Source organism: Massilia orientalis, from assembly GCF_030411975.2.
Lineage (GTDB): Bacteria > Pseudomonadota > Gammaproteobacteria > Burkholderiales > Burkholderiaceae_D > Telluria > Telluria orientalis.
In genome coordinates, this window is record NZ_JASNRB020000016.1 from 57,672 (window position 1) to 173,014 (window position 115,343).

The window sequence follows — 115,343 nt, forward strand, 5'->3', positions numbered from 1 at the left end:
TGGGTGGAGAGGAAGCCCTGTCGACGACGCCGCCGAAGGTGAACCCGCTGCGCAAGGCCCCGGTGGAAGAACCGCTGGACGTCGGCGTGCGCGCGATCAATTCGATGCTCACGATCGGCAAGGGCCAGCGCGTCGGCCTGATGGCCGGTTCCGGCGTCGGTAAATCCGTGTTGCTCGGCCTGATCACGCGCCAGACCGTGGCCGACGTGATCGTCGTGGGCCTGATCGGCGAGCGTAACCGCGAGGTGCGCGAGTTCATCGAGAAGTCGCTCGGCGCGGAGGGTTTGCGTCGAGCCGTGGTCGTGGTGGCGCCGGCCGACGAAAGCCCGCTGATGCGCGTGATGGCGACGGAACTGTGCCACTCGATCGCGGCGCATTTCCGCGACCGCGGCCAGAACGTGCTGCTGCTGTGCGATTCGCTGACGCGCTACGCGATGGCGCTGCGCGAAGTGGCGCTGTCGCTGGGCGAGCCGCCGGCCACGCGCGGCTACCCGCCGTCGGTGTTCTCGAACCTGCCGCAGCTCGTCGAATCGGCCGGCAACGGCGAAAACGAACAGGGCAGCATGAGCGCCATCTACACCGTGCTGGCGGAGGGCGACGACCAGCAGGACCCGGTCGTCGACAGCGCCCGCGCGATCCTCGACGGCCACATCGTGCTGACGCGCGAACTGGCCGAACGCGGGCACTACCCGGCGATCGACGTGGCGCAATCCATCAGCCGCTGCATGGCGCAGGTGGTGACGCCGGAACACGCCCAGGCGGCGCGCAAGCTGAAGGCCGCGCTGGCGAAGCATGCGCGCGTGCGCGACCTGATACCGCTCGGCGCCTACCAGCCGGGCGCCGATCCGGAAACCGACCGCGCCGTGAAGCTGAACCCGCACATCGAGGCGTTCCTGTGCCAGGGCACGCGCGAAGACGCGCCGTTCGCGGCCTGCGTCGACCAACTGAAAGCGATGATGGCATGAGCAAGCGCGAGACGATCACCAGCCTGGACACGCTCGTACGCGTGCGCAGCACCGAAGTGGAACGCATGCAGACGGCGCTGGCGAAGAAGGAGGCGACGCGCGTGCGCTTCCAGGCCAGCGTGGAGCGCCTGACGGCGCTGGCGGAAGGCAGCGGCCCGTCGGGGCAGCCGGCCGGCGCGCGCGCGCTGTCGCCGGCGCTGGCCATCAATTGCGGCAATTACAAGCAGGCCGTGTTCGCGCTGGCGGATACGCACCGGACCGACCTGCAGTTGCACGAGGCCGACATGGCCGTCGCGCAGAAGCATCTGGCCCAGGCCTGGACGCGGCGCGAGCTGCTGGGCAAGGTGCTGGAGCAACACGAGGTCGCGTATGCGCGTGCGCAGGAACGCACGCAGCGCAAACGCGAAGACGAGATCGCCACGCAGTCGTGGCTGGCAAAGAACGCATAAGCAGGAGAACCGATATGGCAACGAGCGCGATCACCGCCCCCACCTACGACCCGACCAGCACCGCCAAGGCCCTGGCCGACAAGTACATCGAAGGTGCACAGACCCAGCTGACCACGCAGACCAATACGGCGAACGCCACGGCCAAGGCCCTGACGACGCTGAGCTCCGCGATCTCGGCTTACCAGACGTCCCTCGCCAGCCTGGCCGGCATCGGCAAGTCGATGCTCGCCCAGAGCGCCACGTTGTCCGACACGACGCTTGGTACGGCCACCGCCAGCTCGACCGCGACGCCCGGCACCTACAGCGTCTTCGTCAAGCAGGTGGCCACGCCGAGCCAGATCGCCTACAACCTCGGCGACTTCGACCTGAGCGCGGAGAAACAGCCCGATGGCACCTACCAGCCCGGCGTATTGAAGCTGAACCTGGCCGACCCGGCCGACCTCGCCGCGACCCCCGTCACCATCAACGTCGACCTCGCCGCCGCCGATGCGGACAAGAACGGCACGCTCACCGCGCGCGAGCTTGCGGTAGCCATCAACCAGTCCGCCGACAATGGCGGCAAGGTCACGGCCGGCATCGTCACGATCGGCACCGGCGCCAGCGCGACGTCGCGTCTCGTGCTGTCGTCGACGAAAACCGGCGCGGCGAACACCATCTCGCTCGATACGACCGGCGTGCTCGACGCCAACCTGCAGGCCGCCCTGAACGCCGCGCCCACGGTCATGAGTACGGCCCAGGACGCCATCGTCAACTTCGGCGATCCCACGGACCCCACGACGGAAGTCAAGCAGGCGTCGAACACCTTCACGAACATCGACGGCGTATCGTTCACGGCGACCAAGGCCCAGGCGCCGGGCGCCACGCCGATCACCTTGACGGTGGGCGGCAACGCCACCGGCACGACGGCGAACGTGCAGGCGTTCGTCGACGCCTACAACAAACTCAAGAGCGCACTCGACGGTCTCCTCTCGGCGGGCGACCCCAAGAACAACGTCGCGGCCGGCGCGTTTGCTCACGACGCGGGCGTGACCGCGCTGCGCAACCGCGTCGTCGACCTGCTGCGGCCGAGCGGCGTGCTGTCGCTGGCCAGCTACGGCATCACGGCCGCGCACGACGGCACCCTCAGCCTGGATTCGGCGCGCCTGCAAAAGCAGCTGGCCGTCAATCCGACCGGCCTCGACACGCTGATCGGTACGGCCAGCACGTCGGCACCGACAGGCATCGCGGGCTCGCTGAACACCTACCTGAACATGTGGAGCAATGCGACCACCGGCCAGATCCAGGAGCGTACCGACGCCAACAGCAGTCTGCAGTCGCGCCTGACCGAGCGCCAGACGGACCTCGATGACAAGTACAACGCGGCCTATCAGCGCTACCTGAAACAGTACACCGCCCTGCAGGCCCTGCAGTCGACCATGCAAAACAATTCTTCGATGTTCAGCGCGCTGTTCAACAGCAACTCATCCAACTGAGAGATTCGAGATGTCTTATACCGAAGCCTACAGCAGCTATCACGCCACCAGCCTGGACGCGCAAACGTCGCGCGCCTCGCCGATCGAACTCGTCCTGGTGCTGACCGACGGCCTGCTCGACGAACTGGCGCGCGCCCGCGCCCACATCGTGGCCAAGCGCTACGAACAGCGCGCCAACAGCATCAACAAATGCGTCGACATCATCAACGGCCTGTCCAGCTCGCTCGATTTCGAGACCGGCGGCCAGGTCGTCGCCAACCTCGCCAACCTGTACGACTTCTGCGTCACGCACCTGCATGGCGCCGGCATCAAGCAGGACCCGGCGATGATCGACGAGGTCGTGCGCATCCTGACCACCATCCGCCAGGGCTGGGCCGGCGTACAGGCGCGTAATGGCTGACCGGACCGACCGGCTTGCACGGCTGGCGCTGTTGGGCAATACCCTGCAGGACGCCGCCGCGCGCCAGGACTGGGACCGGCTGGGCGAACAGGCCCGTGCCCTCTTCCCGGCCTTGCACGCGCTCGCCGCACAGGGCCCGTGGAACGCCGGGGAACGCGCCGCGCTGGAACGCGTGCGTGCCCAGCACGACACGGCCGCGCGCCACGTGGCCGCCGCCGCGCGCGCGCTCGAACCGCGCCTGGAAGAGATGCGCGCCAACAAGGACGGCTGGATCGCCTACGCGATGCACAGCGAAACAGAATCAGGCGCAAGCCAGGAATGACCATGATGCTCAACACCGTAAACCCGTCCACGTCGGCCCTGCCGGCCGCCAAGCAGGCGAATGCCCCGGCTGCCGCCAAGGACGCACCGACCGCGGCGGCACCCGCGCAATCCACGGCCGCCGGCACTGCGCCGGCGCCGGCGCCGGGCAAGACGTTCGCCCGCTGGCTCGGCCTGCAGAACGTCGCGGGCGCACAGGTGCCGACGGACGCCGCGGCGGATCCGGCAGCGGACGCCGCCGCCGCGCAAGCGAGCGCGCCCACCGACGCCGCGACCGACACCGCGCCGGCCGACGCCGCCGCCACGCCGGACAATCCCCTGCTGGCCGCGATGACGATGCCGCTGATGCCGCTGTCGCCGCAACAGGTCACCCAGGCCGTGCAGGCTGCCCAGGGCGGCGCGCACGCCAGCACGGACGAGGGCGGCAAGGCCGACACGCCGGCGCAGCCGCTCGCAGTCTCGGGCCAGGATACCCGCCGCGCACCGGTGGCCCTGCCGCAGGCCGTGCTCGCGCAAGCTGCCCAGCAGGATGCGACCGCCGCCCACGTGCGTCTGGCCGTCCAGGGCAATCCCGCCAACGGCAACGCCGGTACCGGCGGCCAGGACGCTGCGACGGACGGGTCCGGTGCGCAGGGCGTCCAGCCGGGCACCGCCACGGCCGCGCCGGTTGCGGGCGCCGTGACCTTGCCGGCTGCCCAGCCGGCCGCCGACACCGTCAAGCTGGCCGGTCCGCCGACGGCATGGCGCCAGACTCTGCAGGAAACGCTGGGCGACCGCCTGAACGTCCACGTCGCGGGCAACGTGCAGCAGGCCACGATCAGCATCGAGCCGCCCCAGCTGGGCCGCATCGACATCGCGATCCGCCACAGCGCCGGCACGCTGGAAGTGAATATCTCGGCCACCAACGGTGACGTGCTGCGCCAGCTGCAGACCGTCAGCGACAACCTGCGCAACGATTTGTCGCAGCGCCAGTACACGGAGGTCGCCGTGACGGTGACACCGGCACCCAAGAACAATGCGGCGCCGTTCGGCGACCCGCAACAGCAGGGCCGCGGCCGCCAGCAAGGCCGCGACCAGGACAACGAGCCCGGCCGCGGTCTGGCCGAAGCCGGCAACCCCGCGTCCGTGTTCAATCTCGGCCGCGACTCGTAAGCAACGGACGAATCGAGAGCGCTTTCGGGCGCAAGTACCAACATGAGCAAAATGAAAATGATTATTGCCATCGCCGGCGCCGTGATCGTGAGCGCGGCCGGTGCGGGTGGCGCGGTCTGGTGGTTCATGCCCAAGCCCGCGGCAGCCGCCGGCGCGGCGAAAAAAGCGGAAGCGGAAAAGGCCAGGGAAGGCAAGCCGGTCAAGTACGTGACGCTGGACAAGGTCATCGTGATGCTGCGCCGCGGCCCGGACGACGCCGACACCCACTACCTGTCGACCGACCTCGTCTTGTCGACGGAAGCGGCGAAGGAAAAGGAAACGAAGGAAAACCTGCCGCTGCTGCGCAGCCTGGCGGTGCGTACCCTGTCGGCCTACACGATGAAGGAAGCGGCCGGCATGACGGTGGAACAGTACGCGGAAGAACTGAATAAATCCTTCGACGCCAATTATGAGCACGAGCACACGGAAAAACCGTTCGTGCAAGTCATGATCGGCAAGCTGATCATCGAATAACCATCGGGGACAACGTGGGTTACATGACCGACTACGCCGACAGCTACGCCAGCAGCGAATATGCCGACGCCGCCATCCATGCGGCCATGAGCGCGGCCGAAGAGCAGAAACACCTCGTCGCCTATGCGCCGCTCGTCAAGCGCATCGCGCGCCAGCTCACGTCGCAGGTGTCGGGCGCGATGGGACGCGAAGACATGGAGCAGATCGGGCTGATGGGCCTGCTCGAAGCGCTGCGCCGCTACGGCACCCCGGACACCGGCTTCGCCAGCTACGCGTCGCTGCGCGTGCGCGGCGCGATCCTCGACGAGCTGCGCCGCCAGGACTGGCGCCCGCGCGCCGTGCGCCAGGACAGCCACAAGATGCGCGACGCCGTGCGCGCCCTCACCCGCAAGCTCGGCCGCGAGCCGAACGACAAGGAAGCGGCGGACGCGCTCGGCGTCAGCCAGGAAGACTGGCGCCAGTTCCTGCTGGATGACGTTGCCGAGGAGCTGCTCAGCTTCGACGACGTGCTGCAGGAAGCGACCGAGCGCGCCCACAACGCCCCCGGTCCGGAAGAACAGTTCATGGTGCGCCGCAGCCTGGAGCAGGCACTGGGCGCCCTGAACGAACGCGAGCAGCGCGTGATCCAGATGATTTATGAATTCGAGCTCAGCTACAAGGAAATCGCGGCCGTGCTCGACCTGTCCGACGCCCGCGTCTGCCAGCTCAACAAGAGTGCGCTGGCCAAGATGAAAGCGGCGCTGGCCCAGGCCTGAACGACCAGACAAGAAAGGTATAACAATCATGCAAATCCTTGGCATTCTCATCGTGCTCGGTGCCGTGTTCGGCGGCTACCTCATGATGGGCGGCAGCGCCCTCGCCATCTGGCAACCGACCGAGATGCTCGTCATCTGTGGCGCCGCCGTCGGCGCACTCGTGCTGGGTAACCCCAAGCACGTGCTGGCCGAACTGTTTTCCCAGGTCAGGAAGGTCGCGAGCAAGCACAAGCACGACTCCGAATTCCAGCGCCAGCTCCTGCTGCTGATGTACGAACTGCTGCAGACGGCCGCGGGCGGCCTGAAGGCGCTCGACGCCCACGTCGAGGCGCCGAAGGACAGCCCGATGTTCCAGCGCTATCCGCGGATCCTCGAAGAACCGAAGCTGCTGGCGTTCATCGTCGACAACTTCCGCCTGATGGCAATGGGCAAGATCAACGCCCATGAACTGGAAGGCGTGCTCGAACAGGAACTCGAGGCCATCCACGACGAACTGACCCAGCCGTCGAAATCGCTGCACAAGATCGCCGAGGCCATGCCGGGCTTCGGCATCCTGGCCGCCGTGCTGGGCATCGTGATCACGATGAACTCGGTCGGCGAAGGGGCCGACACCGCCGAGATCGCCGAACACGTCGGCGCCGCGATGGTCGGCACGTTCATCGGCATCTTCTTTTGCTACGGCGTGCTCGATCCGATCTCCGGCATGATGAAACAGCTGGTCAATTCCGAAGCGTCGACCATGGAAACCGTGAAGGTCGTGCTGTGCACCCACGTCGCCGGCAAGCCGCCCCTGCTGGCGATCGACGCGGGCCGCCGCCTGATCCAGCTGAACACCAAACCCAGCTTCGCCCAGCTCGAAGCGTGGATCAACGCGATGGCCGACGGCGAGGACGCCGGCGCCAGGCGCAAGGCCTGATCTGGAGCGATAAGTGCAAGCTACCAAGAAAGCCGCCGCCGACAAGCACGAAGCGACCATCGTCAAGCGTGGCGGCGGCAAGCATCACGACGACGAACACGGCGGCGCGTGGAAGGTCGCGTTCGCCGACTTCTGCATGGCGCTGATGGCGCTGTTCCTCGTGCTGTGGCTGATCGCCGCGCGCGAAGCCCAGCAAACCAAGAACATCGTGCGCGACAACACGGCCAGCGGCCTGCTCGAAGGCACGGGCGGCAAGCCGGAAGTCAAGTCGAGCCCCGCCGGCAGCCTGATCGAACGCTTCCAGCTCCCGAAGAGCAACGGCGGCGCCGAAGGCCCGGCCGCGGGCGCCAAGGCGAATACCGATACGGTCCGCACGAAGTACGAATCGCCGTCCGAACTGGCCGCGCTGGCGCACCGGCTCGAGCAGATGAGCGTGGACGCCGGCCTCGCATCGAACCTTGCCGCCGTGATCACGCCGGACGGCCTGCGCGTGATGTTGCACGACACCGACCGCCAGGGCATGTTCGTGCGCGGCAGCCCGCTGCCGACCGCCAAATTCGCAAAACTGTTGCGTGCGATGGCACCGCTGTTCGAAAAGATGGAAAATCAGATGTTGATCGTAGGCCACACGGACTCCTTGCAGTACACTAAGGCCGGACCGACCAGCTATTCCAACTGGAGCCTGTCGGTCAACCGCGCTCTGGCTGCGCGGTCCGAACTGCTCATCGGCGGCATGCGCAGCGACAGCATCCTGCAACTGGTCGGCATGGCCGACCGCGCCCCGATCGACGCGGCCCATCCGGATGCCTCGACCAACCGCCGTATCGAATTGTTAATCCTGACCAGCAAGCAAGCGGCTGCCATCAAGACCATGTTCGGCACTCCGGCGGATACCGAAGCCCTGACCTCCGACGCGTCCACGTCCAAAACGGACGATCCGGCGCTGAAGGACCTGCGCAGCCAGATGGTAAAGAAACCATGACGATTCAATCGAAAACCCGAGGACCACGCATGAAGATTTCCAGCGCCTCTTCGCCTTCCGTCTCGATCGCCCCGCAGGCGGGCGGCGCAGCCGCCGCGCCGGCGGCCGCCCCGGTTGCCGCCCCGGCGGGCAACGACGCCCTCGAATCCGCCGTGCTGCAGCCGGCCCAGAAAGCGCTTGGCGCCCTGCCCGACTTCGACGCCGCCCGCGTGGCCGAGCTGCGCGACGCGCTGGCCAAGGGCGAACTGCCGTTCGACGCGGGCCGCCTGGCCGGCCTGATCCAGCGCTTCCACGGCAGCAAGGCTTGACCCCATGAGCCGCATGACCCGCGACCAGGCCGTCGCGCGCCTGCTGGACGGTGTCCAGGCCGACATGACCGCCTGCGGCACGATCCGCGACCTGCTGGAACGTCAATTCCAGGCCGCCATGCGCCACCGCGCCACCGAGCTGGCGCTGCTGGCCGAGGCCCTCACGCCCGAACTGGACGCGATGGAACAGCGCCGCCAGCAGCGCGTGCAGCTCGTGCGCGCCCTGCTGGGCCAGCAAGCGACGATGGACGACCTGTTCGGCAGCCTGCCGGCGCCGCAGCGCACGCGCGGCCAGGCCGACTGGGAACAGCTCGAGACGCTCGTGCGCGACTGCAAGCAGGCGACGACGCGCAACGGCAACCTGATGGCTGAACAATTTACGATCATGCAACGCCTGCTGCACGGCGAAGACGATACCTATGCGCCACGCTGAATTCACGACGTCGATCCCCTCGTTGACCCCGACTGCGGCCACCGCGCCCACCTCGCCGATCGGCAACGGCGGCGGGAAGTTCGGCGGCATCTTCAACGAGGTGCAGGGCGAAGTCACCGACTTCATCCAGAACGGCGGCGGCGATTTCGCGCCGAGCGCCCAGCTCAGCGCGGAGGGCCGCATGTGGGCCGCACGCAGCCAGGGCGCAACGGCGGCCCTGATGGGCGGCGATACCGACGCGTCGCCCGACCAGCAGGCTTTCCTGGAAAGCATCGCGCCGTGGGCGAAAGAAGCGGCCGACAAGCTGGGCGTGGCGCCGGAGCTCGTCTCCGCGCACGCCGCACTGGAATCCGGCTGGGGCCAGCGTCCGCTGCGCAATACGGACGGCAGTTCATCCTATAACCTGTTCGGCATCAAGGCCGGCGCCAGCTGGAAAGGCGATGTCGCGCAGTCCGCCACCACCGAATACGTCGGCGGGGCCGCCATCAAGACGAACGCGAAGTTCCGCGCCTACCCGGACCAGGCCAGCGCCTTCCGCGATTATGCGCAGATGCTGATCGACAACCCACGCTTCCACGGCGCACTCGGCGCCGGCACCGACGCCCGGGCCTTTGCCGCCGGCCTTGCCAAGGGCGGCTATGCCACCGATCCCGCCTATGCGGCCAAGCTGTCGCGCCTGGCCGGCAAATTGCAGAACATCAGCGGCTGATCGCCATGTCGATCGGCTCAACCGTGCCGGGTCCGGCGACGCGCATGCGCACGACCTGCCCGCTGCCGGCGTTGCGCACGCGCACGACGGCACCCTTTCCGCCCGCATCCAGTGCTTCTCCGGCCATGCTGACTTCGATACCTTCGCGCCGCGCGATCATCATGACGGCATCGCCGCGCTTCACCAGGACGGGGCTGCTGAGCTGGCCGCTGCGCAAAATGTCTCCTGGATGCAACATGCGACGAGACATTTGTCCGACCGCATCGGCTGGATTACTGATCGGATCGGCAATGTTGGAAATATCACGCCGCTCGATCGTAACTTGTGTGTCAGTCAACGCTTCGTTGGCCGCCACCGGCGCCGCCGCGATCGCGACCATGGCCGTCACGCGCGCGCGGACGACGTACTCGTACCGCCATCCGGGCGTGTCCGGACAGCGCGCCAAGAAGCGCATCCTCTGGGGAAAGCGGGTATCGAGCGGTTCCACGGCCACTTGCTGGCTGCACGGCGGCGCCGGCCGCGCGGTCACGACGGCAATCTCGAATTGCGGTTCGGTCAGGCCGGACGCGGCCATCTGTCTTTCCAGTTCGGCACGGGCCGATTGCTCGATTTGCATGGGAATCGACGGCGTCGCCGCTTGCGCGAACGCAGAAAACAGCATCAGTGATAAAGCGGCAAGGGTTGCCTTACAGAAAGCAATCATTAGAGAATAGTGGCTGCGGAAAAAATCTGATTCTAACCAATCATCCGAAGTTCAACCGACAGGAGTTCCCGACATGACGATTAATTTCAAAGATGCACTGGGTGTGCATGCCGACGCGCTGGAACTGCGCGCCGAGCGCACCAAGGTGCTGGCGGCGAACATTGCCAACGAGAGCACGCCCGGCTACACCGCCCGTGACATCGACTTTGGCGCCATGTTGCAGGATCGTATCGACACCGAGAACGGCGAGCTCAGCCTGAGCGACGACCAGCCCCTGTACCGCGTGCCCTACCACCCGAGCGCCGACGGCAACACCGTCGAGATCGGCGTCGAGCAGGCCGCGTTCGGCCAGAACTCTTCCGATTTCAATACCAGCCTCACCTTCATCAACATGCAGTTGCGCGGTCTGGCAAAAGCCATCAACGGTCAATAACAGGTCAACAATGGGCTTCAAGGACATTTCCCAGATCGCCGGTTCGGCGATGGCGGCGCAGTCGGTGCGCCTGAACACGATTGCCAGCAACCTGGCCAACGCCGACGTCGCGGCCGGCTCCGAAGCGGAAGCGTACCGCGCCCGCAAGCCGGTCTTCGCGGCCGTCATGGGCAACGACGCCAGCGCGGGCGTGCAGGTGCTCGACGTGGTCGAGAGCGCCGAGCCGCTGCGCCGCGTGCACGAGCCGGGCAACCCGAAGGCCGATGCCGACGGCATGGTCTATTACACGAATGTCAACGAAGTGTCCGAGATGGCCGACATGATGTCCGCCAGCCGCGCCTTCGAAACCAACGTCGAAGTCCTCGGACGCATCAAATCCATGCAGCAGTCGCTGCTCAAGCTGGGAGAATCCTGAACATGGTGACCACCAATCACGCCACCAACACCCAGTTCGGCAGCACGTCGAATACGGGCAGCAACAAGATCGCAACGCAGGCGCCGACCGACGCCAACAAGGACATGTTCACCAAGCTGCTGGTGGCGCAGATCCAGAACCAGGACCCGCTGTCGCCGCAGGATCCGACCCAGTACGTCAACCAGCTGTCGCAGCTGTCGCAGACCGAGGCATTGCAGAACCTGTCGCAGACGACGACCGCCAGCGCATCCGTCCTGCAAAGCCTGCAGACGCTCGCGATGGGCGGCCAGGTGGGTTCCGAGGTCACGGTCGCGACGGACACCGTCAGGCTCGACGGCAGCAAGGTGAACGGCACCGTACAGCTGAACGGTCTCTCGGCCGGCACGAGCCTGGTCCTGACCGGTGGCGACGGCCAGCAGCATGCGATCGACCTGGGCCCGGGTTCCGGCGCCCAGTCGTTCACGATCGATCCGGACGCCCTTGGCCTGGCGCCCGGCACGTACAAGATCCAGGCCAAGCCATCGGACGGCAGCGCCCCGACGATCGAAGTGGCGGCGCGCCTGAACAGCGTGCGCGTGAACGGCACCAGCGTCGTGCTCCAGGTGGCCAACATCGGCGAGGTGGATCCCTCGGCCGTCACGGGTTTCAACGGCAAGACGGGCTCCTGAACGGCGCCCACCCTCTACCGCAACGCATTTAAGGAATCGACATGAGCTTCGACATCGCACTGTCCGGCATCCAGGCCATCAACGAGCAACTGAACACCGTTTCGAACAACATCGCCAACGCGGCCACCTACGGCTTCAAGGGCAGCCGCGCCAACTTCGCGTCCGTCATGGCCGGCAGCCGCCCCAACGGCGTGGAAATCGGTTCGGTCACGCAGAACATCAGCACGAACGGCAGCACCCAGACCACCGGCCGCGGCCTCGACGCCGCCATCGACGGCCGCGGCTTCTTCGTCAGCGTCAACGCCCAGGGCACGACGCAGTATTCGCGCGTGGGCATCTTCTCGACCGACTCGACCGGCATGCTGATCGACAGCAACGGCAACAAGGTGCAGGGCTACGGTCCGTCCAAGAACGGCACGCTGGGTGCGATGGGCGACGTGCAGATCCCGACCGGCCAGATCCCGGCCGTCGCGACGACCGGCATCGCCTACACCGGCAACCTGTCGGCCGACTGGACCGTGCCGACCGTCACCCCGTTCGACCCGACCAAGAACACCTCGTACAACATGGTCAAGCAGTCGATCGTGTACGACTCGCTGGGCACGCAGCACACCCTGTCGCAATACTTCGTCAAGAAGGACGCCAACACCGTCAACGCGTTCTATTCGCTGGACGGCGCCACGCCGGGCACGACGCCCGCCGTGCTGACGTTCGACGCCACCGGCGCGCTGAAGACCACCACCGGCAACTCGGTCGCCATCACGGCGGCGGGCGGCGCCGCGGCCGGCAACGTCACCATCGACTACACGGGCACGACCCGTTTCGCCGGCGAAGCCACCACCACCACCAACCGCAGCGACGGCTATGCGTCGGGTACGTTCGTGGGCGTGGAAATGGCGGCCGACGGCTCGCTCGTGGCCAAGTACAGCAACGACCAGTCGCAGGTGGTCGGCACCGTCGCCGTCGCCACCTTCGCCAACGAAGGCGCGCTGTCGTCCATCAGCGATACCAGCTGGGTGGCCAACTCCGCGTCCGGCGCCGCCCTGTACAGCTCCCCGGGCGTGGGTCTGGCCGGCAAACTGGCGACCGGCGCACTGGAAGGCTCGAACGTCGACATCACGTCGGAACTCGTCGGCCTGATGACGTCGCAGCGCAACTACCAGGCCAACTCGAAGGTCCTGACCACCGAGAACCAGATGATGCAGGCCCTGATGCAGGCCCTGTAAGACTGACGCCCCATGGATAAACTGATCTTCACCGCCGTTTCCGGCGCCGAGCGCCTGATGCGCGCCCAACAGGTCCACGCCAACAACCTGGCGAACCTGGACACCGCGGGCTTCCGGGCCAGCATGGAAGTGGCGACCAACCAGCAGCTGGGCGGTTTCGGCTACGACGACCGGCATATGTCGTCGATGCAGGCCGACATGGTCTCGACCCGTGCCGGCACGGTCCGCGAAACGGGCCGTCCGCTCGACGTCGCGATCGGCGGCCAGGGCTATCTCGCCGTGCAGTATGGCGACAGCGAAGCCTATACCCGCTCCGGCGAGATCGACATCGGTCCCGACGGCGCGCTGTCGGTCCACGGCCATGCGCTGATGGGCGAAGGCGGCCCCATCGTCCTGCCGCCGCACACCGCGGTCGAAATCGGCAAGGACGGCACGATTTCCGTGCTGACCGAAGGCGCCACGCAGATGCAGGTCGTCGACAAGCTGCGCCTCGTGAACGCCACCGGCGCCGAATTGACGAAGAACGAGGCGGGCCTGATCGTGACGCGCGACGGCGCCCAGCTGCCGGCCGATCCGGACGTCAAGGTCCGCCCGGGCGCGCTCGAAGGCAGCAATGTCTCGGCCGTCGAGGAAATGGTCGCCACCATGAGCCTGAACCGCAGCTTCGAGGTGCAGATGCGCCTGTTCAAGGCCAGCGACGGCATGAACGAAGTCGGCAACAAATTGATCGCAGGCTGAACGCGCGTCCCCAACCGAATCAGAAGAGAGAGAAACCATGAATCCAGCAATGTGGATCAGCAAGACCGGTGTGCAGGCGCAGGATGCGAAACTGCAAGCCATCGCCAACAACCTGGCCAACGTGAACACGGTCGGCTTCAAGCGCGACCGCGTCGTGTTCGAAGACCTGTTCTACCAGGTCGACAAGCAGCCGGGCGCCCAGACGGCCGACAACACGGTCAGCAACGGCGTCCAGCTCGGCAACGGCGTGAACATCGTCGGCACGCAGAAGGTGTTCACCAACGGCAGCATCCAGACGACGAGCCAGCCGCTCGACGTGGCCATCAACGGCAACGGCTTCCTGCAGGTGCGCCGCCCGGACGGCCAGCCGGCGTTCACCCGCGCCGGCCAGCTGCAGGTCGATTCGAACGGCGTGCTGGTCAACGCCCAGGGCCTGCCCCTGGTGCCGCAGATCACGGTCCCGAACAACGCGACCGCGATCACGATCGGCGAGAACGGCATGGTCAGCGCGACCGTTCCGGGCAACATCGCCCCGACGGAACTGGGCCAGCTCACGCTGACGACCTTCGTCAACCCGGCCGGCCTGCTGGCCCTGGGCGACAACCTGTTCCAGGAAACGACCGCCAGCGGCACGCCGAACGAAGGCCGCGCCGGCGACGGCGCCTTCGGCAAGATCAAGCAGGGAGCACTGGAAGGGTCGAACGTGCAGGTCGTCGAAGAGATGGTCGACATGATCGCCGCCCAGCGCACCTATGAAATGAACACCAAGGTGTTGTCGGCCGCCGACAACATGCTGCAATACCTGTCCCAGGCGTCCCGCTGACCATGAAACGCTTCGCCCTCGCCGCCGGGATGGCGGCCAGCCTCGTGCTGACCGGATGCGCCTCGCGCGTCCCCCTGAACAACCCTGCCCCCGTGGACGACGCCCTCGCCCTGCCGAAAGCGCAGGCGGCGCGCGCCGGCGTCGGGGGCGGCGTGTTCAGCGCCGATACCGTCTCGCTGACCTCGGACGCGCGCGCGTTCCGCGTGGGCGACGTCGTCACCGTCCTGCTGCAGGAAACGACCCAGGCCAGCAAGAAGGCCGGGACCAGCTTCAGCAAGGGTTCCTCCGCCTCCGTGACGCCGATCAGCGCGCTCGGCAAGACCTTCGGCCGCACCGGCCTCGAGATCGCCGGCGACCGCAGCTTCAACGGCGACGCCACCAGCACCCAGCAGAACGCGCTGACCGGCGCGATCACCGTGCTCGTGCAGGAAGTGCTGCCGAACGGCCTGCTGCGCGTGGCCGGCGAAAAGCGCCTGCAGCTGAACCAGGGCGAGGAATACGTGCGCATCAAGGGTTACCTGCGCGCCGCCGACATCGACAACGAGAACCAGGTGTCGTCGCTGCGCGTGGCCAATGCCCGCATCGCCTATTCCGGCCAGGGCTCCCTGGCCGACGCCAATACCCCCGGCTGGCTGACCCGGTTCTTCACCGGTCCGTTCATGCCCTTCTGAGGACGTCATGACCCGCACCTTACGTTTCGCTTCCCTGGTCCTGGCCGCGGTGCTGGCGCTGCCGGCCCTGGCCGCCCCCGCCGTGAAGACCGCGTCCGCCGGTCCCGACATGGCCATCCTCGCGCGCACCCAGCCGCTGCGCAACCTCGCCAGCGTGGAAGGCGTGCGCGAAAACCCGCTGGTGGGCTACGGCCTCGTCGTCGGCCTGAACGGCAGCGGCGACTCCACCCAGGTGAAGTACTCGAGCCAGTCGGTCGTCAACATGCTCAAGCAGTTCGGCGTCAAGCTGCCGGAAGGCGAGGAAGCGAAGAACAAGAACGTCGCCGCCGTCATGGTCTCGGCCGTGTTCCCACCCGGCTACCGCCGCGGGCAGCAGATCGACGTGACCGTCTCGTCGCTGGGCGACGCGAAAAGCCTGCGCGGCGGGACCCTGCTGCTGACCCAGCTGCGCGCGGCCGACAACGACGTCTATGCGCTGGCCCAGGGCAACCTCGTCGTCGGCGGCCTGTCGGCGGCCGGCAAGAGCGGCTCGTCGGTGACGGTCAACACGCCGACCAGCGGCCGCATCCCGAACGGCGCGATGATCGAGCGCGAGATCGCGACCGATTTCGCCACCCGCCCGGCCGTGCTGCTGCGCCTGCGGCACCCGAACTTCGACACCGCGACCAATGTCGTGAACGCGATCAACCGCCGCTTCGGCCAGGTCGCGACCACCGCCGACGGCACCAGCGTCGAGGTCGTGGCGCCGACGAATCCGACCGAACGCGTCGCCTTCGTCGCCAAGCTGGAAAACATGGCGGTGGAAGCCGGCGAGGAAGTGCCGCGCGTCGTGTTCAACTCGCGCACGGGCACCGTCGTGATTTCCGACGGCCTGCGCGTGAAATCGGCCGCCGTGACCCACGGCTCGCTCAAGGTCGTGATCTCGGAAAGCTCGGCGGTCAGCCAGCCGGGACCGTTCTCGAAAGGCCAGACGCAGGTCACGCCGCAATCGAAGGTGTCCGTCGACCAGGGCTCGGGCCAGATGTTCCACTGGCCGGCCGGCGCCCGCCTGCAGACCATCATCGACACGGTCAACAGCCTCGGCGCGTCTCCCGACGACATCATGGCGATCCTGCAAGCCCTCGACCAGGCCGGCGCGATCGAAGGCGAACTGGTGGTGATCTGATGCTGAACAACGTCAACGCAATCGGTCCGGAACAGCCGGACCAGGCCACGGGCGAAGAGAAGGTGGCGCCCGCCGCGCTGGACAAGGCCTACGTTGCCAAAGCGACCAAGGCCGCCGTCGAATTCGAGAGCTTCTTCATCTCGCACATGCTGCACCAGATGCGCGAGACCACGCGCGCCATCGCGCCGGACGACAGCCCGACGAAGGACAAAGTCAACCAGGACATGACCGACATGGTGGACAACATGTTGGCCGGTAACATGGCGCAACAGCGTGCCTTCGGCGTCGCCGATGCGATTTTGCGGCAGATCTTGCCCGCGCCGCTTAATAAAACGAGCTGAACGGTCGCCTGTCATTACTGATCACGCACAAGAAGGCTACGCCCCATGAGCATCCTGAACAACGCCCTGTCCGGAGCAGTCGCTTCGCAACTGGCCCTGTCCGCCAGCAGCCAGAACATCGCCAACCTGCAGACCAAGGGTTACACCCGCCAGTCGGCCCTGCTGAGCGCGGTCGCGCCGGCGGCCGGTTCGAGCCAGGCCGGCAACGGTGTGCGCGTGACCGAGCTGATGCGGTTCTCCGACAGCTACAAGACGCAGCAGATGTGGCGCAGCGCGTCGGACCTGGGCGCGCATTCGCAGACTCAGCCCTATCTGACCCAGCTGGAAAAGGTGATGGGCGACGACACCGCCAGCCTGTCGAGCGGCGTCGACGGCTTCTTCGCGGCATTGAACTCGGTGGCCGGCGTCGACCCGACGTCGACCCCGCTGCGCCAGCAGGTGGTGACCGCCGCCGGCCTGCTGGCCCAGCGCTTCAACAGCATGAATAACGTCTACAACGCCCAGTTGCAATCGGTGCGCCAGCAGCGCAGCGCGTTGGTCGACTCGGCCAACACGACGATCGCGTCGATCGCGTCGCTGAACGCCCAGATCGCGAACGCGAATGCCACCGGCAGCAATCCGTCGGCCCTGATCGACGCGCGCGACCAGGCCATCGACAGCCTGGCGGGCCAGATGGGCCTGGAAGTCAGCGACCAGCCGGACGGCACCCGCAACGTGTCGCTCAAGACCGGCCAGTCGCTGGTTTTGGGCGGCGTCCCCGGCAAGCTGTCGGTCAGCGGCGGCGCCGCGCAGACCTTCAGCCTGACGTTCGCCGGCACGACGTTCGACCTCGACACGACGAAGGCCGGCGGCCAGCTGGGCGGCCTGTCGGTCTATGAACAGGACACGCTGCTGCCGCTGCAGCAGGGCGTGGCCGAGATGGCGCAGCAGATCGCCGACAAGGTCAATACCCAGCTCAAGGCCGGGTATGCGATGGACGGCTCGGCCGGCAAGCCGCTGTTCGTGTACAACCCGGGCAGCACGTCGAACATGCTGCAGGTGGCGGACGGCTACCAGACGTCCGACCTCGCATTTTCCGGCGACGGCAAGCCGGGCGACACCGGCAACCTGCAACAACTGGTCGCCATCAAGAGCCAGACGATCACGATGGCGAAGATCGGCACGGTGCTCATCAGCGACGCCGACACCCAGCTCGTCGGCCGCCTCGCCGTCGACAGCCAGCAGAACAAGGGGGCTCTCAAGACCGCGCAGACGATGCGCGACCAGGCCGTCGCGGACTGGCAGTCGACGAGCGGCGTGAACCAGGACGAGGAAGCCGTGCATCTCGTCGAATACCAGAACATGTACCAGGCCAATATGAAGGTGATGTCCGTCGCGAACGCGCTGTTCGACGCCACCTTGCAGATGATGGGCTAAAGGAGAAAAGCATGCGTATCGCCACCAGTCAATACCAGGCGATGATGACCCAGTCGCTCGAGCTGAACCAGGAGAGCATCACCTACGTGACGCAGCAGATGGCCAACGGCAATCGCATCCAGCTGCCGTCGGACGATCCGGTCGACAGCGTGCGCCTGTCGCGCCTCAAGCGCGAAGAAGCCGGCATCAAGCAGTACCGCAACAACATCGCCGCGATCAACGAACGGCTCACGAAGAACGAAGGCTACCTGCAGAACATGGTCAACGACATGGGCCCGGGCCGCGACCTGCTCGTGTGGGCACTGAACGGTTCGAACACCCCGCAGGACTTGAACGCCATGGTCAGCCCGCTGACCTCGTTGCGCGACAGCCTGATGTACTCGGCCAACACGGTCGACCAGGAAGGCCGCTACGTATTTTCCGGCACCGAGACCGGCACGGCCCCGATCACCTACAATGCATCCGCCCCGCTCGGTTCGCGCTACAGCTATGCGGGTAACACGAATGACCAGCTGGTGGTGGTGGGCAACGGCATCACCCAGGTGGCGAACCAGAACATCAGCGGGCTGGAAAAACTGCTGAACCAGCTCGACCAGACGATCAGCACGCTGTCGGGCAGCACGGTCAACGCCAACGACCCCGCCGTGCGCACCATCCTGAAGGCCAACCTGGACGGCTTCGACGATGCGCTGAATCTCGTTACCGGCAAGGTCGCCGTCATCGGCGGCCAGCAGAACGTCCTCAAGACGATCGACGCCAACCACGAGAACGTCAGTCTGTCGAACCAGACGGCGATCCTCGACATCGGCCAGCTCGACGTCGGTACCGCGGCCATCGAGCTGAACGGCTACCAGACGGCACTCCAGGCCAGCTACAAGGCCTACAGCAAGATCGGCACCCTGTCCCTGTTCTCGGTGCTCTGACGGCGATGGATACCACATTACGAACCACGACCGCCGGCGGAACCGGCGGCACACTCGGCACCCGGGCGAATGCCTCGTCCCGCCTCGTTCCGACCCGCTCGAGCGGGTCGGTCGACGACGCCGCGGCCGCCACGACGGCGGCCTCCGCCGCATCCGCGGCGCCGCTGCGCGCCAACGGCAGCGCGGCGAAGATCGCCAGCGGCCTGCAGGACCAGGTGGCGGGCGCCCAGCAGGCGCTCGACTACCTCGAACGCGTGTCGAACCAGCTCGAGGCGCTGAAGGGCGAGCTGACGGCCAAGCTGGCCGGCACCCGCAACGGTTCGCGCCTGCAGCTCGAAGTCCACGCGCGCCAGCTTGCGCAAACGCTGGCCGAGCGCAAGAAGACCGGCGGCGGCAGCGTCGACAACAACCTGAATTATTCGACGAAGCCGGCCACGCAGCGCTTCCGTATCCGCGGTCTCGACATCGCCAGCATCAAGCAGAGCGCGCCGCTGAACATCTCGTTCTCGGTCGGCAGCGCCGGCGGCCCGCAGATGGGCGTCAACATCGAGCCGGACCAGTCGAACCAGGAAGTCGCCCGCGCCCTCGACCGCGCCCTCGCCCCGATGGGCGTGCACGCGAGCCTGGACGAGAACGGGGAACTCGTGTTCTCGACGCCGGAATCGAACTGGTCGTCCGTCAAGGACAGCATCGCCGTGAGCGGCCGCGGCCGCGTGACCACCGAAGAACTGCCGGCGAACCTGGCACCCCAGCTGTGGAACGTGGGCACGGAGACCGGCAATGCCGACGCGCTGCGCCAGAGCCTGCGCGAAGTGGTGCAGGCGCTGGAACGCGTGCACCGTTCGCAGGCCGCCGCCAGCGCCGCCCTGCAGGCTGCCAGCGCCCAGGTGTCGGATGCCGCGACGCCGCCGCCCGACATGACGATCGCGATCGACGACTTCGGCAAGGTCGCCGCCAGCACGGACTACGAGTCGCTGATCGCCCTGACGTCGGCGCTCGTCGGCGTCAGCCGGGATCGCGTCCTCGCGCTGCTCGGCCTGCGCTGAAAATCGACGTCGTCCCCGCGCAGGCGGGGACCCATACTGAGTTCGCGTCGACGCGAACGCCTCCACTGTTGGAACGTGCGCATGGATTCCCGCTTTCGCGGGAATGACGTGCGCACCTCAGTGCCCGATCGGCTTGACGCTGATCGTCGTCCCCCGCAAATCGATGTCGTGAATCTCGATGCTGCCGAACGTCGGCCCCGGATGGCTGCCCACGCGGATGTTGCGGAAGCTGATCTCGCCGATCGTGCTGGGCAGGCGCAAGGTGATGGAGCCGTCCTTGTTCACGGTCGCGTGCGAATTGCCCGGGTCGTAGCTGACGTCGCGCACCGTCGTGTCGGCCGACAGCAGCAGCGCGAGCGGATTGAACACCGTCGCCAGTTCGCCCAGCACGCGCACGCCGTCGTTCGGCAGCGCGTGCTGCACGGCGGTCTGCACCCCATGCTGGCCGCCCTGCGCCGCCATGGCGATCAGGCGCAGTTCCGCCTGGCGGGCCTGGTCGCGCAGCGCATCACTCAGTGGATCCTCCTTGCGTCCCTGGGCCGTCACCTCCCCCAGTTCCTCATCCGACAGCGCACGCAAGCCGCGGCCGAATTCGCGCCCACTTTCGCCGCCCTGGCGCGTGGAGACGGCCGCCGCCGGCGCCGCCGCCACCGCCGCGTAGGCGTGCAAAGGCCCGAGCAATGCGGTCGCCAGCGCCGCCGCCATGCGCAGGCTGCGCTGGCGCCGCACGGCGCCGCGCACCTGCGCCTGCGTGATCAGCTTCATGTCGGCCAGGATCTCGCCCAGCCGGCGTCCGCTCTGTTCCTGCGCGCGGATTGCCGCGTCCAGCTGGTCCTGCGAGATCAGCTTCTTCTCGATCAGGATCTGGCCCAGCCGGGACCTGTTGGTACTGCGTGTCATCCAGTCGCTCATCCCCGCCTCCTCATGGTGTGGTCATCACTGCCCGACGGCCGCGCGCAGCTTCAGGCCCACGCGGTTCTGCAGCGCCGTCATCTTCGGCTGGATCTGCGCCGCGTTGGCCTTGGCCACGTTGTCGCCGACGGCCTTCTTCATCTCCGGCACGACGCTCTCGAACTTCGCCAGCACGGGCGATTCGAGGATGCCCGCCAGCTGTTTCAGCTCCTCCTCGCTGAACTTCTGCGCGAGCAGCGGCGCCACGCTGGACTGCACGATCGCGCGCGTGCTCGTGCGCAGGCCCGCGGATTCCTGCTCGACGAACGTCGTCGCCTCCGCCGTGATGTCCTTCATCGTCGCGTCCTGCTTGTCGGCCGGGACGCGGCTCTGCACCACCACGCGCGACTGCCGCAGCATGTCGGCCACGGGTGCCTGCAGCATCTGCAGGCCGACGGATTCCAGTCCCATCTTGTCCAGCACGCGCTGCACGAGCGCCTGCTTGGCGGGGGACACGCCGGTCATGCCCTCCGCGTGCGCGCCCGCGGCCAGGCCCACGCCCGCACCGAGCGCCATCGTCATCCACATCGTTCGCAACATCGTCGTCTCCAGTCAGAACGGCCGCGTGTACGAGGCGCCCGCGTATTTCACGATCAGGCTGCCGGACACGTTGGTGGCCGCGTAAGGGTTGTAGATCAGGTTGAAGAAATTGTCGCAATTCAGATTGCAGTCGCTGCGCGCGGGGATGTCGTACGTCCCCTTCATGTAGCTGCCCGTCAGGTTGAGTTCCCCGCCGTCGTCGAAGCGGTAGCGCAGGCCGACGCTCCTGAGCTTCGTGTCCGGCAGCGGCGCGAGAAGACTCATCTGGTTGCCCGGGATGGAGCTCTTGCGCGGCTCGTAGCCGAAGCGCAGCGCGAGCTTCTTCGTCAGGTTCAGCTGCGTGCCGAAGCTGTAGTTGACGACGCTCCTGAAACCCATCTTGAACGTGGCCTGGCTCGAATTCGCATAGCCGAACAGGCGCGCCATCTCGAGCAGCTTGACGCTGCGGTCGAACTGGAACGTCAACTCGTTCCACTGGGACCAGTCGGCGTAGCTGACGTCCGCGTTCACCTGCACGTAATCCGTCAGCATCAGCTTCATGCCGGCCTGTACCCGCCACGGGAACGGGATCTGCGCCGTCATGTTCCCCGACTGGTATTCGGGGATGTCCTGCGGCATGCCGGTGACGGCGCCGACGATCGGTCCGAGCAGGCTCGAATTCAGGCCGCGCACGAAGCTGCGCAGCATCGGGTCGCTGTGGAACGTGTACGAACCGGTGTAGGTCGTGCGCGCGCCGCCCTGGTACACGAGGCCCAGCGCGAACCATTTTTTCGGTTCCCACAGCACGCCGATGTTGACCGTCGGGTCGAACGACGCACGCAGGTCGAAGTCGATGTTCGCGGCGCGCTTGAACGGGTTGACCATGCCTTCCGGACCGCCGCCGCACAGGCCGAACGTCAGCGTGTCGATCACGGTGCCGTTGCCGTCCGGGCAGACGGCCTTTTGCAGCTGGCCGACGGTGCCGAGCAGCTTGTTGGGCGCGCGGAAGTCGGTGTTGATGGCGAACGCGGAATACGCGATCGGCACCGAGATGCCGATCTTCAGCGTGTCCGACACCTTGTACGCGGCCGCCGGCGACAGGTAGACGAGACGCTGCAGCTGGACGAGGCGGCCGTCGAAGCGCGCGGGATCGTCCGGGTCCTTGGTGCGGTCGATACTCATCGCCGCCGCCAGGTAGACGTTCGTGCCGAACGTCCAGCGCGAACCGGGCGCGTTGTACGACATGCCCATGCTCGGCACCAGCACGCCCGGCAGGCGCGCCTTGGGGACGCCGTAGAACGGGATGTAGAGGGCCTGGCGCACCGGGCCGCTCGACTTGCCGTTGATCGGATCGTCCTTGAAGCCGCCGATGTCGAGGTCGGGCGCTGACACGAACCGGTTCGGGTTGCGGATCGTCGCCACGAACACGGAATCGATGTGATGCGTGCCTTCCAGGCGCGCGAGACCGGCCGGGTTGAAGTGGATCGATTCGATCCCGGGCGGGTCGGCCGTCACCGCATTCCCCATCGCCATCGCGGTGGGGCTCGTGACGAGGTTGTCGGTGACGCCGGCATGGGCGACCGGCGCCAGCGCCATGGCCAGGCCGGCCGCGGCGAGCAGAACGATCGGTGACGGCGCGGCGTTCATGGGCACGGCCTCACAGCGACAACGGCAGGCTCATGGTGAGCGACAGGTTTGGCGCGGCCGCCGTGAGTCCGGCGCCGACCGTCACGTTGACGGTGGTCTTGGGCGACATGCGATAGCCCGCGCCGATCGCCAGGATGCCCGCGCTCTGCGTCTGCGTCTGTGCCTTGTTGCCATTGTCGAAGGTGAGCGTGGAGCGGGCCTGGATCGATTCCTGGAACGAGAACGACGTCGTGATCTTGTACGACAGCGCGTACGCGAAGCCGAGGCCGAAGCCGAAGCTGGCGCCCGGCTTCACTTCGCGCAGCGTGGCGCCGTACATCTGCTGGCTCAGGTGTTTCGCGGCGAGGCTGTAGCCCACGTTGAAGGAGCCGAACAGCGCGACCGGATCGACGATGCGCGTCATGTTGGCGCCGATGTTGAAGGTGTTGACGCCGGAGCCGGTGGCCACGCCCTTCTGCACGTCGACCTTGTACGGACTGGTGCCCGTCGCGAGGCGCACGTTGCCCGTGAGCGTGTACGCGACCTCGTCGCGCTTGACCTCCTGCGGCTGCCAGCGCACGCCCAGGCCCACGTCGCCGATCGTGTGCGAGACGCCCGAGAAACCGCCGGAATCGGAGTAGCGGCTGATCAGGGGCAGCGTGAGGTTGGCGGTCAGGTTGTTGCGCACGCCGTAGTCCGCCATGATCGTGTTGGTGATCGTGTGCGAGTTCGTGTTCTCGATCGAGAACAGCGTGGCGGTGCCGGACGACAGGTCGGTGTTGATCTTTTCCTGGCCGATGTAGGTGTAGCCCAGCTCGTAGTTCAGCTGCACCTTGCCCTTGCGGATCAGCGAGTACTGCTTGTCCACCGCGGTCAGCGTTTCCTTCAGCAGCGTCGTGTTGTCGGCATCGCCCTCCTTCTTCGCCAGCGCGTCGCGCACGGCTTCCGAGGTCGCCGTGTCCTGGGCCTGCGCCGGCACCTGGGCGAGCAGGAGGGTGCAAGCCAGCGCCGGCGCGCACGCCGACATAGTGGAAATCTTCATGGTGGTCCTTCGTGGTGGGTCTAGTGTTTGCGGATCGAGATGCCGCCGAAACCGTTGAGCAGGCGCTCGTTCGCCACCTGCGTGTCGATGGGGCGCTGCAGGCCGCGGTCGCGGATGCGGTCCATGTCGACCACGCCCAGTTCGTCGTCGGCCAGCGCGAGCTTCAACGCGGGCGGATGGTTCTTCGGCGGATAGGCGATGAACAGCGTGTTGCGGTCCCACAGCGTGGCGAATTCCTCGACCGAGAACGTGATGTTGCCGGCCGACGGGTCGGCCAGGAACACGAGGCCGCCGCGCACGCCGCGCAGCACGACGAAGTGCTTGAAGCCGGCGTAGTCGATCGGCACGATGCCCGGCGCATCGAGCGTGAGCAGGTCCGCCATCTCGGCGTGGAAGCCCGCGCTCTGCACGTCGATCGAGGCGAGATAGCGCTTCATGTCGAGCAGGGAAAAGCCGCGCCGCTCGATGATCTTGTCCTTCTCGCCGAAGGCCATCATCCCTTCCATCGACTGCTGCTCGGTGACGTCGATGCCCAGGTGGTACTTGAGGATCGTGACGAGGGCCGCGGAGCCGCAGCTGTAGTCGTAGGCCTGGTGGACGATGTTCTTGTACTTGAGCTCGGAGAACGGCTCCATCGCCACGTTCGGAATGCCGGCCGCGGCCACGGACATGGTCGTCGGCAGGTCGAAACGGTCGAGCGGACGGTCCTGCACGTCGTGCCTGGCAAGCACGCCGCCGCCGCCCACGAGGACCGCGAGGATCCCCAGCAGGAATGTGTACATGATGTCTCCCTGGGGCGCTTCATGCGGCCCCTTGTGGCCCGGCTCCGTGCGCGTTCATGGCGCCCGGATGGCGGATTTTTCATGCATCCCAACGTGGTGTTTTGGCCACGTTTATTGCACTTTTTCTATATTTTGGATGCAGCCACGGCTGACGGATGTTATAAAACGCTATCGTTTTTATAAAAAACCGCTCATTCATTGAGGCACCGTGCACACTTGGGACAGGATCAGCAATGCATTGGGCGAGCCGGTCACCAGCGTGGAGATCGGCGGCGTGCCGCTGCGCGCGGAGCGCTACATCTTCCAGCTGGGCGGCTGCGAAGTCCCGCCGCTCGATTCGATGGTGCTGGCCTGCCACCTCGGCGGCGCGCGCGCCACGGCCGGGCGCAGTCCGGGCCGCTCGTTCGATTTCCTGGCCGGCGCCGCGACCGTGTTCCAGCCCGGCTTCGCGAGCCGCTGGTCGTTCTTTGGTGCGATCGACATGGCGATGTTCCACTTCCTCGACCCGGAGCACGAGATGGTGCGCCACCTGCAGCGCCTGCTCGCCGCGCGCGCCAAGTCGCCCATGTTCTCCGATCCGCTCGTGCATGCGGCCGCCCAGCAGCTGCTGGCGGAAGTGTCCCGCACCAGCACGCCGAACACGGGCTTCGTGGAGCGGGCCTGTTCCCTGATGATCGAGCAGGCGTGCCGCGTGCTGGAAGGCAAGACGGGCCGCCACCTTCCCCCGGACGCCCTCCAGCTGGGCCGCCTGCAGGGCGTGCTGGAATGGATCGGCCAGAACCTGTCGAGCGAGCTGTCCAATGCCGAACTGGCCGAGCGCGCGGGTGTGTCGGAATCGCACTTCCGCCGCATCTTCCAGGAAGCGATGGGGATGACGCCGCACCGTTATGTGTTGCGTTTACGCCTCGAACGGGTGCATGAATTACTGACCCGGACCAGCTTCTCGATCGCCCGTGTTGCGGCGCAATGCGGGTTCAACAGCCAGAGTCACATGACGGCCTGTTTCGCGGCCGCGTATGGCATCACGCCCGCTCGGGCACGCCAGCAGGCACGGTCCTGACCCGCGCCGGCAACGCCGGGTTTGCGTTGCATCAAATTGAAAATCTTGCCTGTCGAAAATGATCGTTTTTTGATAAATACGGGATCATTTTCCGAAGCGTTGCGATTTCGCATGCACACATAATAAAAAACACACCCGGGCACAAGAACCCGTGGCCACTCGATAAATGAGTCAGGAGACCAAGCATGAGACCAGCGCAGGACGCGTCCGCACGTACGCGGTCGCCAGCGTGAAGTACCTGTCCGCCACGGACGTGGTACAACGCATCGAGGCCTGCCTCGGCGCCGAGGGCATCGACGTCGACGCCCTGTTCGCCAGGGCCGGCCTCGAATGGTTCGAGCACGGCGCGCAGGGACAGCGCGCGGCCGACCTGCTCGCGTTGTCCGACCAGTTCAGCATTCTGTGGGAAAGCCTCGCGGCCGCCAGCGGCGATGCCCTCGTCGGCTTTCGCGTGTTCGCCCCCGACCCGCTCAGCTGGCTCGGCGTACTGGGCCATTTGATGCTCGCCTCGCCCACCCTGCGCCAGGCCGCGGACAGCCTGACGCGCTACATGCCGCTCGTGTCGCCCGTCGTGCGCGCCACCATCGAGCCGAAGGCGGACCGCGTGCGCGTGGGCCTGAACCTCGTCGGCGGCGCGCGCGCCGTGCCGCAGGCGCGCTACGACTTCACCTGGAACCTGCTGCTGGCGACGTTGCGCTTCGTCGGTGCACGGCCGGACCTGAAGCCGGCCCTCGTCGAATACGCGTATCCGGCCCCGCTCGACACGGCGCCGTACATGCGAAAGTATGGCTGCCCCGTGCGTTTCGGCGCGCCCGCCAACGCGCTCGAATTCGCCAATGCCGACATCACGGCGCCCATTCCGACCGCGAACCCGCTCGCGGCGGAAGGCCTGTTCCGCCTGCTCGACGAACGCCTCGCGCAGGCCGAGCGCACGAGCGTGGCCGCGCGCGTGCGCGAGCTGCTGCCGGCGATGATCGACCAGGGCGGCGCATTGCGCGATGCCGTCGCGCGGCGCCTCGCGATCAGCGAGCGCACCCTGCAGCGCCGTCTTGCGGACGAGGGCACCGACTTTTCCACGCTCGTCGACGAGGTGCGCCGCACGATCGCGCAACAATACCTGGGCAGCGACCGCATCAGCGTCAAGAACCTCAGCTACAAGCTGGGCTTCGCCGACCCCAGCGCCTTCCACCGCGCCTGCCTGCGCTGGTTCGGCAAGGCGCCCGGCGAGTTCCAGCAGGACCGGCTGAACGCCCACGGACAAGCGGCCGTCAATGGGACCACAGGCGCAGCTGGCCCTGCATCTGCAGTTCGCCGTTCAGGGTGACCTGCCCCAGGCTCTGCGTGACGGGCCCGCGCGGGTCGGCCTGCACGCTGAGCGAATCGAAGCCGGCGTCCGTGAACTTCGTCCACGCCGGCAGCGTGAGTGCCAGGTAGTTCGTGCCGTCCGCGGCCGCCTGCGGGCTGATGTTCAGCCCCACCATCTGGATCACGCCGCCGATGTTTTTCAGGACCGTGTACGTCGTGCGGCCGTCGACCGTCTGGCCGATGGTGAGACGGCTGTCGCCCGTCGTACCGTCGCCCGGACGATTGAGTTGCAAACGCACGGCGAAACTGACGCCGTCGGCGCCACGCACCTGCGCGAGTTCTTCGTCGGCCAGCGGCTGCGGCCCTGCCAGCGCACACCGCGCCGTGCAGAGCAACAGGAGGGCGAGAAGGCGCGTGCTCACTGGCGGAACTTGACGTCGAGGTACTGCAACTGGATCGCGCCGATGCGCGAGCTGCCCAGGTCCATGTTCGCCCCCGCGTCGCTGCGGAAGCCGATGTTCCCGATCTGCAGCGTGCCGCTCGGTGCCGCCTGCCCCGCATCGGGCCAGTTGACGCCGATGTGCAGGCTCGGATTACCTGCCGCATCCGTGCGTGCATTGAAGATGCCGGCCTGGCTCGTCACGTCGGCGATGCGCCACGGCGACGTGGGCGCGGAACCGTCCGCCGTCGCCGCGCCGATCGTCACGTTCGACAGCACCATCGCCTCGCCCGTCGCCGCGCGGCCGTTCGGCGCGAGCGTCAGGCTCCCGAGCTCGATGCGCGTGGCGAGGCCGAACGCGAGGCCGTCGCCCACGGCCGGCGTCGACCACTGCAGGCCGCCGCCGTAGAACACGAGATCCTTGAGGATCACGCTGCCGTTCCTGACGTCGAAGCCGCCGGCGTTCACGCCGAAGTCGTAGGCGACCTGCCAGACTTCGCGTCCGGCCGCGTTCTCGGGAAAGGCGATGTTGATGATGTCGGCGCGGCCCTGGCCGCCCGCGCTGATGTCGAGGCGGTACGGATCGGCGAACGGCGCGTCCGTGTTGTCGGAACGCGATGCGGCCAGGTTGCCGACGCCGAGGCTGCCGCCGCCGGGCGCGTAGTAGCGCAGCTCGGCGTTGCCGCTCATGGCGAAATTCGAGAGGTTGAAACTCATGCCGTCGCGCCCCGCCACCTTGGCGAGCGCGCTGTCCGGCAATGGTTCGAGCGCGGCGGCCAGCGCCGGCGCGGACAACAGCATGGCGGCGGCGACGGCGCGCATCAGTGCCCCGCCGCGTTATTGACCGGCACGGTGCCGGTGAGGTTCAGCGCGGTCAGCTTGTCGCGCCAGTTCAGCCAGATGCCGGCCTGCGCCTCGGTCAGCGCGGGCATGCCGGCCGCGGCCTGGAATGTCACGGGCTGCTTGAGGATCGCGATCCAGAAATCGCGGCTCGGACCGTTCGCATCGCCCGCCGTGACGCCGCCCACGTTGGCGAGCGGTGTGCAGCCCGCGCACGTGCCGTCCCAGCGCTTGCCGCCGCCGGCGTCGTTCATGCTGTCGATGATGCCGGCGGCGCCCGCGTCGATGCGCATGGCGCCGGACAGTGTGGCGATCTTCATGCCGATGTCGCCCGAGATGCCGTCGAAGCCGAGGCGCATGCCGACGATCTCGCGCTGGCTGCCGCTTCCCGCGGCGGTGTTCTTGTAGACGAATTCGAAATAGGGATTCGTGATCTGCACGAGCCGCTGTGCCGCGGACGCGTCGGTGCGGCCGAATTGCAGCGCGCCGATGTCGAGGTCGGCGCCGGACCCGTTGCGCGGCGCGTACGTGTACTCGCCCAGGCGCATGTTGGCGAGGTTGGCGTTCAGCGTGACGTCGGCGTCGAGGCTGATGCGCGTGAAATCGAAACCGCTGTAGCTGGAGTTACTGACCGTGAACAGGCCCTGGCCGCTGACTGTGGACAGTTCGGTGTCGGACATCGCGCGCATCTGGGCCGATGCCGCGCAGGGCAACAGCGAGAGTGCGACGATGGATGCGGCGAGCAAGGTGCGCATGGTCGAACCAGAGGGAAAACGAGCTCAAAAAAACGGCCCGGGGCAAGCCCGCGGGCCGTCCATCACCCAACCCGGGCCGCTCAGTGCGCCCAGATGTAGACGGTGGTGCCTTGCAGCTTGATGTCGTTGGCGGCGAACGAACCGTAGGAAGCGGTCGAGTTGCCCATCTTGATCGAGTCGACCGACATGCTCAGGTTCTTGTTGGTGTCGATCAGCGGGATGGCGATCTTGACGACGTCGCCAGCCGGCATGAAGGCGGCCAGGCCGGCACCGCCGGTCACGCCCAGGACGCTCGATGCGCCCGACGCCGCGCTGGCGTCGGCCTGGAACGTGGCGTTGTTGATGATGTCGATGGTTGCAGCGATGGCACCGGCGATCTTGATGTTGTTGAAGCTCACCGAGCCGCCTGCGGTATCGGTATCCGTGTAGACGAACGAACCGATGTTCACATGCAGGTCAGCGGCGATCGACACACCGTCACGGCCCGAGACCTTGGACAGTTCGGCATCGGCGATCGGGGTCAGGGCCGATGCGTACGAAGCGATCGAGGACAGGGCGGCAACGACGGTCAGTTGTTTCAGCAGTTTCATGGTATCTCCAGTGTTATTGTGATCGACGGAATCTCTTCGGGCTTACCCGCGCGTCCGCATCGGTTCCTCTGCGGCTTGTGGCCAATCGGGACGGCTGCGTCGGGACCGCTTTTGCCTTAATTGGAAGTCAATTAAGTGGAAATAATGTTATTCCTTCCAATGCAATAACCACATCGTTTTGTCCTTGCCCGGGAAGCCAAATCGATGGATTCCCGAGCCATAAAAAAACCCGCTGCGAACAGCGGGTTTTTCGTTGGAACCGGTGAAGCTTATGCGGCTTCGCGGCTGGCCTTCTTGCGCTCGTGCTCTTTCAGGTGGCGCTTGCGCAGGCGGATGCTCTTCGGCGTGATCTCGACCAGTTCGTCGTCCTCGATGAACTCGACGGCGTATTCCAGCGACATCTGGATCGGCGGCACCAGGCGGACGGCTTCGTCGGTACCCGACGCGCGCACGTTGGTCAGCTGCTTGCCCTTGATCGGGTTGACGACCAGGTCGTTGTCGCGCGAGTGGATGCCGATGATCATGCCTTCGTACACCGGGGTGTTGTGCTCGACGAACATGCGGCCGCGGTCCTGCAGCTTCCACAGTGCGTAGGCGACGGCCTGGCCGTCATCCTGCGAGATCAGCACGCCGTTGCGGCGGCCGGCCAGTTCGCCCTTGCCGTTGTCGACCGGGGAGTACGCGTCGAACACGTGGCTCATCAGGCCGGTGCCGCGGGTCAGGGTCATGAAGTCGCCCTGGAAGCCGATCAGGCCACGGGCCGGGATGCGGTATTCCAGACGAACGCGGCCTTTGCCGTCCGATTCCATGTTCTGCAGGTCGCCACGACGGCGGCCCAGTTCTTCCATCACGCCGCCCTGGTTGACTTCTTCGACGTCGACGGTCAGGTTTTCGTACGGCTCGCACTTGACGCCGTCGATCTCCTTGAAGACGACGCGCGGACGTGACACGGCCAGTTCGAAGCCTTCACGGCGCATGTTTTCCAGCAGGATGGTCAGGTGCAGCTCGCCGCGGCCCGACACTTCGAACACGGTGTCGTCCGGGGTCGGCAGCACGCGCAGCGCCACGTTCGACTTCAGTTCGCGGTCCAGGCGGTCGCGCAGCTGGCGGCTGGTGACGAACTTGCCTTCGCGGCCGGCCAGCGGCGAGTTGTTGACCATGAAGTTCATCGTCAGGGTCGGCTCGTCGACGGTCAGCATCGGCAGCGCTTCCGGCGTATCCACCGCGGTCACGGTCACGCCGATGCCGATGTCTTCGATACCGTTGATCAGCACGATGTCGCCGGCGACGGCTTCATCGACCAGCACGCGCTCCAGGCCCTTGAAGTTCAGCACCTGGTTGATGCGGCCCTTGATCGGATTCTTGTCGTCCTGGCCGTTCACGACCAGCACGTCCATGCCCGGCTTGACGCGACCGCGGTTGACGCGGCCGATACCGATCTTGCCGACGTACGACGAGTAGTCGAGCGACGTGATCTGCATCTGCAGCGGACCGTCCGGGTTGTCGTCACGCACCGGCACGTATTTCAGGATGGCGTCGAACAGCGGCTTCATGTCACCGCCGCGCACGCTTTCGTCCATGCCGGCGTAGCCGTTCAGGCCCGAGGCGTAGACGATCGGGAAGTCCAGCTGCTCGTCGTTGGCGCCCAGCTTGTCGAACAGTTCGAACGTCTGGTTGATCGCCCAGTCGGCGCGCGCGCCCGGACGGTCGATCTTGTTGACGACGACGATCGGCTTCAGGCCCAGCGCCAGTGCCTTGCGGGTCACGAAGCGGGTCTGCGGCATCGGGCCTTCCTGGGCGTCGACCAGCAGCAGCACCGAGTCGACCATCGACAGCACGCGCTCGACCTCGCCGCCGAAGTCGGCGTGGCCCGGGGTGTCGACGATGTTGATGTGGGTGCCTTCGTACTCGACCGCGCAGTTCTTCGACAGAATCGTAATGCCGCGTTCTTTCTCGAGGTCGTTCGAGTCCATCACGCGGGTGTCGACCGCCTGGTTTTCACGGAAAGTGCCGGATTGGCGCAGCAGCTGGTCCACCAGGGTGGTCTTGCCGTGGTCAACGTGGGCGATGATTGCGATATTACGAATCGCGCGTTTGGTGTCTGACATATGCGTTTTCAACAGTGAAATGTTGCGTGATGGGCGGAAGAGCTCGAGACTTTCGACTTCCGGAACCCACTAGTATAGCATGCTTACAGGCCTCTGCTGCGCCGCAACGGCCCGCATCGCCAGAATAACGCCGAAATGTTGAACGACGATGACGTCAGGCGCGCAGTGCCCAGGCGGCGCTGAGCCACAGGATGAGTCCGGCGCCGAGAAAGCCCACCGGCGCCGTCGGGCCGCCGCTGGCCAGCAGCGGATACAGCGCGGCGAACGCGACCATCGCCAGGCCCGTCACGTAATGCGGCGGATTCTTGAACACATGGGCCAGCGGCAGGAAGTGCAGGCCGATGATGGCGATGGCCATCGGGATGATCCACGCGCCCTTGCCCAGGTTGACCAGCACCTGCGCGAGGATGAAGATGGCGGTCCATTGTGCCGCGTTCACGATGTTGAAGACACGCTTCATGCGGCGCCGCTCCGGCGTGTCCTGCGCGTGCGCCAGCGCGGGCGCGTAGCGGCGGTAACGGCGCCACGCGACGGCCAGCAGGGCCAGGGCCACCAGCGCGATGCCCGCACATGCCGCGGCCCCCTCGTGAGCTTGCGTCGCCCAGCCTTCCAGCCAGACGGCGCCGAACACGAAAAAGAACATGGCGCCGGTGGCCCGGCCGGCCAGTTGCGCTTCGGTGCGGAGGGAGTCGGTCGCTTGCATCACTTGATTCTGGCGCAATGTTGACGCCAGAGCAAGCGGTTAACCTTGTGGCCGCGCGATCAGCCGTTCCGGCGCCAGCACGCCCCAGTCCTGCAGGATCGCGGTGCCCAGCAGTTTATCGTCGTGGTAGACGCGCACCCTGCCGGGCGTCTCCGGCAGCGTCACCGGCTCGCGGTTCAGCGCGAGACGCTGGCCGTTGAGGAAGCGCGCGGCCAGTTCGGGGGTGAGCTCGACGCGCGGGAAGCTCGACAGCAGCGCATCGACGGGGGCCAGCAGCGACAGCGGATTGTCGTGCGCCTGCAACTGCTCCAGGGTCACCATGCCGTCGACCGTCAGGCTGCCCACCTGGATGCGGCGCAGCGCGTTCAGGTGCGCGCCGCAGCCGAGTTCGGCACCGATGTCCTCGCCCAGCACGCGCACGTACGTGCCCTTGCTGCATGTGACGCGGATCGTCAGCATCGGGGCGTCGTACGCCAGCATCTCGAGCTTGTGGATCGTGACGGGACGGGCTTCGCGTTCCAGCGTGATCCCTTCGCGCGCGTACTCGTACAACGCCTTGCCGTCGCGCTTCAGGGCCGAATACATCGGCGGGACCTGCAGGATGGGGCCGCGGAACTTCGCCAGCGCCGCTTCGATCTGCTCGACCGTGACGTTCACGGGACGGGTCTCGACGGCCTCGCCTTCGGTATCGCCCGTGGTCGTCGTGATGCCCAGGTGGACGACGGCGTCATACGTCTTGTCCGCTTCCAGCAGGTCTTGCGAAAACTTGGTCGCCTCGCCGAAGCACAGCGGCAGCAGGCCGGTGGCGAACGGGTCCAGCGTGCCGGTGTGGCCGGCCTTCTTCGCGTTGACGACGCGCTTCGCCTTGATCAGCGCATCGTTGGACGACAGGCCGACCGGCTTGTCGATGAGGAGCACCCCGTCGACGAGGTCGCGGGGCTTTTTCGGGGGACGTGCGTTCACTCGGAATCCTCGGCAACGTCGTTGCCGGTAACCCCTCGATCAGTTTCGATGTGGCCGGTGTCGGCCACATCGTCTTTTGCTCTTGTCGCGTTCGCCTGGTCGATCAGCGCCGACATCGCGAGTCCGCGGCTCGTCGACGTGTCGTGCACGAAGTGGAGCTGCGGCAGCGTGTGGATGTGCAGGCGCTTGCCGAGCAGGTTGCGCAGGTAGCCGGACGCCTTGGTCAGGCCTTCGAGCGTCTGCTTGATCTCTTCCGGGCTGTCCTTGAGCAGCGTGAAATAAATCTTCGCGTGCGCGTAGTCCGGGGTCAGCTTGACCTCGCTGATGGTAACCATGCCGACGCGCGGGTCCTTCAGTTCGAAGGCGATCAGTTCCGACAGGTCCTTCTGGATCTGGTCGGCCACGCGCAAGCCGCGCTGGGGAATGCTTTTGCTGTGTTTTGCCATGTTATTGACTGCTTATAAAAAACTTGGGGCCAGCGGCCCGCGCCACGGCGCAAGCTTGCCAGCCCCAATGCTACTCCTCGGAAGCTCGAAAAACCTACTGCGCGTTGCATTTGCGGTTTGCGATGCTCGCTGTACTCTCGTACAGCTGCGCTTCTCAACCGCAACTGCGGCCGCTCGCTACGGTTTTTCGAGGTTCCTTCCAGTCGAGGGAGAGTCCGATTTACAGCGTACGCGCCACTTCCTGAACTTCGAACACTTCCAGGGTATCGCCCACCTGGATGTCGTTGTAGTTCTTCAGCGACAGACCGCACTCCAGACCGGCGCGCACTTCCTTGACGTCGTCCTTGAAGCGCTTGAGCGACTCGATCTCGCCCGTCCACACGACGATGTTGTTGCGCAGCAGGCGGACCGACGAGGTACGCTTGACGACGCCGTCGGTGACCAGACAGCCCGCGATCGCGCCGACTTTCGACACGAGGATGACCTGGCGGATTTCCACCTGGCCAGTGACGTGCTCGCGCTTCTCCGGTGCCAGCATGCCCGACAGTGCCGTCTTGATCTCGTCGATCGCATCGTAAATGATGCTGTAGTAACGGATGTCGACGCCGTTCGTTTCCGCCAGCTTGCGCGCCTGGGCGTCGGCACGGGCGTTGAAGCCGATGATGACTGCCTTCGACGCGGTTGCCAGGTTGACGTCCGACTCGGTGATGCCGCCGACGGCCGCGTGCACGATCTGCACGCGCACTTCCGACGTCGACAGCTTCTGCAGCGAGCCGACCAGCGCTTCCTGCGAACCCTGGACGTCGGTCTTGACGATGAGCGGCAGGTTCTTGACTTCGCCTTCGCCCATCTGGTCGAGAATGTTCTCCAGCTTCGCTGCCTGCTGCTTGGCCAGTTTCACGTCGCGGAATTTACCTTGACGGAACAGTGCGATTTCGCGCGCCTTGCGTTCATCCGCCATGACCATGACTTCCTCGCCCGCGCTCGGGACTTCGGTCAGGCCCTGGATCTCGACCGGGAACGACGGACCGGCTTCGGTCACCGACTTGCCATTTTCGTCCAGCATCGCACGGACGCGGCCGAAGGACGATCCCGCCAGCACGACGTCGCCGCGCTTCAGCGTACCCGACTGCACCAGGATGGTGGCGACCGGGCCGCGGCCCTTGTCCAGGCGGGCTTCGACCACCAGGCCACGGGCCAGCGATTCCACCGGCGCCTTCAGTTCCAGCACTTCGGCCTGCAGCAGCACGTTTTCCAGCAGGTCGTCGATGCCCTGGCCGGTTTTCGCCGACACCTGGACGAACGGCGATTCGCCACCGTATTCTTCCGGCACGACGCCTTCAGCCACCAGTTCCTGGGTCACGCGGTCTGGATTCGCGCCCTGCTTGTCGATCTTGTTGATCGCCACGACGAGGGGAACGCCGGCCGCTTTCGCGTGAGCGATTGCTTCCTTGGTCTGCGGCATCACGCCGTCGTCGGCCGCCACCACGAGGATGACGATGTCGGTCGCCTTGGCGCCACGGGCACGCATGGCGGTGAACGCCTCGTGGCCCGGGGTATCCAGGAAGGTGACCATGCCGCGCGGGGTGTCCACGTGGTAAGCACCGATGTGCTGGGTAATGCCGCCGGCTTCGCCCGCCGCCACCTTGGCGCGGCGGATGTAGTCCAGCAGCGAGGTCTTGCCGTGGTCGACGTGGCCCATGACGGTCACGACCGGCGCACGCGGCTTCAACTCGAAATCGGCATGCTCGCCGTGGTCGGCCAGCAGCGCTTCCGGATCGTCCTCGGCGGCGGCGAAGGCCTTGTGGCCCATCTCTTCCACCACGATCATCGCGGTTTCCTGGTCCAGCACCTGGTTGATGGTGCACATCTGGCCCAGCTTCATCAGCTGCTTGATGACTTCCGATGCCTTGACAGCCATCTTGTGCGCCAGTTCGGCGACGGTGATGGTCTCCGGCACGTAGACATCCTTGACGATGGCTTCGGTCGGGGCCTGGAAGTTCGATTCGCGATCGTCGTGGCCGCCACGACGGCCGCCACGGCCGCCACCTGCGCGCCAGCCGTCACGGCCGGTCGGCGCCGCGTTGCCGCGACCCTTCGTACCGCTGCTCGGACCGCCGCGCTTCTTGTCGTCCGACCAGGTCGAGGCCACGTTGGCCGACTTGATCGATTTCTTGTCGCCCGGCTTGGCACGGGCGCCCGCACCGTCGGCCGGCTTGGCTTCGGCCGGTTTCGCAGCCGTCGCCGGCTTGTGCAGGGTGCTCGGTTCGGCCGCCTTCGGTTTCGCAGCCGGCACCACTTCCGGCGCCTTGATCACGCGGCGCGGCTGGGCCATCATCGCCTTGATCTGGGCGACTTCATCGGCCACGGCCTTGCGTGCACGCTCGGTGGCGGCAGCGCGTTCGGCGGCTTCCTTCGCGGCCTCTTCGGCCTTGCGCTTGGCTTCCTCGGCAGCCGCTTTCTTGGCTTCCTCGGCGGCGGCGCGCTTCGCTTCCTCGGCGGCGTTCGCAGCACCTGCCGACGCCTGGGATGCTTTCTGCGCCTCGTTGGCACGGGCTGCCTCGGCTTCCGCGGCTTCGCGCTTGGCGCGCTCTTCCGCGTCGCGCTTGGCCTGCTCTTCGGCCGCCTTGGCCTGCTCGGCCTTTTCGGATTCGAGCTTGGCCAGGCGTTCCTGCTTCTCGCGCAGTTCCGCTTCCTGACGCGCGATCAGCTCTGCCTGACGGCGCGCTTCTTCATCGCGACGCGCCTGCTCGGCGGCGTCGACGACCGGCGACTGCTGGGCAGCCGCTTTCGGCGTGACGAGATCGTCACGTTGCACGAAAGTGCGTTTCTTGCGCACTTCGACCTGGATCGTGCGCGACTTGCCGCTCGCGTCAGCCTGCTTGATCTCGGAGGTTTCCTTGCGGGTCACCGTGATCTTCTTCTTTTCGCCGGATTCGGCGGCACCGTGGGTACGGCGCAGATGGTTCAGCAGCTTATCCTTATCATCCTTGGACAAGGGATCTGACGTCGAACTTTTCTCGACGCCGGCAGAACGCAGCTGCGTCAGCAGCAAATCTGCAGGCATCTTCAGTTCGGTGGCAAATTGGGCTACGTTGTTACTCGCCATTCAGTCCTCTTTTCTATGTGTCGCGAGATGATAAAGAAATTTGCTAGCTTAATAAAGCGCGAAGACCGGAAAGCAATGTGCTCCGGTCTGTCGCGTCTCATTTATGCCTTGGCCGTTTCGACCTGGCTCCAGGCTTTCGCCTGGAGGGCCTTGGCCCGGTCGTCGTACTTGGCGTCGACCAGTTTCATCTCATCGTCGGTCACATCATTAAATTCATTCTTGATCAGTTCACGGGCACGATCGGTCGGGAGCGCCAGGATGGCGCTGAACTCGTCGTAGGCCAGACCCGCGAATTGCTCCAGGGTCTTGATACCGGCCAGACCCAGCTTGCCGGCGGTGGTGCGGTCCATCCCTTCCAGGTTGGCCAGCGCCTCTTCCATACCCTCGAGACCTTCTTCCGAAGCAATCGCCTCGGTCACCAGCGCGTCGCGTGCGCGGGTGCGCAGTTCGTTGACGGTGTCCTCGTCGAACGATTCGATCTCCAGCATTTCGGAGATGGGCACGTATGCGACTTCTTCAAGGCTCGAGAAGCCTTCCTCGACCAGGATGTTCGCCACTTCCTCGTCCACGTCCAGCTTTGCCATGAACAGCGTGCGCACGGCAGCGGTTTCCTGGGCAGCCTTGTTGGCCGACTCTTCGGCGGTCATGATGTTGATCTTCCAGCCGGTCAGCTCGGACGCCAGGCGTACGTTCTGGCCCGAACGGCCGATCGCGATCGCGAGGTTTTCCTCGTCGACGACGACGTCCATCGCGTGCTTTTCTTCATCCACCATGATCGACGACACGTTGGCCGGAGCCAGCGCGCCGATCACGAACTGGGCCGGATCTTCCGACCACAGCACGATGTCCACGCGCTCGCCGCCCAGTTCGCCGGTCACGGCCTGCACGCGCGAACCGCGCATGCCGACGCAGGTACCGATCGGGTCGATGCGCTTGTCCGCGGTAAAGACAGCGATCTTCGCACGGACGCCCGGGTCGCGGGCGGCCGACTTGATCTGCAGCAGACCCTGCTCGATCTCGGGCACTTCGAGTTCGAACAGTTTCATGATGAATTCCGGTGCCGTGCGCGACAGGATCACCTGCGGGCCGCGCATGTTGCGGTCCACGCGCAGGATGTAGGCACGCACGCGGTCGCCGATGCGCAGGTTTTCCTTCGGGATCATCTGGTCGCGCGGCAGGCGCGCCTCGATCTTGCCCGATTCGACGATCGCATCGCCGCGCTCCATACGCTTGATGGTGCCGGTGACCAGCGCGTCGCCGCGCTCCAGGAAGTCCTGCAGGATCTGCTCGCGCTCGGCGTCGCGGACGCGCTGCAGCACGACCTGTTTCGTGTCCTGGGCGAAGCGGCGGCCGAACTCGACCGACTCGATCGGCTCTTCGATGTATTCGTCGACTTCGATGTCCGGAATCTGTTCCTTGGCTTCGAAGTGCAGGATTTCCTGGTCGGGCAGCTGCAGGCCGGCCTCGTCGGGCACGACGTGCCAGCGGCGGAAGGTTTCGAATTCGCCCGTGTCGCGGTCGATAGACACGCGAATGTCGACCTCGCCTTCATAGCGCTTTTTGGTAGCTTGCGCCAGGGCGAACTCGAGCGCCCCGAAGACCACTTCCTTATCGACGTTCTTTTCGCGCGCGAGCGCATCAACCAGTAACAAAATTTCGCGACTCATGCTTTGCGACTCCTAAAATCCACCTTCGGCACCAGGCGTGCCTTGTCCAGTTCGGCCAGCGTAAATTCGAGCAACGCCGGCCCATCCTTGCTTTCAAATTCCAACCCGATCTTGTCGCCCTGCGGCGCATGCAGGATGCCCGTCCAGGTCTTGCGGTTCGCGGTGCCGGGCATCGCGACGCGCAGCTTGACGGTGCATTCGCTGCCGGCAAAGCGTTCGAAGTCGGCCAGGGTTCGCACCGGACGGTCCAGTCCGGGCGACGACACTTCCAGGCGCTCGTAGTCGACGTTTTCGACCATCAACACGTGCGACAGCTGGTGGCTCACCGTGGCGCAATCCTCGACCGAGATCGGTCCCTTTTCGTCCGCCACTGCCGCCGGGAAGTCGATAAACACGCGCAGGATGCCTCGCTCGCCCCGTTCGATATCGACGAGGTCGTAGCCCAGTCCGCTGACTGTCGTGGCAATCAAATCAAACAACTGCACAGGTTTCTCCACGGTCCGGTGCCGGACCCTTAAAACGATTCAACAAAAAAAAAATGGGCAACTGCCCATCTTTTGTATTCCCAACTGGAGCTTGTTCGCCAAAACAATATTGGGAAGCACTCGGGTTAGACACGCATTATAACCCGATACAGGGTCGGCCGCAATCGCCGCACTGCAAAATGAACAGCTATGCAACAGTTTACACGTTTGAAGAATACGGTGCTGCGAGCGATTCATTTTCGCGCGGCATGACTCAAATCATGCCCGCGCGATTTGACGAATTAACCGCGGCGGCCGCGGCGCGGCATGCCGTGGTCGCTCACGCGCGGACCCTGGCTGCGGCGGTTCTGGCCGGCGCCGGCAAAACCGAACGTCGTCTGCAGAGGATCCGGCTGGCGCGGGCCCTTGCCGCCACCGCCACCGCCACCGCCGCCACCGCCACTACCGCGCGGCTGGTTGTTGCCACGCGGCTGGTTGCTGCCGCGTGCCTGGCCACCGCCGAAGCCGCGTCCACCCTGGCCCTGACCCTGACCGCCGCGGCCGCCCAGGATGCCGCCCTCTTCGCGCCCCGAGCCGACACGCGCCACCGGCGGGCCGAACGGATCCACGTTGCGGTTGGCGTCGGCGCGGTCGATGCGGTTGCCGTTCGAGCGGTGATCGTCGTTGCCGCGGCCCTTGGGACCACCCTGCCCCTTGCCCAGCCCCTTGCCGCCGGCAGCGCCCTTGTTGTTCTGTCCGCCGCCCTTCTTCTCGATGCCGAAGGCGTCGAGGAAGTTGCGGACGTCGTTTTCTTCCAGCTCTTCCCAGCGGCCGCGCTTGAGGCCCGACGGCAGGGTCATGGCGCCGTAGCGCGTACGGATCAGGCGCGAGACGGTCAGGCCCACCGCCTCGAACATGCGGCGCACCTCGCGGTTGCGGCCTTCGCCGATCACCACGCGGTACCAGCGGTTGACGCCTTCGCCGCCGCCATCGGCGATCTTGGTGAACGAGGCCGTGCCGTCGTCGAGCTCGACGCCGGCCAGCAGTTTCTGGCGCATGCCCTCTTCCAGCTCGCCCAGCGTACGCACGGCATATTCGCGGTCGATGTTGTAGCGCGGGTGCATCAGGCGGTTCGCCAGGTCGCCGGAATTCGTGAACAGCAGCAGGCCCTCGGTGTTGAAGTCGAGGCGGCCCACGGCCAGCCATTTGCCGGTCTTCATGGTCGGCAGGCGGTCGAACACGGACGGACGGCCTTCCGGATCATCCGCGCTGACGATTTCGCCGGCCGGCTTGTGGTACACCAGCACGCGCGGCGGCTTGTTGTTGTTCACGCGGCGCTGCAGCAGCTTGCCGTTGATGCGCACGGCGTCCGTCGGCAGGATGCGCTGGCCGATGTGGGCCGGCTCGCCATTCACCGACACGCGGCCGGCGATGATCAGTTCTTCCATGTCGCGGCGCGAACCGAGGCCTGCTTCCGCCAGCACCTTGTGCAGCTTCGGTGCGTCGTCCTCGGCCGTCAGGTCGCGGCGCGCCTTGGTCGGCTGCGACTGGCCGCGGCCGCCCTCGTTGGCGTCGAACGCGTCCGACGTGACGAACGAGAACACGGCGTCGGCATCGTTGCCCTTGCCGCCCTTGGCCGGCTTGTTGCCCGGTCTGGCGTTCTTGCCCTTGCCCTGCTGTTTCTGGTTCTGGCCCTGCGGTTGAGCGTTCTGGCCGCCCTGGCCGCCCTGGGCGCCCTGGGCGTTCTGTGCCTGCTGGCCGCGCTGCTGGCCTTGCTGGCCTTTCTTCTGCTGCTTGCCGCCGCGCTGGTCGCGGCGCTGCTCGTTGCGACCGGCTTCGACCGGCGCTGCCTCGGCGGCAACGGCTTCCACCGCGGGCGCTTCCGACTCGACGCGCAGTTGGCGCGGTTCGCGCGGTTCGCGCTGCTGGCGCTGCTCGCGCATCTGGCGCGGGCCGCGCGGCTTGCGCTGGCTTGCAGCGTCGTCCGCCGGAGCGGCTACGGCAGGCGCAGGTGCAGGTGCGGGTGCAGGTGCGGGTGCAGGTGCGGCAGCAACAGGCGCGGGCTCGGCCGCGGCCGGCGCAGCCTCGGCCACCTTACGGGTACGCGGCTTGCGCGGCGCCGGTTCGGCGGCCGGTGTGGCGGCGGCCGGAGCCGCGCCTTCCGCTGCCTCGGCCGCCTTCTGGGCCGCGGTCTTGCGCGTGCGTTTCGGTTTTTCCACGGCGTCCGGCTGCGCGCCTTCCGGTGCGGGCGCGGGTGCGGCCTCCGCCTTCGGCTTGGTGCGACGCTTCGGCTTGGCGGCCGTCTCCTGTCCTGCCTCGGCAGGGGTCGTCTCGTTCATGTCAGTTGGATTCATCATTCGTTTCTTGGTTTTGCTGACCTGGCGCGACGATCAGTCGTTGGACGCGAGCGCTTGGTCGTGTATCGGGACTTCAACGGGTGAAGTGTCGTCAAATTGTTGCAGGGCCGCTTCCAGTGCTTCCAGGCTGCGCCCGGCGCCGACGTCGGCCACCTGCTGCAGCGGCGGCAACTGGGACAGCGCGGCGAGCCCCAGATCGTCGAGAAACTGCTTCGTCGTTCCCAGCAGCGCGGGGCGCCCGGGCACTTCGCGGTGGCCCACCACGTCGATCCAGCCGCGGTCTTCCAGCATCTTGATCGTCTGCGAATTCACCGCCACGCCGCGGATTTCCTCGATGTCGCCGCGCGTCACCGGCTGGCGGTAGGCGATGATCGCCAGGGTTTCCAGCGTCGCGCGCGAGTACTTCGGCGGTTTTTCCGGCGCGATCCGGTCCAGGTAAGGCTTCATTTCCGGGCGGCTCTGGAAACGCCAGCCCGATGCCAGGCTGACGATCTCGATGCCGCGATCCTGCCAATCCTGGCGCAATTCTTCGAGCAGGATCTTGATCGTATCCGACCCGACGCCGGCGCCGAGCGGCTGGCCGTCCTTGTCCACGTCGACGAAGAGCTTCTTCATGGCGTGGATCGTCATCGGCTCGCGCGCGCACAGCAAGGCGGTCTCGAGGACCTTCTTGGCCTCATCAGTGTTCATAACGATGTCGTCAGCGGAGTGTGCAACTCTGGATGCTAAGAATCATCAAACATAACCCGTTCCACCAGCTGCGCGGCAGCCGCCAGACTGAGACTTCATGCTTTGAAACGGGGTTCCATCGCCCGGATTGGCGTACCGGACGGGATACCGTGAGGGTTTGCGCCCTGCCACGGGGCGGCTCACCGGAAAGTGGACCGCAAACGGTTGATTTTCAAGAGAAACGGGGCTGCCGGCTCCATCGGGAGACTGGGCTCTGGAGGCGAGGCTCCTGGCGCCGGGCTAAGCGAACGACATCGTTTCTTCCAACTGACGGCCATTGTACCCGATAAAACCGGGAAAAGAACATTGCCATGCATCGGAAGCGACACCGCGGGCGCGGATCACACGCCCGGATGGTCCGCGAGGATAGCCGAAACGCCCACGAAGGCGGGGTAGTCGGCCGTGATCACATAGGTCGGCACCTGCGCCAGATAGCCGGCGAAGCGGCCTTTCTGCTCGAAGCGGGCGCGGAAGCACGAGGCGGCGAAGCGCTCGCCCAGGCGCGGCACGATGCCGCCGCCGATGTAGACGCCACCCTGGGCGCCCAGCGTGACGGCCAGGTTGCCGGCGATGGTGCCCAGCATGCCGCAGAAGACCTCGATGACCTCGTCGCACACGACGCAGGTGCCGGCCAGGCCGCGGCGTGTGATCTCGGGGGCATCCAGCGCCTCCACCGCGCCGCCGCGCAGGTTTGCCAGCGCGCGGTAGATCAGTTCCAGGCCGGAACCGGACAGGAAGCGCTCGGCCGACACGTGTTCGAATTCGCGCCAGGCGAATTGCAGGATGGCGACTTCCGTCTCGTTGGCCGGAGAAAACGTCACATGGCCGCCTTCGCTGCGCAGTGCCGTCCAGGCGGCCTTGGCGCCGGCCGGCAGGTTTTCCGCCGGCACCAGGCCGGACACGCCCAGGCCCGTCCCCGCCCCGAGCAGGCCGATCGGACTGGCCGCGACGGGCGCGCCGCCGCCGACCTGGCGCTTCTCGCTGTCCGCCAGGTGCGGCAGCGCCATCGCCAGCGCATAGAAATCGTTGACGACGGCCAGCGCGTCGAATCCGCACTCGCGGCGCAGCGCCTCGATCGAGAATTCCCAGTGATGATTGGTCATGCGCACGAAGTCGCCGACGATGGGATTCGCGATCGCGATCGCGCCATGGCGGACGGCGCCCACGGCGGCCACGTGCGGCAGCGCGAGGTAGGCACGCAGTGCGTCGGCGAGGGTCGCGTACGCGGCGCAGGGCAGGACTTCGATCAGCCCGGCCGTGCCTGGTCCGGTTTCCAGCGCGAAGCGCGCATTGGTCCCGCCGATGTCGGCCAGCAGGCGCGGGCTCGCGTATCGGGCGCTGTCGAGGCGCGGTTCGGTGGACGGATCGACGATGGCAACGGGCGAAACGATCATGGCAGGCCGTAAGAAACAGATTCCTCGAAGCTTAAGGATTTCTTGGCTGCAGCGCAAGCTTTTATTGTAGTTTAGGTACATCCGACCCAACACTTGGGCGAATCTGCGTAAAACCCCTGTGCGGTGACGAGTAGTCCAGCTACCAATGCGCGGGATTTATCGAAAGCATGGGCGAGCGCCGACGCCGGGCCGGCGCCGCGTGATCGGGAAACGGGATAGTGATCAGCCGTGCTTGGGCTTGAGCTCGGCGTCGGCCTGGGCGGCCGCGCAGTGGTCGTTCCACGCATCCAGGCCGCCGTGCAGCGGACGGGCGCGATGAAAACCGTTCTTGACGAATTCCTTCGCCACCTGCGCCGCCGTGACGTCGTTCGGGCAGGAGCAATAGATGACGATGTGGCGGTCCTTGTCGAGCGTGGCCATCAGGCGCTCCGGCACATGGTCGCCATACACCAGCGCGCCGGGAATGCCTGCTTCCAGCTGGCGCGCGGTGACGCCGCGGGCGTCGACGATCAGCGGATCGTGTCCTGCCTCGACCAGGGTCTTGAGCTCGTCCATCGTGATGCGCGGCAGGTTGGCCCCGCCGAGGTTGCGCTTGCGCTCGATGTACTTGAACGCCACGAACAGCACGAGCAGGAAGCCGACGACCATCAGCGCCGTGCTGCCGAGGGTCTCGAACCATGCGATGACGTCGTCCACGCTGTTGTGGAACCAGGCACCGAGGCCCATGCCCACGCCGCTCCACAGCAGGCCGCCGGCGACGGACAGCCAGACGAACTGCGGCGTCGTCGTGCCCATGGCGCCCGCGAGCGGCGGCGCGATCGTGTTGAAGCCGGGAATGAACTTGGCGACGACGAGGGATTTCGCGCCCCAGCGGCTGAAATTGTCCTCGGTCTGGCTGACGCAGGAATCGGGCGACAGCGAAATCTTGCACAGCAGGCGCAGGATGCGCTTGCCGTAGTAGCGGCCGGCGCGGAACCAGAAATAATCGCTGATGAGGCAAGCCAGCACGGCCGCGGCCAGGTACAGCGGCCAATTGGCCCCGCCGTCGACGGCCAGCGCACCGGCGATGATCAGCACCGGAAACGCGGGAATGGGCAGTCCGATCTGTTCGAGCAGGACGATGCCGAACACGATGAGGACGCCATATACGTGAATCAGGTGGGAGAGCTGGGCCATCCTCATATGGTAGCGGAAAACCGGCACCGGCGTGGCGAAAGCGGCAACGCGCGCAGCCCGCGCGCAACACCGCACACCGGGGTCAGAGCCCGATTTTGGGCAATTGCCTAAATCAGGGCTCTGACCCCGGTATGGCGGCCAGCAGTTGCTGCGTGTACGGATGCTGCGGATTGCGATAGAGCTCGTCCGCATCGGCCATCTCGACGACGCTGCCGTGGTGCATCACCATCACGCGGTCCGAGATGTACTTCACCACGGACAGGTCGTGCGAGATGAAGATGTAGCTCATCCTGTACTCGTCCTGCAGGTCCTGCAGCAGGTTCAGCACCTGCGCCTGCACGGACACGTCGAGCGCGGACACGGATTCGTCGCACACGAGGATCTCCGGCTTCATCGTCAGGCAGCGCGCGATGGCGATGCGTTGTCTCTGGCCGCCGGAGAATTCGTGCGGATAGCGGTCGAACGCCTGCACAGGGAGACCCACTCTCTGCAGCAGATGGCGCGCATGGTCCGTGCGCTCCGCATCGTTCGCGCCGATGCGGTGGATGCGCATCGGCTCCAGCAGGATCTGGCCGACGGTGAAGCGCGGGTTCAGCGACGCGTACGGATTCTGGAACACGATCTGGATGCGCCGCTTGTACGCCCGGAACTCGGCATCGCTCATCGCGACGAGGTCGCGGCCGTCGAACAGCGCGCTGCCGCCGGTCGCGCGGTGCAGGCGCAGCAGCGTGAGGCCGACCGTCGTCTTGCCCGATCCCGATTCTCCCACGACGCCCAGCGTTTTCCCGCGCGGGAGCGTGAACGACACGTCCTTCACGGCCTGGAATTCGCGCTTGCCGAACAGGCCTTCGCGCACGTAGAAACTCTTCGCCAGCCCCTTGACCACGAGGATGTCCTCGTCGCCCGGCGCATAGCCGCGCGCGCGCTGGGGCAGCGTGTCGCCGGGCTGCGCGCGTCCGCTCAGGTAGTCGTCGATGACGGGCAGCCGCACGGGCCGCGCATCCAGCGGCGGGCGGCAGTGCAGCAGCGCGCGCGTGTACGCATCGCGCGGGTCGCCCAGCACCTGCGCGGCAGCGCCCTCTTCCCGCACCTCGCCGTGGCGCATGACGATCACGCGGTCCGCAATCTCGCCCACCAGGCCCAGGTCGTGCGTGATGAAGAGCACGGCCATGCGGCGGCGTCGCTGGAGCGCCGCGATCAGGTCCATGATCTGCTTCTGGATCGTCACGTCCAGCGCCGTCGTCGGCTCGTCCGCGATCAGCAGCTTCGGCTCGCACGCGATGGCCATCGCGATCATCACGCGCTGCTGCTGGCCGCCCGACATCTGGCTCGGGTAGGCGTCGATCTTTTGCGCCGGATCGGGAATGCCCACTTCCTCCAGCAGTTCGAGCGTGCGGGCGCGCGCCTGGCGCTTGTCCATGCCGAGGTGCAGGCGCAGCACTTCACCAATCTGGAAGCCGACCGTGAACACGGGATTCAGCGACGACATCGGTTCCTGGAAGATCATCGCGATGTCCTTGCCGCACAGGCGCCGGCGTTCCGCGATCGGTAGGTCGAGCAGCTCGCGGCCTTCGAAGCGGATCGACGAGCCGGGATGGATGATCGTCGTCTCGGCCGGCAACAGGCCCATCACGGCGAGCGAGCTGACGGACTTGCCGCTGCCCGATTCGCCGACCAGCGCGACCGTCGCATCGAGCGGCAGGCTGAACGAGATGCCCTTCACGGCCTCGAACGTGTTCTTCCTGTCGGTCCGGAAGGACACGCGCAGATCATGGACCTCGAGAAGATTCATGGTGCTCATTTGAGTTTCGGATCCAGCGCATCGCGCAGCGCATCGGCGAACAGCGAGAACGCCGTGACCAGGATGGCCATGGCGCTGGCGGCCGCCGTCAGTTGCCACCATTTGCCGAGGATGAGTTCATTCTGCGCCTCGTTCAGCATGCTGCCCCACGAGACGACGCCCACCGGCACGCCGAAGCCGAGGAATGACAGGATCACTTCGGCCTTGATGAAGCCGACGACGAGGATCGACATCTGCACGAGCGCCACGTGCGACACGTTCGGGAAGATGTGCACGAACATCTTGCGCCAGCCGGACGCGCCGATCGCGTCGGCCGCCATCACGTATTCCCGCGCCTTGTGCTTGATGTACTCGGCGCGGATCAGGCGGTACGGCCCCGTCCAGCCGGTGAGGCCGAGGATCAGCACGATCGTCAGCACACCCTTCGTCTGCAGCACGGCGGCCACGGTGAGGATCATCAGGATCGAGGGGATCGCCGTGAACACGTTGTAGAACCAGTTGAACCAATCGTCGACCAGCCCGCCATAGAAGCCGGACAGCGCGCCGAACAGCGTGCCCAGCGCGACGGCGACGAACGCGGCGACGAGGCCCACGACGATCGACGTCTCGCCGCCCTTGATCGTCTTCCTCACGATGTCGTGGCCCCATTTGTCGGCGCCGAACGGCAGCGTGGTGCGTTTGGCCGCATGCGCGGCATGGCCCCGGCGTGCCAGTTGCGCCCGCAGCTCGGCGATGTCGCCCGCGAGCGGATCGAACGCATTCGGCGGCGCCGGCCGCTGCGGTTGCGCGAGCGCGGCCAGCGCTGGATCCGGGCCGACGAAGGAAGGCGGCGCGTAATTGACGGCCACCTCGTCTTCCCAGTCGGCCGCGACGAGGCCCGTCGCCGCCAGCGCGACGGACAACAGGAACAGGCCCACGACGGCCAGCGCGACCATCGCGACGCGGTCGGCACACAGGCGGCGCCAGGCCAGACCCCACAGGCCGACAGGAGTTGCGGGAAGGTTCAGCTCTTGACCCGTCATTTGAGCTGCACGCGCGGGTCGACGGCCTGGTACATCAGGTCCGCCAGCAGGTTGAACACCATCGTGGCGGCGGCGACGTACACGGTGATCGCCTTGATCACGGGGAAGTCGCTGCGCTCGACGGCGAGGATCACTTCGCGCCCGATGCCGGGGATGCCGAAGAAGCGCTCGAGCAGGAAGGCGCCGATCAGGAGCGCCGGCAGGTTGGCCATGACGTACGTGATGATGGGAATGGCGGCGTTGCGCAACACGTGCACCCAGACGATGCGCCGCTCCGGCAGGCCTTTCGCGCGCGCCGTGCGCACATAGTCCTGCCCGACTTCGTCCAGCACGAAGCTGCGGAACAGGCGCAACGTCGGCGCCAGCGACACGGTGAGGCCGATCAGGATCGGCAGGGTGGCGTAGCGCAGCAGGTTTTCCGTGAAATGCTCGCCCCAGCCCTGCACGGGGAACAACCCGAGCTTATAGGCGAGACCATACTGGAACACGATGATGTAGACGAGGATCGAGATCGACATGCCGACCGTGCACGCGACCATCACGACGCGGTCCGTCAGCGAGCCGCGCACGAAGGCGACGGCGAGCGCCAGCGCGATGCCGATCGTGGTCTCCAGCACCGTCAGCGGCACGAGCACCGTCAGCGATGGCCCCAGGCGGCTGGCGATGATGTGCGACACGGGTTCGCCCGTCGCCCACGCGTTGCCGAAGTCGAACGTGACGATCTGCTTCACGAAGATGCCGAGCTGGACGTACCACGGCGCATCGAGCCCCAGCTGGGCGCGGATGTTTGCGATGGCGCGCGCGTCGGCCATCTTGCCCGCCAACAGGTACGAGGGGTCGCCGCCGACCCAGTTGAACAGCACGAACACCAGCACGACGACGCCGGCCATCGTCGGCAGCATCTGCCACAGGCGCCGCAGGATATAAGCAAACATCGGGATTCCCGGGTGAGTCTTCGAACGCGTTCGGAACTATAGACCAGATTGCGCCGCCCCTGCCGGGAAAAGATGTCACGAGGCCATAACCAAATGGATGGGCTGTTGTGGTGTTTACGCAATATGCATTGTCATCGTATTGACACATTGCACGCTGCGGTGGTCTGATGCGTTGCCAAAAAATGAATTCTAGATTTTTGGACAATGAGAGAGAGCTTACATCATTAGATTTTCCAGTCCGGCATATACATACCATGAATGTTCCGAATCTGGAATGCATCGATGCTCAGCCTCGCCATCGAAGCCCCATTTGGAGTTGCAAATGTATCAAAAGAAAGCTATCGCACAAGCAGTCACGCTCGCCCTCGCCTATGCGGCGCTGGGCGCTGCACCGGCCGTGGCGCAAGACGCCCAGGGTCCGATTCAGCGTGTCGAAATCACCGGTTCCAGCATCAAGCGCGCGACCGCCGAAACGGCTTCGCCCGTGCAGGTGGTCAGCCGCGAAGACCTCGCCAAGTCCGGCAAGGGCACCGTCGCGGAATACCTGCAGACCTTGACGTCGGACGGCGCCGGTTCGCTGCCGACCGGTTTCGGCAACGGCTTCGCCGCCGGTTCCACCGCCATCTCGCTGCGCGGCCTGGGCGCCACCTCGACCCTGGTCCTGCTGAACGGCCGCCGCATGGCACCGTTCGCGCGCGCCGACGACGGCCAGAAGAGCTTCACCGACCTGTCGACCGTGCCGATGGAAGCCGTCGAGCGCATCGAGATCCTGAAGGACGGCGCCTCGTCGACCTACGGCGCCGACGCGATCGCGGGCGTGGTCAACATCATCCTGCGCAAGGACTTTGTCGGCACGACCTTCAAGGCCGAAGTCGGCGAATCGCGCTACCACGACGCCGGCACCGGCAAGGCCGCGCTCACCTGGGGCAAGGGCCGCCTGGACGAAGACGGCTACAACGTCATGGTCAACGCCGAGTTCTACGGCAACCAGTCGCTCTTGAACAAGGACCGCGCGGGCCGCGAATGGATCGGCCATGGCGACATCCGTCCGTGGGGCTATGCCGCCAACACCCAGTTCGGCTACGGCTACATCACGTCGGGCGCGTCCCAGCCGACGCCGACCGGCGCGCTGCGCGATCCGAAGACCGGCAACTACGTGTCGCTGCCGGGCTGCTCGCAGTTCTCCGTCACCGCGGCGCAAGACCCGGCCGGCGGCTGCCTGTGGTACGCCGACCAGTTCCGTTCGATGCAGCCGAAGATCGGCGGCATGAACTTCTACACCCGCTTCACCAAGAACCTGAGCAACGACCTGCAGTTCTACGCCGAAGCCGGCTACTCGAAGCGCGACACCGAATTCACGCTGATCCCGCCGTCGACCAGCGGCACCATCGCGTTCCCGCCGAACGCCGCCAACCCGACCGGCATCATCAACTACGGCAACGCGATCCTGATGGGCGCCACCCATCCGCAGAACCCGTACGGCGTCCCCGTGCGCCTGCGCTACTCCCTGTTCGACGTCGGCCCCAGCACCCGCTCGGCCGATAACGAATTCTCGCGCTTCGTGTTCGGCCTGAAAGGCACCGTGGCGGGCTGGGACTTCGACACCGGCCTCACGCACTCGCAGTCGGCACTCGACCTGAACTACAGCAACATGCTGAACATGAAGGTGCTGCAGGCCGCGCTGGGCGATCCGACGAACGCCCTGTTCCCGTACTACATCGGCGCGCAGGCCGGCAAGAACCCGGCGGCGCTGTATGCCGCGCTGGCCACGAACGCCACGTCGCACTCGACCACCAAGCTGGACGTCCTCGACTTCAAGGCGTCGCGCGAACTGATGCAACTGCCGGGCGGCGCGCTGGGTCTCGCGGTCGGCGGCGAATACCGCCACCAGTCGCTGGACAACCCGTCGCTGTCGGGCACGTCGGACGGCTCGATCAACTCGTCGTACGTGGCTGCCCAGGGCTCCCAGAACGTGTCGGCCGTGTTCTTCGAAGTGGCTGCGCCGATCGTCAAGACGGTCGAGCTGAACGCCGCCGTCCGCTACGACAAGTACAAGGACTTCTCGTCGACCACGCCGAAGTTCGGCGCCAAGTGGACCCCGCTGAAGACCTTCGCGCTGCGCACGACCTACACGGAAGGCTTCCGCGCTCCGGGCCCGGCGGAGTTCAGCCCGGCCTCGCAGAGCACCGGCAACTCGGCCGTGCGTGACCCGATCCGCTGCCCGGGCGGCACGCCGGCCGCCGGCGGCGCCACCCAGGCCGACTGCTCGATCACGATCGGCGCCGTCAAGGTCGGCAACCCGAGCCTGCAGCCGGAAAAATCGAAGGGCTACACGCTGGGCATGGTGTGGGATCCGTTCGACGGCACCGCGCTGTCGCTGGACGCCTTCAAGATCAAGCGCTCCAACGAGATCAACCCGCTGTCGTACGTGGAAGCCGCCGCCCTGCCGACCGCGATCCGCAACGACAACAACCTGGTCGTGAATGGCGTCGCGATCCCGAACACGGGCACGCTGCTGCTGTCGAAGGCGCCGTACCAGAACTCCAGCTTCACGGAAGTCAAGGGTGTCGACCTGGACGTCAAGCAGCGCTTCCGCCTGGGCGACTACGGCCGCGCCACCGTGGGCCTGACCTGGACGCACGTCGCATCGTGGGTGCGCGCCGAGAAGAACGGCACGCGCTTCCAGTACGCCGGCACGCACGGCAACTGCGATACGTCGGACTGCGCCGGTACGCCGAAGGACAAGATCAGCACGACCGTGTCCTGGGACCGCCAGGACCTGAACGTGACGGCGACCGCGAACTACCGCGCCGACATGCAGAACGTGTACTTCGCGGGCGACAAGTGCGCCTCGCAGTACGCGAACGGCTCGCCGGCACCGGGCAACTGCCGCCTGGCGTCGTTCACGACGATCGACCTGTCGGCCCGTTACCAGGTCACGCCGCAACTGCAGGTCTACGGCTCGATCACGAACCTGTTCGACAAGATCGCACCGCTGGATCCGCTGACCTACGGCGGCATGAGCTACAACCCGATGGACGCGAGCGGCGCCATCGGCCGCTTCTTCAAGGCCGGCGTGCGTTACCAGTTCTGATGATAGACAGCCGGTTCGCCGGCTGATCGTCGGTCGATGACGAACGGGACAGTGAGCACTCACTGTCCCGTTTGTTTTTGGTGCAGCGCCGCACCACAATGGGGCAAAATGTTGTAATTACGCGCCGACAAAAATTCGAATAAAAAACTAAATACAACATTTCAAGCAGAATTTCTATGAGTCATTTTTCCATTTATAAAAATTTGATCTCGATCGGTTCGATTGATGTTTGCCGGCGGCATGGCGCTCGGCGCGTCCGTCGTTCATGCACAGGACAATGCCGCGGCGCCCGCCGCGTCGATGCAGCGCGTGGAAGTGACGGGCTCGCGCATTCCGTCGCTGAACACGGAAGGCTCCAGCCCCATCACCACCCTGAGCGCCAAGGACATCAAGATCGATGGCGTGCGCAATACCGAAGACCTGCTGAACAACCTGCCCCAGGTGTTCGCGTCGCAGGGTGCGGCCATCTCGAACGGCGCCAGCGGCACCGCCACCGTCGACCTGCGCGGCATGGGCTCGCAGCGTACCCTGGTGCTCGTCAACGGCAAGCGTTTGCCTTCCGGCAGCGTGCTCAGCGTCGCAGCCGATCTGAACCAGATCCCGAGTGAACTGATCCGACGTGTCGACGTGCTGACCGGCGGCGCCGGCGCCGTGTACGGCTCGGGCGCCGTGTCGGGCGTCGTCAACTTCATCCTGAAGGACAACTACGAAGGCGTGGAACTGGAAGCCAATATCTCCGGCGCCAACCACAAGCAGCACAACGACGAGGTCCAGGGCGTCGTCAACAAGAAGGGCTTCCCGCTGCCGGGCAACCACACATTCGACGCCAAGAAGTACGACTTCAGCCTGCTGGCCGGCTCGAACTTCGCCGACAACAAGGGCAACGCGACGTTCTTCGTGTCGCACCGCCACGCCGACGCCCTGCTGCAATCGCAGCGCGACTTCTCGGCCTGCTCGCTGGGCGCGTCCGATCCGGGCTTCGCCTGCTCGGGCTCCGGCACGTCGATCGCCCGTGTCGGCACGTTCACACCGGATGCGAACGGCAATCCGCGCAAGTACGTGTCGGCCACCGATGCCTACAACTTCGGCCCCCTGAACTTCTTCCAGCGCCCGTCGGACGAGTACAACGTCAACTCGATGCTGCACTACGACATCAACGAGAACGCGCGCCTGTACAGCGAATTCAACTTCCACAACTACACGACCGACGCCCAGATCGCGCCGGGCGGCATCTTCTACGGCCAGCAGGCGACGATCGGCTACGACAACCCGCTGCTGAACGATGCCTGGCGCGCCGCGCTGGGCCTGAAGGCACCGGGCGACACCTCGACCGTCTCCGTCGGCAAGCGTAACGTCGAAGGCGGCCCTCGCTCGACCAACATCACCGATTCGTCGTTCCGCGAAGTGCTGGGCGTGAAAGGCATGATCGGCGACTGGTCGTACGACGTGTTCGGCCAGTTCGCACGCGTCAACCACAGCGACCGCGCGACCGGCTACTTCTCGACCCGCCTGATCGCCAACGCGCTGGACGTCGTCGCCGACCCGACCACGGGCAAGGCCGTGTGCCGCTCGGTCGTCAACGGTTCCGACCCCGCCTGCGTGCCGTACAACCTGTTCAAGCAGGGCGGCGTCACCCAGGCCGCGCTGGACTACCTGAACGCCACCGGCTCGAACGGCGGCTTCACGCAGCAATCCGTGTTCGGCCTGAACTTCGGCACCGACCTGACCCGCTTCGGCCTGAAGCTGCCGACCGCCGAAAGCGGCGCCGGCGTGTCGTTCGGCTACGAGCAGCGCATGGAGAAGCTGTCGTTCCAGCCCGACTACGAAAACCAGACGGGCGACCTGTCCGGCGCCGGCGGCGCCACCCCGGCCGTCACGGGCGCGTACAACGTGAAGGAAGCCTTCGGCGAATTCAAGCTGCCGCTGCTGGACAACATGCCCTTCTCGAAGCACATGGACCTGTCGGGCTCGTACCGCCGTTCGAACTACAGCACGGACGCGAAGACCAACACGTTCGGCCTGGGCCTCGACTGGCAGCCGATCGACCAGGTGCGCGTGCGCGGTTCCGCCCAGCGCGCCGTCCGCGCACCGAACATCTATGAACTGTACACGCCGCAAGCCGTGGTGCTGGCCGGTCCGAACGACGACCCGTGCGGCGGCGAGAGCCCGAAAGCCACGCAAGCCCAGTGCGCCAACACGGGCCTGCCGGCTTCGCTGTACGGCAAGGTCGCGGAAAACTCGACCAACCAGTACAACGGCCGTACCGGCGGCAACCCGAACGTCAAGCCGGAAACCGCGAACACGTACACGATCGGTATCGTGATCGACCCGATCAAGAACCTGACCATCACGCTGGACGCATTCAAGCTGAAGATCAAGGACGCGATCCAGGCCGTCAACGCCCAGAGCGTGTTCACGCAGTGCCTGCAGACCGGCAATGCGCTGTATTGCAACATGATCCACCGCGACTCGCTGGGCTCGCTCTGGCTGCTTCCGACCGGCTACGTCGAAGCCGGCACCACGAACATCGGTTCGCAGGGCACCTCGGGCCTGGACGTGGGCGCCAGCTACCGCACCCGCCTGCCGCAGAGCTACGGCAACCTGGACTTCACGCTGAACGGCACCTACCTGAAGAGCTACACGGTGGAAAACCTGCCGGGGACGGGCAGCTACGACTGCGCCGGCCTGTACGGCCCGACCTGCGGCATCTCCGCGCCGGCGATGCCGAAATGGCGCCACAAGCTGCGTACGACCTGGTCGAGCCCGTACAACCTCGACTTGTCGCTCACCTGGCGCTACATCGACCGCGTGAAGAACGACATGCTCGATTCGAACACGCAGCTGGCCGGCGAACTGGACACGCAGCGTGACGCGTACCTGGCGTCGCGCAGCTACTTCGACCTGAACGGCGTGTACCGCTTCAACCGCAAGCTGGCCCTGAGCTTCGGCATCAACAACCTGCTGGACAAGGATCCGCCGATCGCTTCGTCGAGCTCGGTGACGGGTACCTACGGCAACGGTAATACGTTCCCGCAGGTGTACGACGCGTATGGCCGCTTCATCTACGCCAACGTGACTTACCGCTTCTGATCGCCTGATCGGACGCCGTAAAAAAACCGCCGCCGGCTGCGAGGCCGGCGGCGGTTTTCATTTGTCCTGCCGATGATTACAGCCCGAAGCTGCCTTCGTCCGCCGAGAATGCATTCATGCCGTCGCTCATGGCCGTCACGAGCGCGCGCTCGGGCCCCGTCAGGTGCGGATGCCAGATGTCGAACATCAGGATCGCGCGGGGAGCGTCGCTGTCGTTCCACGCCTCGTGCTCGATGGTGTCGTCGAACACCCACGCCTTGCCCTCTTCCCACGCGCGCACGTCGTTGCCGACGCGGAAGCCGCAGCCCGGCGGCACGACGAGCGGCACGTGCGTGACGAGGCGGACGTTGCTGACGCCGCAGTGCGGCGGGATGCGTGTCTTCGGCTTCAGCACGGAAAACATCGCGACGGGCGTGCGGCCCGGCTGGTCCGGCTGCGGGCTACCTGCCAGCAAGGCCATCGTGCGCGGGCAGCGCGCTGCGTTGGCCTCGTTGACCTTGCCGGCTTCGACGAGGTGGAAGGCGCTCCAGCGCAGCGAGTTGTTCAGCTCGGCCCACTGGCGCAGCGGCTGGTCGTCGCCATACTGCATGTAAGGCGTAAAACCGTCGGCGCCAGCCTGCGCGGCGAGGAATTCCGCGCGGATCGCGTCAAGCTCGCGCTCGAACGCATCGAGCCACGGAAAGTCCGCGCGGTCGAAAAAGGTGATGGGCGCCAGGCCCTGGAAGTGGAACAGCGCGGGCTGCGGCTCGTAGCGGCGCTTGCGGCCCAGCATGATGTCGAGGGATGCCGTGAAGCGCTGCACGCGCTCGCCGCGCAGGTCGCGCAACAGGGGCGCCATGTGGTCGTCGAGGAAGCGGCCGAAATCGGTGTCGTACTGTTCGCGGTAGGCCATGGCTTCCTGCACGGCCGGGCGCAGTTCGGGCGGCAGTTGCTGCAGCGGCGGCGCCACCGCGGCGACGGCGCCATGCGCGCGCGCGGCCGCGTGGCGCTTGCCCTGGCGCGTGAGCAGGCCGGCGCGCAGGATCAGCGCCACGAGGTCGGTCGGCTCCAGCACGAGCGCGCGCCGGATCGCCTCGTCCTCGCGCGCCTCGTCGTGCTGGGCCATGCAGACGACGGCGAGGTTGATCCACTGCTGCTTGTCGCGCCCGTCCGCCGCGACGAGGCGCTCGAGCAGCGCGCGGGCCTCGGGCAGCGCGCCGGACCGGTAGTGCAGCTGCGCCATGCCGAGCAGCGCCGGTCCGTGCGTCGGCACCTGTTGCAGGATGCGCTGCCACAGCTGCGCCGCCAGGCGTGGATTGGCGCCCTTCAGCGCCGCCTGTGCCGCGCGTTCCCAGGCGGCGATTTCACCTTCGTTGGAAGCCATGCCACCCCTTCAAGTATGTACACGTACATACGATTCTGGAGTGGGCGCTTCCGGTTGGCAAGAACTATTACGCGTCGTCGCGCAGGCGGCGTGCGCGCACGCTGGCCGCGAGGTTTTCCAGCACGGCGATGCTGGTCTCCCAGTCGATACAGCCGTCGGTGACGGACTGGCCGTACGTCAGTTCCTTGCCCGGCACGAGGTCCTGGCGGCCGCCGACGAGGTGCGACTCGACCATCACGCCGACGATGCGCGTATCGCCCGCCGCGATCTGGCTGCCGATGTCCGCGCATACGGGCACCTGGTTCTGCGGGTTCTTGCTGCTGTTGGCGTGCGACGCGTCGATCATCAGGCGGCTCGCGAGGCCGTTGGCGGCGAGCTGCTTGCAGGCGTCCTCGACGCTGGCCGCGTCGTAGTTCGGCGCCTTGCCGCCGCGCAGGATGATGTGGCAGTCCTCGTTGCCCGCGGTCGACACGATCGCCGAGTGGCCACCCTTCGTCACGGACAGGAAGTGGTGCGGCTGCGACGCGGCCTTGATCGCATCGGCCGCGATCTTGATGTTGCCGTCGGTGCCGTTCTTGAAGCCGACCGGGCACGACAGGCCCGACGCCAGCTCGCGGTGCACCTGCGATTCCGTCGTGCGGGCACCGATCGCGCCCCAGCTGATCAGGTCGGCGATGTATTGCGGGCTGATCACGTCGAGGAATTCGGTGCCGGCCGGCAGTCCCAGTTCGTTAATGTCGCGCAGCAGTTCGCGCGCCATGCGCAGGCCGTCGTTGATGCGGAAGCTGTTGTCCATGTACGGATCGTTGATCATGCCCTTCCAGCCGACCGTCGTGCGCGGCTTCTCGAAGTACACGCGCATGATCACTTCCAGCTCGCCGGCAAAGCGGTGGCGCTGCTCGACGAGGCGGCGGGCGTATTCCATCGCGGCGTTCGGATCGTGGATCGAGCACGGGCCGATCACGACCATCAGGCGGTCGTCCTGCCCGTGCAGGATGCGATGCAGCGCCATGCGCGCCTGCGACGCGACCTGTTCCGCTTCCGGGGTCACCGGGAATTCGCGGATCAGGTGCGAGGGCGGCGTCAGTTCCTTCATTTCGCGGATGCGTAAATCGTCGGTGCGAGGCATTGCGGTTCTCCGTTCTTGATCTGGTTAAATTCTGGGGCGTAAAAAAAAAGACCGCCAGCTCGGCGGTCTTTTGGATTCTTGTGTCGGACTCTGTTCTGTTGCTGCGTGAACCTGCCGCTACTCCACCGCCGTCGGGCTGGAATGGCTAAACCAAAAATAAAAGGTAAAGAAAACGGCGTGGCGCATGGAGAGATTCCGAAGTAGTCGATTGACTATAACAACATTGCTGCGACGTTGGCAAGACTTTATTTGGCCTGTGATCTGTCGGTTACGGTTGCCTATACAGGCGATCGGTTGCATCAACCCGACATCTTTTCCGCTGTGCCGGACACGCTTGAGAGATGTCAGTTGCCGCTTTATGCAAGATGCAAAAGTCGCAACGAGCCCCGGATTGAAGCGCACCGGGTCGACCATCCCTCATCGCATTGGAGTCTGGACATGACTGAAACCCCGATATCCCGAACGATCCGACGCCTGTTCGCGGGCGGGGGCGCCATCGGCCTCACGATCCTCGCACTGCCGGCGCCGGCCCAGGAAGTCGCACCGAAACCCGTCCCGCGCGTCGAGATCACCGGCTCGAACATCCGCCGCTCCGAGGCCGAAACGGCGTCCTCCGTGATCACCGTCAACCGCGCCGACATCGAGCGTTCCGGCAAGGCCACCGTGGCCGAGCTGCTGCAGACGCTGGCCGTCGACAACCAGGGTTCCGTGCCCACCACGTTCGGCAACGGCTTCGCCGCCGGCGCCTCGGGCATCTCGCTGCGCGGCCTGGGCGCGGCGTCCACGCTCGTGCTGCTGAACGGCCGCCGCATGGCCCCGTACGGCCTCGCCGACGACGGCCAGAAGCAGTTCACGGACCTGAACGTGATCCCGACGGATGCCGTCGAGCGCGTCGAGGTGCTGAAGGACGGCGCGTCCGCCATCTACGGTTCGGACGCCATCGCCGGCGTCGTCAACATCATCCTGCGCCGCGACTTCCAGGGCAACACGGTGCGCTTCTCGCGCGGCGCCAGCGACGACTGGGACGGCAAGCGCACGAACGTCGCGTTCACCAAGGGCGTCGGCAGCCTCGACACCGACCGCTACAACGTCCTGTTCAGCATCGAGTACAAGAAGTTCGACGAGATCTGGTACCGCGACCGCGCGGACCGCGAGTGGATCGGCCGCAACGACCTGCGCCGCTGGGGCTATTCGGCCGACCAGGCGCTCGGCGGTACCGGCGCCATCCTGCCCGGCACCGGCACGGCCGGCAACGCCATCAACGGCAACGTGCGCAATCCGGCCGACCCGACCAATTACTACAACCGCGGCAACCTGGCGGGCCCCGGCTTCACCCGCACCTTCCCGGGCGCGGCCTGCTCCAACTTCACGAACCACCCGCAGGGCGATCCCGGCGGCGGCTGCCTGATCGACGCCTCGATGCAGTACAACCAGATCGAGCCGAAGCAGGAAAACCTGAGCTTCTTCCTGCGCGGCACGCTGCAGCTGGACCCGTCGCTCCAGCTGTACAGCGAGTTCAACTGGTACACGAGCCAGACGGACACCGCCACGACGCCCTCCTCCGTCAGCGCCTCCGTGGGCTTCCCCGGCGGGCCCGTGAACAATGCCGTCGTCCAGCTCGGTGCGAACCATCCGGACAACCCGTATTTCGGCACGGCCGCGCGGATCCGCTACCTGGCGGCCGACGTCGGGCCGCGCAAGTCCAACATCGATTCCAACTTCCTGCGCTGGCTCGGCGGCGCCAAGGGCACGCACTACGGCTGGGACTGGGACTCGGCCCTGCTGTTCTCGCACAACCACGTCAACAACACGCAGAACGGCTTCCTGCAGCGCGACGTCGCCTTCGCCCTGCTCGATCCCACCCCTGCCAACATCGCGACGGCGGCGGCGAACAGCCCCGCCTATGCGGCGCTGCCGCTGGGTACCGTCTGGCGCATCGCCGAAAACGCGCCCCTGAATTCGCCGGCACTGTATGCCGCCCTGTCGCCGGCCATCGGCAACGCGGCCAACACCAAGGTCGCGCAGGTCGACTTCAAGGGCACGCGCGAGTTCGCCGGCATCCCCTACCTGGCCGGCAACCTGGGCCTGGCGCTGGGCACGGAATTCCGCCACGAGATGACGGAACTGCGGCCCACCACCGGCACGGAGCGGGGCAATATCATCGGCCTGGGCTATTCCGCCTATTCCGGCGCCCGCAACGTGTTCGCGCTGTACGGCGAAGGCCTGGCGCCGCTGCCGTTCAACGTGGAAGCGTCGGCCGCGCTGCGTTACGACCACTTCACCGACGTCGGCAGTTCCTGGACGCCGAAGTTCGGCCTGAAGTGGACGCCGGTGCGGCAATTCGCGCTGCGCGGCACGTTCGCGCGGGGCTTCCGCGCGCCGAGTCCGGCCGAGAACGGTGTCGGCGGCCTGGCCGCCTTCTCCACCGCGGCCGACCCCGTGCGCTGCGCGCTGGGTGTGACGAACGCCTGCAACCCGGCATCGGTGGCGCTGATCACGTCGCCCAACCCGAACCTGTCGCCGGAACGGTCGAAGAGCTACACGCTGGGCGTCATCTGGGACCCGCTGCCGCGCACGAGCATCTCCGTGGACTACTGGAAGATCAAGCGCAAGAACGAGATCAACCAGGAACAGGTCGACGCCGCCATCGCCGCCGGCAGCGTGGCGCGCGATCCGGGCAGCGTGAGCGGCATCCCGGGCGACCCGGGCCAGATCACCGCCGTGCTGACCCGCTACGTCAACTCCGCCCAAAGCAAGGTGCGCGGCCTCGACGTGGACGCGCGCTACAACCACCGCCTGCCGGACGCCTGGGGCAATGCCACGTTCGACGTGAAGTACACGCACATCTTCGAATGGCTGCGCACCGAACAGGACGGCACGTCGCGCGAATTCGCGGGCACGCACGGCAACTGCGACGTGACGAACTGCACGGGCACGCCGGCCGACCGCGTCAACATGCGGTTCGGCTGGGACCGCAACAACCTGCGCGTATCGGCCAACGTGAACTACCGCGGCGTGCTGGAAAACCGCTTCTTCCGGGGCGACCCGAGCGGTTGCGCCGTGACCTTCGCCAACGGCGCCGACGCCCCGAACGGTTGCGAACTGGCGTCGTTCACGACGGTCGACCTGGTGGTGCGCTGGAAGCCGCAGCAGCGCTGGGAAGTGTTCGGCTCGGTCCAGAACCTGTTCGACAAGATCGCACCGCTCGACCCGCTGACCTATGGCGCGCAGGCGTACAACGCGCTCGACTACGAGGGTGCGCGCGGACGCTTTTATACGCTGGGGGCGCGCTACTCGTTCTAGTCCCCGGGCCCTTCACCGGGCATCGTGTCGGCCATCAGCCGCAACTCTTCCGGCGTCAGCTCTTCGGGCTTCTTGCCCTCGAGGCCGTCGAAGTCGGGGGGTTGCTGCGGTGCCGGCGCCGCCGCGTCGGGCTGCTGTGCGTTGGTCTGAGGCGGCTGTGCGCCTGGTTGCTGTGCTTGATCGTTGGCCATGTCGGACTCCTTGCGATGATGATCGGTCGGAACCAGTGTGTCACAAGGCCGGCGCCGATGGCGTCCGCATCGGCGCGAGCCGATCGAGCCTGATCCAGCCGCTGGCCTCGCGGCCCGTGCGCGGATTGCGGTACGCGACGTCCGCGTAATCGCCATACGTGTGGAAGACGGTCAGCACGTCGCCCGGGATCACGAACAACTGCGGCAGCTTGCACTCGTCCAGCGGCGCCGTGTGGAACCAGGCGCGGCCGGTGCCGGTGATGACGCGGCCGGCCTGCCCGGCGGCCACCGGAAGCCAGCGCGACGCGGCCGTGACCTGGGCCGCTTCGCAGCGGGTGAGCACGTTGGTGAGTTCCTTCATGCGATCCTGCATCCAGACGAACTCGTGCACCTGTCCCGTGCCCTCCTGCGCCAGCTGGACGACCAGCTTGTCGCCTGCACGGCGGGCGCCGAACCCGGCCAGGCAGTCGCCGAACGGTTGCGACATCGTCGCATCGTCGCCCGGCCCGATCTGCAGCAGGGTGAAGCGGTGCCGGCACTGCGGATCGGGCAACGCCGCATCGACGAGCACGTAGTCCGCATCGTCCTGCACGGTCAGCTTGACGAGGCTCGCATTGCCGTCGACCTGCCCCAGCGATGCGCCGCGGAAGCGGATGTCGGAACGGTCGGCGCCGGGCTGCGTCTCCACCGGCCCGAAGCGGGTGGCGACGTTCGTGTGTTCGTCGGCCGCGGCGCACCACGGGTGCGTCGCAACGGCGAGCGTGGTCAAGGCAGCCCGGAAGAACAAACGCCCGCACGGGGCGGGCGCTATGGTAGAGAAGGTGGCGAAGGCGGAGGCCATCGCGGTGCGGCGAGGCCTTACGCCGTGCCGCCGACGGTCACGCCGTCGATGCGCAGCGTGGGCTGGCCCACGCCCACCGGGACGCTCTGGCCTTCCTTGCCGCACACGCCCACGCCCGAGTCCAGGCGCATGTCGTTGCCGATCATCGAGATGCGGTTCATCGTGTCCGGACCGTTGCCGATCAGGGTCGCGCCCTTCACCGGGTACGTCACTTTGCCGTCCTCGATCATGTAGGCCTCGCTGGCCGAGAACACGAACTTGCCGTTCGTGATGTCGACCTGGCCGCCGCCGAAGTTCACCGCATACAGGCCGTTCTTGACCGAGGCCAGGATCTCGGCCGGGTCCTTGTCGCCGGCCAGCATGTACGTGTTCGTCATGCGCGGCATCGGCAGGTGGGCGAACGATTCGCGGCGCGCATTGCCCGTCACCGGCATCTTCATCAGGCGCGCGTTCATCGTGTCCTGGATATAGCCCTTCAGGATGCCGTCTTCGATCAAGGTCGTGCACTGCGTCGGGTTGCCCTCGTCGTCCATGTTCAGCGAACCGCGGCGGTCCTGCAGGGTGCCGTCGTCGACGACGGTCACGCCCTTCGCGGCGACGCGCTGGCCGATCATGCCGGCATACGCGGACGAACCCTTGCGGTTGAAGTCGCCTTCGAGGCCGTGGCCGACGGCTTCGTGCAGCAGCACGCCGGGCCAGCCCGGGCCGAGCACGATGGTCATCGGACCGGCCGGGGCCGGACGCGCTTCCAGGTTCACGAGCGCCGACTGCACGGCTTCGCTGGCATATTTTTCCAGCAGTTCGTCGCTGAAATAGTTGTAATCGTAACGGCCGCCGCCACCCGACGAGCCCATCTCGCGCCGGCCGTTCTGCTCGGCGATGACGGTGACGGAGACGCGCACGAGCGGACGGATATCGGCCGCCAGCACGCCGTCGCTGCGCACGACGAGCACGACGTCGTACTCGCCGGCCAGGCCGGCCATCACCTGCACGACGCGCGGGTCTTTTGCACGCGCGATTTTTTCGACACGCTCCAGCAGCGCGACTTTCGCGGTCGCGTCGAGCGAGGCCAGCGGGTCATGCGGCAGGTACAGCGAGCGGCCGCCGGACGGCTGGACGTTCGCGGCAACCTTCACGCGGCCGGCGCCCGCGCGCGCGATCGTGCGCGTGGCCGCGGCGGCGTCCAGCAGGGCGGCCTGCGAAATTTCGTCGGAGTAAGCGAAAGCGGTCTTGTCGCCCGACACCGCGCGCACGCCGACGCCCTGGTCGATCGAAAAACTGCCGCTCTTGACGATGCCCTCTTCCAGGCTCCAGCCTTCGCTCTTGGTGAACTGGAAATACAGGTCGGCATAGTCGACCTTGTGCGTGAACATGGTCCCCAGCGTCGTGATCAGCTTGCCTTCGTCGAGGCCGAATGGCGTCAACAGGACGTCGCGCGCGACAGCGAGGGAGGAGAGATTCGGTTCGAATGGAGTCATTGCGTCAGGTCTTTCTGATAGGGATGGGGCATTGTGCCATACCTTAAAGTTTGCGGTGTTTCAGTGCCGGCAAACTCTCGCGCACCTTCGCGATGTAGTCGGGATCGATCTCGCCGCTGACGACGCCCTCGCCTTCCGGCAACACGTCCTTCACTTCGCCCCACGGATCGATCAGCATGCTGTGGCCGAACGTGCGGCGGCCATTCGTGTGCGTACCGCCCTGGGCCGACGCCAGCACGTAGCACTGGTTCTCGATGGCGCGGGCGCGCAGCAGCACTTCCCAGTGCGCGAGGCCCGTCGTGTGCGTGAACGCGGCCGGCACGATGATCAGCGCGCACTCGCCCATCGCGCGGAACAGTTCCGGGAAACGCAGGTCGTAGCAGATGGCCAGGCCGACCTTGCCGAACGGGGCGTCGAAGCCGCCGACCGTCTCGCCCGGGACGATGGTGCGGGCCTCGTCGTACGATTCGCTGCCTTTATTAAAACCGAACAAGTGGATCTTGTCGTAGCGGCCGACATGCTGCCCGGCCGGATCATAGACGAGCGTCGTGTTCAGCACGCGACCCGCGTCATCGGAGACCAACGGCAAGGTACCGCCGATGAGCCAGATGCCATGCTCGCGCGCCTGGCCGGCCAGGAAATCCTGGATGGGGCCGTGGCCCGGCTGTTCCGCGTGGGCGACCTTGTCCGTGTCCGTCATACCCATGATGGGCCAGTATTCCGGCAGCGTGACCAGTCGCGCGCCGCGCGCGGCGGCGTCCGCGATCAGGCGGCGCGCGGTGGCGATGTTCTCGTCCACGTTCGGCGTGGACACCATCTGGATTGCGGCGACAGTAAACTGAGCGGTCGTCTTCATTTGGATCCCTTCTTGTCCTTGTTGCGGTCCTGTGCGGCCGCGTTCTCGGCGGCGGCAGTCACGGCCGGCGAATTCTCCAGCTTGACGATGTGCGGCGACTTCCACGGTCCCGTCACCTGCATGTGGTAAGTCAGCGCCTTCATGACGGGCGCGCGCAGGAACAGCTGGGCCAGGAAGCTGCCGAGGCCGATCACGGGGTTCACCGCGAGGCCGTACACGAGCGAGCTGGTGCCGAGATTGAATTCCGGGATCACGACGACGTGCAAGTTCGTCGATTCGTGCGCGATGTCGGCCGTGCCGTCCATCAGCACCGTCGCCGCCACGCCGTGCATCTTGAGATTGTCCGTACGCACGACGCCGCGCGTGATCATCGCGTTCGCCGTGATGCCGTCGAAGGCGAGGCCTTCCGAGAACACGTCGTGGAAGTCGAGCTTCAGCATGCGCGGCAGCATCTGCAGGCTCAGCACGCCCAGCAGTTTGGCGGCGCCCGGATCCTGCTTGAGGAATTGGCCATCCTCGACATTCATCTGGATCTGGCCCGACAGGCTCGGGATGTCGAGCGAGTATGGCAGGCCGGCCCACGAGATGTCGCCGGACAGCGAGCCCTTGCCATGGCGCAGCGTCTCCGGGAAGCCCAGGCGGTCCAGCAGGCGGCCGGCGTCGCTGATGTCGAGCGTGAAATTGAGTGCCGTGTTGCTCTTGCCGTCGCGCGTGAGCCAGCGGCCGTTCGCCTTCAGCTGGCCGTCCGGATTCGTCAGCGCCAGCTTCTCGATGCGCCATTCGCGTCCGGCCAGCGCCTGCGCATTGCTGGCCACGAGTTCCAGGCGGCCGAACTGCTTGTTGAACAGCTCGAAACGATCGGCCACGATGTCGAGGGCCGGGATGCTGGCGCTGGCGCCCTTGTTCGATTCGAGCAGGTCCTTGACTTCGTTCGCGGACGATTCCGGGATCACGAGCGACGCCAGGCGCGCCGTCACCTTGCCCAGGCCCTGGCCCGATTCGGCCCACGTGACGTAGCCGACGACCTGGCGCGAATCGATGCTGGCCTGCCACGTATTGTTCTGATGCGTGGCGCCGACGACGACGTCGCGCAGCGCCCGCTCGCCGATGACCAGTTCGCCGGCACGGGCGGCCACGATGTCCGGCACGACGTACTGGCCCATGCCGCCTTCCGCGGACGGGCCGGAAGCCGGCGCGGCCTCGCCTGGCCCGGCGATGTCGGCGGCCGCCGCGAGCCAGCGGTCCACGTTCAGCGCCTTCATGTTCACGTTGATCATCATGCCGCTGTCGGGTTCGGGCGCGGGCACGTTGACGCCGATGCCGCCCCGCTTGACGATCCACGGGCCATGCGGCTGGCGCTCGCGCACGTATTTCGCGGCCGCGAGATTGCCGAGCTGGATGCGGATGTCGTCGTGGCCCACGCCATCCACGCCCGTCGGCTGGCCCGTGAGGACGAAGTGCAGCGGCAGCGCGTCCGGCGCGGGCTTGTTCAGCGGCGCGGGCTGTTCGATGCCGAGGCCGGCCAGGTTGGTGTCGAGGATGATCTGGGTCTGGCGGTCCCTCACCGTGACGGTGCCGCCGAAGCGCGCGCCGCCGGACAATTTATTGCCCAGGCGCTGCAGCGCCGGCAGGGAACGCGTCTGGCGCATGCCCTCGGCCGCGGCGCTGCCAGCCATGCGGATCTGGATGCTGCCGTCGCGCTGGGTGCCGCCGGACAATTGCAGCGGTCCGCCGAGGAAGCTGGCGCCCACGCCGTTCAGGTTCACGCCGTGTTCGGAAAACTCGATGCGGCCCAGCGCGGCCTCGATCGGCGGCAGGTCGGGGAACAGCACGACGTCGTTGCTCTGCAGCTGCAGCGCGCCCTGCACCTTCGCGTCGTGCAGGCTGGCGAGCGGCAGGTGCAGTTTCAGGCCCAGCTTCGCCGGGCCGGTCCCTTTGGTGTCCTCGGTGAAATGGCCGATCCATTCGAGCACGGGGCTGGCCGCCACGTAGCGCAGGAAGTCGGGCAACGGGCCGGCGGCGGTGCCGTCGATGTCGAGCATCATCTCGTGGATGCCCAGCTCGGGGATCACGGCCCGCACGTTCGACAGGCCGATGCCCTGCGTGCGCGCCGTGTCGGCGTGGATGTCCATGCGGGCGCGGTCGAACACGATGGACCCGTTGATGTTTTCCAGCACCGGCCACAGCGGCGCCTTGCCGTCGGCCGCCTTGTGGCCGGGCGAGTACTCGAGCTTGCCGTCCTCGATGCGGCCGCCGACGCGGAACTCGCCCTTGGCGCGCTGGACGGCATTCTCGGCGCGGAACGGGAACTGGGCCAGGTCGCCGCGCAGGCGCAGGCGCGCGTCGTGCAGCATGCCGCCCTGCAGCGCGCCGGTCAGCCATTCGCGCAGGCCTTCCGGCGTCGCGAGCGGCAGCCAGCGCTTGACGCTGGCGATCTCGAAATTGTCGACCGTGCCCGTGAAGTCGGCATTGCCCGGCCCCTGGCCGGCTTTCAACGACAGCACGTGGCGGCCCGTCAGAGTCGCCCTCAGCGCGCCCTGGGTCAGGTCCAGGCTGTCCACGTCGACGGCCAGCTGCTCGTCCGCCAGCTGCGTCCAGCGCGCGTGCAGCGCAAATTGATCGAACGGCATTTCCGGATCGGCGAACCAGGCCGGCAGCGCCAGCACGAGCTTGTCGGAATCGATGTCGACGCTGCCGCCATGGTCGCTCGCGTCGATGCGGCCCGACAGATTCTTGAAACCCGGCAGCGCGGGGCGCGCGGCCTGGGCCGGGTGACCATCGGCTGCGGCGAGCTCGGCGCGCGCCGCCAGCGGATTCATGCCGAGGTTCTCGACGTTGCCGCGCACACGGTAGCCGGCGATGTGCGGGAAGCGGCCCTGCCATTCGACCTCGGCGTCGTTGACGCGGCCGCGCGGCGCCAGTTCAGTCAGCAGCTGGCGGTGCGCCGGCGCGATGGGCAGTTGCACCGCCAGCGCGGCCAGCGCGCCCACGTCCAGCTGTTCGGCGCGCACTTCGAAGCGTTCCGGCTGGGTGCGCGTGGCGGGGCGCCACGATTCGTTCAGGGTGGCCGGCGGCAGCACGACGCCCCCTTCCGTGACGACGGAGAAATTTTCCAGGCCGATCGCGTGGCCCAGCGCGCCGAAGGTCGGCTTGCCGTCGTCCACGTTCGGGGCGATGGTCTCGCTGGCCGACAGCCGGCCCGATACGCGCGCCAGGGACAGCGGCGGCGTGTCCGGGCCGAGGCGCGCGCTGACGCCGGCCAGCGCCAGGTCGGCCGTGAACCCGGCCAGGCGGGCGTGGTCGAAGTCGAGCCAGGCGCGCACGGAGCCGCGGCCTTCCTGCAGGGTGAACGGATAATCGACGTACTGCTTCCAGGCGGCGAGGTCGGTGTTGCGCAGGTCGGCATACACCTGGCCCTTCCAGCGGCGGGCGTCGGACGGCTTGGCGCCGAACGGCGGGTGCGAGAAGCGCGCGCGCAGGTCGAGCGGGTCGCCCGCGCCTGCCGGCGGCGCGGCCTTCAGGGCGAAGCGGTGCGTGGTCCAGCGGTTCTGCAGCACGAGCGTCACGTCCGACAGCGCGAGCGTGGGCGCGCCGCGCAATTCGTCCGTCCACGTCAGGCGGCCTTCGCGGATCACGACCTCGTGCTGGCGCAGCAGCCAGTCGGCGCCGCCGCCCTCCTCCTTCTTGTTCGGATCGATGCGTACGCCCGCGACGGCGACGATGCCGTCGGCACCGCGGCGCACGTCCAGTTCCGGCCGGTTGATTTCCAGCGCCTCGAAGCGGGGTTCGGCCGCCACCACCGACCACCACGACACGGTGGCGGACACGGACGGCAGCGCCAGCAACTGGCGCCCGGCGCGGTCGTGCAGGCGCAGATCGCCCAGGTACAGGTTCGGGCGCAGGCCGCGCCACGACGCGTAGACGCGCGCGATCGTCACCTGGTTGCCCAGCGCGCGGCTGGCGGCGCGTTCGATGTCGGGCTTGTAGTAATCGATGTTCGGCAGGACCGCGTAGCGCAGCACCAGGAACAGCACCATGAACGCGAAGTAGACGAGCAGGACGGTCTTGATCGTGAAGCCGAGCACATGATGCGACGCGAGGTTCGCATAGCGGTAGCAGGTGCGCGCGCGGGCCCAGCGCTCCACCAGAGGCACATGCTGATGCGCATGCGTCTGGGGGTGCGCCTGCTCATGCGCGTCGGGCTCGCGCTGCGTCTGCGGTTCCGGGTTGTGCATCAAAAGGCTCAAAGACTCGTCGCCGAATATTGTTTAACTGTAAATTAAGAGAGCGCTTGCAACATCCGCGGCGTCTACCTTACCATCGTGCTGACCCAGGGCAGCATGGCGGGCAATTTTACCCCATAGCAAGCGTCCCGAAACGCACAACTCGTCTGGAATTCGCCCTATGTTCCCAGCTTCTCCGCAGTGTCTCCCTCAAATGTCGCGCTTTTACCAACGCTGGCTCGCCGCCGATCCGGCCCGTGCCGGGCGCGTCGATACCCTGTCCGCATTATCGCTGGCCTCCCTCGATTTCGGCGCAGCGCTGGCGACCGAGGCCGCCTCTGGTCCCAACGGCACGGTCCTGCCGACAACGCGGGCCATGCGCCGGCTGCGCAACCTGCTCATCTGCACCATCATCCGGCGCGATCTCGACGGCCAGGCCGACCTGGACGAAGTCGTGACCGCCATGAGCCGCTTCGCCGATTTCGCCGTCCAGACGCATCTCACCGAGCTGATGGCGGAGATGACCGCGCTGCACGGCGAGCCGGTCGGCGCCGATTCCGGCCGTCCCCAGCAGATGATCGTGCTGGCGATGGGCAAGCACGGCGGCGGCGAACTGAACGTCTCGTCGGACATCGACCTCATCTTCGTCTACCCCGAGGACGGCGATACGAAGGCCGGCCCCGGCCAGAAATCCCTGTCCAACCACGAATTCTTCGGGCGCCTCGGCCGCAAGCTGATCGCCGCGCTGTCCGAAATCACCGAAGACGGTTTTACGTTCCGCGTAGACATGGCGCTGCGTCCAAACGGCAAGTCGGGCCCGCTCGTGGCGAGCCTGAACATGGTCGAGGACTACCTGATCGTACAGGGGCGCGAATGGGAGCGATATGCCTGGGTCAAGGCGCGCGCGGTCACCGGCGACCCGGCCGACATCGCGGCCCTCGACGCCATCGTGCGGCCGTTCGTGTTCCGGCGCTATCTCGACTTCGGCGTGATCGATGCGATCCGCACCATGCACGCCCAGATCCGCGCCGAGGTCAACCGCCAGGAACGCCTGCATCCGGAGCGCAACCAGAACGTCAAGCTGGGCCGCGGCGGCATCCGCGAGATCGAATTCCTCGCGCAAGTGTTTCAATTGATCCGCGGCGGCCGCGACCCGGCGTTGCGCGAGCGTTCCACGCGCAAGACCTTGCGCCTGCTGGCCGAACGTGAACTGCTGGCCGTCGACACCGTCGAGCAATTGCTCGAAGCTTATACATTCCTGCGCAACCTGGAGCACCGCCTGCAATACCTGGAAGATGCCCAGACGCACACGATGCCCGTCGCGCCGGAGGATCGCAACACCGTCGCGCGCATGATGGGCATGGCCGACGAGGCCGGACTGCTGGCCCGGCTGGACGCCTGGCGCGTCTTCGTCGCCGCCCAGTTCGACGCGATCTTCGCCGACAAGGCCGCCGGCGCCGAACCCGTCGACCCGGACGCGCTGCTGACCGATCCGGACAACCGCGACGCCATCGCCGACCGCCTCGCGAGCCTCGGTTTCGACGACCCGCAGGCCGGCGCGAACCGCCTCGTCGCCACGTGGCAGGCGCCCCGGCTGCAGACGTTGCCGGAGGCGAGCCGCCACCGGCTCGTCGCCCTGGTCAACACGGCGCTGACGCAGATTCCGAACGTCGTCGCGCAAGCGGGTGCCGGCAGCCACGCGGCCACGCTGGGCCGCCTCCTCGATTTCTTCGAAGCCATTGCGCGCCGCTCCGCCTACCTGTCGCTGCTGACGGAATATCCGCACACGCTGGAGCGGGTGCTCCGCATGATCAACGCGTCCGGCTGGGCCGCCACGTTCCTCACCCAGCACCCGATCCTGCTGGACGAGCTGCTGGACGACCGCGGCAACGCGGCCGAGGATCTGCCTTCGCTGGCGGCGAGCCTCGCGGCCCAGCTCGACGCGGCCACGGGCGATACCGAGCGCCAGCTCGACATCCTGCGCGAAGCCCACCACGCCCAGATGTTCCGCCTGCTCGCGCTGGACCTGGCGGGAGAATTGTCCGTCGAACGCCTGGCCGACCACCTGTCCGCGCTGGCCGACCTGATCGTGTGCGAAGTCGTGCGCCGCGCCTGGCGCACGATCGCGTCGCGCCACGTGGAGGTGCCGCGCTTCGCCGTGATCGCCTACGGCAAGCTGGGCGGCAAGGAACTGGGCTATGTGTCCGACCTGGACGTCATCTTCCTGTTCGACGACGAGGACGACATGGCGCCGTCGAACTACGCCAAGCTGGCCCAGCGCTTCATCACGTGGATGACGACGCATACGCCGGCCGGCATCCTGTTCGACATCGACACGGCGCTGCGGCCGGACGGCGCGTCCGGCATGCTCGTGTCGTCCGTGGGGGCGTTCGAACGCTACCAGCAATCCTCCGCGTGGCTGTGGGAGCACCAGGCCCTCACGCGGGCCCGCTTCTGCGCGGGCGACGCCGGCATCGGCGCCCGCTTCGAGGCGATCCGCGAACAGGTGCTGCGCCAGGACCGGTCCGGCCGCGAGGCCGAGCTGCGCCTTGAAGTCGTCAAGATGCGCCAGCGCATGCGCGACGCGCACCCGCCCCGCGACGAGCGTTTCGACCTGAAGCACGACGAAGGCGGCATGATCGACATCGAATTCATCGTGCAATACCTCGTGCTGCGCCATGCGGCCGCGTATCCGCAGCTGACGGCGAACGTCGGCAACATCGCGTTGCTGAAACTGTGCGGCACGCTGGGCCTCATCGACATGGGCCTGGCCGACGGCGCCGCCGCGGCGTACCGCGCCATGCGCAAGCTGCAGCACCAGGTCCGCCTGCAGGGCCAGGAAAATGCCCGCGTAGAACGCAGCCTTGTCGCGAAACATGCCGACGTCGTCGTGCGGCTGTGGCACGACTGCTTCCGCGTCTGACGCTATCCCGAGCGCATGATTTCGCTCGGGAATTTGTTTTTCCTTAACTTTTCCTCGCAAACATATTTACAGTTTGATTCTCGTCAATACATGAGCGACCGGTATGGCTAACGTTGCATGATCTGCAGCAATGTCTATATCGGAGACTCAATGTCACAACGAACGAGAAGCGCATTGGCCGTGCCCCTGGCGACGCGCTCCTGCAGTGGCGCGCCCGTCGACCCGCAGCTGCCGCTCGGTCCCCTGCCTACGTACGCGATCACCCGTCGTTCTGACCTTTCAAGAAATTTTGCCTGTTGTACAAATGTAACACTTGAAAAAGCATTCGAATCGTCTCGCCCCAATCTGGTGCATTCCTGCCGTAAAAGAATGTTGCACCTAATCCAGCGATCTATAGGGGGTTCTACGCCCAAACTGATGTTTTCGGCATAGATTCATGTCTGTACACAATATTTGTTTCCGTAAATACGCACAACGCTGGTGAATTTCTTGTAATTACGCAAACCCGCAACACGCACAAATATGCATCCTCGAACATTGACAGGCTGCCACGGTGGATGCTTCCATTGCCAGCTTGAAAAAAAATGTTAACCACATTGCTTTCAAAACAGTCGCTTCACAGCGACGGCCTCACACGGCTGCTGCTACCCAGTTCGCCGTGCCCTAACCTAGGAGTTTTGTAACCATGATGGAAAAAGTCTTGTCCCGCTCGATCCGCCTGATCTGCCTCGGCGGCGTCGCGCTCGGGATGCAAGCGGCTTATGCGCAAGAGACCCAACCGGCGCCGCTGCAGCGCGTCGAAGTGACCGGCTCGCGCATCCGCCAGGTCGACCTGGAAACGGCACAACCGATCCAGGTGATGACCCAGGAACAGATTCAAAAGACGGGTCTCGTGACCGTCGGCGACATCCTGAACCAATTGTCTTCCGCCGGTACGCCGGACTTCGACCGCGGCGGTTCGCTGACGTCGAACCGTGAAAACGGCGGCCAGTACATCAGCCTGCGCAACCTGGGCTCGAACCGCCTGCTGGTCCTGGTGGACGGCAAGCGCTGGACCCAGTCCGTCGACGGCTATACCGACATGTCGACCATCCCGTCGGCCATGATCGAGCGCATCGAAGTCCTGAAGGACGGCGCCTCGTCGATCTACGGCTCGGACGCGATCTCGGGCGTGGTCAACATCATCCTGAAGAAGCGCATGGATGGCGGCCAGCTGAGCATCTACAGCGGCGCCAACGACAAGGCCGACGGCCGCGCGAAGGACTTCTCGCTGACCTACGGCGCCAGCTCCGACAAGGCGTCGCTGATGGTCGGCCTGTCGCACACCGAACAGGGCACCGTGTGGGCCCGCGACCGCGACATCACCAAATACCCGAAGGGCCCGGCTCACCCGACCGCCGGCCTGGGCGCAGGCCCGTGGGCTGAAGTCCTGCCGGCCAACGGCGATGCCTTCGACTACGTGCTGAACCACACCGGCGGCGCCGGCGGCAACGGCATGGGCACGGGCTCCGATCCGCGCAACACGGCCAACTACCACGACTGGAAGAGCAGCATCGTCGAGGACAAGTTCAACAGCGCCTCGCAGATGATGTTCCAGATGCCGAACCGCCTGGACACGCTGTTCACCAAGGGCACGCTGGAACTGCCGTACAACATGCAGCTGAGCACGACCGCGATGTACTCGCAGCGCCAGTCGTCGGCGCAGGTCGCAGGCTATCCGCTGCGCAGCGATGCACAGCCGAGCTACCCGGTCTACATCGACAAGGACAACTACTACAACCCGTTCGGTGAAGACCTGTACTTCATCCGCCGCACCGTCGAAGTGCCGCGCGTGACGGAAAACACCAACAACACGTTCCACGTCGACACCACCCTGTCGGGCAACTTCGACTGGCAAGGCAAGGCCTGGAACTGGGACGTGGGCTACAACCACAGCGCCGTCCGCGGCTCGACCATGGGCACCGGCAACGTCAACCTGCTGAACCTGAAGAAGGCCCTGGGTCCGTCGTTCCTGAACGCCAGCGGCGTCGTCCAGTGCGGCAACGCGGCCTCGCCGATCCCGCTGGCGGAATGCAAACCGTTCAACATCATCGCCGGTCCGGGCGCAGCCAACAAGGAAACCCTGGACTACATCATGTCGACCGGCCAGGCCACCTATGGCTCGACCATCAACAGCGCGACCGCCAACATCAGCGGCGAACTGCTGCAGCTGCCGGCAGGCATGCTGGGCGTGGCAGGCGGTATCGAACACCGCGAAGTGCGCGGCTACGACATCCCGGGCCAGTTCGAACAATCGGGCTACTCGACCGACCTGGCCGGCAACTCGACCATCGGCAAGTACTCGGTGCGTGAAGCCTACCTCGAAACGAACATCCCGATCCTGAAGGGTGTGCGCTTCGCGGAACTGCTGAGCGTCGACCTGGCAACCCGCTACTCGGACTACAGCAACTTCGGCAACACCCACAACAGCAAAGCCAGCTTCATGTGGAAGCCGATCAAGGACCTGCTGGTCCGCGGCACGTGGGCCCAGGGCTTCCGCGCTCCGACCGTGGGTGACACGTTCGGCGGTGGCCAGCAGACGTACGACACGTACATGGACCCATGCGACAGCGCCTACGGCCAGCGTTCCACGCCGGGCGTCGACGCACGCTGCACGGCGGCGGGTGCTCGTCCGGGCTTCCGCCAGACCGACCAGACCAACACCCCGGTCACCGACTCGGGCGGCGCACAGAGCGCCAACCCGTTCATGTCGGGCGCCGGCAACGCGTCGCTGCAGCCGGAACGCGCCAAGACGAAGACCTTCGGCTTCGTCTACAGCCCGGCCTTCCTGCCGGGTCTGTCGGGCTCGCTGGACTGGTACAACATCCGTGTCGACAACCTGATCACCGGCATCTCGGCTACCCAGGTCGCCGAGTACTGCTACGTGCAGGGCGTCGCTTCGTTCTGCAACGCGATCAAGCGTGACCCGATCACCGGCCAGATCACGAACCTGTCGCGCGGCAACGCCAACCTGGGCGCGCTGGAAACCGAAGGCTACGACCTGTCGTTCGCCTACCGCTTCCCGCGCAGCGCCTACGGTTCGTTCGGCGTGCGTTCGGATTCGACCTTCGTGACCAAGTACCGCACCAAGGCCGACAACACGGCCGACTGGGAAAGCTCGCTGGGCGAATACGACGGCAGCGGCGGCATCGCCTACTACCGTATCAAGTCGAACGTCGCGCTGGACTGGAGCCTGGGCAACTGGAGCGCCACCTGGACGGCCCGCTACTTCGGCAGCATGCGCGACAAGTGCTACAGCAGCACCGTCGAATGCTCGACCCCGCAGGGTCACGCCAACTGGGGTACCGGCTACAACCTGAAGGGCGCGATGGTCTACAACGACGTCAGCGTCGCGTACAAGACCTCGTGGAAAGGCCAGATCATGGTCGGTGCCAACAACGTCTTCGACAAGGCACCGCGCACCACCGTGCTGGGCGCATCGTCCTCGTCGGCGGTGGACGCCAACCTGCCGCTCGACCGCTTCATCTACGTGCGTTACAACCAGGCCTTCTGATCACGCAAGTGAAAGCCTGAACAATGCCCGCCAGGTTCGCCTGGCGGGCATTTTTTTTCGTGCATCGGCTATCATGAGCGATCGGTGCACACTCAACGAACCATGCCTATCAAACTCAAGACTGACAAAGACATCGCCAAGATGCGCGTCTCCGGCCGCCTGGCGGCCGAGGTGCTGGAAATGATCGCGGAATACGTCGTCCCCGGCGTCTCCACGGAAGAACTCGACCGCCGCTGCAACGAATACATCCGCAAGGTGCAGAAGGCGACGCCCGCCAACGTCGGCTACCACGGCTTTCCGAAGACCCTGTGCACGTCAGTGAACAGCGTCGTCTGCCACGGCATCCCCTCCCCCGCCGAGATCCTGCAGGATGGCGACATCGTCAACATCGACGTCACCGTGATCAAGGACGGCTGGCATGGCGACACGAGCCGCATGTACTTCGTCGGCACGCCGAGCCCGGAGGCAAAGAAGCTCGTCGAGACGACGTACGACGCCATGATGGCCGGCATCCGCGCCGTGCGCCCGGGCGCGCGCCTGGGCGACGTGGGCCATGCGATCCAGAAGCTGGCGGAAGCCCAGGGCTATTCCGTCGTGCGCGAATACTGCGGCCACGGCATCGGCAAGGTCTACCACGAAGACCCGCAGGTGCTGCACTACGGCCGCCCCAACACGGGCCTCCTCATCAAGGAAGGCATGACCTTCACCGTCGAGCCCATGATCAACCTGGGCGACGCCGACGTCGAACAGCTCGACGACGGCTGGACGGTCGTGACGCGCGACCGGTCGTTGTCCGCGCAGTGGGAACACATGATCGCGGTGACCAAGAACGGGTTCGAGATCCTGACGCCCTGGCCGAAGACGAAATAAAAAAAACGCTCCCGAGGGAGCGTTTTTTCATGGTGCAGAACCCGATTATTTCGCGTTCATGAGCGCCACGGTGGTGTCCAGCATGCGGTTGCTGAAGCCCCACTCGTTGTCGTACCACGACGACACCTTCACCAGGCGGCCCGACACCTTAGTCAGGGTCGCGTCGAAGTTCGACGACGCCGGGTTGTGGTTGAAGTCGACCGAGACCAGCGGCTCGGTGTTGTACGTCAGGATGCCTTTCAGCGCGCCTTCCGATGCGTCCTTCATCAGCTTGTTGATCTCTTCGACCGTCGTGTCGCGCTTGGCGATGAACGACAGGTCGACGATCGACACGTTGATGGTCGGCACGCGGATCGCGTAGCCGTCCAGCTTGCCGTTCAGTTCCGGCAGCACGAGGCCGACGGCGGCGGCGGCGCCGGTCTTGGTCGGGATCATCGACTGCGTGGCCGAACGGGCGCGGCGCAGGTCTTCGTGCATCACGTCGGTCAGGACCTGGTCGTTCGTGTAGGCGTGCACGGTGGTCATCAGGCCGTTTTCCAGGCCGATGGCGTCGTTCAGCGGCTTGACCAGCGGGGCCAGGCAGTTGGTGGTGCACGAGGCGTTCGAGATCACGGTGTCGGTCGACTTCAGCACGTCCTGGTTCACGCCGAACACGATGGTGGCGTCGACATCCTTGCCGCCCGGTGCCGAGATGATGACCTTCTTGGCGCCGCCTTTCAGGTGGGCCGAGGCTTTTTCCTTGGTGGTGAAGAAGCCGGTGCACTCCAGCACGACGTCCACGCCCAGCTCGCCCCACGGCAGCTCGGCCGGGTTGCGCTGCGCGTACACGCGGATGCGGTCGCCATTGACGATCATGTAGTCGCCGTCCACTTCGACGGTGCCCGGGAACTTGCCGTGCGTGGTGTCGTAACGGGTCAGATGGGCGTTGTGCTCGACGTTGCCGAGATCGTTCAGCGCCACGATCTGGATGTCCTGCTTCTTGCCGCCTTCGTAGAAAGCGCGCAGCACGTTGCGGCCGATACGGCCATAACCGTTGATTGCTACTTTGATCGTCATTTATTCACTCCTGATTAAAAAAATCCTAACACCGAAGCATAGCTTGAAACCCGCCGTACGCACAGTCCGGCGGGTGCAATCCCTCAGGCCGGGAGGACAGATTTCACTTTGGCGACGACATTCTCGACCGTGAAGCCGAAGTGCTTGAACAGCACCGGGGCCGGAGCCGATTCGCCGAAAGTATCGATGCCCACCACGGCACCTTCCAGGCCGACGTACTTGTACCAGAAGTCCGTCACACCAGCCTCGACGGCCACGCGCGGGATGCCGCGGCCCAGCACGGCAGCCTTGTAGGCCGCGTCCTGGCGCTCGAACACGTCGGTCGACGGCATCGACACCACACGCACCTGGATACCCTGGCCAGCCAGGGTTTCGGCGGCTTTCACCGCCAGTTCCACTTCCGAACCCGTCGCGATCAGGACCGCGGCCGGATTCGCCACATCGCGCAGCACGTAGCCGCCCTTGGCGATGTTCGCGACAGTCGCCGCGTCACGCTCCATGAACGGCAGGTTCTGGCGCGAGAAGATCAGGGTCGACGGACCATCCTTGCGCTTGACCGCTGCACCCCAGGCGACGGTCGATTCCGTCGTGTCGCACGGACGCCAGTTGTCCAGGTTCGGGATCAGGCGCAGCGACGAGACGTGTTCCACCGACTGGTGCGTCGGGCCGTCTTCGCCCAGGCCGATCGAGTCGTGCGTGAACACGAACAGCGAACGGATCTTCATCAGCGCGGCCATGCGCAGGGCGTTGCGGCTGTAGTCCGAGAACGTCAGGAACGTGGCGCCGAACGGGATGAAGCCGCCGTGCAGGGCGACGCCGTTCATCATGGCGGACATGCCGAATTCGCGCACGCCGTAGTTGATGTGGTTGCCCGGGGTGCCCGAACGGACGGGGATCGATTCCTTCCAGTTGGTCAGGTTCGAGCCGGTCAGGTCGGCCGAGCCGCCCAGGAATTCCGGCAGCACCGGGGCCAGCGCCTGGATCGCGTTCTGGCTCGCCTTGCGGGTCGCGATGGTTTCCTTCTTCTCGATCGTCTGCGCGATGGCGGCGGCCAGCGTTTCTTCGAACTTGCCCGGCAGGTCACCCTTCATGCGGCGCTCGAATTCGGCGGCCAGTTCCGGGTATTGCGCACGGTAGCCGGCGAACAGCTCGTTCCACGCGCCTTCGACGGCGGCGCCCTTCTGCTTCTGGTCCCAGGCTTCGTAGATCGGGGCCGGGATGTCGAACGGCACGGCGTCCCAGATCAGGTGTTCGCGCACCGCGGCAACTTCCTTCTCGCCCAGCGCGGCGCCGTGCACCTTGTCGCCGCCCTGCAGGTTCGGCGAGCCCTTGCCGATGATGGTCTTGCAGCAGATCAAGGTCGGGCGGTCCGACTGCTTGGCCTGCGCGATGGCCGCGTCCACGGCGGCGACGTCGTGGCCGTCCACGCCCGGGATCACGTTCCAGCCGTACGCTGCGAAACGCTGCGGCGTGTCGTCCGTGAACCAGCCTTCCACCTTGCCGTCGATCGAAATGCCGTTGTCGTCGTACAGCCAGATCAGCTTGTTCAGGCGCAGCGTGCCGGCCAGCGACGCGACTTCGTGCGAGATGCCTTCCATCAGGCAGCCGTCACCCAGGAACGCGTACGTGTGGTGGTCGACGATGTCGAAGCCCGGACGGTTGAATTCCTTCGCCAGCAGCCACTCGGCCAGCGCCATGCCGACGGCGTTGGCGATGCCCTGGCCCAGCGGGCCGGTGGTCGTTTCCACGCCCGGGGTGATGCCGACTTCCGGGTGGCCCGGGGTCTTCGAATGCATCTGGCGGAAGTCGCGGATGTCGTCCATCGACAGGTCGTAGCCCGACAGGTGCAGCAGTGCGTAATGCAGCATCGAGCCGTGGCCGTTCGACAGCAGGAAACGGTCGCGGTTCATCCAGCCCGGATTGGCCGGGTTGTGGCGATAGTGGCCGTCCCACAGCGCAACGGCGATCTCGGCCATGCCCATCGGCATGCCGGGGTGGCCGGAATTCGCCTTCTGGACGGCGTCCATCGCCAGCGCACGAATTGCGTTGGCCATCAGGGTGGTGGTTTGCAGAGATTTCATGGATGTGTGGGTCTGAGGATAGGGAAGCGGTGGCACGAGCTGGCCTTAACCGGGTATTTTACCAGAGCATGACAACCTCGCTTTAAAATGCCCGCTCGTTAACGGTTCCGATTGCCATCCATGCCACGTTTTTACTGTCCCCAGCCGCTCCTTCCCGGCAGCGTCGTCGACCTGCCGGAAGCGGTCGCCCACCATCTGCACGTCGTGCGCCAGCAGAGCGGCGACGAGCTCGTGCTGTTCAATGGCGAGGGCGGCCAGGTCCGTGCGCGCCTCGCCGAGATCGGCAAGCGCCGCGCCAGCGCCGAGGTGCTCGCGCTGGAAGCCGTCGACGTGGAACTCCCTTTCCGCGTCACGCTCGCCCAGGGCTTGCCGGAAGGCAGCAAAATGGACTGGATCGTCGAAAAGGCCGTCGAGCTGGGCGCGGCCGGCATCGTGCCGCTGGCGGCGCAGCGGTCCGTCGTGCGGTTGTCCGGAGACCGTGCCGACAAGCGGCTGGCGCACTGGCAGGGCGTCGTCGTCAGCGCGTCCGAGCAGTGCGGACGCAACCGGCTGGCCGACGTCGCGCCCGTGCAGGACGTCAACCGCTGGCTGGCGACGCCCGGTACCGGCACGCGCATCCTGCTCTCCCCGCGCGCGGACGCATCGCTTGCCCAGTGGGTGCGCGCGACACAAGCGCACGACGTCACCCTGCTCGTCGGGCCGGAAGGCGGTTTCACGGACCAGGAAGACGATGCGGCGCGGGCGGCCGGCGCGCTGGCGCTGTCGATGGGCCCGCGCGTGCTGCGCACGGAGACGGCCGGATTGGCCGCGCTGGCGATCCTCGCGGCGGGCTGGGGCGGGATCTGACGGGGCGTCAGTCCGCACTCATCCGGAGCACGACCTTGCCTTTCGCCCGCCCCTGCTCGAGATAGTCGAGTGCGGCCCGGGCGTCGGCGAACGGGAACACCTTGTCGATCACGGGGCGGATCCGTCCGGTTTCCACCAGGTCGCCGATTGCGGCGAGCTGGGCACCATCGGGGCGCACGAACATGAACGCATAGCTGGCGTCGCGTTGCCTGGCCAGGCGCCGGATCTTGCGGCTCAGCAGGCCGAACACGAGTTTCATCACGACATTCATGCCGCGCGCGGCGGCGAATGCCGCGTCCGGCGGGCCGACCAGCGAGACGACCCGGGCATGGGGCCGGACGATGCGCAAGGCCTTTTCCAGGCCGTCGCCCCTGACCGTGCCCAGCACGGCATCATAGCCTTGCAAGACCTGCTCGAACGCCTGGCGCTTGTAATCGACGACGTCGTCGGCCCCGAGCGCGCGCACCAGGTCGACGTTGGCCGTGCTCGTCGTGGTGCCGACCGTCGCGCCGAGCTGCTTCGCCAGCTGGATCGCAAAGGTGCCGATGCCTCCCGACCCGGCGGGAATGAACACCTTCTGCCCCGGTTCGAGCCGCAGCCGTTCCTTGAACGCCTGCCACGCCGTCAGGCCGACCATGGGCAGGGACGCCGCTTCGACGAAGCCAACGTTCGCCGGCTTGCGGGCCGCCACGCGCTCGGGGACGGCCACGAACTCCGCGAAACTACCCCTGCCCAGGCCGAAGACGCTGGCGTACACGGCGTCGCCGACCTGGAACCGGCTCACGCGGCCGCCCACTTCCACCACCGTGCCGGCGAGGTCGCTGCCCATGACGGCCGGCAGGTCGAACTTGAGGATGGGCTTGAACATGCCCTTCGGGATCATGTTGTCGATCGGGTTGATGCCGGCGGCATGGACCCGGACCAGGATCTCGTCCGGTCCGATCGTCGGGCGGGGAACGTCGGCGATGTGCAGCCCGTCGGCGCCGTAGCGCTTGAGTATCAGTGCTTGCATGGTGTCGTTCATGTCGGTCTCAGGCCAGGCGCAGGTCCTTGCGCAGGCCCGCGTCCATCATCGCGCTCGGGGCCAGGGTGCGCAGCAGGCGCAGGCGCTTTGCCAGCCTGCCGGCTGTGTAGCGCAGTTTCGGACGGGGCGCCTGCGCGGCCTCGAGCACGGTGTCGGCCACCACGTCCGGCCCTTCCGCACCTTGCATCAATTCCTTCAGGCGCCCGGTGACGGCGGCGCGGACGTCGCGGTAGGCGTCGAGCACGGCGTCGGGTTCCAGCAGGTTGGCGTCGAACGGGGTCTTCGTGTAGGCCGGCTCGACGACGATGGAGCGGATGCCCCAGTTGCGCAGTTCGTGGTCCAGCGATTCCGAATAGCCTTCGATCGCGTGCTTGGTGGCGGCGTACAGCGCGCCGTAGGGCATGGGCAGGAAGCCGAGCACGGAACCCATGTGGACGATGCGGCCGGCCCGTTGCCTGCGCATCTGCGGCAGCACGGCGCGGGTCATGCGCATTACGCCGAAGACATTGGTGTCGAAGATCGCTTGCGTCTGCTCCATGGAACTTTCTTCGGCGCCGGCCGGCGCCACGCCGAAGCCCGCATTATTCACCAGCAGGTCGATGCGCCCTTCCCGCTGCACGACGGTCGCGACCGCTTGTTGCACCGACGCGTCGCTGGTGACGTCCAGCGCGATCATCTCGAAGCCGGCGCTCCCGCCCTGTGCACCGCGGCGGCTGGTGCCGTAGACCTTGTAGCCGGCGCCGGCCAGTCGTTGCGCCACGGCGGCCCCGATGCCGGACGATGCGCCCGTGACCAGTGCGATCTTTCTTTCCATGCTAGTTCTCCTGAGTGAGCAATTCATATGACGATCATCATATCTGTGCGCAAAAAAAACGGCTCAGGTGGAGCCGCCGGCCGGTATCAGCCGCTTCATCGCCGCCTGCCGCAATGCCTTCGACATCTTCGGGTCGTCCACGGCCCGGGCGATCATGATCGTGCCGACCAGTCCGCACACGAGCATCATCGCCCGCTCGTGGGCTTCCGGCTCGCCCCAGTCCGGCATCTGCCGGGCCAGCAGGTCGATCATTTCCTTGATGCGGCTGGTCGCCGCGTGCCGCACTTCCGGCGCCTGGCGCGGCATTTCCGAACCGAGCGCGGCGATCGGACAGCCCGTCTCGATGGCGCCGAGGTGCTCATCGGACAGGTACACCTCCATGATGTGCTGCAAGGCCTCTCCCGCGGGGGCCGCCGCCGCGATGTCGGCCGCCAGGGCCACGGACTCGGCGCCGGCGCGGTCGCCGGCTTCCGCCAGCAACGCATCGCGCGACGCGAAGTGCGCGTAAAAGCCGCCGTGCGTCAGACCCGCTTCCTTCATGATGTCGGCCACGCCCGTACCGCCGTAGCCACTGCGCCGGATGGCGCGCGCCGCGACGTCGACGATGCGCTCGTGGGTGGCTTCCTTGCGTTCCTGGACGGACGACCTGTTCTGTTTTGCTCGCATGATGACCATCATATCAGCAATTCACCGATCGGTACGTACACAATCAAAAAAAACACCCCGCGGTGGACGATGTCCAGCGCGGGGTGTTCGAGGCCCGGCGACGCCAGGCTCAGGACGCCATTATCAGAACGTGTAGGCCAGGCCCAGGCTGAAGAAGCGGCCGATGGCGCCTGCCTGGTGCAGCGAGGCGTTGTACGACGTCTGGGCGCCCGAGTTGCCGTAGGTCGCCACGTCAGCCGGCGGCTGGCGGTCGAACAGGTTCAGGATCGAACCCTTCAGCGTCAGGTTCTGGCTCAGCCTGTATTGCAGGTTCAGGTTGACCGACGTGAACGATGCAACATGGCAGTAGTACTCAGGCTGCGGCAGGTTGCGGAAGTACGCGCGGCCACCCACGTTGAAGCTGGTGCCGCCAGGGCCCGAGCAGTCGGTCACGCCCAGCGACGGGTCGATGGTCGAGAAGTCGCTGGTGTAGTTCACCGTCGTGTTCACGTCCACCGGGCCACGGCTCCAGGCCAGCGAGAACTGTGCGCGGTCTTTCGGGCTGCCGGTCGCGCCGGAGATCGCCGACGGGCCTTGCGTGCCGGCCAGCTGGTAGCTCACGCCACCGGCCGCTTCCGTGATGTAGCTGAACGTGTGCGCGGCGCTCAGGTTCGCCTTCAGGGTGCCCAGGTCGCTCGGCAGGCGCCAGCGGTAGCCGATGTCCGCTTCGATACCGCTCGTCTTGGTGCCGCCCAGGTTCACGTACGGCGAGGTCGCGTAGATGATCGGGCCCAGCGCCGGGGTGCCGACGGTGGTGGTGCCGTCGCCGTTGGCGATGTCCAGCGGGGTGATCGGGCCGCGCACGAATGCCGGGACATAGCTCGGATCGTTACCGGCGGCCGACACGATCTGGTTGGTGACCTTGATGTTGTAATAGTCGAGGGTGGCGTTCAGGCCACGCACCGGCTCAAGGATCACGCCCAGGGTGTAGGACGTCGATTTCTCGGGCGACAGCGACGGCGTGGTCAGCTGGACGTACGGCGGGTTCAGGCCGCAGGCGGTCGGCACGTTGCCCTTGGTGTTGGGGTTGCCGTTCGCGCACAGGACCGGGTCGTCGATACCGTTGAAGGTGAAGAACGAACCGGCATTGCCCACCTCGGCCGGGTTCGGCGCGCGGAAGCCCTTCGCGTAGGTACCGCGCACGCCGAACATGTTCGACGGTGCCCACTTGAAGCTGGCCGCCGGCGTGAACTTGTTGAAGTTCTTGTAGTGGTCGTAACGACCCGACGCGTGCAGTTCCAGGTTCTTGATAGGCGTTGCCTGCAGTTCGGCGAAGGCTGCCGTGTTCGTCTCGTCGCCGATCACGAATGCCGTGGTCTGCGCCACCTGGCCGTTCGCGGTCAGGCTGGCCGCCGGCGAGTTCTGGGTGCGCTTGTGGTAGTGCAGGCCGGCTGCCAGGGCCAGCGGACCGGCGCCCAGTTGCATCAGCTCGCGCGAACCGACCGCGTCGAAGTAGTTCAGCTTCGACTCGAGGGTATTCGAGAAGTGCGGCGACACCGTATTCAGCAGGGCCGGCGAGTTGCCGCCGACCGGGTTCCAGGTGCCGTTGAAGATCGCGTTGTACAGGGCGGCACGGTCGATGTAGCCGCTGTAGTCGATGTCGGTCTTGACCTTGGTGATGCCGCCGGCGACGTTGATGTCCCAGCCGTAGGCGCTGCCATGCAGGTCGAGCGCGAAGCGGGTCGTGGTCGCGGTGTTGTCCTGGGTCGCGAACGGATCGGTGCCCGGGATGAAGCCATACAGGCGGGCCGGGGCGCCCAGCTGGTTGAACGTCGCGGTGGCCGGGATCAGGGTGCTCGGCACGCGGCTGTTGCCGGAGGTCACGACGCCATTGCTCAGCGAGTTGTTGCCGCCGAACGTGGTCGGCGAATAGGCCGACAGGTAGCTGCCGCGGTTGTTGATGCTGTTACGCTGGAACATCGAGCCCTTGAAGGCCAGTTCCCAGTCCGCGTTCAGCTTCTTGGTCATGCCGACCAGCAGGTTGATGTTCTCGGTCTGCGGCTGGATGTTGGTGACGGTATCGCGGATCGCGCAACCGCCGCTCATGTACAGGTTGTAGTTACACTTGGTCGGATCCAGGAACTGGAAGTTGGCCGGGTTGCTGGTGCCGCCGGTGCCCGCCGGGTTGTACAGGAACGGGCTGTTGGTGGCAGTCAGGCGCGAGTTCAGGCCGTTCGGGACGCCCAGGCGGATGTTGTTGCCGCCGCGCGAACGCCAGTCGGCATTGGCCCAGTCGAACTGGTCGCGGTCCGCTACCTTGATCGAACCCTGGCGGCGCCATTCGGCGGTGACGAAGGCGTTGTAGCCGTCGTTGTCCAGGTCGCCGATACCGGTGCTGATCGACGCGCGGTGCGTCTTGCCGCCGCCGTGCTGGGTGTTGCCGGATTCGGCGGCCAGACGGGTGCCGTTCAGGTTTTTCTTCAGCTTGATGTTGACGACGCCGGCGATGGCGTCGGAACCGTACAGCGACGAAGCGCCGCTTTTCAGGACTTCGATGCTGTCGATGGCATCGAAGGGAATCGAGGAGACGTCGACGAAGGCGCGCTGGGCGTCGTCCGACAGCGGATACGGGGCGAGGCGGTGGCCGTCGACCAGCACCAGGGTCGCGCCGACCGTCAGGCCGCGCAGCGAAATGCCCGAAGCGCCGTTCGCGAATGCGCCGGAGAAGCCGGTGCCGAGCGTACCCTGGCCGTTGGCGGCGAGGTCGTTCAGCAGTTCGGCGACGGAGGTCTTGCCGCTTTTCTGGATGTCCGCAGCCGTCAACACCTGCACGGGGGTCGGGGTTTCGGTGTCGGTACGGCTGATCAGCGAACCGGTGACGACAACGCGCGCCGGGGTCTGGGCGCTGACCGCGTCTTGCGTCTGAGCCATTGCTGGTGCTGCCAGCAGCGCACCGCTGGCAAGAACGCACGAAATCGCCAATGGCATCGACTTCAATTTAAACGTCATGAATACTTCTCCTTCTCGTATCTCTCAAAGTGGTTTCTTACGTTCACCAAATGCGGACACGGCGCTTACACGCGGGGGCGGCCAATCTGCGCCGCCCCCAACTTGCACCCCGTTGCCTGCAAAGGCTTTTGGCCTGGTGCGTTTGAACTACTGGTGACTACCACACTAATCGATGTGTTTTTTCATCATTCGCCCTGTAGGACGAACCCTCTCAATTAACGTTTCCTAGATATCAAACGTTACTGATTTGTCGATAAAACCATAGCAAAAGCGAAAGTGTCAATAAAACACAATTGCCGAAATGTGTAGAAACAACACATTTAAAACACTGAAGAATTCACGCTTTTTCCTGGTGCGCCGCAGCACCATAAAGGGTTTTGTTTTGAACAAATATTGCACTATTGAAGTGAGTCGCAAGAACTTGACATGCATATAGTCTGATTTCGATGCCGTATATTCTCGACGCACCGCAACAGGAAAATTCCGAACGTTACGCATTTCGACTGGAAACGTGGCCCCTGACACTGGATGTTCAGGTTGCCACCATGCATGGGGGAAGCCAACGTCGGTTGCTTGCCTACAACACAAACCGTGGCAATCCTTTCCTGCCGGCCCAGGTGGCCGATGCCTTATACTGGCGCCTGTACCGATCTGCCCCCGCCGGCACGGCGCCCGTCCGGCGCCGCCGCGCGCCGGCCCACCACTCATCATGCTGCGAATTAACGAACTCAAACTGCCCCTGAATCACCCCGACCACGCCCTGCGCGACGCCATCGTCGGCCGGCTTGGCATCGACAGCGGAGACCTGATCGATTTCACGGTCTTCAAGCGCAGCTACGATGCGCGCAAGAAGACCGCCATCGTCCTGATCTACGCCCTCGACGTGGAAGTCCGCGACGAGGCGGCCGTGCTGGCCCGGCTGGCGCGCGATCCGCACATCGTCCCGGCGCCCGACACCGGCTACAAGTTCGTGACGGCGGCCCTGCCCGCACCGGGCACGCCGCGGCCGGTGATCGTGGGCATGGGCCCGTGCGGACTGTTCGTGGCGCTGATCCTGGCCCAGATGGGCTTCAAGCCGCTCGTGCTGGAACGCGGCAAGATCGTGCGCGAGCGTACCGTCGACACCTTCGGCTTCTGGCGCAAGCGCAAGCTGAACACGGAATCGAACGTGCAGTTCGGCGAAGGCGGCGCCGGCACCTTCTCGGACGGCAAGCTGTACAGCCAGGTCAAGGATCCGAAGCACTATGGCCGCAAGGTCCTGAACGAGTTCGTGAAGTCGGGCGCGCCGGAAGAAATCCTGTACGTCAGCAAGCCGCACATCGGCACGTTCCGTCTGGTGAAAATGGTGGAACAGATGCGCGCGGAAATCCTCGCGCTGGGCGGGGAAATCCGCTTCCAGACGCGCGTGGAAGACGTGCTGATCGAGGGTGAAGGCAATGCGCGCCAGGTCGTGGGCGTCAAGCTGCACACGGGCGAGACCATCCCGACCCGCCACCTCGTGATGGCCGTCGGCCACAGCGCGCGCGACACATTCGAGATGCTGTACGACCGCGGCGTGTATGTCGAAGCAAAACCGTTCTCGATCGGCTTCCGCGTCGAGCACCCGCAATCGCTGATCGACGTCTGCCGCTTCGGCCCGAACGCCGGCAACGAGATCCTCGGCGCGGCCGACTACAAGATCGTCCACCACGCCTCCAACGGCCGCAGCGTGTACAGCTTCTGCATGTGCCCGGGCGGTACCGTCGTGGCCGCCTCGTCCGAGGAAGGCCGCGTCGTCACGAATGGCATGAGCCAGTATTCCCGTGCCGAGCGCAATGCCAACAGCGCGATCGTCGTCGGCATCACCCCGGCCGACTATCCGGGCCATCCGCTGGCCGGCATCGCCTTCCAGCGCGAACTGGAATCGCGCGCCTTCGTGCTGGGCGGCAGCAATTACGATGCCCCGGGCCAGTTGATGGGCGACTTCGTGCGCGGCGTGCCGTCGAAAGAATTCGGCAGTGTGACGCCATCGTTCAAGCCGGCCGTGCACCTGACCGACCTCGCCCCGGCCCTGCCCGACTATGCCACCGTCGCGCTGCGCGAAGCCTTCGTCGCATTCGACAAGCAGATCAAGGGTTACTACAAGGACGACGCCGTGCTGACCGGCGTCGAGACCCGCACGTCGTCGCCGATCCGCATCAAGCGCCACGACGACAACCTGCAGAGCCTGAACACGGCAGGCCTGTACCCGGCCGGCGAAGGCGCCGGCTACGCGGGCGGCATCATGTCGGCTGCGATCGATGGCATCCGCGTCGCGGAAGCCGTCGCACTGGCCATGGTCGGCTGATTTCCCACTGCCTCATCCCCGGCGCCGGTCGCACGGCCGGCGCCCGCCCGCATGGCCGAAACAACACATTTCCTCCAACTTAGACGTATTTACATGAACATGTCGTAAATACACATTCAATTTCACAAAGAAATATTGTTTCAGGTTTTTACAAGTGCTAATGTAAATCTGTCTGTTTTTGACGTAATTACACAACAAATTTGCGCGAATTTTAGTTTCTGTGGTGTATGTTTACTGTTCTTGAAATATTGGCGATCCACTATTTCAAACTTGTAACCTACAAAAACAGGAACCAAGAGATGCTCACAGAAAAAACCATGGCGCGGACCCTGCGCCTCGTATTCTCCGGCACGACGCTGGCAGCCGGCTTCGGTTTTGCCGGCACCGCCCTGGCACAAACCCAGGAAGTGCAACAGGCGCCGATCGCGCGTGTGGAAATCACCGGCTCGGCGATCAAGCGTATCGATGCGGAAACGGCCGTGCCCGTTACCGTGCTTCGTGTCGAAGACCTGAAGAAGGAAGGTCTCACCACCATCGAACAGGTGATGTCGAACCTGAGCGTCTCGCAAGCCCAGCAAGGCACCAGCCAGTCGGTCGGTTCCAGCACGGGTGGCGCATCGTTCGCCAACCTGCGCGGCATCGGCCAGAACAAGACCCTGGTGCTGCTGAACGGCCGCCGCCTGGCGAACAACGCCTACGACAGCTCGGCACCGGACCTGAACATGATCCCGTTCGCCGCGCTCGAGCGCGTCGAAGTGCTGCGCGACGGCGCATCGTCGCTGTACGGCTCCGACGCCGTGGGCGGCGTGATCAACTTCATCACGAAGAAAAATTACCAGGGCGGCAGCGCCACCTTCGGCGAAGACGTCCCGTCGCATGGCGGCGGCCGTTCGATCAACGCGAACGTCGCGCTGGGCTGGGGTGACCTGGATACGCAGGGCTGGAACATCTCGGCCGTGATCGACCACCAGGAACAGTACCCGCTCACCGGTACCGACCGCTCGTACAACACCCGCTACCCGGGCGGCCTGTCGACGTCGACCTTCCCGGCCAACTACTACCAGGGCGGCGACAGCGTCAACCCGGCCGGCCCGGGCTGCACGACCGGCGTGCACACGATCCCGGACGGCGGTTCCGGCTGCATCATGACGACCTCGTCGTTCGTCGACTACATCCCGCGCAACATCCGCGACTCCGGCCTGATCCGCGGCACCCTGAAGCTGGGCCAGCACGAACTGGGCGTCGAGTACCTGACGAGCCAGAGCGTCGTGGGCACCACGATCGCCCAGGTCCCGTATGGCGGCCTGTACATGAACCGCCTGCGTCCGGATGGCACGGCCAACCCGTACTACCCGGCCGGCCTGGACCCGACCTACACCGAACCGTTCATGCCGGCCGGCGTGAAGCCGGGCTTCGCGCACGTGAAATGGCGCGACATCCCGAACGGCGTGCGCCAGGACAAGAACACGAACCGCCAGCAACGCCTGGTCGTCTCGCTCAACGGCAACGTGGCCGGCTGGGACTATGACGGCGCCGTCACGTGGAACGAGAACCGCGTGCAGGAGCAGCTGTTCGGCTACAGCGACGGCGGCCTCATCACCCAGGGCGTCCGCGACGGCATCATCAACCCGTTCGGCGAACAGTCCGCCGCCGGCACCGCGCTGCTGAACTCGGCCGGACTGTCGGGCACCATCCAGACCGCGCGCGGCCAGACCACGGGCCTCGACTTCCACGCCAGCCGCGAGCTGGGCGACTGGCTGAACGCCGGCCGCGGCGCCGCCGTGGCGCTGGGCGCGCAAACGACGTACGACAAGTTCACGAGCGCCGCGAATACCGAGTTCGCCGAGAAGGTCGTCGCCTCGACCGGTATCGACCCGAACACGCTCAACTCGGGCTCGCGTCACACGTACGCCGTCTACGGCGAACTGAACGTGCCGATCCTCAAGACCCTGGACGTGACGGGCTCGGTCCGCTACGACAAGTACAGCGACTTCGGCAACACGACGAATCCGAAAGTGTCGTTCCGCTGGCAGCCGACGCAGGCCGTGCTGGTGCGCGGTTCGTACTCGACCGGCTTCCGCGCCCCGTCGCTGTACGACATCCACTCGGCCCAGACCTTCACCAACAGCGCCGGCACGTATGACGACCCGGTCAACTGCCCGGGCGGCACCCCGCTGCCGGGCCACTCGCGCGCCGCGAACTGCGGCCAGCAGTTCCAGGTGCTGGGTGGCGGCAACCCTGCGCTGCAGCCCGAGAAGTCGAAGAACGCCACGCTGGGCATCATGATCGAGCCGCTGAAAGGCCTGAGCGTCGGCGTCGACTTCTGGGCCCTGAAGCTGGACCACCAGATCGGCGTGCTGAGCCTGGACGACATCTTCGCCGACAACGTCAAGTACGGCTCCCGGTACCACCGCAACCCGGCCGGCGAACTGTCGGTGGACGGTTCGCAGTGCCCGAACCCGGCGACCTGCGGCTACATCGAGCGCCTGAACGAGAACCTGGGCGGCATCATCACCAACGGTCTCGACCTGTCGGCCAACTACCGCATGCGCAGCCACGGCTACGGCACGTTCTCGTTCGCGTCGAACACGACCTACGTCCACAGGTACGAGTACCAGAACACGGAAGGCGGCGAGTGGCACCAGAACGTCGGCGTGTACTCGGGCACGGGTCCGGTGTTCCGCTGGCAGTCGACCAACAACGTGGTGTGGAACCGCGACGCCTGGTCGGCCGGCCTGACCGCCCGCTACAAGAGCGGCTACATCGACCAGGATCCGACCAACCATGTCGCTTCCTACACGACGTTCGACCTGTTCGGCGCATGGCAGCAGAAGAAGGGCCTGGGCCTGACCGTCGGCGTGCGCAACCTGCTGGACAAGGATCCGCCGCTGTCGTACCAGGACTACACGTTCCAGGCCGGCTACGATCCGCGTTACACGGATCCGCTGGGCCGCACCTTCTACGCGCGCGTGAACTACACGTTCTAAGCACGTAGTCGAACAGCAAATCGAAAGCCCGGTGCAGCGCGCACCGGGCTTTTTTTTATAGCCAGCCGGCCTTCTTGAAGAGCCGATAAAGATAGGCGCACACGCCGACCATGACGGCGAGCGCCATCGGATAGCCCCACTTCCATTCCAGCTCGGGCATGTACTTGAAATTCATGCCCCACACGCCCGCGAACGCCGTGAACACGGCGAAGATCGCGGCCCACGCGGCCAGGCGTTTGTTCACTTCGCTCTCGTCGATCGAGACCATCGACAGGTTCACCTGGATCGCGGTGCTGATCGTGTCGCGGATCGCGTCGAGGCGCCCGGCGATGCGGATCAGGTGATCGTGCACGTCGCGGAAATAATCCTCGGTGCCCTGCACGAGCGGCGGGACGCGGCCGCCGTGCAGCCGGCCGATCGCTTCCAGGAGCGGGAACACGGCGTGGCGCAACACGAGCCCCTTGCGCTTCAATTGGTACAGGCGCTCGACGTTCTCGCGCTGGGCGCCGTGCGTGAAGATGCGGTCCTCGACGGTTTCGAGTTCGGATTCGAGCATGTCCACGACGGGAAAGTAGCGGTCGACGACGGCGTCCATCAGCGCGTACATGACGAAGGCCGAGCCCATCTTCAGCAGATGCGGTTCGCGCTCGGCGCGCGCACGCACGCCCAAGAAGCCCTTGGCGGAATCGCGGCGGACGGACAGGACGTAGTTCGCGCCGGCGAAGATCGCCAGCTCGCCGGTGGCAACGTGGTCGCCATCGACGAGGTCGAGCATGTGCACGACGGTGAACAGGCAGTCGCCGTATTCCTCGATCTTGGGGCGCTGGTGGCCGCGCGCGGCATCTTCCACGGCCAGTTCGTGCAGGCTGAACTCTTCCTTCATCTGCGCCATTTCGGCGTCGGTGGCGTCGCGCAGCGCAACCCAGACGAAGCAGCCGGGTTTGCAGAGGTAGTCGCTGATGTCCTCGACGGGGATGTCGGACAGCTTCTTGCCTTCCTGGTAGGCGACACAGTTGATCAGCATGTCATCGAAACGTTGTTGCTAGGATGACAGAGCTTACACCATACCGCCCTTCGAATAACGTCCCCCAGACCTTCGAACAAGGTTCCCCGGACCTTCGAACAAGGTCCCCCGGGACCTTCGAATAAGGTCCCCCGGACCTTATTCGTCCTTGGCCCCGTCGATACCCAGTTCCGCAATCTTGCGCGTGATGGTATTGCGCCCGATCCCGAGCCGGATCGCCGCGTCGTTCTTGCGGCCGTGCGTGTGCTTCAGCGCCGTGCGGATCAGTGCGGATTCGAACTGGCGGCCCAGCACGTCCATCACCTCGACCTGTCCATCCGACAGCATGCGCGCGGCCTGCAGTTCCAGCAGGCCGATCCAGCCGTCGGCGCCGTTCGGCAGCGCGCCCGGTTCGGCGTGGTGCGCGCTGCCGGAAGACGGCGACGCCAGCGAGACCGTGCCCACGCCCGAACTGATGCCGACGGCGAACCCGTTGCCGCCGGCCGGCACGGGTTGCGCCTGGGTCAGGTCGCGCGGCAGGTCCTTGACTTCGACGGTCTGGCCCGGCGCCATCACCGTGATCCAGTTGCACAGGTTTTCCAGCTGGCGCACGTTGCCGGGGAGCTCCAGGCCGGTGAGGAAGCGCAGCGCGTCGTCGCTCATGCGCTTGGTCTCGACGCCCAATTGGCGTGCACTCTGCACCAGGAAGTGGCGCACCAGAATGGGGATGTCTTCGCGCCGCTCGCGCAGGCTGGGCAGGCGCAGGCGGATCACGTTCAGGCGGTGATACAAGTCTTCGCGGAACAGGCCGTCGCGCACGCGCTGTTCCAGGTTCTGGTGCGTGGCCGCGATCACGCGTACGTTGGCCTTCACGGGCTGGTGGCCGCCCACGCGATAAAAATGGCCGTCGGACAGCACGCGCAGCAAACGCGTCTGCAGGTCGAACGGCATGTCGCCGATCTCGTCGAGGAACAGCGTGCCGTTCTCGGCCTGTTCGAAGCGGCCGCGCCGCATCGCCTGCGCGCCGGTGAACGCGCCGCGCTCGTGGCCGAACAGTTCCGATTCCAGCAGGTCCTTCGGGATCGCGGCCGTGTTGAGCGCGATGAACGGCTGCTGCGCGCGCGGGCTGTGCTTGTGCAGGGCGCGCGCGACGAGTTCCTTGCCGGTGCCCGACTCGCCGGTGATGAGCACCGTCACGTTCGACTGCGACAGGCGGCCGATGGCGCGGAAGACTTCCTGCATCGCGGGCGCCTGGCCCAGGATCTCGGGGGTTTCGGACGGCGCGATGTCGACGCTGGCCTCGCGCAGGCTCTCCTCGAGCGCGCGGCGGATCAGGGCGACGGCCTTGTCGATGTCGAACGGCTTGGCCAGGTATTCGAAGGCGCCGCCCTGGAACGAGGCGACGGCGGAGTCGAGGTCGGAAAAGGCGGTGATGACGATGACCGGCAGGCCGGGATGGCGCTCCTTGACGGCCGCCAGCAGGTCCAGGCCCGATTCGCCCGGCATGCGGATGTCGGACACCAGCACCTGCGGCGTGTCCGTTTCGAATGCCGCCAGCGCTTCGCGGCCGCTGGCAAAACTCCGGGTGGCGAGGTTCTCGCGCGCCAGGGCCTTTTCCAGCACCCAGCGGATCGATGCATCGTCGTCGACAATCCAGATTGGTTTCATGTAGTTCTACTTCCCGCGAAGGTTCAAGGGGGATTGCCGGACATGCCCCTCGTCTTCACCCGCTTATGGCAGGGGAATCAGGATGCGGAAATCCGTCAATCCAGGCCGGCTCTCGCACTCGATCATGCCCAGGTGCTGTTGCACGAAGGTCTGTGCCAAGGTCAGCCCGAGACCGCTGCCGCCTTCGCGCCCGGAGACGAGCGGGTAGAAGATGCGGTCGCGGATATCGGGGGCGATGCCCGGTCCGTTGTCGATGATATGCAAGTCTAATGCCAGGCCGTAACGGACCTTCGCCAGGGTCACCTGGCGCGCAACGCGGGTGCGCAGGACGATCTCGGCGTCGCCCGCCGCGATGCGCGCGCGCAGGGCCTGGGCGGCGTTGTGGACGATGTTCAGGACGGCCTGGATCAGTTGTTCCTTGTCGCCGCGAAACTCGGGAATCGACGCGTCGTAGTCGCGCCGGATCGCGAGGCCCGACGGGAATTCGGCCAGCACGAGGCTGCGCACGCGCTCGCACACTTCGTGGATGTTGACGTCGCCCACGATGTGCGGGCGGCGGTGCGGCGCCAGCAGGCGGTCGACGAGCGTCTGCAGCCGGTCGGCCTCCTTGATGATCACCTGCGTATATTCGCGCAGCGAACTCAGGTGCACGGCCGGCAGTTCCAGCTCCAGCAGCTGGGCCGCGCCGCGGATGCCGCCCAGCGGGTTCTTGATCTCGTGGGCGAGATTGCGGATGAGCTCCTTGTTGGCCAGGCTCTGGTCGAGCAGGCGCTCCTCGCGGTCGGTCTTCAGTTGCTGGACGTTCTCGCGCAGCTCGACGACGACCTCGGCCTCGCCCGCCGCGCTGACGATGCTGTGCACGTGCAGCGGGTCGCGCGCGGGGCGGAACAGCGTCAGGTCCTGGCGCAGGTCGGCATATTTGTGGGCGATCGCCTGTTCGCACAGGACGCCCAGTTCGTCGCCGTTCGTGAACAGCCCGACCAGCTTCTGGCGCGACAGCGATTTGGCGGACATGTCGAGCAGGTGCTCGGCGGCCGGGTTGGCGTAGCGAACGAGCCCACCGGCATCTGCCACCAGCACGGCGGAGGCGAGCATGTCGAGGCCTGCGAAACGGTCGTGCTGGAGAAGTTGGGCCGATGTCCCGTTCATGTCATTTGATGTTGGCGATCTCGCGCTTGAGCGCTTCCACGTTCTTTTCGCTGCGGCCGATGTTGTCGCGCATCTGGGCCACGCGTTCCTGGTACTTCGCGTAATTCTTTTCGTTGCCCTGGCGTTCCGGCTCGCCGTTGTTATAGTCGCGCTTCAGGTCCGCCAGCTTGCGCTCCTCGGCACGCAATTCGTCCTCGAGGATCGTGCGGCGGTCGTCGTCGCGCGCCTTCTGCGTGGCCGTGTCCACCCGCGGGAAGCCGGCGGGATTCGGACTCGCAGCCGCGGGGCGCCCTGCCCCCTGGCGCATCGTCACCGCGGGCGCGGCGCGCGGCGCCGGTGCGGGCGTGGACGCGACATAGCCCGGCAGGTCGAGCACCTTGCAGCCCGGTTTATTGATGTCGGTGAATTCCACCCGGCCGTTCTGGTCGACGCATTTGTAGATGACGGAATCGGCCCGCGCCTCGTGCGCGGCAAGTCCTGCGAGCAACAACAGACGCAGGAGAAAGCAGCTTGTCATTCGCATCAGGTCGGTCTGGATGCATGGTTGGGAAGCTTCCGACTATACCCCATCCAGTAAAAAACGCGAGGCAGCCGGCTGGCTTTCCCCGCGTTTTCGTTACCGTGTGGATACACTCCGGTGTCAATCGTTTCCAATGCGACACCGGGTGATGCCAACGAATTACGACGAGTAGTACATGTCGAATTCGGCCGGGTGCGGGGTCATGCGCAGACGCTGGACTTCGTTCATCTTCAGGTCGATGTACGCGTCGAGCATGGAATCGCTGAACACGCCGCCGCGGGTCAGGAACTCGCGGTCCTTGTTCAGGGCGTCCAGTGCTTCTTCCAGCGACGAGCAGACCGTCGGGATCAGCTTGTCTTCTTCCGGCGGCAGGTGGTACAGGTCCTTCGTCGCGGCTTCGCCCGGGTGGATCTTGTTCTGGATACCGTCCAGGCCGGCCATCAGCAGGGCTGCGAAGCACAGGTAGACGTTGGCCAGCGGGTCCGGGAAGCGGGTCTCGATGCGGCGGCCTTTCGGGTTCGCCACGTGCGGGATGCGGATCGATGCCGAACGGTTCTTGGCCGAGTAAGCCAGCTTGACCGGCGCTTCATAGCCCGGCACCAGGCGCTTGTACGAGTTCGTGCCCGGGTTGGTGATGGCGTTCAGGGCCTTGGCGTGCTTGATGATGCCGCCGATGTAGAACAGGGCCGTTTCCGACAGGCCGGCATAGCCGTCGCCCGCGAACAGGTTCTTGCCGTCTTTCCAGATCGACTGGTGGACGTGCATGCCCGAGCCGTTGTCGCCGTTCATCGGCTTCGGCATGAAGGTGGCGGTCTTGCCGTAGCTGTGGGCCACGTTCCAGATCACGTACTTCAGGTTCTGGGTCCAGTCGGCGCGCTCGACCAGGGTCGAGAACTTGGTGCCCAGTTCCATCTGGCCCGCGCCCGCCACTTCATGGTGGTGCACTTCGACCGGGATGCCCATCGATTCGAGGATCAGCGAGATTTCCGAACGCATGTCCTGGAAGCTGTCGACCGGCGGGACCGGGAAGTAGCCGCCCTTGACGGTCGGACGGTGGCCGCTGTTGCCGCCTTCGAATTCCTTGTCGGTCGACCAGGAAGCTTCTTCCGAATCGATCTTGACGAAGCAGCCCGACATGTCGATCTTCCAGCGGACGGAGTCGAAAATGAAGAATTCCGGTTCCGGACCGAAGTAGGCGGTGTCGCCGATGCCCGACGATTTCAGGTACGCTTCGGCGCGCTTGGCGATGGAACGCGGGTCACGGTCGTAGCCCTTGCCGTCCGACGGTTCGATCACGTCGCACTGCATGAACACGGTGGTCTCTTCAAAGAACGGGTCGATGTTCGCAGTGTTCGGGTCAGGGATCAGCAGCATGTCCGATGCTTCGATGCCTTTCCAGCCGGCGATCGACGAGCCGTCGAATGCGTGGCCGGATTCGAACTTGTCTTCGTCAAAGTGCGAGATGGGAACGGTCACGTGCTGTTCCTTGCCGCGGGTATCGGCGAAACGCAAATCAACGAACTTGACTTCGTTGTCCTTCAGCATCTGCATTACATCTGCGGCGGTCCTTGCCATTCCAGTATCTCCTAAGTCAAAAAGGGGTGTCGATGCCAACCGGGCATGCGACAGGCGCATAACCTTCTAAGCAGAAATTATGCCAGCATTTTTCCATGAACAAATAAATAATGATTACTTTGAGGCCGCTCAATTTGCCCCTTAAAATCAATGACACCTTAAGCGTGCACGATCTTGGCGCAAACTCGTCCATACGCACCAAACAAGTGCAATTTTTCGAGTATGCACCAAACTGATGCGCGCTGCACCAAAAGTGCGAGCCCTAGCTTAGCAACGACCCGCGACGGTGCGCAACCAGCCTACAAGGAATTGATGACATGACTACGACCGACGAGATCCTCGCAGACGCCAGGGCCCGTACGCCCGGCCAGCCGTACGCGGGCGCCGTCACGCCCCGGGAAGCGTTCGAACTCCTGCAAGCCGACCCCAGGGTGAAACTGGTCGACGTGCGCACGAATGCGGAGCGCGACTGGGTCGGCCGCCCCGCGATCCCGGAAACCCAGCACGGCGCCGTGCAATGGACGTTGTACCCCGGCGGTGCGCCGAACCCGGATTTCGCGACGCAGCTGCAGAACGTGGCGACCCCGGACGACGTCGTGCTGTTCCTGTGCCGTTCCGGCGTGCGTTCGCGCCACGCCGCGCGCACCGCCACGGAACTGGGCTACCGGAATGCGTTCGACATCCTGGAAGGCTTCGAGGGCGATCGCGATCCGGAAGGCCACCGCAAGACGGTCGGCGGCTGGTGCAAGGCCGGCCTGCCCTGGATCGGCGCCTGAACTTTCGCCCGGACTCCCGGTCGCACGTGAGAATCGCAGAGATTCGCCATGGTGCGCGCGTGCTAGCATGCGGGCTCACTGCTGACCTGGAGATGTAGCCATGACGACCCTATCCGCTGTCCCTGCCCGCCTGCGCGTGCGCCTCCTGTGCGCCGGCATCGCAGCGCTGCTGTGCGCGTGCGGTCCCGGCGGCCCGAAGCGCGAGACGGACGACGGCAAGGACGGCGATTCCGGCCCGAGCACGGGCATCAGCGTGCTGGCCGGCGACGCCGCCACCGGCGGCACGGTGGACAGGAAAGGCGCGGCCGCCCGGTTCAACACGCCGCGCGGCCTGGCGGTCGACACGAACGGCAACGTGTACGTGGCGGACGAGGGCAATGCCGCCATCCGCAAGATCGCACCGGACGGCACGGTCAGCACGTTCGCCGGCGTGGCAGGTTCCAGCGGCACGGCCGACGGCAAGGGCAACCGCGCCCGCTTCACGCAACCCACCGCCGTCACGATCGACGGCAGCGGCGACCTGTACGTCCTGGACGGCACGACGATCCGCAAGATCACCTCCGACGGCACCGTCACCACCGTGACCCGGCTCTCGTTCGGCAATTTCGGCATCGACCCGCAGAACATGCCGGCCGGGATCGCGGCCGACAACAACGGCAACCTGTACGTCACGTCGGGCGTCGACACGCGGCGCATCCCGGTCGCGAATCCGAACCGCGCCACGACGCTCGAAACGGGCGCCGTCGCGTCCATCTACGGCACGGGCCAGCTGGTGCCGCGCGGCGTGGTCGTCGACCCCGACGGCACCGTGTACGTGGCCGACCTGTTCCGCACCCTCAGCCGTGCCACGTCCGGCGCCACCGCACTCACGACCTTCGTCGGCGCGCGCAACCAGTTCGGCAACGCCGACGGCAATGCGTCGACCGCCCGCTTCCAGCAACTGATCGCGCTGGCCATCGACAAGGACGGCAATCTGTACGGCGCCGATGCCATCAACAACACGGTGCGCAAGATCACGACGCCGGACGGCATTGTCGCGACACCCGCCGGCACGGCCGCGTCGACGACGCTGCGGACCGGCAAGCTGCCCGGCAGCTTCGCGCAGCTGCGCGGCATCGCGGTCGACGGCAGCGGCAACCTGTACGCGTCGTCGGGCAATGCGGTCGTGAAGATCGTCCTGGCGCAGTAATTACGCGGCGTTCTTCGCGGCCAGCATGAGCCGCACGCGCTGGCGCACGAAGTTGATGTGGCTGCGCAGGCCATATAACGCATCCGCGTAAGCGAGCGGGATCGAGATGTGGTTGACGCGCTGCTCGATGCCGTCGAGGCGGCGCAGCAACTCTTCCCGTGCCTCGTCGCGGTGTTCGTCCTTCGCGTTTTCCAGCGCCTGCTCGACGGCGCGCAACTCGCCGTACCAGCGGTACACGCGCGAGCGGATGCGCCACACGTACAGCGGCGGCACGATCTTCGACAGCGGAATGATCAGCGCCGCCAGCGCCACCACGACGACCCACAGCCGGTCGAACAGGTTCGCCAGCCAGAACGACAGGTAGCGCTGCAGGAACGGCGGACCGTCGCGGTAGTATTTCGCCGCCTCCCGCGCCACCGGGATCTCCGTGTAGCGCGGCGACGGGAATTGGCCCTGCTGCTGGAACCAGCCCGTCCCGCCATGGATCTCCGTGGCCGCCTTGACGAACAGATCGATCAATGCAGGATGCAGGTCCGCGCGCGCGACCAGCGTGGCCGTCGGCGCGATCAGATGAAAATCCTGGGCCGGGATGTCGCGTCCGAGGTCGACGATCCCGCGCGGCAGCACGACGTGCGTGAGGAACGGCAGCCGGCGCGTGTACGCCTCCGCCTGGCGGAAATTGAAGAGGCGAATGCCCGGCGTCTGCAGCAGCATCTGGATCAGCGGCGCTTCCGGCGCGGAGCTGAACACGAGGCCATCGATATGCCCCGCCAGCAACTCCACGGTGGCGGGCGTGTTCTCGAGCGCGGAGAGCTTCAGTTGGCGCGGCTCCAGGCCGTTCACGGCGAGGATCTGGCGGAACAGCTTCGGCACGCCCGTCCCTTCCGGCCCGAGGTTGATGCGCAGGCCTTTCAGCTGCACGATGCTGTCCATGTCGCGCTTGCGGCCGTGCGCATCGCGCTCGCGCAGGAACAGCCAGACGGGTTCCGTGAACAGGCTGCCCAGCGACACGAGGCCGCGCCGCTCGGCCTGCGCCTCGCTCGTCGACCCGCTCTGCACGAACGCGATATCGGCCTTGCCGTCGATGAGGCGCTGCAGGTTGTCTTCCGATCCCAGCGTGCGCTGCGGATCGACCTTGATCCCGTCGCGGGCCAGGATGGTCGCGTACTTGCGGCCGAATTCCTCGTACGCGCTGTTCTCCTGCCCCGTCGCGAGGATCACGTGGCGCGGCGGCGCGGGGTCGACGACGATGTACGCGACGATGCACGCGGCCAGCACGAGCACGGCCGTCGGCGCGACCGCCACCAGCAGGTCGCGCAACGAGACGAGACTGAATTTACGCAGCGGGAGCCGCTTCATGCGGCCCGGCTCACTGCAGCACTTCTTCCACGGCGGCCGGCTTGGGACGCGCGGGCTTCGGTGGCGGCGCGTCCGGACCCTCGCGCTTGACCGCCGGCTTGTGCGGCGCCGGCTTCGGCGGAACGTCGGCGTCGGCCTTGCGGAGGCTGACCGCCTTCGGATGATCTTCCGCGGCCGGCTTCTTCACCGCGGGCTTCTCGGCCGGCTTCTCGGCGGCCTTCACCGCCGGCCTGGCAACCGGTTTCGCAACCGGCTTCGCGACCGGTTCCTCGACGGCCGGGGCCTCCACCGGCGGCGCGGCATCGGCCGGCACGGGCTGCTCGGTGTCGCGCGCGACGGCATCCGCCGGGCCCGCCGGCGCCGGCGCGGCACGTTCGACGTGCAGGCCCGGGATGGTGACCGTGTCCTGGTGCTGGATCATCGGCATCAGGCTCGGCGCCAGTTTCACGAGCAGCTGCACGGGCAGCGCGCTGGTGAAGTCGTAGTGCGCGGAATCCGGACCGTGGACGTACGCCGTCATGCTGCCGAAGAAGCGCTCGCCGATGTTGAACACGAACGTCGCCGAGCGGTTCACGTAGCGCGATTCGATTAGGCGGTGGCCGGCGCCGTAGACGTCGAAGCGCTGGTCACCCGTACCCGTCTTGCCGCCCAGCGCGATCACGCTGCCGTCGTCCTTGACGAACGCCGTCTTTGCGCGCTTGGCCGTACCTTCCTGCACGACGCCGCGGATGGCGTTGACGACGGCGCGCGCCACCTGGGGATTCAGCACCTGCTCGCCCTTCTCCGCGTCGCCGCGCTTGACGAGGGTCTCGTACGGCGTGTCCTTGGCGAAATGCAGCGAGTCGATGCGCTGCGTGGGCTTGCGCACGCCGCCGTTGATGAGGATGCCCATCAGCTCGGCCAGCGCGATCGGACGGTCGGCCGACGCGCCCAGCGTGGTCGCGTACGACGGCACGAGCGAGTCGAACGGGTAGCCCATCTTCTTCCACTGCGCGTGGATCTTGAGGAAGGCCTCCACTTCGATCAGGCCGGCGATGCGCTTGTCCTGGGCATGCTTGCGGTGCGTCTTGAACAGCCACGAATACACTTCCTGGCGTTCCTTCGTCGACGCGCCGACGACTTCGTCCCAGCCCGCTTTCGGATGCGTGCGCAGGTAGCCCACGAGCCACAGTTCGAGCGGGTGCACGGAGGCGACGTAGCCGCGGTCGGCCAGCGACATGTTCGCGACGGCGTACTGGTCGTACATCTTGGCGATGCGCTCGTCGTCCACCTCGGCGTCGGCCGGCAGGTACTTGTGCAGGAAGGTGCCGAATTCGGCCAGCGACGCGTCCGGGTAGATCGTGCGGTGCACGGCCGCGACCTTCGACGCCCGGATGCGCACGCCCTGCATCAGCGCCGTCTCGACCTCGTCCCAGTTCTTGCCGCGGTACTTGTTCCAGAAGCGGGCCAGGAAATCCTTGCCTTCGCGGTCGGCGAAGCGCGACAGATATTCCGCGCGGCGCGGATCGTCGGCGTCGGCCAGCAGTTGCGCGGACGAGCCGGGCAGCTGGAACATGTAGTAGCGCACGACGTCGCGCATCAGGCGCACGAACACGAGGTTCGTCGAGTTCTGCAGCGCCTGCTGGACGGTGAGGATGCGGCTGTCGTCCAGCTTGCTGAAGTTGCCGAAGATGTGCACGCCGCCGCCCGTGAAGAACGCTTCGCCCGGGTTGCCCGAATACTTGCGCTCCATCGCCGCGCCCAGCATCGGCACGAGGCCGCGGTCGGCGCCGTCCGGCAAGGTCTGGAAGTAGTCGACGGCCCACTGGGTCAGGCGGTCTTTCGGATCGACCTTGACCTGGGCGAGTTCCGCTTTCGACATCGGCTCGTAGCGCTGGTGCAGCTGGTCGACGATGTCGAGATAGGTCGTCAGGGTGCGCAGCTTCGCGGTCGAACCGAGGTCGAGCTTGGCGCCCTCGTTGATGTCGAGCGGCTGGTCGTAGTTGTCGGTCTGGACGCGCAGGTAGTTGACCTTGTCGCCCCGCTCCATCAGCGTGAAGCTGTACACGACCTTGGACGGATCGCCGTTGCCCAGCATGCCCTTGCCCGTGAGGCCCGCTTCCGCGGCCGCTTCGTTGTCGGTCAGCTTGCGCAAGGTGGCCGTCACGGCCTTCTGTGCGTCCGAATTCAAGGTCGTCACCACCGACAGGTCGAGGCGGTCGAGGTTGTACAGGCGCGAGTCGCCCAGCAGGGTGGCGAGGTGGTTGCGCACGGCGTTGGCGGCCTTGCGCGTGACGAACGTGTTCGCGGGCGGCGGGGCGACGCCGGAACCGAGTGCCGGATGCAGCACGGTGGCGATGGCCGCGTCGCGCAGCGCGGGCGAAATGACGCCGGCCTGCGCGAGCACGCGCAGGTGCGAGTTCGTGAGGATTTCCAGGTCCTTCTCGCCGGCGCCCAGGTAGTACGCGGGGCGGCGCTGCGCGATCATCAGCGACAGCGCTTCCTTGTACACCAATGCGAATTCGGGCGTGACCTGCCTGCTCGAGAGGATACGGTTCACTTCCGCGAAATCGCGGCCGTACCAGACCCACATGCCGTCGCCGATGCCGTTCACCTCGCCGTAGCCGAGCTTGGCCGACAGCGGCACGGTGTTCAGGTATTCGAGCACGATGCGGCGCCGGGTCGGGCCCGTGTTCTCGCCGTCCAGGTAGGAACGCAGCGTGGCCGACGCCATCTGGCGCAGCTTGTCGCCCAGCGAGGCCGTGCGGCCTTCCGGCGAGTGGCGGTATTTTTCGATCTGCGTGGCGAGCGTGCTGCCGCCGGCGACGCGGCCGCCGCTGCCCACGCCGATCGAGTGCAAGGTCTTGTCGAACACGGCTTTCGAGAAGCGGTCCCATTCGACGGCCGGGTTACGCTTCGGATACGTCGTGTCGAGCAGCTCGCGGTTCTCGATGAACAGCAGGCTCTTCACGAGCAGCTGCGGCGTGGCGTCGAACTTCTCGTACAGGCGCTCGGGGAAGCGGGCCGAGAACAGCGGCTCGCCGCTGTAATCGAGGATGTCGAGGCCGGCGCGCGTCTTTTCGTGGTACGTGGCGAACAGGCCCATGTCGGCCAGTTCCAGCATCTTGGGCGACATGCGCGCCTGTTCGACGACGACGTAGTCGCGCGTCTTGAGCTTGGCCAGGTAGTTCGGCAGGTTCGAGTAGCCGAGGCGCTCGTCGTACGGGCTGGCCTGCGGGAAGCGGATCGCGTCGCTCGGGCCCTTGGCCATGCGGTAGTTGAGTTTCTTCGTCAGGCCGGCGAAGAAGTGCGCTTCGAGCGCCGACGTGCGGCTTTCGTAGACCGCCAGGCCGGCCGCACCCGCGACGGCGAGCAGCAGCAGCACGAGGAACGTGCGCTTGACCATGCGCCAGCGGCGCCTGGGCGGCGCCGGCGGCGGCTCGGGCGGCGTGTCCGCTCCGACCCCGCCGGGTTCGACGGCGGGCTCGAGGCTGGAGTCGAAATTCGGCTCCTGGCGCGAGGGGATATTGCGGACAGGGAGATCCTGCTCGGCTGCCACGGCGGGAATGCCGGCCAATGCAGGCTGGCCCGGCGCAGCCTGGCCAAGAATGCGGCGCAGCGCGCGGGAGAAGAAACGGGGCCGTCGTTGACGGCGAATACTATCCATGATGGCTCAACCGGTTTGAAACACGCCTGCAAATCCCGTCAACCTGCTCGCCATCCTGCCGCTGGTCGGTTCGAGTGATCCAGGTCGTAAAAGTTCACAAAGCTACGGCGACCTCACTCCGGATCGCCCCTGCTCACAGACATCATTCCACCACATCAATGTGACATGCAGGAACCGCTCACGCAGTTTTTTGACGTCGTCCTGACATTTTCGCAAAAAAACAACGGCTCAGTTCGAACGGCTGTCCACCGCCCGCAACGGTTGCACCTCCGCCCCCATTTTTTCCAGCTCCACGCACATATCGGTCCAGGCCGCTTCAACCTGGCCGGGATCGCCTTTTACCCCCAATTCGATATGGCGCCGCGTGTGCGCATCGCCCACGCTGGGCAGGCTGAACACGCGCACGGCGGGGTAGCGTGCTTCCAGTGCTTCCATCAGCGGCGTGAGCGCGGCCTCCGCCGCCTCGACCACCAGCAGCGACTTTTCGAGCCGCGCCTCGCGGTGGAATTTGTCCGCGTACAGCGTATCGAGCACCCACGCGATCATCGGCCACGCCATCACGGGAAAACCGGGCACGAAATGGTGCCGCGCCACCGTGAAGCCGGGGATGCGGTTGTACGGATTCGGGATCAGGCTGGCGCCCGCGGGGAATTCCGCCATCCTGAAGCGCTGCAGGTTCTCCGGCGCTTCCAGGTCGGCGTCCGGACCGGCCGTCTCGCGGATGCGCTCCTCGATCAACGCGCGCCCTTGCGGATGCAGTGCGAGCGGCACGCCCAGCGCCGCCGCCGCGCACTGGCGCGTGTGGTCGTCCGGCGTGGCGCCGATGCCGCCGCAGGAAAACACGATGTCGCGACTTGCGAACGTGCGCCGCAGCAGGGCCGTGATGCGTTCCGGTTCGTCGCCGACGATCTCGGCCCACGCCAGGCGCAAGCCGCGCTCGCGCAGGAGTTCGGTCACCTTGGGCAGGTGCTGGTCGCGGCGTTTCCCGGACAGGATCTCGTCGCCGATGATGATGAGACCGAATGCCATGCAGTCCTCCATGCGTCCAGTGTGCCACAGTGCGCCGGAGCCTGCCGCGCCCGTGGCCGCGTACCGTGTGTGACATTTGCGGACAAACTCGTGACAAAGGCCCCCAAGACGCTACACGGCCCCCCTCCTAGAATCGGCGCGCCGGCCGCGGGCTGCGCGGCGCCGAACAGGATGAACGATGATTCCATCAGGACGACATGTCGCCGGCGCGTGCGCGCTGGCCCTTTTGCTTGCCGGTTGCGGCGGCTCGGACGATCCGGCCGCAGCGCCCCCGGTCGCCACCCAGCCGACGGCCCCCGTTGCCCAACCCGCGCGCGCCGACGTGCTGGCGACGGCGGCCGGCGGCATCGACAGCATTGCCTTCAGTGGCGACACTGCCTGGCTGTCGCTGTCGAATACCGCGACCACCGACACGGCCGTGGTACGCGCCGGCCTGCCGCTGCGGGCGGATTCCGCGTGGAGCGGCGTCGCGCTCGGCGAATGCGGCCTCGCACGCGAGGACAGCGGCACCTGGCCGCTGCGTGCACCATCGTTGCGCATGCTGGGATCCGATCTGTGGCTGTTCCAGCCTTGGTACGACAAGGGCCCGGACGCGCGCCCCGAACACGCGCTGTGCGCGTTGAGCGCGGACCGGACCACCTTCGTGCCGCGCGACGCCGGCCTGAAAGCGTGCGTGGGCAGCGTGTGCACGACGTTGTCGATGGACGAGCTGAAACGGGTGGACGACCGCCTGTACACGAATGCCGGCGGCGGCCAGAACGTGCTCGCGTCGAACGACGGCGGCGCCCATTGGCGCGTGCTGACGGGCTTCTTCGACCAGGACATCTGCACCCATCCCGCGTTCGAGATCGTCGGCGACCGCCTGCTCGTCGGCGGCGAATGCCCGCTGGATTCCGCGTTCCTGCGCGCCTACCAGCTGGCTGCGGATGGCGTCAGCCTCGCATCGCGCGCCGCCCTGCCCGTCGCCTTGCCGGAACTGGAAAACCGCAACGTGCAATTCATCCAGGCGACAGGCACCCAGCGCGTGTTCGCCGGCGTCGAGGGCGGCCTGCTGCGCAGCGAGGACGGTGGCAAGTCCTTCAAGTTCGTGATCCGGCATCCGCTCAGCGGCGGCAACAACTACCCGTACATCCGGCACCTGCTGGCCCTCGCGGGCAAGCCGGACACGCTCGTCGCGGGCGGCTTCGACAAGGCGACGCAGAAGCCGTACCTGGCCTGGTCGAAGGATGGCGGCACGACGTGGACGGACCTCTCGACCCTGCTGCCCGGCTATGCGCGCGACCTGGACGATGCGTCGGTGGCGGAAGTGACGGCCATCGCCCAGGATCCGCAGGGACGCGTGCTCGTCACCGTCAACGAGTCACAAGGCGCGCAGGGCCGCCTCGTGCTCGTCACGCTCGGCACGCCCTGAAGCGGTTCAGGCGTCTTTCGTTACCTGGCCGGCCCGCAGGTCGGCCAGCGCCTGCAGGCAGAAGTACTGGAACCACAGGCCCGTGAAAATGAAGATCACGAGGTAGAGCCAGATCGACAGCACGGCCAGGAACGGGAACAGCACGACGGAGAACAGCGCGCCGCCGATCCACGCGACACCCGGCAGCGCGCCCAGCAGCCCGGACACGGTGCCGATCAGCAGCAGGGAGCGCTTGTGCGCGTGCACGATCGTGCGGCGTTCTTCCAGGCTCGCGTGGATGGCGAGCGCGTCGTACCCCATCACGCGCGCCGTCAGCCAGCCCCACAGCACGGCCTGCACGACGATGGCGACGGGCGCCAGCGCGTACAGCGGCAGCGTGACGAGCCACAGCAGCGCGAACACGACGATGCCCGACAGGTTGACGCCCAGGCTGCCCATGAAGCTGCCGCCCTCCTTCCGTTCGAGCGTGGGGAACTGCACGCGGCTGACGTGGCGCGCGATGGCGGGCATCGCGCCGACGCCGATGAACAGCAGCGACGTGATGATCATCAGCGGCAGCAGCACGAGCATCGCCACGAGCGGGATCACGAGCGTTTTCAGGAAACCGAGGCCCAAGGTGGCGAGGATGCTGCCGCTCGTCTCGAACAGGCCGTAGTCGGCGAAGACCGCGTGCAGCCAGTCCAGCAGCGGCTGCATGCCGGCGTACAGCAGGCCGCCCCACAACGCCAGCGACAGCAGCAGCGGCACGATGGACAACAGCAGCATGCGTCCCGAGAACTGGGAGCGCAGCGCGCGGCCGTAGGCGATGGCGACGGGGCGCATCATGCCGCGTTGCGCCGGTTGCCGGCTTCGACGAGGCGCACGAGGCCGAGCCACTGCTGGCGCCAGAAACCGCGGCCGTAGTCGCGGGCGGGACGGACGGTGCCGTCCGGATTGGTGCGCGCGAACTGGTCGCGCACGCCCGTGCCATGCCAGCCGGGCGCGAAGTTGGCGGTGCCGAACAGCTGGTCCCAGGCGGGCAGCAGCACGCCGAAATTACAGCCGCCCAGCTCGCGCCCCTGCGATTCGTGGCCGATGCCGACGGCGTGGTGCGTGCGGTGGAAGCGCGGCGACACGAGCAGGCGCTCGCCCAGGCGGCCGAAGTGGATGCGCACGTTCGCGTGCTGCAGGCTTTGCAGCGCGCGCGAGACGGAGACGAGCAGCACGTACTGGCTCGGCGCCACGCCGATCGCCAGCGCGATGACGGCCATGTAGACGTCGCGCAGCAGATCGTCCAGCAGGTGGTTGCGGTCGTCGCTCCACAGGTTCATGTTCTGCTGGCTGTGGTGCAGGCTGTGCAGGGCCCACCACCAGCGGAACTTGTGCTGGCCGCGGTGGAACCAGTAATCGAAGAAGTCCAGCACGACGAGGTACATGAGGAAGCCGGCGAGCGGGTGGAAGCCCGTCATCAGGTTCTCCAGGTTGAACGGGCGGACGCCTTCCATGCGCAGCGCCGCGGCGATGCCGTCCATGACCGGGTCGAGCGTGAAGAACACGGCCATGCTGAAGAAACCGAGCCGATGGATCAGCGTGTAGATGAAATCGTTGATGCGCGCGCGGCGGTCCGTCATCTTCTGTGCCGGGATGACGGCTTCCAGCGGCCGCAGCACGAGGTACAGGGCGGCCACTTCGCACAGGCCGGCGAGGAACCATTCGACGCCTTCGAAGGCGTCTTCGATGTATTCGCCGAGACCCATGGCGAACATCGCGGGTTCGACCGCGTTCTCGAACAGCCATCCCTGCAGGAAGGCGAAACCATCGAGGAAATGCTGGCTCATGTCGTTGGCTGGATCATGTTTTTATCGGTAGTCCGGATGCGCTCTCAGTGTAGCGAAACAGAAGCCTTTGCGCTCGAGACCGGAGATCAGCGGTTCGAGGTTCGCGGGCATCCACGGGTCCTTGCGCGACCAGATGCCCATGTGGGCCATGAAGATGTCGCCATCCTTCAGGTTGTCCAGGGCGCGCTTCAGCAGCACGGCGTTGGGGAACTTGTCGCTGGACGTCTCGTCGCCCGAGAAGCCGGCCGGCGCCCAGCCCGCGTGTTGATAACCGCATGCCCTGGCGGCCGCGAGGATGTTGGGCGAGCTGTGGCCGCCCGGCGTGCGGAAGATCGGGTCCAGGCGGCGGCCCGTCAGCTGTTCGAAGCGCGTGTCGACGCGGCGCAGCTCGTCGCAGTACTGCTGCTGCGACCACGTCTGCTTTTGCCCCGCGTGCGCGCCGAACTGCGGCTTGACGACGATGCGGCCATCCGCCTCGTCGCGCTGGAAATACACGTGGTCGAACGTGTGGCTGCCGAACGCATGGCCTTCCGCCACGCGGGCCTTCCAGTAGTCCGCCCACGACGGATCGAGCGACCAGTCGCCGCGCACCGTCTTCTCGTTGGCGAGGAAGAACGTGGCCTTGATGTGGTGGCGGCGCAGCGTGTCGGCGATCAGCCCGGCCTGCGACTGGCTGCCCGTGTCGAACGTCAGGTAGATCGTGCCCTTGCACGCGGGCGCGTCACCCGCGTGCGCGACGGAGGCGACGCCCAGCAGAAACCCGACAGCAGCACGCAGCATCACATCCGCGGCGCCGAGTTGGCGAAGAACACACCGTGCGGCGAACGCCCGACGGGGATCATCTTGATGACCTTGCGGCTGGCGACGTCGATCACGGCGACCTTCTTGATCCAGCGGAGCGTCACCCACAAGGTCTTGCCGTCGTTCGTCAGTTCCATGCAGTCCGGGCCGCCCGGCACGGGGATCATGCCGACGTTTTCCAGCGTGGTCTGGTCGATGATGTTGATCGAGTTCTGCACGCGGTTCGACACGAACACGTGGCGGCGGTCGCCGAGGGCGCGGAAGTTGTGGGCGCCGTTGCCCGTCTTGATGCGCTTGACGGTCTTCTGCGCGCGCCAGTCGATCACCTCGACGTAGTCGCTGCCCATGATCCCGACGAGCAGGTACTTGTCGTCCGGCGTCATCGCGATGCCGGCCGGAAGCTTGCCGACCGGGAGGGTCCATTTGACGGTCTGCGTCTTCAGGTCGATGGCGCTGACCTGGTCGCTCCCCTGCTGCGTGACGAACGCGGTCGTGCTGGCCGCGTCGAACGCGATGTGGCTGGGCATGCGCGCGAGCGGCAGGCGTTTGCTCAGCAACAGGTTGCCGCCTTCGTACTTGTAGACGTCGACGCGGTCCAGGCGCAGCGACGCCGACACGAACCACTTCTGGTCCGGCGAAAAGCCGATCTGGTACGGGTCGAGCACGTCCGCCAGGCGGCGCTGGATCTTGCCCGAGACGGGGTCGAGGAAGATCAGTTCGTTGCCGACGGAGCTGGCGACGATGACCGACTTGTTGTCCGGCGTGGCCATCAGGTGATGAGGCTCCTTGCCGACCGCAAACGTACCGTTGTCGGCGCCCGTCTTCTGGTCGAGCAGCTGGACGGTGGCATCGCGCGAATTGAGCACGACCACGACGTTCGCATGGGCAGCCTGGATGGCCGAAAACATTGTAAAACCGAAGACGAGGGACTTGTGGAGGCGACGCAGCATGGAACGACACAGGCTCAGTGGAAGGAAGCTTTATTCTACGGGGAAACTTGAACGCTCCGAAGCGTAGAACGATGGAATCGCACACAAGCGGCGCGCGGCCGCAACACAGTGGACAGAGCGTTAATAGCGCTTTGACAGGTCATGGACTACAATCGGCCTTTCACTCTGAATAACAAGGGAAGATCCATGTCCATCACCACCACGAATTCCGGCCTGCAATACGAAGACACCGTCGTCGGCAGCGGCGCCGAAGCGAAGGCCGGCAACTACGTGACCGTGCACTACACCGGCTGGCTGCAGAACGACGACGGCAGCACCGGCGTCAAGTTCGACTCCAGCAAGGACCGCAACGACCCGTTCCAGTTTCCGCTGGGCGCCGGCCACGTGATCCGCGGCTGGGACGAAGGCGTGCAGGGCATGAAGGTGGGCGGTGCGCGCCGCCTGATCATCCCGGCGAGCCTGGGCTACGGCGCGCGCGGCGCCGGCGGCGTGATTCCGCCGAACGCCACGCTGATCTTCGACGTCGAACTCCTCGACGTTTGAGCAACTCTTCTAAAATACGGTCGAGTTAGGCGTGATTCCGATGACGATGCGCTAAGATGCCCGCACATCGTCAAAGGAGTTACCATGAGTTTGCAAGAACAGTTCGCCCAGGCCCAGATCGATTCGAAGAACCTGCCCGAGCGTCCGGACAACATGACCCTGCTGAAGATCTACGCATTGTTCAAGCAGGGTTCGAGCGGCGACGTCACGGGCGAGCGCCCCGGCTTCACCGACATGGTCGGCCGCGCCAAGTACGACGCGTGGGCCGCGCTGAAAGGCACGGCACGGGAAGACGCGATGCAGCAGTACGTCGACCTGATCGAATACCTGAAGTAATCAGCTGCTGACTCAGTTACTGAATACCTTGCGCATGCTTTCCGCCACCTTCTGCTCGATGGTGGCCGCGAAAGCACTCATCAAAAATCCCAGCTTGATGCGCAACGCGGCCTGGCGCTCGCCCAGGGTGAGCGCCCCCTCCACGCCGCTGCGGGCGAAACGCAGCACGTCCCCGTCCCAATTGCACGTCAGGCCATATTCGCGAGCCAGCTTGTCCGCCACCTTTTGCGCCGCGGCGCGCGCGTCGGTCTGGCTCAGGCTGTGCGGCTGGGTGATGCTGATGTCCGGCATTCGATTTCCTTACTGATTCAAAGCAAACAGCCCGCCATGATGCCAGTTGATGGGCGCAAAGGCCAGCGCTTGCCTAGAGAATAATCAATTGATGAGTCTCAAAACCCAACTTGGGCAAGGGGCGACCATTCCTCGTGTCATCAAGGAGGACTACCATGGATTCGACGCCCACCCAGCCCCCCGTCGGTTTCGTGCCGACGCCCACCGCCTCGTACCGCCAGCACCGCAAGGCCGCGCAACTGCTCGACCAGCCGGGCCGGCCACGGCCGCAATCCGGTCCCGGCAGCGCGTCGGCACTTGAAGGCGGCCAGCCGGGTGACGTCCCCCTGCCCTACGCCTCCGGCGCGCGCGTGCTGATGTGGAAGCAGGATCCATCGGTGGACGAGATCGGTACGCGCAAGGTCTTCCTGCCGGGCGTCGTGCTGGCCGGGCCGCGCGACGCGCGCATCGTGCTGGCTTCCAGCGATGCCGGCATTCCGCCGGTCGAGCCGAACGCCTTCGGCGACTTCGTGTCGATGCCCGACACGCCGCAGTTCGACGCCGTCCACACGTTCGCCGTCGTGCGCCAGACCCTGACGATGTACCAGCGCGCGCTGTCGACGGCCGGCAGCGCGATGCCCCTGCCCTGGCAATGGAACAGCAGCGTCGACACGTCGCCGCTGCAGGTCTGGCCGTACGGCTTGCCGAACGTGATGAATGCCTATTACAGCCGCGCGCAGGCCTGCCTGAAGTTCGGCGACTTCGTGCCCAGCGGAGAGACGGCGCGGGTGTACACGTGCCGCTCGTTCGACATCGTCTCGCACGAGACCGGCCACGCCGTGCTGGACGGCCTCAAGCCGCAATGGCTGCTGGCCAACAATCCGCCGCAGACGGGCGGCCTGCACGAATCGTTCGGCGACCTGACGGCGATCTTCCTCGCGCTGTCCCAGCTCGACCAGTGCGAGGCCGTCATCGCCCAGACCAAGGCGCACCTGCACGACAAGACCTTCCTGGCCGACATCGCCGAGCAGTTCGGCCTCGCCCTGGGCAGCACGACCGGGCTGCGCAATGCCGACAACGACCTCACCCTGTCCCAGGCGGGGACCGAGGTGCATGCGATCTCGCAAGTGTTCACGGGCGCCGTCTACGACATCCTGGCCGACGTGTTCGCCCTCGAGCGCGATCCCGCGCTGGAAGATTGCGCCAGCGTCCTGCACCGCGTGGCCGGCTGGCTGCGCGGGCTCGTGCTGCGCGCGCTGATGGCCGCCCCGGACACGGCCGCCACGTTCGCCGACGTGGCCAACGAGATGCTGCGCCTCGCGTTCGAGGACGGCAAACCGCAGGCCATCGTCAACGCCATCCGCGACCGGTTCGCCCAGCGCGAGGTGTTCGACGTGCCGGCCGGGATCACGGGCGACCACCCGGCCGGCCTGCGCCTGGCGCCGCTCGTGACCGACGCCCCGGGCGCGCGCCAGGACCGGCGCGCCTGCTGCGGCACGATGAACCTGGCCGAATACTACGATGTCGAACGCGTGCTCCAGGCGGAGGCGGACGCCCTCGCGCGCTGGTGCGCGGCGCACGGCCGGTCCGGTCCGGCGGGCGAGCCGCCGGCGGCCGTGGCGCTGACCACGGTCACGGTGACGGACGCTTCCGGCGCGGCCGTCGCGACGACGGCGGTCGTGGACCTGGGGGCTACGGACAGGCTTCGATGAAGGCGGGAAGTAACCCGGGAAGCGGCCTGGCAAGCGGACTACGAATACATTTGCTTATGTGTATTGTGTATAAGCCTGATTTGTCGTAGAAGCAGAATTGCCCTAAAATACAGTGCTTTGCCGCGTCCGGCGACCGCTCTCCGAACAATACACGCCGCCGCTTCCACTCATTGATAGGACTGTTATGACCCACGTTGTCACCGAATCGTGCATCCGTTGTCGCTATACCGATTGCGTGGATGTATGCCCGGTAGATTGTTTCCGGGAAGGCCCGAATTTCCTCGCCATTGACCCGGACGAGTGCATCGACTGCGCCGTGTGCGTGGCTGAGTGCCCGGTCAACGCGATCTACGCGGAAGAAGACGTGCCGTCGGACCAGCAGCAATTCATCAAGATCAACGCCGACCTGTCGCGTAACTGGCCGTCGATCACGAAAACGAAGCCGGCCCTGCCCGACGCGGAAGAGTGGAAAGACGTCAAGAACAAGCTGGACCAACTGGCCCGCTAATACGTTCGTGTACGCCGGCCCGCTGCGGCCGGCGTCCTTTGCCGGTCCCTGCAGGTGTGCGCCATTGATGGCACACTATCGCCCTCGCTTATCTACAGCTCATAATTTTCAGGAAAACAGCATGACTACGACCCCCGAAGTGGGCACCATCGCTCCCAACAGCTCCTTTGCCGGCGCCATCGAAGCCGATGCCGTGATCATCGGCGCGGGCCCGGTCGGCCTGTTCCAGGTGTTCGAGCTGGGCCTGCTGGAGATCAAGGCCCACGTGATCGATTCGCTGCCGGCCGTCGGCGGCCAGTGCGTGGAGCTGTATCCGGACAAGCCGATCTACGACATCCCGGCCGTGCCCGTCTGCACCGGCCAGGAACTGACCGACAACCTGCTCAAGCAGATCGAGCCGTTCGAGCCGACCTTCCACCTGGGCCAGGAAGTCACCACCGTCCAGCGCCGTGAAGACCACCGCTTCAACGTCGAGACGTCGACCGGTACCCGCTTCATCACCAAGACCATCTTCATCGCGGCCGGCGTCGGTTCGTTCCAGGCGCGCACGATCAAGGTCGACGGCATCGAGAAGTTCGAGAACAGCCAGCTGTTCTACCGCGTGAAGGATCCGAGCCTGTTCGAAGGCAAGAACCTCGTCATCTGCGGCGGCGGCGACTCCGCGCTGGACTGGGCCCTGAACTTCGTCGGCAAGGCCGAATCCGTCGTGCTGGTGCACCGTCGCGAAGACTTCCGCGCCGCCCCGGCTTCCGTCGCCAAGATGAAGCAGCTGTGCGAAGACTACGAAATGCAACTGATCACCGGCCAGGTCACCGGCTTCGACGAGAAGGATGGCCAGCTGTCCGAAGTCAAGGTGACCGGCGCCGACGGCGTGACCCGCCGCGTGCCGCTGGACATGCTGATGGTGTTCTTCGGCCTGTCGCCGAAGCTGGGCCCGATCGCCGAATGGGGCCTGGATATCGAACGCCGCCAGCTGAAGGTCATGGACACCGAGAAGTTCGAGACCAACGTGCCGGGCATCTTCGCCGTGGGCGACATCAACACCTACCCGGGCAAGAAGAAGCTGATCCTGTCGGGCTTCCACGAAGCCGCGCTGGCCGCCTTCGGCGCCGCGCCGTACATCTTCCCGGACAAGAAGATCCACATGCAGTACACGACGACGTCGCCGAAGCTGCACAAGATCCTCGGCGTCGAAACGCCTGTGTTCGACTAACGTTCCGTAACTCAGCTACGACGAAAATGCCCCGCCAGTGCGGGGCATTTTTCTTATGTAGTGCACTTAACGAACCGGGTGCTGACAAGTGTGATACATATTGTGCAATGCAGTAACAAACAGATTGTGACTCAGGCTCGATGTTGCCCCACGCCAAGCCGAATGAGCCTATAATTCACCGAACACGTAGCGCAAACGATTGCAATTGCGCACAGAGTCATGAAGGAAAAAATTATGCTTTATCAACTGCACGAAATGCAACGCTCCTTCCTGAACCCGCTGATGCAGTGGGCCGATGCCTCTGCCAAACTGTTTTCGAATCCAGTCTCACCGTTCGCGCACACCCCGTTTTCGCAGCGTATCGCTGCCGGCTACGAGCTGATGTACCGCCTCGGCAAGGACTATGAGAAACCTGCTTTCGGCCTGACCTCGACCATCATCAACGGGAAGACGGTCGGCATCGTGGAACGCCCCGTAGTCAGCAAGCCGTTCTGCAAGCTGCTGCATTTCAAGAAAGACATGAGCGACACGGACTTTGCCGCGCTCAAGCAGCCGACGGTGCTCGTCGTGGCCCCGCTGTCGGGCCACCATGCGACCCTGCTGCGCGACACCGTCCGCGCCCTGCTGCCGGACCAGGACGTCTTCATCACCGACTGGGTCGACGCGCGCATGGTGCCGCTGTCGGACGGTCCGTTCCACCTGGACGACTATATCTATTACGTGCAGGACTTCATCCGCCACCTGGGCCCGGACGTGCACGTGATCTCCGTATGCCAGCCGACCGTGCCGGTGCTCGCCGCGATCTCGCTGATGGCGACGAACAAGGATGCCAAGCTGCCGAAGTCGATGGTCATGATGGGCGGTCCGATCGACCCGCGCAAGTCGCCGACGGCCGTCAACGACCTGGCCGTCGAAAAGCCGTACTCGTGGTTCGAGAACACGGTGATCTATGCCGTGCCGGGCAATTACCCGGGCTTCGGCCGCAAAGTCTATCCGGGCTTCCTGCAGCACGCCGGCTTCATCGCGATGAATCCGGGCCGCCACGCCCAGAGCCACCGCGAGTTCTACCAGCACCTGGTGCGCGGCGACGACGATTCGGCGGAAGCGCACCGCAAGTTCTACGACGAGTACAACGCCGTCCTCGACATGCCGGCCGAGTATTACCTGGAAACGATTAAAACGGTATTCCAGGAAACCCGCCTGCCGAAAGGCACGTGGGAAGTGGGCGGCCAGCTCGTGCGTCCGCAAGACATCGAGAGCGTGGCGCTGTTCACCATCGAAGGCGAACTGGACGACATCTCCGGCGCCGGCCAGACCCATGCCGCGCACGACCTGTGCAGCGGCATCCCGGCCGAGAAACAGCAGCAGTTCACGGCGCCGAAGTGCGGCCACTACGGCATCTTCTCGGGCCGCCGCTGGCGCGAGATCATTTGTCCGATG

At 65.9% G+C, this 115,343-nt stretch carries 94 protein-coding genes and 1 pseudogene (2 of these 95 cut by a window edge); 45 read left to right on the forward strand and 50 right to left on the reverse strand.

The window, feature by feature from the left end:
• The 13 genes in view from fliI to QPK29_RS23535 are tightly spaced (at most 51 nt apart) and all read left to right on the forward strand, a layout consistent with a single transcriptional unit that may run on beyond the window.
• On the forward strand, positions 1-965 hold the 3' portion of the coding sequence (gene fliI / locus QPK29_RS23475; protein WP_160409560.1) for a flagellar protein export ATPase FliI. The gene continues 352 nt to the left of window position 1, outside the view; only the last 965 of its 1,317 coding nucleotides appear in the window; its start codon lies off the left edge, out of view; its stop codon occupies positions 963-965.
• Positions 962-1,414 (forward strand): flagellar export protein FliJ, encoded by a 453-nt coding sequence (locus QPK29_RS23480; RefSeq protein WP_056123425.1) that lies wholly within the window; start codon positions 962-964, stop codon positions 1,412-1,414. The genes fliI and QPK29_RS23480 overlap by 4 nt, the downstream gene beginning before the upstream one ends.
• 14 nt (positions 1,415-1,428) lie before the next feature.
• Positions 1,429-2,886: a flagellar filament capping protein FliD gene (fliD, locus tag QPK29_RS23485; protein WP_160409561.1), complete on the forward strand. Its 1,458-nt coding sequence runs from the start codon at positions 1,429-1,431 to the stop codon at positions 2,884-2,886.
• 10 nt (positions 2,887-2,896) lie between these two features.
• Positions 2,897-3,286 (forward strand): flagellar export chaperone FliS, encoded by a 390-nt coding sequence (gene fliS, locus QPK29_RS23490; protein ID WP_056123420.1) that lies wholly within the window; start codon positions 2,897-2,899, stop codon positions 3,284-3,286.
• Positions 3,279-3,608, forward strand: coding sequence for a hypothetical protein (locus QPK29_RS23495; RefSeq protein ID WP_371768554.1), 330 nt, complete (start codon positions 3,279-3,281; stop codon positions 3,606-3,608). The genes fliS and QPK29_RS23495 overlap by 8 nt, the downstream gene beginning before the upstream one ends.
• A gap of 2 nt (positions 3,609-3,610) precedes the next feature.
• Entirely contained in the window at positions 3,611-4,759 is a 1,149-nt protein-coding gene (locus QPK29_RS23500; protein ID WP_371768555.1) for a flagellar hook-length control protein FliK, read from the forward strand.
• A 51-nt stretch (positions 4,760-4,810) separates the two neighbouring features.
• Positions 4,811-5,272 (forward strand): flagellar basal body-associated FliL family protein, encoded by a 462-nt coding sequence (locus QPK29_RS23505; RefSeq protein ID WP_082577030.1) that lies wholly within the window; start codon positions 4,811-4,813, stop codon positions 5,270-5,272.
• Between the two features lie 23 nt (positions 5,273-5,295).
• Positions 5,296-6,027: a FliA/WhiG family RNA polymerase sigma factor gene (locus QPK29_RS23510; protein ID WP_056123408.1), complete on the forward strand. Its 732-nt coding sequence runs from the start codon at positions 5,296-5,298 to the stop codon at positions 6,025-6,027.
• A 25-nt stretch (positions 6,028-6,052) separates the two neighbouring features.
• Entirely contained in the window at positions 6,053-6,943 is an 891-nt protein-coding gene (motA, locus tag QPK29_RS23515) for a flagellar motor stator protein MotA (protein ID WP_056123405.1), read from the forward strand.
• Between the two features lie 13 nt (positions 6,944-6,956).
• The gene (locus tag QPK29_RS23520; protein WP_371768556.1) at positions 6,957-7,925 is read left to right on the forward strand and encodes a flagellar motor protein MotB; all 969 of its coding nucleotides are present in this window, start codon (positions 6,957-6,959) and stop codon (positions 7,923-7,925) included.
• A gap of 29 nt (positions 7,926-7,954) precedes the next feature.
• Positions 7,955-8,233, forward strand: a complete 279-nt coding sequence (flgM, locus tag QPK29_RS23525; RefSeq protein ID WP_371763703.1) for a flagellar biosynthesis anti-sigma factor FlgM — start codon at positions 7,955-7,957, stop codon at positions 8,231-8,233.
• A 4-nt stretch (positions 8,234-8,237) separates the two neighbouring features.
• Positions 8,238-8,666 (forward strand): flagellar export chaperone FlgN, encoded by a 429-nt coding sequence (flgN, locus tag QPK29_RS23530; protein WP_056123397.1) that lies wholly within the window; start codon positions 8,238-8,240, stop codon positions 8,664-8,666.
• The gene (locus tag QPK29_RS23535; protein ID WP_371768557.1) at positions 8,653-9,375 is read left to right on the forward strand and encodes a glycoside hydrolase family 73 protein; all 723 of its coding nucleotides are present in this window, start codon (positions 8,653-8,655) and stop codon (positions 9,373-9,375) included. Before flgN ends, QPK29_RS23535 begins: the two co-directional genes overlap by 14 nt.
• Here the strand turns inward: QPK29_RS23535 and flgA are convergent.
• A complete protein-coding gene (gene flgA, locus QPK29_RS23540) occupies positions 9,365-10,078 on the reverse strand; it encodes a flagellar basal body P-ring formation chaperone FlgA (protein WP_371768558.1) in 714 nt (237 codons plus the stop codon). The two genes, QPK29_RS23535 and flgA, sit on opposite strands and share 11 nt — an antisense overlap.
• 73 nt (positions 10,079-10,151) lie before the next feature.
• On the opposite strand from flgA, the gene flgB reads away from it, so the two are divergent.
• Genes flgB through QPK29_RS23600 form a run of 12 tightly spaced genes read left to right on the forward strand, consistent with a single transcriptional unit; the run spans position 10,152 to position 19,943 of the window.
• Positions 10,152-10,511, forward strand: coding sequence for a flagellar basal body rod protein FlgB (gene flgB / locus QPK29_RS23545; RefSeq protein WP_056123393.1), 360 nt, complete (start codon positions 10,152-10,154; stop codon positions 10,509-10,511).
• A 10-nt stretch (positions 10,512-10,521) separates the two neighbouring features.
• On the forward strand, positions 10,522-10,926 hold the full coding sequence (gene flgC, locus QPK29_RS23550) for a flagellar basal body rod protein FlgC (protein WP_056123391.1): 405 nt from the start codon (positions 10,522-10,524) through the stop codon (positions 10,924-10,926).
• A 2-nt stretch (positions 10,927-10,928) separates the two neighbouring features.
• Positions 10,929-11,594, forward strand: a complete 666-nt coding sequence (locus tag QPK29_RS23555; protein WP_371768559.1) for a flagellar hook capping FlgD N-terminal domain-containing protein — start codon at positions 10,929-10,931, stop codon at positions 11,592-11,594.
• A gap of 41 nt (positions 11,595-11,635) precedes the next feature.
• Positions 11,636-12,820, forward strand: a complete 1,185-nt coding sequence (locus QPK29_RS23560; protein ID WP_371768560.1) for a flagellar hook protein FlgE — start codon at positions 11,636-11,638, stop codon at positions 12,818-12,820.
• Between the two features lie 12 nt (positions 12,821-12,832).
• Entirely contained in the window at positions 12,833-13,558 is a 726-nt protein-coding gene (locus tag QPK29_RS23565; protein WP_056123383.1) for a flagellar basal body rod protein FlgF, read from the forward strand.
• 37 nt (positions 13,559-13,595) lie between these two features.
• Positions 13,596-14,381, forward strand: coding sequence for a flagellar basal-body rod protein FlgG (gene flgG, locus QPK29_RS23570; protein WP_200948751.1), 786 nt, complete (start codon positions 13,596-13,598; stop codon positions 14,379-14,381).
• Between the two features lie 2 nt (positions 14,382-14,383).
• Positions 14,384-15,052, forward strand: coding sequence for a flagellar basal body L-ring protein FlgH (gene flgH / locus QPK29_RS23575; RefSeq protein WP_056123377.1), 669 nt, complete (start codon positions 14,384-14,386; stop codon positions 15,050-15,052).
• A gap of 7 nt (positions 15,053-15,059) precedes the next feature.
• Positions 15,060-16,217 carry a flagellar basal body P-ring protein FlgI gene (locus tag QPK29_RS23580; RefSeq protein ID WP_056123374.1) on the forward strand — a complete coding sequence of 386 codons (1,158 nt, stop codon included), beginning with the start codon at positions 15,060-15,062 and terminating at the stop codon, positions 16,215-16,217.
• Positions 16,217-16,558: a rod-binding protein gene (locus tag QPK29_RS23585; RefSeq protein ID WP_371768561.1), complete on the forward strand. Its 342-nt coding sequence runs from the start codon at positions 16,217-16,219 to the stop codon at positions 16,556-16,558. The genes QPK29_RS23580 and QPK29_RS23585 overlap by 1 nt, the downstream gene beginning before the upstream one ends.
• A gap of 45 nt (positions 16,559-16,603) precedes the next feature.
• Positions 16,604-17,974 carry a flagellar hook-associated protein FlgK gene (flgK, locus tag QPK29_RS23590; RefSeq protein WP_371768562.1) on the forward strand — a complete coding sequence of 457 codons (1,371 nt, stop codon included), beginning with the start codon at positions 16,604-16,606 and terminating at the stop codon, positions 17,972-17,974.
• 11 nt (positions 17,975-17,985) lie between these two features.
• Positions 17,986-18,897, forward strand: a complete 912-nt coding sequence (flgL, locus tag QPK29_RS23595) for a flagellar hook-associated protein FlgL (RefSeq protein ID WP_056123365.1) — start codon at positions 17,986-17,988, stop codon at positions 18,895-18,897.
• 5 nt (positions 18,898-18,902) lie between these two features.
• Complete coding sequence (locus QPK29_RS23600; RefSeq protein ID WP_371768563.1) at positions 18,903-19,943, forward strand: hypothetical protein; 1,041 nt, start codon at positions 18,903-18,905, stop codon at positions 19,941-19,943.
• A gap of 117 nt (positions 19,944-20,060) precedes the next feature.
• Here the strand turns inward: QPK29_RS23600 and QPK29_RS23605 are convergent, their stop codons facing one another.
• Genes QPK29_RS23605 through QPK29_RS23625 form a run of 5 tightly spaced genes read right to left on the reverse strand, consistent with a single transcriptional unit; the run spans position 20,061 to position 24,863 of the window.
• Complete coding sequence (locus QPK29_RS23605; RefSeq protein ID WP_371768564.1) at positions 20,061-20,843, reverse strand: hypothetical protein; 783 nt, start codon at positions 20,841-20,843, stop codon at positions 20,061-20,063.
• Positions 20,844-20,879: 36 nt separating this feature from the next.
• Positions 20,880-21,434 carry a DUF2059 domain-containing protein gene (locus QPK29_RS23610; protein WP_156403643.1) on the reverse strand — a complete coding sequence of 185 codons (555 nt, stop codon included), beginning with the start codon at positions 21,432-21,434 and terminating at the stop codon, positions 20,880-20,882.
• Between the two features lie 12 nt (positions 21,435-21,446).
• Positions 21,447-23,060, reverse strand: a complete 1,614-nt coding sequence (locus QPK29_RS23615) for an OmpP1/FadL family transporter (protein WP_056123354.1) — start codon at positions 23,058-23,060, stop codon at positions 21,447-21,449.
• Between the two features lie 10 nt (positions 23,061-23,070).
• Positions 23,071-24,081, reverse strand: coding sequence for a hypothetical protein (locus QPK29_RS23620; protein ID WP_056123351.1), 1,011 nt, complete (start codon positions 24,079-24,081; stop codon positions 23,071-23,073).
• A gap of 20 nt (positions 24,082-24,101) precedes the next feature.
• Positions 24,102-24,863 carry a C39 family peptidase gene (locus QPK29_RS23625; protein ID WP_160409567.1) on the reverse strand — a complete coding sequence of 254 codons (762 nt, stop codon included), beginning with the start codon at positions 24,861-24,863 and terminating at the stop codon, positions 24,102-24,104.
• Between the two features lie 208 nt (positions 24,864-25,071).
• On the opposite strand from QPK29_RS23625, the gene QPK29_RS23630 reads away from it, so the two are divergent.
• The gene (locus QPK29_RS23630; RefSeq protein ID WP_156403644.1) at positions 25,072-25,923 is read left to right on the forward strand and encodes a helix-turn-helix domain-containing protein; all 852 of its coding nucleotides are present in this window, start codon (positions 25,072-25,074) and stop codon (positions 25,921-25,923) included.
• A 166-nt stretch (positions 25,924-26,089) separates the two neighbouring features.
• Positions 26,090-27,247, forward strand: a complete 1,158-nt coding sequence (locus tag QPK29_RS23635; protein WP_371768565.1) for an AraC family transcriptional regulator — start codon at positions 26,090-26,092, stop codon at positions 27,245-27,247.
• Here the strand turns inward: QPK29_RS23635 and QPK29_RS23640 are convergent.
• From QPK29_RS23640 to QPK29_RS23725, 18 genes and pseudogenes are all read right to left on the reverse strand, one after another.
• A complete protein-coding gene (locus QPK29_RS23640; protein ID WP_056123340.1) occupies positions 27,192-27,650 on the reverse strand; it encodes a hypothetical protein in 459 nt (152 codons plus the stop codon). The genes QPK29_RS23635 and QPK29_RS23640 overlap by 56 nt on opposite strands.
• Positions 27,647-28,489 carry a hypothetical protein gene (locus tag QPK29_RS23645; protein WP_371768566.1) on the reverse strand — a complete coding sequence of 281 codons (843 nt, stop codon included), beginning with the start codon at positions 28,487-28,489 and terminating at the stop codon, positions 27,647-27,649. Before QPK29_RS23645 ends, QPK29_RS23640 begins: the two co-directional genes overlap by 4 nt.
• The gene (locus QPK29_RS23650; RefSeq protein ID WP_371768567.1) at positions 28,489-29,262 is read right to left on the reverse strand and encodes a hypothetical protein; all 774 of its coding nucleotides are present in this window, start codon (positions 29,260-29,262) and stop codon (positions 28,489-28,491) included. The genes QPK29_RS23645 and QPK29_RS23650 overlap by 1 nt, the downstream gene beginning before the upstream one ends.
• An 80-nt stretch (positions 29,263-29,342) precedes the next feature.
• Positions 29,343-29,852, reverse strand: a complete 510-nt coding sequence (locus QPK29_RS23655; RefSeq protein WP_056123329.1) for a DUF6160 family protein — start codon at positions 29,850-29,852, stop codon at positions 29,343-29,345.
• Positions 29,853-30,121: 269 nt separating this feature from the next.
• Entirely contained in the window at positions 30,122-31,960 is a 1,839-nt protein-coding gene (typA, locus tag QPK29_RS23660; RefSeq protein ID WP_056123327.1) for a translational GTPase TypA, read from the reverse strand.
• Between the two features lie 154 nt (positions 31,961-32,114).
• Entirely contained in the window at positions 32,115-32,663 is a 549-nt protein-coding gene (locus QPK29_RS23665; RefSeq protein WP_371768568.1) for a hypothetical protein, read from the reverse strand.
• A 39-nt stretch (positions 32,664-32,702) separates the two neighbouring features.
• Positions 32,703-33,626, reverse strand: a complete 924-nt coding sequence (gene truB / locus QPK29_RS23670; RefSeq protein WP_056123321.1) for a tRNA pseudouridine(55) synthase TruB — start codon at positions 33,624-33,626, stop codon at positions 32,703-32,705.
• Positions 33,623-34,072 carry a 30S ribosome-binding factor RbfA gene (gene rbfA / locus QPK29_RS23675; RefSeq protein ID WP_371768569.1) on the reverse strand — a complete coding sequence of 150 codons (450 nt, stop codon included), beginning with the start codon at positions 34,070-34,072 and terminating at the stop codon, positions 33,623-33,625. Before rbfA ends, truB begins: the two co-directional genes overlap by 4 nt.
• Before the next feature lie 220 nt (positions 34,073-34,292).
• Positions 34,293-37,181, reverse strand: coding sequence for a translation initiation factor IF-2 (infB, locus tag QPK29_RS23680; protein WP_056123314.1), 2,889 nt, complete (start codon positions 37,179-37,181; stop codon positions 34,293-34,295).
• A 101-nt stretch (positions 37,182-37,282) separates the two neighbouring features.
• Positions 37,283-38,848, reverse strand: coding sequence for a transcription termination factor NusA (nusA, locus tag QPK29_RS23685; RefSeq protein ID WP_056123311.1), 1,566 nt, complete (start codon positions 38,846-38,848; stop codon positions 37,283-37,285).
• The gene (gene rimP, locus QPK29_RS23690) at positions 38,845-39,333 is read right to left on the reverse strand and encodes a ribosome maturation factor RimP (protein WP_056123309.1); all 489 of its coding nucleotides are present in this window, start codon (positions 39,331-39,333) and stop codon (positions 38,845-38,847) included. Before rimP ends, nusA begins: the two co-directional genes overlap by 4 nt.
• A gap of 281 nt (positions 39,334-39,614) precedes the next feature.
• Positions 39,615-41,651 carry a 23S rRNA pseudouridine(2605) synthase RluB gene (rluB, locus tag QPK29_RS23695; RefSeq protein ID WP_400189841.1) on the reverse strand — a complete coding sequence of 679 codons (2,037 nt, stop codon included), beginning with the start codon at positions 41,649-41,651 and terminating at the stop codon, positions 39,615-39,617.
• 114 nt (positions 41,652-41,765) lie between these two features.
• A pseudogene (scpB, locus tag QPK29_RS23700) lies at positions 41,766-42,359 on the reverse strand (SMC-Scp complex subunit ScpB); the annotation flags it as partial.
• A 380-nt stretch (positions 42,360-42,739) separates the two neighbouring features.
• Positions 42,740-43,792, reverse strand: coding sequence for a glucokinase (locus QPK29_RS23705; protein ID WP_371768570.1), 1,053 nt, complete (start codon positions 43,790-43,792; stop codon positions 42,740-42,742).
• Between the two features lie 222 nt (positions 43,793-44,014).
• Entirely contained in the window at positions 44,015-44,968 is a 954-nt protein-coding gene (locus QPK29_RS23710; protein ID WP_056123303.1) for a VTT domain-containing protein, read from the reverse strand.
• Positions 44,969-45,080: 112 nt separating this feature from the next.
• Entirely contained in the window at positions 45,081-46,769 is a 1,689-nt protein-coding gene (locus tag QPK29_RS23715) for an ABC transporter ATP-binding protein (RefSeq protein WP_371768571.1), read from the reverse strand.
• Positions 46,766-47,791, reverse strand: a complete 1,026-nt coding sequence (locus tag QPK29_RS23720) for an ABC transporter permease (RefSeq protein ID WP_371768572.1) — start codon at positions 47,789-47,791, stop codon at positions 46,766-46,768. The genes QPK29_RS23715 and QPK29_RS23720 overlap by 4 nt, the downstream gene beginning before the upstream one ends.
• Positions 47,788-48,726 (reverse strand): ABC transporter permease, encoded by a 939-nt coding sequence (locus QPK29_RS23725; RefSeq protein WP_036235137.1) that lies wholly within the window; start codon positions 48,724-48,726, stop codon positions 47,788-47,790. Before QPK29_RS23725 ends, QPK29_RS23720 begins: the two co-directional genes overlap by 4 nt.
• Positions 48,727-49,048: 322 nt before the next feature.
• Here QPK29_RS23725 and QPK29_RS23730 point away from each other — a divergent pair, with 322 nt between their 5' ends.
• Together QPK29_RS23730 and QPK29_RS23735 are read left to right on the forward strand one after the other, a co-directional pair.
• Positions 49,049-51,820, forward strand: coding sequence for a TonB-dependent receptor (locus tag QPK29_RS23730; protein ID WP_371768573.1), 2,772 nt, complete (start codon positions 49,049-49,051; stop codon positions 51,818-51,820).
• Between the two features lie 225 nt (positions 51,821-52,045).
• Complete coding sequence (locus tag QPK29_RS23735; RefSeq protein ID WP_371768574.1) at positions 52,046-54,910, forward strand: TonB-dependent receptor; 2,865 nt, start codon at positions 52,046-52,048, stop codon at positions 54,908-54,910.
• A 76-nt stretch (positions 54,911-54,986) separates the two neighbouring features.
• Here QPK29_RS23735 and QPK29_RS23740 read toward each other — a convergent pair whose 3' ends face one another.
• Both QPK29_RS23740 and aroG read right to left on the reverse strand, forming a co-directional pair.
• Complete coding sequence (locus QPK29_RS23740; RefSeq protein WP_371768575.1) at positions 54,987-56,273, reverse strand: aspartyl/asparaginyl beta-hydroxylase domain-containing protein; 1,287 nt, start codon at positions 56,271-56,273, stop codon at positions 54,987-54,989.
• Positions 56,274-56,340: 67 nt separating this feature from the next.
• Positions 56,341-57,402: a 3-deoxy-7-phosphoheptulonate synthase AroG gene (gene aroG / locus QPK29_RS23745; protein WP_056123286.1), complete on the reverse strand. Its 1,062-nt coding sequence runs from the start codon at positions 57,400-57,402 to the stop codon at positions 56,341-56,343.
• 438 nt (positions 57,403-57,840) lie between these two features.
• Between aroG and QPK29_RS23750 the strand changes: the two genes are divergently transcribed.
• A complete protein-coding gene (locus tag QPK29_RS23750; RefSeq protein WP_371768576.1) occupies positions 57,841-60,705 on the forward strand; it encodes a TonB-dependent receptor in 2,865 nt (954 codons plus the stop codon).
• Here the strand turns inward: QPK29_RS23750 and QPK29_RS23755 are convergent.
• From QPK29_RS23755 to QPK29_RS23775, 5 genes are all read right to left on the reverse strand, one after another.
• Entirely contained in the window at positions 60,702-60,896 is a 195-nt protein-coding gene (locus QPK29_RS23755; RefSeq protein WP_056123281.1) for a hypothetical protein, read from the reverse strand. The genes QPK29_RS23750 and QPK29_RS23755 overlap by 4 nt on opposite strands.
• A 40-nt stretch (positions 60,897-60,936) precedes the next feature.
• Complete coding sequence (locus QPK29_RS23760) at positions 60,937-61,665, reverse strand: hypothetical protein (protein ID WP_371768577.1); 729 nt, start codon at positions 61,663-61,665, stop codon at positions 60,937-60,939.
• An 89-nt stretch (positions 61,666-61,754) separates the two neighbouring features.
• Positions 61,755-63,215 carry a metalloprotease TldD gene (tldD, locus tag QPK29_RS23765; protein ID WP_056123277.1) on the reverse strand — a complete coding sequence of 487 codons (1,461 nt, stop codon included), beginning with the start codon at positions 63,213-63,215 and terminating at the stop codon, positions 61,755-61,757.
• A 43-nt stretch (positions 63,216-63,258) separates the two neighbouring features.
• Positions 63,259-64,071 carry a carbon-nitrogen hydrolase family protein gene (locus QPK29_RS23770; protein WP_056123274.1) on the reverse strand — a complete coding sequence of 271 codons (813 nt, stop codon included), beginning with the start codon at positions 64,069-64,071 and terminating at the stop codon, positions 63,259-63,261.
• Positions 64,068-68,306 carry a YhdP family protein gene (locus QPK29_RS23775; protein WP_371768578.1) on the reverse strand — a complete coding sequence of 1,413 codons (4,239 nt, stop codon included), beginning with the start codon at positions 68,304-68,306 and terminating at the stop codon, positions 64,068-64,070. The genes QPK29_RS23770 and QPK29_RS23775 overlap by 4 nt, the downstream gene beginning before the upstream one ends.
• A 202-nt stretch (positions 68,307-68,508) precedes the next feature.
• Here QPK29_RS23775 and glnE point away from each other — a divergent pair, with 202 nt between their 5' ends.
• From glnE to map, 3 genes are all read left to right on the forward strand, one after another.
• Positions 68,509-71,217 carry a bifunctional [glutamate--ammonia ligase]-adenylyl-L-tyrosine phosphorylase/[glutamate--ammonia-ligase] adenylyltransferase gene (gene glnE / locus QPK29_RS23780; RefSeq protein ID WP_449820924.1) on the forward strand — a complete coding sequence of 903 codons (2,709 nt, stop codon included), beginning with the start codon at positions 68,509-68,511 and terminating at the stop codon, positions 71,215-71,217.
• Between the two features lie 685 nt (positions 71,218-71,902).
• Positions 71,903-74,770 (forward strand): TonB-dependent receptor plug domain-containing protein, encoded by a 2,868-nt coding sequence (locus QPK29_RS23785; RefSeq protein ID WP_371768580.1) that lies wholly within the window; start codon positions 71,903-71,905, stop codon positions 74,768-74,770.
• A 102-nt stretch (positions 74,771-74,872) separates the two neighbouring features.
• On the forward strand, positions 74,873-75,640 hold the full coding sequence (gene map, locus QPK29_RS23790) for a type I methionyl aminopeptidase (protein ID WP_056123257.1): 768 nt from the start codon (positions 74,873-74,875) through the stop codon (positions 75,638-75,640).
• Positions 75,641-75,685: 45 nt separating this feature from the next.
• On the opposite strand, the gene gap is transcribed toward map, so the two are convergent.
• Both gap and tkt read right to left on the reverse strand, forming a co-directional pair.
• Entirely contained in the window at positions 75,686-76,696 is a 1,011-nt protein-coding gene (gene gap, locus QPK29_RS23795) for a type I glyceraldehyde-3-phosphate dehydrogenase (protein ID WP_259448910.1), read from the reverse strand.
• A gap of 83 nt (positions 76,697-76,779) precedes the next feature.
• Positions 76,780-78,813: a transketolase gene (tkt, locus tag QPK29_RS23800; RefSeq protein WP_371768581.1), complete on the reverse strand. Its 2,034-nt coding sequence runs from the start codon at positions 78,811-78,813 to the stop codon at positions 76,780-76,782.
• Positions 78,814-78,897: 84 nt separating this feature from the next.
• Here tkt and QPK29_RS23805 point away from each other — a divergent pair, with 84 nt between their 5' ends.
• Positions 78,898-79,623, forward strand: a complete 726-nt coding sequence (locus QPK29_RS23805) for a 16S rRNA (uracil(1498)-N(3))-methyltransferase (protein WP_056123247.1) — start codon at positions 78,898-78,900, stop codon at positions 79,621-79,623.
• A gap of 7 nt (positions 79,624-79,630) precedes the next feature.
• Here QPK29_RS23805 and QPK29_RS23810 read toward each other — a convergent pair whose 3' ends face one another.
• The 4 genes from QPK29_RS23810 to QPK29_RS23825 all read right to left on the reverse strand — a co-directional run bounded on the left by QPK29_RS23810 (position 79,631) and on the right by QPK29_RS23825 (position 85,037).
• Entirely contained in the window at positions 79,631-80,635 is a 1,005-nt protein-coding gene (locus tag QPK29_RS23810) for an NADP-dependent oxidoreductase (RefSeq protein WP_371768841.1), read from the reverse strand.
• Positions 80,636-80,654: 19 nt separating this feature from the next.
• A complete protein-coding gene (locus tag QPK29_RS23815) occupies positions 80,655-81,461 on the reverse strand; it encodes an oxidoreductase (protein WP_371768582.1) in 807 nt (268 codons plus the stop codon).
• 63 nt (positions 81,462-81,524) lie between these two features.
• Positions 81,525-82,139, reverse strand: a complete 615-nt coding sequence (locus QPK29_RS23820) for a TetR/AcrR family transcriptional regulator (protein WP_371768583.1) — start codon at positions 82,137-82,139, stop codon at positions 81,525-81,527.
• A 111-nt stretch (positions 82,140-82,250) separates the two neighbouring features.
• Positions 82,251-85,037, reverse strand: coding sequence for a TonB-dependent receptor domain-containing protein (locus tag QPK29_RS23825; RefSeq protein WP_229411884.1), 2,787 nt, complete (start codon positions 85,035-85,037; stop codon positions 82,251-82,253).
• Positions 85,038-85,824: 787 nt separating this feature from the next.
• Between QPK29_RS23825 and QPK29_RS23830 the strand changes: the two genes are divergently transcribed.
• Both QPK29_RS23830 and QPK29_RS23835 read left to right on the forward strand, forming a co-directional pair.
• The gene (locus QPK29_RS23830) at positions 85,825-87,441 is read left to right on the forward strand and encodes an NAD(P)/FAD-dependent oxidoreductase (RefSeq protein WP_371768584.1); all 1,617 of its coding nucleotides are present in this window, start codon (positions 85,825-85,827) and stop codon (positions 87,439-87,441) included.
• Positions 87,442-87,740: 299 nt separating this feature from the next.
• The gene (locus QPK29_RS23835) at positions 87,741-90,428 is read left to right on the forward strand and encodes a TonB-dependent receptor (protein WP_400189843.1); all 2,688 of its coding nucleotides are present in this window, start codon (positions 87,741-87,743) and stop codon (positions 90,426-90,428) included.
• Positions 90,429-90,483: 55 nt separating this feature from the next.
• On the opposite strand, the gene corA is transcribed toward QPK29_RS23835, so the two are convergent.
• The 5 genes from corA to glnA all read right to left on the reverse strand — a co-directional run bounded on the left by corA (position 90,484) and on the right by glnA (position 96,343).
• Positions 90,484-91,452 carry a magnesium/cobalt transporter CorA gene (gene corA / locus QPK29_RS23840; protein WP_056123225.1) on the reverse strand — a complete coding sequence of 323 codons (969 nt, stop codon included), beginning with the start codon at positions 91,450-91,452 and terminating at the stop codon, positions 90,484-90,486.
• A gap of 138 nt (positions 91,453-91,590) precedes the next feature.
• Complete coding sequence (gene ntrC / locus QPK29_RS23845) at positions 91,591-93,099, reverse strand: nitrogen regulation protein NR(I) (RefSeq protein WP_056123221.1); 1,509 nt, start codon at positions 93,097-93,099, stop codon at positions 91,591-91,593.
• Between the two features lie 63 nt (positions 93,100-93,162).
• Positions 93,163-94,248, reverse strand: coding sequence for a nitrogen regulation protein NR(II) (gene glnL, locus QPK29_RS23850; RefSeq protein WP_371768586.1), 1,086 nt, complete (start codon positions 94,246-94,248; stop codon positions 93,163-93,165).
• A gap of 1 nt (position 94,249) precedes the next feature.
• Positions 94,250-94,735 carry a DUF4124 domain-containing protein gene (locus tag QPK29_RS23855; RefSeq protein ID WP_400189844.1) on the reverse strand — a complete coding sequence of 162 codons (486 nt, stop codon included), beginning with the start codon at positions 94,733-94,735 and terminating at the stop codon, positions 94,250-94,252.
• A 192-nt stretch (positions 94,736-94,927) separates the two neighbouring features.
• Positions 94,928-96,343: a type I glutamate--ammonia ligase gene (glnA, locus tag QPK29_RS23860; RefSeq protein WP_056123213.1), complete on the reverse strand. Its 1,416-nt coding sequence runs from the start codon at positions 96,341-96,343 to the stop codon at positions 94,928-94,930.
• Positions 96,344-96,660: 317 nt separating this feature from the next.
• Here glnA and QPK29_RS23865 point away from each other — a divergent pair, with 317 nt between their 5' ends.
• Positions 96,661-97,119, forward strand: coding sequence for a rhodanese-like domain-containing protein (locus QPK29_RS23865; RefSeq protein WP_056123207.1), 459 nt, complete (start codon positions 96,661-96,663; stop codon positions 97,117-97,119).
• 100 nt (positions 97,120-97,219) lie between these two features.
• The gene (locus tag QPK29_RS23870; protein WP_371768588.1) at positions 97,220-98,308 is read left to right on the forward strand and encodes an NHL domain-containing protein; all 1,089 of its coding nucleotides are present in this window, start codon (positions 97,220-97,222) and stop codon (positions 98,306-98,308) included.
• Here QPK29_RS23870 and QPK29_RS23875 read toward each other — a convergent pair whose 3' ends face one another.
• From QPK29_RS23875 to QPK29_RS23885, 3 genes are all read right to left on the reverse strand, one after another.
• Positions 98,309-99,667, reverse strand: a complete 1,359-nt coding sequence (locus QPK29_RS23875; RefSeq protein ID WP_371768589.1) for a TAXI family TRAP transporter solute-binding subunit — start codon at positions 99,665-99,667, stop codon at positions 98,309-98,311.
• 10 nt (positions 99,668-99,677) lie between these two features.
• Positions 99,678-103,052: a transglycosylase domain-containing protein gene (locus tag QPK29_RS23880; protein ID WP_371768842.1), complete on the reverse strand. Its 3,375-nt coding sequence runs from the start codon at positions 103,050-103,052 to the stop codon at positions 99,678-99,680.
• Between the two features lie 489 nt (positions 103,053-103,541).
• The gene (locus tag QPK29_RS23885) at positions 103,542-104,342 is read right to left on the reverse strand and encodes a competence/damage-inducible protein A (RefSeq protein WP_371768590.1); all 801 of its coding nucleotides are present in this window, start codon (positions 104,340-104,342) and stop codon (positions 103,542-103,544) included.
• 178 nt (positions 104,343-104,520) lie between these two features.
• On the opposite strand from QPK29_RS23885, the gene QPK29_RS23890 reads away from it, so the two are divergent.
• The gene (locus tag QPK29_RS23890; protein WP_371768591.1) at positions 104,521-105,753 is read left to right on the forward strand and encodes a WD40/YVTN/BNR-like repeat-containing protein; all 1,233 of its coding nucleotides are present in this window, start codon (positions 104,521-104,523) and stop codon (positions 105,751-105,753) included.
• A 6-nt stretch (positions 105,754-105,759) separates the two neighbouring features.
• Here the strand turns inward: QPK29_RS23890 and QPK29_RS23895 are convergent, their stop codons facing one another.
• From QPK29_RS23895 to QPK29_RS23910, 4 genes are read right to left on the reverse strand one after another with little or no spacing between them, the layout of a single operon-like run.
• Positions 105,760-106,578 carry an EI24 domain-containing protein gene (locus tag QPK29_RS23895; RefSeq protein WP_371768592.1) on the reverse strand — a complete coding sequence of 273 codons (819 nt, stop codon included), beginning with the start codon at positions 106,576-106,578 and terminating at the stop codon, positions 105,760-105,762.
• Complete coding sequence (locus QPK29_RS23900) at positions 106,575-107,570, reverse strand: sterol desaturase family protein (protein ID WP_371768593.1); 996 nt, start codon at positions 107,568-107,570, stop codon at positions 106,575-106,577. Before QPK29_RS23900 ends, QPK29_RS23895 begins: the two co-directional genes overlap by 4 nt.
• Before the next feature lie 21 nt (positions 107,571-107,591).
• On the reverse strand, positions 107,592-108,350 hold the full coding sequence (locus QPK29_RS23905; RefSeq protein WP_371768594.1) for a polysaccharide deacetylase family protein: 759 nt from the start codon (positions 108,348-108,350) through the stop codon (positions 107,592-107,594).
• Positions 108,350-109,321 carry a YVTN family beta-propeller repeat protein gene (locus QPK29_RS23910; RefSeq protein WP_371768595.1) on the reverse strand — a complete coding sequence of 324 codons (972 nt, stop codon included), beginning with the start codon at positions 109,319-109,321 and terminating at the stop codon, positions 108,350-108,352. The genes QPK29_RS23905 and QPK29_RS23910 overlap by 1 nt, the downstream gene beginning before the upstream one ends.
• A 186-nt stretch (positions 109,322-109,507) precedes the next feature.
• Here QPK29_RS23910 and QPK29_RS23915 point away from each other — a divergent pair, with 186 nt between their 5' ends.
• Both QPK29_RS23915 and QPK29_RS23920 read left to right on the forward strand, forming a co-directional pair.
• Positions 109,508-109,864 (forward strand): FKBP-type peptidyl-prolyl cis-trans isomerase, encoded by a 357-nt coding sequence (locus tag QPK29_RS23915; RefSeq protein ID WP_036235195.1) that lies wholly within the window; start codon positions 109,508-109,510, stop codon positions 109,862-109,864.
• Positions 109,865-109,948: 84 nt separating this feature from the next.
• Complete coding sequence (locus QPK29_RS23920; protein ID WP_371768596.1) at positions 109,949-110,200, forward strand: acyl-CoA-binding protein; 252 nt, start codon at positions 109,949-109,951, stop codon at positions 110,198-110,200.
• Between the two features lie 12 nt (positions 110,201-110,212).
• Here QPK29_RS23920 and QPK29_RS23925 read toward each other — a convergent pair whose 3' ends face one another.
• Positions 110,213-110,491 (reverse strand): polyhydroxyalkanoic acid system family protein, encoded by a 279-nt coding sequence (locus QPK29_RS23925; RefSeq protein ID WP_056123174.1) that lies wholly within the window; start codon positions 110,489-110,491, stop codon positions 110,213-110,215.
• Between the two features lie 155 nt (positions 110,492-110,646).
• Between QPK29_RS23925 and QPK29_RS23930 the strand changes: the two genes are divergently transcribed.
• The 4 genes from QPK29_RS23930 to QPK29_RS23945 form a co-directional block, all read left to right on the forward strand.
• Complete coding sequence (locus tag QPK29_RS23930) at positions 110,647-112,182, forward strand: gluzincin family metallopeptidase (protein ID WP_371768597.1); 1,536 nt, start codon at positions 110,647-110,649, stop codon at positions 112,180-112,182.
• A gap of 184 nt (positions 112,183-112,366) precedes the next feature.
• Positions 112,367-112,690 carry a ferredoxin FdxA gene (gene fdxA / locus QPK29_RS23935; protein WP_056123170.1) on the forward strand — a complete coding sequence of 108 codons (324 nt, stop codon included), beginning with the start codon at positions 112,367-112,369 and terminating at the stop codon, positions 112,688-112,690.
• A gap of 121 nt (positions 112,691-112,811) precedes the next feature.
• Positions 112,812-113,903, forward strand: a complete 1,092-nt coding sequence (locus QPK29_RS23940; RefSeq protein ID WP_056123168.1) for an NAD(P)/FAD-dependent oxidoreductase — start codon at positions 112,812-112,814, stop codon at positions 113,901-113,903.
• A 234-nt stretch (positions 113,904-114,137) separates the two neighbouring features.
• On the forward strand, positions 114,138-115,343 hold the 5' portion of the coding sequence (locus QPK29_RS23945) for a polyhydroxyalkanoate depolymerase (protein WP_056123165.1). Its footprint extends 30 nt past the window's final position; 1,206 of the gene's 1,236 nt are visible here — the first part of the coding sequence; the start codon lies at positions 114,138-114,140; its stop codon lies off the right edge, out of view.

Coding starts and splice junctions, on each gene's coding strand:
- QPK29_RS23480 (WP_056123425.1), top strand. CDS start 962: ATGAGCAAGCGCGAGACGATCACCAGCCTGGACACGCTCGTACGCGTG.
- fliD (WP_160409561.1), top strand. CDS start 1,429: ATGGCAACGAGCGCGATCACCGCCCCCACCTACGACCCGACCAGCACC.
- fliS (WP_056123420.1), top strand. CDS start 2,897: ATGTCTTATACCGAAGCCTACAGCAGCTATCACGCCACCAGCCTGGAC.
- QPK29_RS23495 (WP_371768554.1), top strand. CDS start 3,279: ATGGCTGACCGGACCGACCGGCTTGCACGGCTGGCGCTGTTGGGCAAT.
- QPK29_RS23500 (WP_371768555.1), top strand. CDS start 3,611: ATGATGCTCAACACCGTAAACCCGTCCACGTCGGCCCTGCCGGCCGCC.
- QPK29_RS23505 (WP_082577030.1), top strand. CDS start 4,811: ATGAAAATGATTATTGCCATCGCCGGCGCCGTGATCGTGAGCGCGGCC.
- QPK29_RS23510 (WP_056123408.1), top strand. CDS start 5,296: ATGACCGACTACGCCGACAGCTACGCCAGCAGCGAATATGCCGACGCC.
- flgM (WP_371763703.1), top strand. CDS start 7,955: ATGAAGATTTCCAGCGCCTCTTCGCCTTCCGTCTCGATCGCCCCGCAG.
- flgN (WP_056123397.1), top strand. CDS start 8,238: ATGAGCCGCATGACCCGCGACCAGGCCGTCGCGCGCCTGCTGGACGGT.
- QPK29_RS23535 (WP_371768557.1), top strand. CDS start 8,653: ATGCGCCACGCTGAATTCACGACGTCGATCCCCTCGTTGACCCCGACT.
- flgA (WP_371768558.1), bottom strand. CDS start 10,078: ATGATTGCTTTCTGTAAGGCAACCCTTGCCGCTTTATCACTGATGCTG.
- flgB (WP_056123393.1), top strand. CDS start 10,152: ATGACGATTAATTTCAAAGATGCACTGGGTGTGCATGCCGACGCGCTG.
- flgC (WP_056123391.1), top strand. CDS start 10,522: ATGGGCTTCAAGGACATTTCCCAGATCGCCGGTTCGGCGATGGCGGCG.
- QPK29_RS23555 (WP_371768559.1), top strand. CDS start 10,929: ATGGTGACCACCAATCACGCCACCAACACCCAGTTCGGCAGCACGTCG.
- QPK29_RS23560 (WP_371768560.1), top strand. CDS start 11,636: ATGAGCTTCGACATCGCACTGTCCGGCATCCAGGCCATCAACGAGCAA.
- QPK29_RS23565 (WP_056123383.1), top strand. CDS start 12,833: ATGGATAAACTGATCTTCACCGCCGTTTCCGGCGCCGAGCGCCTGATG.
- flgG (WP_200948751.1), top strand. CDS start 13,596: ATGAATCCAGCAATGTGGATCAGCAAGACCGGTGTGCAGGCGCAGGAT.
- flgH (WP_056123377.1), top strand. CDS start 14,384: ATGAAACGCTTCGCCCTCGCCGCCGGGATGGCGGCCAGCCTCGTGCTG.
- QPK29_RS23580 (WP_056123374.1), top strand. CDS start 15,060: ATGACCCGCACCTTACGTTTCGCTTCCCTGGTCCTGGCCGCGGTGCTG.
- QPK29_RS23585 (WP_371768561.1), top strand. CDS start 16,217: ATGCTGAACAACGTCAACGCAATCGGTCCGGAACAGCCGGACCAGGCC.
- flgK (WP_371768562.1), top strand. CDS start 16,604: ATGAGCATCCTGAACAACGCCCTGTCCGGAGCAGTCGCTTCGCAACTG.
- flgL (WP_056123365.1), top strand. CDS start 17,986: ATGCGTATCGCCACCAGTCAATACCAGGCGATGATGACCCAGTCGCTC.
- QPK29_RS23600 (WP_371768563.1), top strand. CDS start 18,903: ATGGATACCACATTACGAACCACGACCGCCGGCGGAACCGGCGGCACA.
- QPK29_RS23605 (WP_371768564.1), bottom strand. CDS start 20,843: ATGACACGCAGTACCAACAGGTCCCGGCTGGGCCAGATCCTGATCGAG.
- QPK29_RS23610 (WP_156403643.1), bottom strand. CDS start 21,434: ATGTTGCGAACGATGTGGATGACGATGGCGCTCGGTGCGGGCGTGGGC.
- QPK29_RS23615 (WP_056123354.1), bottom strand. CDS start 23,060: ATGAACGCCGCGCCGTCACCGATCGTTCTGCTCGCCGCGGCCGGCCTG.
- QPK29_RS23620 (WP_056123351.1), bottom strand. CDS start 24,081: ATGAAGATTTCCACTATGTCGGCGTGCGCGCCGGCGCTGGCTTGCACC.
- QPK29_RS23625 (WP_160409567.1), bottom strand. CDS start 24,863: ATGTACACATTCCTGCTGGGGATCCTCGCGGTCCTCGTGGGCGGCGGC.
- QPK29_RS23635 (WP_371768565.1), top strand. CDS start 26,090: ATGAGTCAGGAGACCAAGCATGAGACCAGCGCAGGACGCGTCCGCACG.
- QPK29_RS23645 (WP_371768566.1), bottom strand. CDS start 28,489: ATGCGCGCCGTCGCCGCCGCCATGCTGTTGTCCGCGCCGGCGCTGGCC.
- QPK29_RS23650 (WP_371768567.1), bottom strand. CDS start 29,262: ATGCGCACCTTGCTCGCCGCATCCATCGTCGCACTCTCGCTGTTGCCC.
- QPK29_RS23655 (WP_056123329.1), bottom strand. CDS start 29,852: ATGAAACTGCTGAAACAACTGACCGTCGTTGCCGCCCTGTCCTCGATC.
- typA (WP_056123327.1), bottom strand. CDS start 31,960: ATGTCAGACACCAAACGCGCGATTCGTAATATCGCAATCATCGCCCAC.
- QPK29_RS23665 (WP_371768568.1), bottom strand. CDS start 32,663: ATGCAAGCGACCGACTCCCTCCGCACCGAAGCGCAACTGGCCGGCCGG.
- rbfA (WP_371768569.1), bottom strand. CDS start 34,072: ATGGCAAAACACAGCAAAAGCATTCCCCAGCGCGGCTTGCGCGTGGCC.
- infB (WP_056123314.1), bottom strand. CDS start 37,181: ATGGCGAGTAACAACGTAGCCCAATTTGCCACCGAACTGAAGATGCCT.
- nusA (WP_056123311.1), bottom strand. CDS start 38,848: ATGAGTCGCGAAATTTTGTTACTGGTTGATGCGCTCGCGCGCGAAAAG.
- rluB (WP_400189841.1), bottom strand. CDS start 41,651: ATGAACGAGACGACCCCTGCCGAGGCAGGACAGGAGACGGCCGCCAAG.
- QPK29_RS23705 (WP_371768570.1), bottom strand. CDS start 43,792: ATGATCGTTTCGCCCGTTGCCATCGTCGATCCGTCCACCGAACCGCGC.
- QPK29_RS23710 (WP_056123303.1), bottom strand. CDS start 44,968: ATGGCCCAGCTCTCCCACCTGATTCACGTATATGGCGTCCTCATCGTG.
- QPK29_RS23715 (WP_371768571.1), bottom strand. CDS start 46,769: ATGAGCACCATGAATCTTCTCGAGGTCCATGATCTGCGCGTGTCCTTC.
- QPK29_RS23720 (WP_371768572.1), bottom strand. CDS start 47,791: ATGACGGGTCAAGAGCTGAACCTTCCCGCAACTCCTGTCGGCCTGTGG.
- QPK29_RS23725 (WP_036235137.1), bottom strand. CDS start 48,726: ATGTTTGCTTATATCCTGCGGCGCCTGTGGCAGATGCTGCCGACGATG.
- QPK29_RS23730 (WP_371768573.1), top strand. CDS start 49,049: ATGTATCAAAAGAAAGCTATCGCACAAGCAGTCACGCTCGCCCTCGCC.
- QPK29_RS23735 (WP_371768574.1), top strand. CDS start 52,046: ATGTTTGCCGGCGGCATGGCGCTCGGCGCGTCCGTCGTTCATGCACAG.
- QPK29_RS23740 (WP_371768575.1), bottom strand. CDS start 56,273: ATGGCTTCCAACGAAGGTGAAATCGCCGCCTGGGAACGCGCGGCACAG.
- aroG (WP_056123286.1), bottom strand. CDS start 57,402: ATGCCTCGCACCGACGATTTACGCATCCGCGAAATGAAGGAACTGACG.
- QPK29_RS23750 (WP_371768576.1), top strand. CDS start 57,841: ATGACTGAAACCCCGATATCCCGAACGATCCGACGCCTGTTCGCGGGC.
- QPK29_RS23755 (WP_056123281.1), bottom strand. CDS start 60,896: ATGGCCAACGATCAAGCACAGCAACCAGGCGCACAGCCGCCTCAGACC.
- tldD (WP_056123277.1), bottom strand. CDS start 63,215: ATGACTCCATTCGAACCGAATCTCTCCTCCCTCGCTGTCGCGCGCGAC.
- QPK29_RS23770 (WP_056123274.1), bottom strand. CDS start 64,071: ATGAAGACGACCGCTCAGTTTACTGTCGCCGCAATCCAGATGGTGTCC.
- QPK29_RS23775 (WP_371768578.1), bottom strand. CDS start 68,306: ATGCACAACCCGGAACCGCAGACGCAGCGCGAGCCCGACGCGCATGAG.
- glnE (WP_449820924.1), top strand. CDS start 68,509: ATGTCGCGCTTTTACCAACGCTGGCTCGCCGCCGATCCGGCCCGTGCC.
- QPK29_RS23785 (WP_371768580.1), top strand. CDS start 71,903: ATGATGGAAAAAGTCTTGTCCCGCTCGATCCGCCTGATCTGCCTCGGC.
- map (WP_056123257.1), top strand. CDS start 74,873: ATGCCTATCAAACTCAAGACTGACAAAGACATCGCCAAGATGCGCGTC.
- gap (WP_259448910.1), bottom strand. CDS start 76,696: ATGACGATCAAAGTAGCAATCAACGGTTATGGCCGTATCGGCCGCAAC.
- QPK29_RS23805 (WP_056123247.1), top strand. CDS start 78,898: ATGCCACGTTTTTACTGTCCCCAGCCGCTCCTTCCCGGCAGCGTCGTC.
- QPK29_RS23810 (WP_371768841.1), bottom strand. CDS start 80,635: ATGCAAGCACTGATACTCAAGCGCTACGGCGCCGACGGGCTGCACATC.
- QPK29_RS23815 (WP_371768582.1), bottom strand. CDS start 81,461: ATGGAAAGAAAGATCGCACTGGTCACGGGCGCATCGTCCGGCATCGGG.
- QPK29_RS23820 (WP_371768583.1), bottom strand. CDS start 82,139: ATGATGGTCATCATGCGAGCAAAACAGAACAGGTCGTCCGTCCAGGAA.
- QPK29_RS23825 (WP_229411884.1), bottom strand. CDS start 85,037: ATGGCTCAGACGCAAGACGCGGTCAGCGCCCAGACCCCGGCGCGCGTT.
- QPK29_RS23830 (WP_371768584.1), top strand. CDS start 85,825: ATGCTGCGAATTAACGAACTCAAACTGCCCCTGAATCACCCCGACCAC.
- QPK29_RS23835 (WP_400189843.1), top strand. CDS start 87,741: ATGCTCACAGAAAAAACCATGGCGCGGACCCTGCGCCTCGTATTCTCC.
- corA (WP_056123225.1), bottom strand. CDS start 91,452: ATGCTGATCAACTGTGTCGCCTACCAGGAAGGCAAGAAGCTGTCCGAC.
- ntrC (WP_056123221.1), bottom strand. CDS start 93,099: ATGAAACCAATCTGGATTGTCGACGACGATGCATCGATCCGCTGGGTG.
- glnL (WP_371768586.1), bottom strand. CDS start 94,248: ATGAACGGGACATCGGCCCAACTTCTCCAGCACGACCGTTTCGCAGGC.
- glnA (WP_056123213.1), bottom strand. CDS start 96,343: ATGGCAAGGACCGCCGCAGATGTAATGCAGATGCTGAAGGACAACGAA.
- QPK29_RS23865 (WP_056123207.1), top strand. CDS start 96,661: ATGACTACGACCGACGAGATCCTCGCAGACGCCAGGGCCCGTACGCCC.
- QPK29_RS23870 (WP_371768588.1), top strand. CDS start 97,220: ATGACGACCCTATCCGCTGTCCCTGCCCGCCTGCGCGTGCGCCTCCTG.
- QPK29_RS23875 (WP_371768589.1), bottom strand. CDS start 99,667: ATGAAGCGGCTCCCGCTGCGTAAATTCAGTCTCGTCTCGTTGCGCGAC.
- QPK29_RS23880 (WP_371768842.1), bottom strand. CDS start 103,052: ATGGTCAAGCGCACGTTCCTCGTGCTGCTGCTGCTCGCCGTCGCGGGT.
- QPK29_RS23885 (WP_371768590.1), bottom strand. CDS start 104,342: ATGGCATTCGGTCTCATCATCATCGGCGACGAGATCCTGTCCGGGAAA.
- QPK29_RS23890 (WP_371768591.1), top strand. CDS start 104,521: ATGATTCCATCAGGACGACATGTCGCCGGCGCGTGCGCGCTGGCCCTT.
- QPK29_RS23895 (WP_371768592.1), bottom strand. CDS start 106,578: ATGATGCGCCCCGTCGCCATCGCCTACGGCCGCGCGCTGCGCTCCCAG.
- QPK29_RS23900 (WP_371768593.1), bottom strand. CDS start 107,570: ATGAGCCAGCATTTCCTCGATGGTTTCGCCTTCCTGCAGGGATGGCTG.
- QPK29_RS23905 (WP_371768594.1), bottom strand. CDS start 108,350: ATGCTGCGTGCTGCTGTCGGGTTTCTGCTGGGCGTCGCCTCCGTCGCG.
- QPK29_RS23910 (WP_371768595.1), bottom strand. CDS start 109,321: ATGCTGCGTCGCCTCCACAAGTCCCTCGTCTTCGGTTTTACAATGTTT.
- QPK29_RS23915 (WP_036235195.1), top strand. CDS start 109,508: ATGTCCATCACCACCACGAATTCCGGCCTGCAATACGAAGACACCGTC.
- QPK29_RS23920 (WP_371768596.1), top strand. CDS start 109,949: ATGAGTTTGCAAGAACAGTTCGCCCAGGCCCAGATCGATTCGAAGAAC.
- QPK29_RS23925 (WP_056123174.1), bottom strand. CDS start 110,491: ATGCCGGACATCAGCATCACCCAGCCGCACAGCCTGAGCCAGACCGAC.
- QPK29_RS23930 (WP_371768597.1), top strand. CDS start 110,647: ATGGATTCGACGCCCACCCAGCCCCCCGTCGGTTTCGTGCCGACGCCC.
- fdxA (WP_056123170.1), top strand. CDS start 112,367: ATGACCCACGTTGTCACCGAATCGTGCATCCGTTGTCGCTATACCGAT.
- QPK29_RS23940 (WP_056123168.1), top strand. CDS start 112,812: ATGACTACGACCCCCGAAGTGGGCACCATCGCTCCCAACAGCTCCTTT.